Source organism: Bradyrhizobium sp. HKCCYLRH3099 (assembly GCF_051167855.1).
Classification (GTDB): Bacteria; Pseudomonadota; Alphaproteobacteria; order Rhizobiales; family Xanthobacteraceae; genus Bradyrhizobium.
The window spans coordinates 1-110,696 of sequence record NZ_JBNPTW010000017.1 but is presented as its reverse complement, the minus strand read 5'-3'; the positions used below and the strand labels follow the sequence as shown (position 1 = coordinate 110,696).

At 66.1% G+C, this 110,696-nt stretch carries 108 protein-coding genes (1 of these 108 running past the window's edge); 35 read left to right on the top strand and 73 right to left on the bottom strand.

Annotated elements, in window-relative coordinates; translation table 11 throughout:
- The 4 genes in view from ACQR1Y_RS26835 to ACQR1Y_RS26820 are tightly spaced (at most 26 nt apart) and all read right to left on the bottom strand, a layout consistent with a single transcriptional unit that may run on beyond the window.
- Positions 1 to 62 carry the 5' end (the start) of an amino acid ABC transporter ATP-binding protein gene (locus ACQR1Y_RS26835; protein WP_434877067.1) on the bottom strand. Its footprint begins 706 nt before the window's first position, so the window shows 62 of its 768 coding nt (coding positions 1-62); the start codon lies at positions 60 to 62; its stop codon lies off the left edge, out of view.
- Positions 59 to 913, bottom strand: coding sequence for an amino acid ABC transporter permease (locus ACQR1Y_RS26830; RefSeq protein ID WP_434877068.1), 855 nt, complete (start codon positions 911 to 913; stop codon positions 59 to 61). The genes ACQR1Y_RS26835 and ACQR1Y_RS26830 overlap by 4 nt, the downstream gene beginning before the upstream one ends.
- Positions 910 to 1,731: an ABC transporter substrate-binding protein gene (locus ACQR1Y_RS26825; protein ID WP_434877069.1), complete on the bottom strand. Its 822-nt coding sequence runs from the start codon at positions 1,729 to 1,731 to the stop codon at positions 910 to 912. The genes ACQR1Y_RS26830 and ACQR1Y_RS26825 overlap by 4 nt, the downstream gene beginning before the upstream one ends.
- 26 nt (positions 1,732 to 1,757) lie before the next feature.
- Positions 1,758 to 2,732, bottom strand: coding sequence for an N-carbamoyl-D-amino-acid hydrolase (locus ACQR1Y_RS26820; protein WP_434877070.1), 975 nt, complete (start codon positions 2,730 to 2,732; stop codon positions 1,758 to 1,760).
- A gap of 150 nt (positions 2,733 to 2,882) precedes the next feature.
- Between ACQR1Y_RS26820 and ACQR1Y_RS26815 the strand changes: the two genes are divergently transcribed.
- On the top strand, positions 2,883 to 3,869 hold the full coding sequence (locus ACQR1Y_RS26815; protein WP_434877071.1) for a LysR family transcriptional regulator: 987 nt from the start codon (positions 2,883 to 2,885) through the stop codon (positions 3,867 to 3,869).
- A 203-nt stretch (positions 3,870 to 4,072) separates the two neighbouring features.
- Here the strand turns inward: ACQR1Y_RS26815 and ACQR1Y_RS26810 are convergent, their stop codons facing one another.
- Positions 4,073 to 4,315 (bottom strand): hypothetical protein, encoded by a 243-nt coding sequence (locus ACQR1Y_RS26810; RefSeq protein WP_011924883.1) that lies wholly within the window; start codon positions 4,313 to 4,315, stop codon positions 4,073 to 4,075.
- Between the two features lie 385 nt (positions 4,316 to 4,700).
- On the opposite strand from ACQR1Y_RS26810, the gene ACQR1Y_RS26805 reads away from it, so the two are divergent.
- On the top strand, positions 4,701 to 5,135 hold the full coding sequence (locus tag ACQR1Y_RS26805; protein WP_434877072.1) for a DUF2267 domain-containing protein: 435 nt from the start codon (positions 4,701 to 4,703) through the stop codon (positions 5,133 to 5,135).
- Positions 5,136 to 5,149: 14 nt separating this feature from the next.
- Here ACQR1Y_RS26805 and ACQR1Y_RS26800 read toward each other — a convergent pair whose 3' ends face one another.
- From ACQR1Y_RS26800 to ACQR1Y_RS26775, 6 genes are all read right to left on the bottom strand, one after another.
- Positions 5,150 to 7,063: a nitric oxide reductase activation protein NorD gene (locus ACQR1Y_RS26800; protein WP_434877073.1), complete on the bottom strand. Its 1,914-nt coding sequence runs from the start codon at positions 7,061 to 7,063 to the stop codon at positions 5,150 to 5,152.
- Positions 7,064 to 7,066: 3 nt separating this feature from the next.
- Positions 7,067 to 7,876 (bottom strand): CbbQ/NirQ/NorQ/GpvN family protein, encoded by an 810-nt coding sequence (locus ACQR1Y_RS26795; RefSeq protein ID WP_434877074.1) that lies wholly within the window; start codon positions 7,874 to 7,876, stop codon positions 7,067 to 7,069.
- Positions 7,877 to 7,936: 60 nt separating this feature from the next.
- Positions 7,937 to 9,283, bottom strand: a complete 1,347-nt coding sequence (locus ACQR1Y_RS26790) for a cbb3-type cytochrome c oxidase subunit I (RefSeq protein ID WP_434877075.1) — start codon at positions 9,281 to 9,283, stop codon at positions 7,937 to 7,939.
- Positions 9,284 to 9,322: 39 nt separating this feature from the next.
- The gene (locus ACQR1Y_RS26785) at positions 9,323 to 9,775 is read right to left on the bottom strand and encodes a c-type cytochrome (RefSeq protein WP_434877076.1); all 453 of its coding nucleotides are present in this window, start codon (positions 9,773 to 9,775) and stop codon (positions 9,323 to 9,325) included.
- A gap of 102 nt (positions 9,776 to 9,877) precedes the next feature.
- On the bottom strand, positions 9,878 to 10,141 hold the full coding sequence (locus tag ACQR1Y_RS26780) for a cytochrome C oxidase subunit IV family protein (protein ID WP_434877077.1): 264 nt from the start codon (positions 10,139 to 10,141) through the stop codon (positions 9,878 to 9,880).
- A gap of 3 nt (positions 10,142 to 10,144) precedes the next feature.
- A complete protein-coding gene (locus tag ACQR1Y_RS26775) occupies positions 10,145 to 10,723 on the bottom strand; it encodes a cytochrome c oxidase subunit 3 family protein (protein ID WP_434877078.1) in 579 nt (192 codons plus the stop codon).
- Positions 10,724 to 10,856: 133 nt separating this feature from the next.
- Here ACQR1Y_RS26775 and ACQR1Y_RS26770 point away from each other — a divergent pair, with 133 nt between their 5' ends.
- Positions 10,857 to 11,012 (top strand): hypothetical protein, encoded by a 156-nt coding sequence (locus ACQR1Y_RS26770; RefSeq protein ID WP_434877079.1) that lies wholly within the window; start codon positions 10,857 to 10,859, stop codon positions 11,010 to 11,012.
- Between the two features lie 53 nt (positions 11,013 to 11,065).
- On the top strand, positions 11,066 to 11,254 hold the full coding sequence (locus ACQR1Y_RS26765; RefSeq protein WP_434855909.1) for a hypothetical protein: 189 nt from the start codon (positions 11,066 to 11,068) through the stop codon (positions 11,252 to 11,254).
- Between the two features lie 6 nt (positions 11,255 to 11,260).
- Here ACQR1Y_RS26765 and ACQR1Y_RS26760 read toward each other — a convergent pair whose 3' ends face one another.
- The gene (locus ACQR1Y_RS26760; RefSeq protein WP_434877167.1) at positions 11,261 to 11,506 is read right to left on the bottom strand and encodes a hypothetical protein; all 246 of its coding nucleotides are present in this window, start codon (positions 11,504 to 11,506) and stop codon (positions 11,261 to 11,263) included.
- 289 nt (positions 11,507 to 11,795) lie between these two features.
- On the opposite strand from ACQR1Y_RS26760, the gene ACQR1Y_RS26755 reads away from it, so the two are divergent.
- From ACQR1Y_RS26755 to ACQR1Y_RS26720, 8 genes are all read left to right on the top strand, one after another.
- Positions 11,796 to 13,214, top strand: a complete 1,419-nt coding sequence (locus ACQR1Y_RS26755) for a M20 family metallopeptidase (RefSeq protein ID WP_434877080.1) — start codon at positions 11,796 to 11,798, stop codon at positions 13,212 to 13,214.
- A gap of 24 nt (positions 13,215 to 13,238) precedes the next feature.
- Positions 13,239 to 14,813: an amidase family protein gene (locus tag ACQR1Y_RS26750; protein ID WP_434877081.1), complete on the top strand. Its 1,575-nt coding sequence runs from the start codon at positions 13,239 to 13,241 to the stop codon at positions 14,811 to 14,813.
- A 257-nt stretch (positions 14,814 to 15,070) separates the two neighbouring features.
- Complete coding sequence (gene modA, locus ACQR1Y_RS26745; RefSeq protein ID WP_434877082.1) at positions 15,071 to 15,838, top strand: molybdate ABC transporter substrate-binding protein; 768 nt, start codon at positions 15,071 to 15,073, stop codon at positions 15,836 to 15,838.
- A gap of 20 nt (positions 15,839 to 15,858) precedes the next feature.
- Positions 15,859 to 16,548 (top strand): molybdate ABC transporter permease subunit, encoded by a 690-nt coding sequence (gene modB, locus ACQR1Y_RS26740; RefSeq protein ID WP_434877083.1) that lies wholly within the window; start codon positions 15,859 to 15,861, stop codon positions 16,546 to 16,548.
- Positions 16,545 to 17,639 carry a molybdenum ABC transporter ATP-binding protein gene (gene modC / locus ACQR1Y_RS26735; RefSeq protein ID WP_434877084.1) on the top strand — a complete coding sequence of 365 codons (1,095 nt, stop codon included), beginning with the start codon at positions 16,545 to 16,547 and terminating at the stop codon, positions 17,637 to 17,639. Before modB ends, modC begins: the two co-directional genes overlap by 4 nt.
- Positions 17,640 to 17,848: 209 nt before the next feature.
- Complete coding sequence (locus ACQR1Y_RS26730; RefSeq protein WP_434877085.1) at positions 17,849 to 18,709, top strand: xanthine dehydrogenase; 861 nt, start codon at positions 17,849 to 17,851, stop codon at positions 18,707 to 18,709.
- A gap of 11 nt (positions 18,710 to 18,720) precedes the next feature.
- The gene (locus tag ACQR1Y_RS26725; protein WP_434877086.1) at positions 18,721 to 19,311 is read left to right on the top strand and encodes a DUF2478 domain-containing protein; all 591 of its coding nucleotides are present in this window, start codon (positions 18,721 to 18,723) and stop codon (positions 19,309 to 19,311) included.
- Positions 19,308 to 19,730, top strand: a complete 423-nt coding sequence (locus tag ACQR1Y_RS26720) for a winged helix-turn-helix domain-containing protein (RefSeq protein WP_434855917.1) — start codon at positions 19,308 to 19,310, stop codon at positions 19,728 to 19,730. Before ACQR1Y_RS26725 ends, ACQR1Y_RS26720 begins: the two co-directional genes overlap by 4 nt.
- Here the strand turns inward: ACQR1Y_RS26720 and ACQR1Y_RS26715 are convergent.
- Positions 19,639 to 20,118 (bottom strand): TOBE domain-containing protein, encoded by a 480-nt coding sequence (locus ACQR1Y_RS26715; RefSeq protein ID WP_434855918.1) that lies wholly within the window; start codon positions 20,116 to 20,118, stop codon positions 19,639 to 19,641. The genes ACQR1Y_RS26720 and ACQR1Y_RS26715 overlap by 92 nt on opposite strands.
- Before the next feature lie 21 nt (positions 20,119 to 20,139).
- Positions 20,140 to 21,387 (bottom strand): phosphoglycerate dehydrogenase, encoded by a 1,248-nt coding sequence (serA, locus tag ACQR1Y_RS26710; protein WP_434877087.1) that lies wholly within the window; start codon positions 21,385 to 21,387, stop codon positions 20,140 to 20,142.
- A gap of 288 nt (positions 21,388 to 21,675) precedes the next feature.
- Here serA and ACQR1Y_RS26705 point away from each other — a divergent pair, with 288 nt between their 5' ends.
- Positions 21,676 to 24,330 carry a flavin-containing monooxygenase gene (locus tag ACQR1Y_RS26705; protein WP_434877088.1) on the top strand — a complete coding sequence of 885 codons (2,655 nt, stop codon included), beginning with the start codon at positions 21,676 to 21,678 and terminating at the stop codon, positions 24,328 to 24,330.
- On the opposite strand, the gene ACQR1Y_RS26700 is transcribed toward ACQR1Y_RS26705, so the two are convergent.
- Genes ACQR1Y_RS26700 through ACQR1Y_RS26685 form a run of 4 tightly spaced genes read right to left on the bottom strand, consistent with a single transcriptional unit; the run spans position 24,327 to position 28,389 of the window.
- Entirely contained in the window at positions 24,327 to 26,213 is a 1,887-nt protein-coding gene (locus ACQR1Y_RS26700; protein WP_434894324.1) for an FUSC family protein, read from the bottom strand. The two genes, ACQR1Y_RS26705 and ACQR1Y_RS26700, sit on opposite strands and share 4 nt — an antisense overlap.
- Positions 26,214 to 26,221: 8 nt before the next feature.
- Positions 26,222 to 26,764, bottom strand: coding sequence for a MarR family winged helix-turn-helix transcriptional regulator (locus tag ACQR1Y_RS26695; RefSeq protein WP_434877090.1), 543 nt, complete (start codon positions 26,762 to 26,764; stop codon positions 26,222 to 26,224).
- A 54-nt stretch (positions 26,765 to 26,818) separates the two neighbouring features.
- Complete coding sequence (locus tag ACQR1Y_RS26690; RefSeq protein WP_434877091.1) at positions 26,819 to 27,460, bottom strand: 2-dehydro-3-deoxy-6-phosphogalactonate aldolase; 642 nt, start codon at positions 27,458 to 27,460, stop codon at positions 26,819 to 26,821.
- A complete protein-coding gene (locus ACQR1Y_RS26685; RefSeq protein WP_434877092.1) occupies positions 27,457 to 28,389 on the bottom strand; it encodes a 2-dehydro-3-deoxygalactonokinase in 933 nt (310 codons plus the stop codon). The genes ACQR1Y_RS26690 and ACQR1Y_RS26685 overlap by 4 nt, the downstream gene beginning before the upstream one ends.
- Positions 28,390 to 28,580: 191 nt before the next feature.
- Here ACQR1Y_RS26685 and ACQR1Y_RS26680 point away from each other — a divergent pair, with 191 nt between their 5' ends.
- Together ACQR1Y_RS26680 and ACQR1Y_RS26675 are read left to right on the top strand one after the other, a co-directional pair.
- Positions 28,581 to 29,720, top strand: coding sequence for an MFS transporter (locus ACQR1Y_RS26680; RefSeq protein ID WP_434855925.1), 1,140 nt, complete (start codon positions 28,581 to 28,583; stop codon positions 29,718 to 29,720).
- Between the two features lie 60 nt (positions 29,721 to 29,780).
- The gene (locus ACQR1Y_RS26675) at positions 29,781 to 30,020 is read left to right on the top strand and encodes a DUF378 domain-containing protein (protein ID WP_006612838.1); all 240 of its coding nucleotides are present in this window, start codon (positions 29,781 to 29,783) and stop codon (positions 30,018 to 30,020) included.
- Positions 30,021 to 30,051: 31 nt separating this feature from the next.
- Here the strand turns inward: ACQR1Y_RS26675 and ACQR1Y_RS26670 are convergent, their stop codons facing one another.
- Positions 30,052 to 31,017: a cation diffusion facilitator family transporter gene (locus tag ACQR1Y_RS26670; protein ID WP_434877093.1), complete on the bottom strand. Its 966-nt coding sequence runs from the start codon at positions 31,015 to 31,017 to the stop codon at positions 30,052 to 30,054.
- Between the two features lie 116 nt (positions 31,018 to 31,133).
- Here ACQR1Y_RS26670 and ACQR1Y_RS26665 point away from each other — a divergent pair, with 116 nt between their 5' ends.
- A complete protein-coding gene (locus ACQR1Y_RS26665; protein WP_434855927.1) occupies positions 31,134 to 31,652 on the top strand; it encodes a nucleoside deaminase in 519 nt (172 codons plus the stop codon).
- 58 nt (positions 31,653 to 31,710) lie between these two features.
- Here the strand turns inward: ACQR1Y_RS26665 and ACQR1Y_RS26660 are convergent, their stop codons facing one another.
- Complete coding sequence (locus tag ACQR1Y_RS26660) at positions 31,711 to 32,832, bottom strand: hypothetical protein (protein WP_434877094.1); 1,122 nt, start codon at positions 32,830 to 32,832, stop codon at positions 31,711 to 31,713.
- Positions 32,833 to 33,389: 557 nt separating this feature from the next.
- Between ACQR1Y_RS26660 and ACQR1Y_RS26655 the strand changes: the two genes are divergently transcribed.
- The 4 genes from ACQR1Y_RS26655 (at position 33,390) to ACQR1Y_RS26640 (ending at position 38,098) form a co-directional block, all read left to right on the top strand.
- The gene (locus ACQR1Y_RS26655) at positions 33,390 to 34,958 is read left to right on the top strand and encodes an ABC transporter ATP-binding protein (protein WP_434877095.1); all 1,569 of its coding nucleotides are present in this window, start codon (positions 33,390 to 33,392) and stop codon (positions 34,956 to 34,958) included.
- Complete coding sequence (locus ACQR1Y_RS26650) at positions 34,942 to 36,033, top strand: ABC transporter permease (protein ID WP_434877096.1); 1,092 nt, start codon at positions 34,942 to 34,944, stop codon at positions 36,031 to 36,033. The genes ACQR1Y_RS26655 and ACQR1Y_RS26650 overlap by 17 nt, the downstream gene beginning before the upstream one ends.
- Entirely contained in the window at positions 36,020 to 36,937 is a 918-nt protein-coding gene (locus ACQR1Y_RS26645) for an ABC transporter permease (RefSeq protein ID WP_434877097.1), read from the top strand. The genes ACQR1Y_RS26650 and ACQR1Y_RS26645 overlap by 14 nt, the downstream gene beginning before the upstream one ends.
- A gap of 81 nt (positions 36,938 to 37,018) precedes the next feature.
- Positions 37,019 to 38,098, top strand: a complete 1,080-nt coding sequence (locus ACQR1Y_RS26640) for a BMP family ABC transporter substrate-binding protein (RefSeq protein WP_434877098.1) — start codon at positions 37,019 to 37,021, stop codon at positions 38,096 to 38,098.
- Positions 38,099 to 38,177: 79 nt separating this feature from the next.
- On the opposite strand, the gene ACQR1Y_RS26635 is transcribed toward ACQR1Y_RS26640, so the two are convergent.
- Entirely contained in the window at positions 38,178 to 39,524 is a 1,347-nt protein-coding gene (locus ACQR1Y_RS26635; RefSeq protein ID WP_434877099.1) for an 8-oxoguanine deaminase, read from the bottom strand.
- Positions 39,525 to 39,664: 140 nt separating this feature from the next.
- On the opposite strand from ACQR1Y_RS26635, the gene ACQR1Y_RS26630 reads away from it, so the two are divergent.
- The 3 genes from ACQR1Y_RS26630 to ACQR1Y_RS26620 are packed head-to-tail and all read left to right on the top strand — an operon-like array spanning position 39,665 to position 44,628.
- Positions 39,665 to 40,489: an FAD binding domain-containing protein gene (locus tag ACQR1Y_RS26630; RefSeq protein WP_434877100.1), complete on the top strand. Its 825-nt coding sequence runs from the start codon at positions 39,665 to 39,667 to the stop codon at positions 40,487 to 40,489.
- Positions 40,486 to 43,200, top strand: a complete 2,715-nt coding sequence (locus ACQR1Y_RS26625) for a molybdopterin-dependent oxidoreductase (protein ID WP_434877101.1) — start codon at positions 40,486 to 40,488, stop codon at positions 43,198 to 43,200. The genes ACQR1Y_RS26630 and ACQR1Y_RS26625 overlap by 4 nt, the downstream gene beginning before the upstream one ends.
- A gap of 30 nt (positions 43,201 to 43,230) precedes the next feature.
- The gene (locus ACQR1Y_RS26620; RefSeq protein ID WP_434877102.1) at positions 43,231 to 44,628 is read left to right on the top strand and encodes a nucleobase:cation symporter-2 family protein; all 1,398 of its coding nucleotides are present in this window, start codon (positions 43,231 to 43,233) and stop codon (positions 44,626 to 44,628) included.
- A 17-nt stretch (positions 44,629 to 44,645) separates the two neighbouring features.
- Here ACQR1Y_RS26620 and ACQR1Y_RS26615 read toward each other — a convergent pair whose 3' ends face one another.
- Positions 44,646 to 44,954 (bottom strand): hypothetical protein, encoded by a 309-nt coding sequence (locus ACQR1Y_RS26615; RefSeq protein ID WP_434855937.1) that lies wholly within the window; start codon positions 44,952 to 44,954, stop codon positions 44,646 to 44,648.
- A gap of 361 nt (positions 44,955 to 45,315) precedes the next feature.
- Between ACQR1Y_RS26615 and ACQR1Y_RS26610 the strand changes: the two genes are divergently transcribed.
- The 3 genes from ACQR1Y_RS26610 to ACQR1Y_RS26600 all read left to right on the top strand — a co-directional run bounded on the left by ACQR1Y_RS26610 (position 45,316) and on the right by ACQR1Y_RS26600 (position 48,695).
- Complete coding sequence (locus ACQR1Y_RS26610; RefSeq protein ID WP_434877103.1) at positions 45,316 to 46,500, top strand: urate hydroxylase PuuD; 1,185 nt, start codon at positions 45,316 to 45,318, stop codon at positions 46,498 to 46,500.
- Between the two features lie 1,209 nt (positions 46,501 to 47,709).
- On the top strand, positions 47,710 to 48,000 hold the full coding sequence (locus tag ACQR1Y_RS26605) for a hypothetical protein (RefSeq protein ID WP_434877104.1): 291 nt from the start codon (positions 47,710 to 47,712) through the stop codon (positions 47,998 to 48,000).
- Positions 47,997 to 48,695, top strand: a complete 699-nt coding sequence (locus ACQR1Y_RS26600) for a hypothetical protein (protein WP_434877105.1) — start codon at positions 47,997 to 47,999, stop codon at positions 48,693 to 48,695. The genes ACQR1Y_RS26605 and ACQR1Y_RS26600 overlap by 4 nt, the downstream gene beginning before the upstream one ends.
- A 31-nt stretch (positions 48,696 to 48,726) precedes the next feature.
- Here ACQR1Y_RS26600 and ACQR1Y_RS26595 read toward each other — a convergent pair whose 3' ends face one another.
- On the bottom strand, positions 48,727 to 49,359 hold the full coding sequence (locus ACQR1Y_RS26595) for a TetR/AcrR family transcriptional regulator (protein WP_434877106.1): 633 nt from the start codon (positions 49,357 to 49,359) through the stop codon (positions 48,727 to 48,729).
- Positions 49,360 to 49,718: 359 nt separating this feature from the next.
- Between ACQR1Y_RS26595 and ACQR1Y_RS26590 the strand changes: the two genes are divergently transcribed.
- The 5 genes from ACQR1Y_RS26590 (at position 49,719) to ACQR1Y_RS26570 (ending at position 56,712) form a co-directional block, all read left to right on the top strand.
- On the top strand, positions 49,719 to 50,840 hold the full coding sequence (locus tag ACQR1Y_RS26590; protein WP_434877107.1) for an efflux RND transporter periplasmic adaptor subunit: 1,122 nt from the start codon (positions 49,719 to 49,721) through the stop codon (positions 50,838 to 50,840).
- The gene (locus tag ACQR1Y_RS26585; protein ID WP_434877108.1) at positions 50,837 to 51,913 is read left to right on the top strand and encodes an efflux RND transporter periplasmic adaptor subunit; all 1,077 of its coding nucleotides are present in this window, start codon (positions 50,837 to 50,839) and stop codon (positions 51,911 to 51,913) included. Before ACQR1Y_RS26590 ends, ACQR1Y_RS26585 begins: the two co-directional genes overlap by 4 nt.
- On the top strand, positions 51,910 to 54,987 hold the full coding sequence (locus ACQR1Y_RS26580) for an efflux RND transporter permease subunit (RefSeq protein ID WP_434877109.1): 3,078 nt from the start codon (positions 51,910 to 51,912) through the stop codon (positions 54,985 to 54,987). Before ACQR1Y_RS26585 ends, ACQR1Y_RS26580 begins: the two co-directional genes overlap by 4 nt.
- Before the next feature lie 92 nt (positions 54,988 to 55,079).
- Complete coding sequence (locus tag ACQR1Y_RS26575; protein WP_434877110.1) at positions 55,080 to 56,354, top strand: DUF2130 domain-containing protein; 1,275 nt, start codon at positions 55,080 to 55,082, stop codon at positions 56,352 to 56,354.
- Between the two features lie 160 nt (positions 56,355 to 56,514).
- Positions 56,515 to 56,712 carry a hypothetical protein gene (locus tag ACQR1Y_RS26570; RefSeq protein ID WP_434855946.1) on the top strand — a complete coding sequence of 66 codons (198 nt, stop codon included), beginning with the start codon at positions 56,515 to 56,517 and terminating at the stop codon, positions 56,710 to 56,712.
- Between the two features lie 254 nt (positions 56,713 to 56,966).
- Here ACQR1Y_RS26570 and ACQR1Y_RS26565 read toward each other — a convergent pair whose 3' ends face one another.
- The 7 genes from ACQR1Y_RS26565 to cyoA are packed head-to-tail and all read right to left on the bottom strand — an operon-like array spanning position 56,967 to position 63,914.
- Complete coding sequence (locus ACQR1Y_RS26565; protein WP_434877111.1) at positions 56,967 to 57,500, bottom strand: response regulator transcription factor; 534 nt, start codon at positions 57,498 to 57,500, stop codon at positions 56,967 to 56,969.
- Positions 57,490 to 58,842 carry an ATP-binding protein gene (locus ACQR1Y_RS26560; RefSeq protein ID WP_434877112.1) on the bottom strand — a complete coding sequence of 451 codons (1,353 nt, stop codon included), beginning with the start codon at positions 58,840 to 58,842 and terminating at the stop codon, positions 57,490 to 57,492. Before ACQR1Y_RS26560 ends, ACQR1Y_RS26565 begins: the two co-directional genes overlap by 11 nt.
- Positions 58,843 to 58,888: 46 nt before the next feature.
- Positions 58,889 to 59,710: an SURF1 family protein gene (locus ACQR1Y_RS26555; protein ID WP_434877113.1), complete on the bottom strand. Its 822-nt coding sequence runs from the start codon at positions 59,708 to 59,710 to the stop codon at positions 58,889 to 58,891.
- Positions 59,710 to 60,081 carry a cytochrome o ubiquinol oxidase subunit IV gene (cyoD, locus tag ACQR1Y_RS26550; RefSeq protein WP_434877114.1) on the bottom strand — a complete coding sequence of 124 codons (372 nt, stop codon included), beginning with the start codon at positions 60,079 to 60,081 and terminating at the stop codon, positions 59,710 to 59,712. The genes ACQR1Y_RS26555 and cyoD overlap by 1 nt, the downstream gene beginning before the upstream one ends.
- Positions 60,078 to 60,707: a cytochrome o ubiquinol oxidase subunit III gene (cyoC, locus tag ACQR1Y_RS26545; protein ID WP_434877115.1), complete on the bottom strand. Its 630-nt coding sequence runs from the start codon at positions 60,705 to 60,707 to the stop codon at positions 60,078 to 60,080. The genes cyoD and cyoC overlap by 4 nt, the downstream gene beginning before the upstream one ends.
- Entirely contained in the window at positions 60,704 to 62,713 is a 2,010-nt protein-coding gene (cyoB, locus tag ACQR1Y_RS26540; RefSeq protein ID WP_434877116.1) for a cytochrome o ubiquinol oxidase subunit I, read from the bottom strand. The genes cyoC and cyoB overlap by 4 nt, the downstream gene beginning before the upstream one ends.
- Positions 62,714 to 62,738: 25 nt before the next feature.
- On the bottom strand, positions 62,739 to 63,914 hold the full coding sequence (gene cyoA, locus ACQR1Y_RS26535; protein ID WP_434877117.1) for a ubiquinol oxidase subunit II: 1,176 nt from the start codon (positions 63,912 to 63,914) through the stop codon (positions 62,739 to 62,741).
- A 152-nt stretch (positions 63,915 to 64,066) separates the two neighbouring features.
- Here cyoA and ACQR1Y_RS26530 point away from each other — a divergent pair, with 152 nt between their 5' ends.
- Positions 64,067 to 65,374 carry an MFS transporter gene (locus tag ACQR1Y_RS26530; RefSeq protein WP_434877118.1) on the top strand — a complete coding sequence of 436 codons (1,308 nt, stop codon included), beginning with the start codon at positions 64,067 to 64,069 and terminating at the stop codon, positions 65,372 to 65,374.
- A gap of 383 nt (positions 65,375 to 65,757) precedes the next feature.
- On the opposite strand, the gene ACQR1Y_RS26525 is transcribed toward ACQR1Y_RS26530, so the two are convergent.
- The 10 genes from ACQR1Y_RS26525 to ACQR1Y_RS26480 all read right to left on the bottom strand — a co-directional run bounded on the left by ACQR1Y_RS26525 (position 65,758) and on the right by ACQR1Y_RS26480 (position 77,368).
- Entirely contained in the window at positions 65,758 to 67,470 is a 1,713-nt protein-coding gene (locus ACQR1Y_RS26525; protein ID WP_434877119.1) for a thiamine pyrophosphate-binding protein, read from the bottom strand.
- Positions 67,471 to 67,495: 25 nt separating this feature from the next.
- Positions 67,496 to 68,434 carry an AEC family transporter gene (locus ACQR1Y_RS26520; protein ID WP_434877120.1) on the bottom strand — a complete coding sequence of 313 codons (939 nt, stop codon included), beginning with the start codon at positions 68,432 to 68,434 and terminating at the stop codon, positions 67,496 to 67,498.
- Positions 68,435 to 68,475: 41 nt separating this feature from the next.
- Positions 68,476 to 70,026, bottom strand: coding sequence for an AMP-binding protein (locus ACQR1Y_RS26515; protein ID WP_434877121.1), 1,551 nt, complete (start codon positions 70,024 to 70,026; stop codon positions 68,476 to 68,478).
- Positions 70,027 to 70,556: 530 nt separating this feature from the next.
- Positions 70,557 to 72,854, bottom strand: a complete 2,298-nt coding sequence (locus tag ACQR1Y_RS26510; RefSeq protein ID WP_434877122.1) for a molybdopterin cofactor-binding domain-containing protein — start codon at positions 72,852 to 72,854, stop codon at positions 70,557 to 70,559.
- The gene (locus ACQR1Y_RS26505) at positions 72,851 to 73,345 is read right to left on the bottom strand and encodes a (2Fe-2S)-binding protein (protein WP_434877123.1); all 495 of its coding nucleotides are present in this window, start codon (positions 73,343 to 73,345) and stop codon (positions 72,851 to 72,853) included. The genes ACQR1Y_RS26510 and ACQR1Y_RS26505 overlap by 4 nt, the downstream gene beginning before the upstream one ends.
- Before the next feature lie 183 nt (positions 73,346 to 73,528).
- Positions 73,529 to 73,627: a pyrroloquinoline quinone precursor peptide PqqA gene (gene pqqA, locus ACQR1Y_RS26500; RefSeq protein ID WP_434877168.1), complete on the bottom strand. Its 99-nt coding sequence runs from the start codon at positions 73,625 to 73,627 to the stop codon at positions 73,529 to 73,531.
- 134 nt (positions 73,628 to 73,761) lie between these two features.
- Positions 73,762 to 74,394: a hypothetical protein gene (locus ACQR1Y_RS26495; protein ID WP_434877124.1), complete on the bottom strand. Its 633-nt coding sequence runs from the start codon at positions 74,392 to 74,394 to the stop codon at positions 73,762 to 73,764.
- The gene (locus tag ACQR1Y_RS26490; protein WP_434856536.1) at positions 74,391 to 74,888 is read right to left on the bottom strand and encodes a c-type cytochrome; all 498 of its coding nucleotides are present in this window, start codon (positions 74,886 to 74,888) and stop codon (positions 74,391 to 74,393) included. Before ACQR1Y_RS26490 ends, ACQR1Y_RS26495 begins: the two co-directional genes overlap by 4 nt.
- A gap of 97 nt (positions 74,889 to 74,985) precedes the next feature.
- The gene (locus ACQR1Y_RS26485; protein ID WP_434855962.1) at positions 74,986 to 76,764 is read right to left on the bottom strand and encodes a methanol/ethanol family PQQ-dependent dehydrogenase; all 1,779 of its coding nucleotides are present in this window, start codon (positions 76,762 to 76,764) and stop codon (positions 74,986 to 74,988) included.
- Between the two features lie 85 nt (positions 76,765 to 76,849).
- Positions 76,850 to 77,368 carry a copper chaperone PCu(A)C gene (locus ACQR1Y_RS26480; RefSeq protein ID WP_434877125.1) on the bottom strand — a complete coding sequence of 173 codons (519 nt, stop codon included), beginning with the start codon at positions 77,366 to 77,368 and terminating at the stop codon, positions 76,850 to 76,852.
- A gap of 131 nt (positions 77,369 to 77,499) precedes the next feature.
- On the opposite strand from ACQR1Y_RS26480, the gene ACQR1Y_RS26475 reads away from it, so the two are divergent.
- From ACQR1Y_RS26475 to ACQR1Y_RS26465, 3 genes are all read left to right on the top strand, one after another.
- On the top strand, positions 77,500 to 78,213 hold the full coding sequence (locus ACQR1Y_RS26475; protein ID WP_434855963.1) for a GntR family transcriptional regulator: 714 nt from the start codon (positions 77,500 to 77,502) through the stop codon (positions 78,211 to 78,213).
- 43 nt (positions 78,214 to 78,256) lie between these two features.
- Positions 78,257 to 78,943 carry a GntR family transcriptional regulator gene (locus ACQR1Y_RS26470; RefSeq protein ID WP_434877126.1) on the top strand — a complete coding sequence of 229 codons (687 nt, stop codon included), beginning with the start codon at positions 78,257 to 78,259 and terminating at the stop codon, positions 78,941 to 78,943.
- Positions 78,944 to 79,085: 142 nt separating this feature from the next.
- Positions 79,086 to 79,946, top strand: coding sequence for a formate/nitrite transporter family protein (locus ACQR1Y_RS26465; RefSeq protein ID WP_434877127.1), 861 nt, complete (start codon positions 79,086 to 79,088; stop codon positions 79,944 to 79,946).
- An 18-nt stretch (positions 79,947 to 79,964) separates the two neighbouring features.
- On the opposite strand, the gene ACQR1Y_RS26460 is transcribed toward ACQR1Y_RS26465, so the two are convergent.
- From ACQR1Y_RS26460 to ACQR1Y_RS26300, 33 genes are all read right to left on the bottom strand, one after another.
- Positions 79,965 to 81,329 (bottom strand): sensor histidine kinase, encoded by a 1,365-nt coding sequence (locus ACQR1Y_RS26460; protein WP_434877128.1) that lies wholly within the window; start codon positions 81,327 to 81,329, stop codon positions 79,965 to 79,967.
- Entirely contained in the window at positions 81,304 to 82,761 is a 1,458-nt protein-coding gene (locus ACQR1Y_RS26455) for a sigma-54-dependent transcriptional regulator (RefSeq protein ID WP_434855967.1), read from the bottom strand. Before ACQR1Y_RS26455 ends, ACQR1Y_RS26460 begins: the two co-directional genes overlap by 26 nt.
- A gap of 3 nt (positions 82,762 to 82,764) precedes the next feature.
- Positions 82,765 to 83,805, bottom strand: a complete 1,041-nt coding sequence (gene hypE / locus ACQR1Y_RS26450; protein WP_434877129.1) for a hydrogenase expression/formation protein HypE — start codon at positions 83,803 to 83,805, stop codon at positions 82,765 to 82,767.
- Positions 83,802 to 84,929 carry a hydrogenase formation protein HypD gene (gene hypD, locus ACQR1Y_RS26445; RefSeq protein ID WP_434877130.1) on the bottom strand — a complete coding sequence of 376 codons (1,128 nt, stop codon included), beginning with the start codon at positions 84,927 to 84,929 and terminating at the stop codon, positions 83,802 to 83,804. Before hypD ends, hypE begins: the two co-directional genes overlap by 4 nt.
- Positions 84,926 to 85,162: a HypC/HybG/HupF family hydrogenase formation chaperone gene (locus ACQR1Y_RS26440; protein WP_434855970.1), complete on the bottom strand. Its 237-nt coding sequence runs from the start codon at positions 85,160 to 85,162 to the stop codon at positions 84,926 to 84,928. The genes hypD and ACQR1Y_RS26440 overlap by 4 nt, the downstream gene beginning before the upstream one ends.
- Entirely contained in the window at positions 85,162 to 87,420 is a 2,259-nt protein-coding gene (hypF, locus tag ACQR1Y_RS26435; RefSeq protein ID WP_434877131.1) for a carbamoyltransferase HypF, read from the bottom strand. The genes ACQR1Y_RS26440 and hypF overlap by 1 nt, the downstream gene beginning before the upstream one ends.
- Positions 87,417 to 88,379: a hydrogenase nickel incorporation protein HypB gene (gene hypB / locus ACQR1Y_RS26430; RefSeq protein WP_434877132.1), complete on the bottom strand. Its 963-nt coding sequence runs from the start codon at positions 88,377 to 88,379 to the stop codon at positions 87,417 to 87,419. Before hypB ends, hypF begins: the two co-directional genes overlap by 4 nt.
- Complete coding sequence (hypA, locus tag ACQR1Y_RS26425) at positions 88,379 to 88,720, bottom strand: hydrogenase maturation nickel metallochaperone HypA (protein WP_434877133.1); 342 nt, start codon at positions 88,718 to 88,720, stop codon at positions 88,379 to 88,381. Before hypA ends, hypB begins: the two co-directional genes overlap by 1 nt.
- The gene (locus tag ACQR1Y_RS26420; RefSeq protein WP_434877134.1) at positions 88,713 to 89,801 is read right to left on the bottom strand and encodes a nickel-dependent hydrogenase large subunit; all 1,089 of its coding nucleotides are present in this window, start codon (positions 89,799 to 89,801) and stop codon (positions 88,713 to 88,715) included. The genes hypA and ACQR1Y_RS26420 overlap by 8 nt, the downstream gene beginning before the upstream one ends.
- The gene (gene hybE, locus ACQR1Y_RS26415) at positions 89,798 to 90,298 is read right to left on the bottom strand and encodes a [NiFe]-hydrogenase assembly chaperone HybE (RefSeq protein WP_434877135.1); all 501 of its coding nucleotides are present in this window, start codon (positions 90,296 to 90,298) and stop codon (positions 89,798 to 89,800) included. Before hybE ends, ACQR1Y_RS26420 begins: the two co-directional genes overlap by 4 nt.
- The gene (locus ACQR1Y_RS26410) at positions 90,295 to 90,507 is read right to left on the bottom strand and encodes a rubredoxin (RefSeq protein ID WP_434877136.1); all 213 of its coding nucleotides are present in this window, start codon (positions 90,505 to 90,507) and stop codon (positions 90,295 to 90,297) included. Before ACQR1Y_RS26410 ends, hybE begins: the two co-directional genes overlap by 4 nt.
- Positions 90,504 to 91,367: a hydrogenase expression/formation C-terminal domain-containing protein gene (locus tag ACQR1Y_RS26405; protein ID WP_434877137.1), complete on the bottom strand. Its 864-nt coding sequence runs from the start codon at positions 91,365 to 91,367 to the stop codon at positions 90,504 to 90,506. Before ACQR1Y_RS26405 ends, ACQR1Y_RS26410 begins: the two co-directional genes overlap by 4 nt.
- Entirely contained in the window at positions 91,364 to 91,807 is a 444-nt protein-coding gene (locus ACQR1Y_RS26400; protein WP_434877138.1) for a hydrogenase accessory protein, read from the bottom strand. Before ACQR1Y_RS26400 ends, ACQR1Y_RS26405 begins: the two co-directional genes overlap by 4 nt.
- Positions 91,808 to 92,038: 231 nt before the next feature.
- Entirely contained in the window at positions 92,039 to 92,329 is a 291-nt protein-coding gene (locus ACQR1Y_RS26395; RefSeq protein ID WP_434855979.1) for a HypC/HybG/HupF family hydrogenase formation chaperone, read from the bottom strand.
- Positions 92,330 to 92,355: 26 nt separating this feature from the next.
- Positions 92,356 to 92,940: a HyaD/HybD family hydrogenase maturation endopeptidase gene (locus ACQR1Y_RS26390; RefSeq protein WP_434855980.1), complete on the bottom strand. Its 585-nt coding sequence runs from the start codon at positions 92,938 to 92,940 to the stop codon at positions 92,356 to 92,358.
- Positions 92,941 to 92,950: 10 nt separating this feature from the next.
- On the bottom strand, positions 92,951 to 93,694 hold the full coding sequence (gene cybH, locus ACQR1Y_RS26385; protein ID WP_434877139.1) for a Ni/Fe-hydrogenase, b-type cytochrome subunit: 744 nt from the start codon (positions 93,692 to 93,694) through the stop codon (positions 92,951 to 92,953).
- Positions 93,695 to 93,707: 13 nt separating this feature from the next.
- Positions 93,708 to 95,498, bottom strand: coding sequence for a nickel-dependent hydrogenase large subunit (locus tag ACQR1Y_RS26380; protein ID WP_434877140.1), 1,791 nt, complete (start codon positions 95,496 to 95,498; stop codon positions 93,708 to 93,710).
- A gap of 21 nt (positions 95,499 to 95,519) precedes the next feature.
- On the bottom strand, positions 95,520 to 96,617 hold the full coding sequence (locus ACQR1Y_RS26375) for a hydrogenase small subunit (RefSeq protein WP_434877141.1): 1,098 nt from the start codon (positions 96,615 to 96,617) through the stop codon (positions 95,520 to 95,522).
- 225 nt (positions 96,618 to 96,842) lie between these two features.
- Positions 96,843 to 98,282 carry a nickel-dependent hydrogenase large subunit gene (locus tag ACQR1Y_RS26370; protein WP_434877142.1) on the bottom strand — a complete coding sequence of 480 codons (1,440 nt, stop codon included), beginning with the start codon at positions 98,280 to 98,282 and terminating at the stop codon, positions 96,843 to 96,845.
- Entirely contained in the window at positions 98,279 to 99,295 is a 1,017-nt protein-coding gene (locus ACQR1Y_RS26365; protein WP_434877143.1) for a HupU protein, read from the bottom strand. Before ACQR1Y_RS26365 ends, ACQR1Y_RS26370 begins: the two co-directional genes overlap by 4 nt.
- Before the next feature lie 26 nt (positions 99,296 to 99,321).
- Positions 99,322 to 100,344, bottom strand: coding sequence for a HoxN/HupN/NixA family nickel/cobalt transporter (locus ACQR1Y_RS26360; protein WP_434877144.1), 1,023 nt, complete (start codon positions 100,342 to 100,344; stop codon positions 99,322 to 99,324).
- 269 nt (positions 100,345 to 100,613) lie between these two features.
- Complete coding sequence (locus tag ACQR1Y_RS26355; RefSeq protein WP_434877145.1) at positions 100,614 to 101,930, bottom strand: trypsin-like serine protease; 1,317 nt, start codon at positions 101,928 to 101,930, stop codon at positions 100,614 to 100,616.
- Between the two features lie 94 nt (positions 101,931 to 102,024).
- Positions 102,025 to 102,732 carry a phosphate regulon transcriptional regulator PhoB gene (gene phoB, locus ACQR1Y_RS26350; protein ID WP_009028046.1) on the bottom strand — a complete coding sequence of 236 codons (708 nt, stop codon included), beginning with the start codon at positions 102,730 to 102,732 and terminating at the stop codon, positions 102,025 to 102,027.
- Between the two features lie 16 nt (positions 102,733 to 102,748).
- Complete coding sequence (gene phoU / locus ACQR1Y_RS26345) at positions 102,749 to 103,465, bottom strand: phosphate signaling complex protein PhoU (protein WP_434855988.1); 717 nt, start codon at positions 103,463 to 103,465, stop codon at positions 102,749 to 102,751.
- Positions 103,466 to 103,493: 28 nt separating this feature from the next.
- Positions 103,494 to 104,315: a phosphate ABC transporter ATP-binding protein PstB gene (gene pstB / locus ACQR1Y_RS26340; RefSeq protein WP_434855989.1), complete on the bottom strand. Its 822-nt coding sequence runs from the start codon at positions 104,313 to 104,315 to the stop codon at positions 103,494 to 103,496.
- Entirely contained in the window at positions 104,312 to 105,202 is an 891-nt protein-coding gene (gene pstA, locus ACQR1Y_RS26335; RefSeq protein WP_434877146.1) for a phosphate ABC transporter permease PstA, read from the bottom strand. The genes pstB and pstA overlap by 4 nt, the downstream gene beginning before the upstream one ends.
- Before the next feature lie 3 nt (positions 105,203 to 105,205).
- Complete coding sequence (gene pstC, locus ACQR1Y_RS26330) at positions 105,206 to 106,204, bottom strand: phosphate ABC transporter permease subunit PstC (protein WP_434855990.1); 999 nt, start codon at positions 106,202 to 106,204, stop codon at positions 105,206 to 105,208.
- Positions 106,205 to 106,294: 90 nt separating this feature from the next.
- Positions 106,295 to 107,305 (bottom strand): phosphate ABC transporter substrate-binding protein PstS, encoded by a 1,011-nt coding sequence (gene pstS / locus ACQR1Y_RS26325; protein WP_434855991.1) that lies wholly within the window; start codon positions 107,303 to 107,305, stop codon positions 106,295 to 106,297.
- A 949-nt stretch (positions 107,306 to 108,254) separates the two neighbouring features.
- Positions 108,255 to 108,578, bottom strand: coding sequence for a hypothetical protein (locus tag ACQR1Y_RS26320; protein WP_434877147.1), 324 nt, complete (start codon positions 108,576 to 108,578; stop codon positions 108,255 to 108,257).
- 182 nt (positions 108,579 to 108,760) lie between these two features.
- The gene (locus tag ACQR1Y_RS26315) at positions 108,761 to 108,949 is read right to left on the bottom strand and encodes a hypothetical protein (RefSeq protein ID WP_434877148.1); all 189 of its coding nucleotides are present in this window, start codon (positions 108,947 to 108,949) and stop codon (positions 108,761 to 108,763) included.
- Positions 108,950 to 108,991: 42 nt separating this feature from the next.
- The gene (locus ACQR1Y_RS26310; RefSeq protein WP_434877149.1) at positions 108,992 to 109,225 is read right to left on the bottom strand and encodes a type II toxin-antitoxin system HicB family antitoxin; all 234 of its coding nucleotides are present in this window, start codon (positions 109,223 to 109,225) and stop codon (positions 108,992 to 108,994) included.
- A complete protein-coding gene (locus ACQR1Y_RS26305; RefSeq protein ID WP_434877150.1) occupies positions 109,222 to 109,833 on the bottom strand; it encodes a hypothetical protein in 612 nt (203 codons plus the stop codon). Before ACQR1Y_RS26305 ends, ACQR1Y_RS26310 begins: the two co-directional genes overlap by 4 nt.
- A gap of 174 nt (positions 109,834 to 110,007) precedes the next feature.
- A complete protein-coding gene (locus tag ACQR1Y_RS26300) occupies positions 110,008 to 110,415 on the bottom strand; it encodes a hypothetical protein (RefSeq protein ID WP_434877151.1) in 408 nt (135 codons plus the stop codon).
- Positions 110,416 to 110,696 lie beyond the last annotated feature (281 nt).

The window sequence follows — 110,696 nt, the reverse complement described above, 5'->3', positions numbered from 1 at the left end:
AGCGCCTGGAACTCGCCAAAACGCTTGCTGACCTGGCGGATCGCGATAAGGGGCTTCATCAACGGTCCCTCGCAAAGCCGCGGGCGAAGCGGCGTTCCAGCAGCGTCTGCAGCGGCGCCAGGATCGAGACCACGAGCAGATACCAGAGCCCGGCGACGATCAGGAGCTCGATGACGCGGGAGTTGGCGTAATAGATGTTCTCGGCCGAATGCAGCACTTCCGGATATTGGATCACGCTGGCGAGCGAGGTCGCCTTGACCAGGCCTATGAACTCGTTGCCGAGCGGCGGGATCACCACGCGCATCGCCTGCGGCAGGATGATCCGGCGCAGCGCCTGCAGCCGGCCCATGCCGATCGCCTGCGCCGCCTCGTACTGGCCGATGTCGACCGACAGCAGCCCGGCTCGCATCACCTCCGAGGTGTATGCGCCCTGGTTGATGCCGAGCCCGAGCAGCGCGGCGAGGAACGGCGTCATCAATTCGACGGCGCGCGCGCTCCACAGGCCGGGAATGCCGATGGTCGGAAACACCAGCGCGAGGTTGAACCAGAGCAGCAGCTGCAGGATCAGCGGCGTGCCGCGGAACAGCCACGTATATCCGGCGGCGACCGAGCGCAGCACCGGATTGGGCGACAGCCGCATGATCGCGACGACAACGCCGAGCGCGATGCCGAGCGCCATCGCCGCCACCGCCATGATCATGGTGTTGACGATGCCGCGCAGGATCACCGGCGCGGTGATGAAGCGCTCGACGAACGACCACTCGATCTGCCCGCGCGCGAAGGCGCGGCCGATCGCGAGAAGGACGAGGACGATGATGGCTGCCGTGAGCCAGCGCCCCCAATGCGCCTGCCGCGCAATCTTATGCCCGGAGAGATCCGGAAAACCGTCGGCGAGCGCTTCGCTGCGGCTCATTGCGGCGCCGCGTTCAGCATCGGCTCGCGCACCGCATTGGCGCCGAGGCCCCATTTGTCGAGAATCGCTTTGTAGCTTCCGTCAGCGATCATCGCCTTCAGCTGGTCCGTCACCACTTCGCGTAGCCCAGCGTCATCCTTTCGGAACATGATGCCTTGATAACCGAACGCAATGGGTTCCCCGACGATCCGGTACTTGCCGGCCTCCTGCGATTGCGCATAGGGCAAGGTCTCGCTGCCCTGGACGGCGGCGTCGATGCGACCCTGCTTCAGCTGGTTGCGGACGTCGATCGAGTTCTCCCCCGGCACATATTGCGCGGGGGGTTTGCCGGCAGCCTCGCAAATCGCCTTGCTCCACTTCTCGATCTCCTGCGGGAAGCTGGTCGAGCGGGTCGTGCCGATCTTCTTGCCGCAAAGATCGATCGCGGCCTTCGCATCGCTCTCGGCGAGCACGAAGAATTGGGGGCCGGTGACGAGATAGTCCACGAAGTCGGCCGTCTCGCGACGCGATGCGCGGTCGGAGATGCCGGAGATGATGAAGTCTGCGCGCCTGGTCTGCAGGGAGGGGATCAGCTCCGCGAACGGCGTCTCGCTCCAGACGATCTTCACGCCGAGCCGCTTCGCCAATTCGTTGGCGAGATCGATGTCGAGCCCTTTCAGCTCATTGGTGGCAGGGTCGTGATATTCCATGGGAGCGTAGGTCGAATTGACCGTGAGCTTGAGCGCACCCGCCTGCTTGATCTCGGCAGGCAGCTCTGCCGCACCGGCGGCGGTGAGCGAAGTGAGAGCGACGAGGCCTGCGAACAATGAATGGCGCATTTAGCGAGACTCCCCCATGCGAAAGGCTAGTCGACGGCGACCGGCTCGACCACGCCGGCACGCTCGGTGATGAGCTTGTACTGATCCGGCCGGCGATGCGCCGCGAAGTTGAACATCTTGTCCTTGCCTTGCCGGCACAGATCGAGATCGATGTCGGCGACGATCACCTCGTCCGCGAGCGTCTTGGCCTGCGCGACGATGCAGCCATTGGGATCGACGATGCAGGAGCCGCCGATCAGGCCGCTGCCGTCCTCGTCGCCGGCCTTGGCGACCGCGATCGCCCAGGTCGCGTTCATGTAGGCGTTGGCCTGCGCCACCAGCGTCGAGTGGAAGGTGCGCAGCGTGGCATCCTCGGTGTTGCCGCCGTTCGGATCATAGGCCGCGGAGTTGTAGCCGACGCAGACGAGCTCAACACCCTGCATGCCGAGCATGCGCCAGGATTCGGGCCAGCGCCGATCGTTGCAGATCATCATCCCCATGATCGCCCCGCCCCACTCCGAGCCTGCGCGCACCGCCGGAAAGCCGAGATCGCCGTAGCCGAAATAACGCTTCTCGAGCTGCTGATACCTCGCCCCTTCGCGCGGTTCCGCCGAGCCCGGCAGATGGACCTTGCGGTACTTGCTGATGATCTCGCCGTCGGGATCGACAAGGATCGAGCTGTTGAAGCGGCGGCCGTCGGGCGTCAGCTCGGCATAACCGACGTAGAAGCCGACGCCGAGCGTTCGCGCGCGATCGAACAGTGCGGCGACGGAGGCGTTCGGCATGCTGCGCTCGAAATACTGGTCGAGCGCATCGCCCTCCAGGATCCAGCGCGGAAAGAAGGTCGTGAAGGCGAGTTCGGGAAACACCACCAGCTTCGCGCCCTCGGCGGCGGCCTGCTCCAGGAGTTCTATCAGGCGGGACAACGTGTACGCCCGGCTGTCGGCGCGCTGGGTCGGCCCCATCTGGGCGGCGGCGGCGCGGAAAATACGGCTCAAGACTGCCTCCGATCTGTGCGCCATGCCGAACGATCAGGCGAAGATCGCCTGGAGACGCGCACCGAGAGAAGGGATCATCTTGGCGAAACCGGCGTGGGATTTGCAATCCACCATCGCGGCCGCGCGCTATGATATTTTGGCCGAGACCATAACCGGGGCTTATAGGGCGTTCACATGAACCTGCGACAGCTGGAGATCCTGCGGGCCGTCATCCGCCATCACACCACCGTCGCCGCGGCCGAGGAGCTGTCGCTGTCGCAGCCGGCGATCAGCAACGCGCTGAAGGCGATGGAGGCGCAGGCCGGTTTCACGCTGTTCGAGCGCGTCAACAACCGGCTGTTCCCGACGCCCGAGGCGATGACGCTGTATGAGGAAAGCGAGGCGATCTTCACCCTTCATGCGCGGCTCGAGAACCGCGTACGCGACCTGCGCGAGCAGAAGACGGGACATCTGTCTATCGTCGCGACGCCGCCGCTCGCCTACAGCATCATCCCGCCGACCTTGTCAGGGTTCCTGCGGCGCCGGCCGCAGACGCGGATGTTCTTCGACGTGCGGCGCTATGAGGGCGTCATCGAGCGCGTGCTCGGCAATGTCGCCGAGCTCGGCTTCGCGCTCGGCCTGTCGGATCATCCGGGCATCGCGCATGAGGTGGTGCACACCGGCGAGATGGTCTGCGTAATGCCGCCGCAGCATCCGCTGGCGGAGCGTGACGCGATCTCCGCGCGCGATCTCGCCGGCTTCCCGTTGATCGGGCTGGAGCGCGGCACGCGGCTCGGCGAAGCGGTACGCGACAGCTTTCGCGAATCTGACGCGGACTATCAGCCCACCGTCGAGGTCCGTTACTGCAACACGGCCTGCGTGCTGGCGTCGACCGGCGTCGGCATCGCCGTGGTCGATCCGTTCTCGCCGCGCCAAGGCGGGCACGATCTCGTCGTGCGCGCATTCACGCCGAGCACGACGGTGTCGGCCTATGTGCTGTGGTCGGAGGCGAGACCGCTGTCGAACTTGGCGAAAACGTTTCGAAACGAGGTACGCAACGCGAGCCGGAGTCTTGATGGACAACCAAGCACAATTGTTTCCGCAACGATGTTGCCCAATACAGCGCCCTCGCCCCTTGTGGGAGAGGGCATCGCCGGCTCATCCGCGCACTCGGTTGGGTGAGGGGTCTCTTTCCACAAGAACGACACGCGGAGGCAGACCCCTCGCCCGAGCGAGCTTGCTGCTCTCTACAACATGCCCTCTCCCACCCTGACGAAGCTTCGCTTCGCCTTGGGGGCGAGGGCGCATTCACAGGCACCGCGCTTGCGGCGAGTTACAAGCTAGAGAGTCTTGTGGTCAGCTTGCATTTCTCAGCAGCCCGAACCTCACGCCCGCGCCAACTCGATCTCGTGGGTCTGCTTCGTCTCGGCGTCGTACACCTTGATCTGCAACATCGGGAATCGACGCTTGAGATCGTGCGCGCCGTTATGCGCACCGTCCTTGGTCTTGAACTCGGTCTTGATCTGGCCGTCGACCACGACGGCATAGCCGGTCAGCGGAAGGTCGTTGCCGGATTTGTCTTGAGCAGGCTTGTTGTGAACAGACTTCTCTTGGGCAGACTTGAGCATTGCGAGCCGACGTCGATTCGTGAGTTGCGGGGGTGCCGGGTGCGCGGGTTTCCGCGCCTCGACCGACACCGATGTAAGGTGAGTCTGTCGCAGCGAGCAAGCGAAGACGCGTTCTGCACAAGCAGGACGATGACGGTTCAACCTGATGGCGCGATGTCGGTGCCGGATGACCTCGGGATGTCTGGGAAGGGATCGTAAACGGCTGGTGGCCTGGATTGACTGTTCGTTTACCTCGCGGCCAGCCGGGAGATTGTAATCTTGATGCAAGTCAACATCTCAGCACGCAACGTGCCCCTTACTGGCACAACGGCTGAGCGAATCAGGCGTTGTCGTTGTCACGCTCGGCTTGCGCGAACGGTTCCTTGCAGATGTCATGGAGAACCACATGAGCGAGATCGGCGTGACCGCCCTGGACCACACCGTCCAGGAAACCAACATCTGGCTGAAGGCGATCGAGCAGCGGCTCGGACTGGCGAGCCGGCAGCAGGCCTACAACGCGCTCCGCGCGGTGCTGCATGTGCTTCGCGACCGGCTGCCGCTGGCCACCGCCGCAAACTTCGGCGCTCAGCTGCCCATGCTGATCCGCGGCATCTATTACGAAGGCTGGCATCACGCGGCGGCGCCGACCAAGGACCGCCATCTCGAGGAGTTCGTCGACGACATCTTCCGCCAGTTGCCGCCGCAATTCCCGGTCGATCCGCTCAAGGCCGCGCGCGGCATCTTCGAAATTCTGTGGGAGAAGCTCGATCCCGGCGAGTTCGACAAGCTGATGGGCCATCTGCCGGTGCCGCTCAGGAACCTGCGCGAACCCGCGACCTGAGGACTGCCGCGCGCTCAATGCGCGAGCTGCCGGTAGAGCGCCGGCAGCGCCGCAGGCAGACGACGGATGTTCCCGACGATCGCATAGCCGCCGCGGCCGAACAGCGTTGGAAAATACGACTGCGCCGATGCGTCGATGGTGACGCCGAACACCGCCACGCCGGCGAGGCGCGCCTCCTGCACGGCCTTGCGCGTGTCCTCGATCGCGAACCGCCCTTCATAGTGATCGACATCGTTCGGCTTGCCGTCGGTCAGCACCAGCAGCAGCCGCTTGCGCTCGGGGCGCTCGGCAAGCTCGCCGGCGGCATGGCGCACAGCCGTGCCGATCCGCGTGTAGTAGCCGGGGCGGAGCGCACCGATGCGGCGCTCGACTTGCCCGCTCATCTTCTCGCCGAACGCCTTCACGGTCTCCAGTCGGACCCAGGAACTCCGCCGCGAGGTGAAGGTGAGGATGCTGTGGCTGTCACCGCAGGCCGACAGGCCGTGAGCGAGCACCAGCAGCGACTCCTTCTCGACGTCGAGCACGCGAACGCCGTCGATCCACGCATCCGTCGACAAGGAGACGTCGACCAGCAGGGTCGCCGCAAGATCATGCGCGAGCGGACGCATCGCGAGGTGGACGCGATCGAGACCGCCATGGCCGGCATCGAAATCGCTGCGCGCGCGGACCAGCGCGTCGATATCGAGGTCGTGCCCGTCAGCCTGGGCGCGCATCACCTCCTGGCGCGGCCGCAACGTCTCGAAGCGGCGCCGCACGCTGCGAATACGACGGCGCGTCGCCTCATCGGGCGCCCACGTCTCGCCTGTCTCGGCCGCGGCGCCGGTGACGACGCGACAATGATCGGGCAGGTAGTCGCCGCTTCGGTAATTCCATTCGGGGTACAGCCGCCCGCTGTCGAGCCGCGCGGTGTCGACCGCCTCGGGCGGCAGATCGAGATCGAACTTCAGCTTGCTCGCGGGACGTCCCTTGCGCCTGGAGATCGCGAGCTCATCGAGATCGTCGGCGGCCTTGCGGGCGTCGTCATCGTCGGTATCGTCAGAGGGACGATCGACATTGACCATCTCCGCCATCGCGAGAATCTTCTCGAAGCGGTTGAGAATGAATGGATCGCGCCTGACGCCATCGTCGCGTTCGCGCCGCGCAAAGCGCTTACGGGTGTCTTGCGTCTCCGCCTGCTCGGCTGGCGTCTGCGTCTCCTCGTCGTCGCGTTCGGGAGCAACAGCGTCGCGGCTCCAGCAATCGCCCCACAACGGGCACGGCAGCATCGGTCGGTAGCCCGGCGGTGCGCGATGCGGCAGTTCGCCGTCGGCGATGACGGCATTCCACAGCACGCCCTGCGGCGGCACGGCCGCTCCAAGCAGCGCCATGACGATGTGCTCGACCTGCTGCTCCAGACGCGGCAGCGGACGTCGCGGTCGGGTCACGGCCAGCGCACGCGCGAGCTGGGCGTAGGATCGGTTCAATCCGGGGAAGCGCGTCAGCACCACCATCGCGGTCTCGCGCGCCCGGCGCAGCGCGAGGAGATCCCGCCGCAGCGGGTCGCTGTCCGCGATCGGCTCGACCTCCATGGTCGCGAACCACGCAGCGAGCCAGTGATAGAGCTGGGCGTTGAGAGCGCGATCCGGCAGCAGCGCGATGGTGTCCGGGAGAAACACGGTGGCGCCGTCGCGGCCCGCCTGATCGAGGCACTCGTCGCCGAGCCCGATGCGCTGGCGCCAGCCGAGACGATGGCCCGACTTGCGCGCGTTGGCGCCTGCGATCTGCACACCGCTCTCTCCGCCAAGCGCGCGGAACATCACGGCGATACGGCCGCTGACGTCATTCAACGCGACCGCGTGATCGGGATGAACCGAATAGCTCGACGTGGTGCCGACAAGGCGATGCCAGGCACGGCCGACGGTTTCTTCCAGTTCGAGAAAGTCGAGCATGCTTCACCCGATCACGGCCTGCGCGACCTCGCGCAAGGCTGCCTTGACGTCGGCATCGTCGGTCAGCGGCTCGATCATCGCGGCGAGCACGGCTTCGGCGACGGGCGTCCCGGCAGCGACGAGCGTGGCGCAATAGACCAGCAGCCGGGTCGAGACGCCCTCCTCCAGATCGTGGCCCTGCAGCGCCCGCAGCCGATGCGCCAATGCCACCAGCGGCCGCACACGGGCAGGCGTCAGCCCGCTCTCGGCGGCGACGACCGCGATCTCCTGCTCCGCGGGCAGGAAGCCGAACTCGATCGCAATGAAGCGCTGCCGCGTCGACGGCTTCAACGCCTTGTGCAGCGACTGATAGCCCGGATTGTAGGACACCACGAGCATGAAGCCGTCGGGCGCGACCAGCTCCTCGCCGGTGCGCTCCAAGGGCAGCATGCGACGATCGTCGGTGAGAGGATGCAGCACGACCGTGACGTCCTTGCGGGCCTCGACCACCTCGTCGAGATAGCAGATGCCGCCATCGCGCACGGCGCGGGTCAAAGGTCCGTCGGTCCAGACGGTGTCGCCGCCCTTGAGCAGATAGCGGCCGGTGAGATCGGCGGCGGTGAGGTCGTCATGACAGGCGACCGTATGCAGCGGCAGGCCGAGCCGCGCCGCCATATGAGCGACGAAGCGGGTCTTGCCGCAGCCCGTCGGGCCCTTCAGCAGCACCGGCAGCCGGTGACGGAACGCATGCTCGAACAGCGCGCATTCATTGGCGGTCGGCGTGTAAAGCGGGAACACAGGAACGGTGTCGATCGCGTGCAGCGCGGCTTTCATGGTCTTTCTCCAATATCGGGGACTGCAGGCGGCGACCGCGGGGCCGCCGCCTGCCAGCGTTCACTCCGCGGGCTGCAGGGCCCCGGAAATTACGGCCTGCTTCGCGCGGCCGGGCACCAGCACAGCCCAGACGAACATCAGCGCCGAGATCGCGACGAACACGCCGGAGCCGAGCCGCACCCAGTAGAACATCGCGAGCTGGTCCTGCACGTCCATGTAGCTCTGGCCGAGCACGCGCTGCAGATGCACCTGGAGAATGCCGGCAAAGGTCAGGGCGAAGGTCATCACCATCATCGCCGTGCACATGATCCAGAAGCTCGCGATCGAGAGCCACTGGTTATAGGGCGCACGCTGGCGCAGCTGCGGCACCGCATAGGCCATCACGGCGAGGTTGAGCATCACATAGGCGCCGAAGAAGGCGAGATGGCCGTGCGCGGCGGTCACCTGGGTGCCATGGGTGTAGTAGTTCACGCTGGACAGCGTGTGCAGGAAGCCCCACACGCCAGCGCCGAGGAACGCCATCACCGAGCAGCCGACCGACCACAGCAGCGCAGCGCGGTTCGGGTGCTTGCGGCCGGCCTTGAGCGTCATCTGCACCGTGAAGATGACCATGGTGAAGAACGGCGCGACTTCCAGCGTCGAGAACAGCGAGCCGATCCACTGCCAGTAGCCGGGGGCGCCGATCCAGTAGAAGTGGTGGCCGGTGCCGAGGATGCCGGAGAACAGCGCCAGACCGATGATGACATAGAGCCACTTCTCGACCACCTCGCGATCGATGCCGTTGAGCTTGATCATCAGGAAGGCCAGGATCGAGGCCATGATCAGCTCCCACACGCCCTCGACCCAGAGATGGACGATGTACCACCAGTACATCTTGTCGACGGCGAGATTGGCCGGGTTGTAGAACGCGAACAGGAAGAAGATCGCGACGCCCCACAGCCCGAACAGCAGGATGTTGGTCACCGTGGTCTTGCGGCCTTTCAGCGCCGTCATCGTGACGTTGAACAGGAACATCAGGCAGACGACGACGATGCCGACCTTGATGATGAAGGGCTGCTCGAGGAACTCGCGGCCCTCGTGGTAGTGGAAGAGATAGCCCACCACGGCGGCGCCTGCGGCGCCGAAGAACATCCAGAACTGGATCTTGGCGAGCAGCGGGCTGTAGAGCTCGGTCTCGGTCTCCTCGGGCAACAGGAAGTAGGTCGCGCCCATGAAGCCGATCAGCGACCACACGATCAGCGCATTGGTGTGGATCATGCGAACGATGTTGAAGGGCAGCAGGACCGACAGCGTGTTCGGCAGCACGTAGATGGTGCCGGCGAGCAGGCCGAACAGGACCTGGGCGAGGAAGAGCGTCAGCGCGCCGTAGAAGTACAGCATCGCGACCTTCTGGGTCTCATATCTCATCGCGGATCTCTCTCGTGGATGAAGGACGGGATGCAGGGCTCAGCCGGCCTTGTTCGGCGGCCAGTCCTGGCGCTTGATGGTGTCGGTCCATTGCAGGAAATCGGCGAGATCGTTGAGCTCCTGGTCAGTGAGGTTGAACTGCGGCATTTGCCGCCGCCCGGGCGCGCCGGAGGGCTGCGACTGCATCCAGGATTTCAGCATCTCGCGGGCTGCTGCCGGGTCCTCTCTGCCGCCCCAACGGTCCCAGACGTTGCCGACCTCCGGCGCGAAATAGGCACCCTCGCCGAGCAGCGTATGGCAATTGATGCAGGAGTTCCTTTCCCAGACATGCTTGCCGCGCGCCACGCCATCGGAGAGCGTCGACGCCTTGGTCGAGGTCGTGACCATGTAGTAGTGGCTGTGCGCGGTCAGCCCGAGGAAGATCGCGAAGAAGAAGGCCGAACCGCCGTAGAAGACGTTCCGCGCGGCCGACTTGGTCAGGCGTTCCGCCATGACACGTCCTTTCCGGTTGGTGAGGATCAATGGTGTGGAAGCAATCTACTGGCGCTGCCGCGGGGCTCTTTGTCGGAGCGCAACGAGCGTGCAGATCGGCCGTCAGACGAGAGCCCGGATCGCAACCGCAAGCGCGGCAAAGGCGGCGAGACCGGCAAGCCAGGTGGTGAGCAGGCCGCGCCACAGCGCGGGCGCACTGCGCAGGCCGAGATAATCGAGTACGATCACCCTGCCCTTTGCAGCGGCGAGCGAGAGAACCAGCGCATCGACGAGCCATCTGTTCGGCACCAGCAGCGAGGCCGCGAGCGTGGCGAGCGCGAAACTCAGCAGTTGCAGCCAAGCCATATCAAGTGGGCTCCGGAACATGCCTCACCTCACCAGATAGAGGATGGGGAACATCACGATCCAGACCAGGTCGACCATGTGCCAGAATGCGGCCCCGGTCTCGACGCCGCTGGACGTCGCGCGATGGCTGACGACGGCGAGGATGACGATGCCAAGCCCAACGTGCAGCAGGTGGAACCCGGTCAGCAGGAAGTAGAGCGTGAAGAAGACCGAGGATTCGAGGCTCGCGCCGGAGGCGATCTCGTTGCTGTACTCGGTCAGCTTGATGACGGCGAATGCCGCCCCGAGCATCGTTGCCAGTGCAATCCAGCGCCGTGCAATATGCGGCGATTCAGCCCGCGCGGCCGCAGCAGCACGCGCGGCGGCCCAGCCGCTCGTCACCAGCACGATCGTATTCAATGCTGCGAGCGGTCCGTCGAGGACGGCCTGCCCGGACGCGAACACCACTGGATGGATCGCGCGGGTAACGATGAAGGCGCCGAGCAGCAGGCCGAATGCGACGAGCTCGCTCAAGATCAGCACCCACATCATGGGATCGCCGGGCAACCCGCCGAACACACCCCAGCGCTCGTCCTGGTCCGTCTCGCATGTCAGTGCCGACATCTCGCCCTCCGGTTGGATGCCGCGAAGCTAGTCAGGCGAGCCGAGGTCCTCTTTGTCGGTGCACAAACAGTGCGGCACCGGACTGCGCTAGGGATCGGCGACACCGCCAGCAGCAGACCCCAGGAGCAGTTCTATGACCGAAGCACAGCTCGGCCTCGTCACCGCCACGCCGATCATCATCGTGTTCGCAGCCGCGCTGCGGCGGATGGGGGTGCTGTCGACCACCGGCGCGGTCTCGGCCATTGCTGCTTCGGTCGCGATCGCAACGGTGCTCTTCGTCACCCAGTAGGCTCACTTGGAACCTTCGGCACACACGGACGTCACCTCGTCCGGAGGTGCCGCATGGACGACAAGCGATTCGCAGAACTGCTGGGCAACGCCGCGATCAGTGTGTGGGGCGACATCCCGCGCGACCTCCAGGAAGCGCTGTTCGAGACCGCGATGCGCGGCCAGGACGATCTGCGGCTGCAACTGGCGAAGCTCCTGCACGACCGGCATCCGCGCACCCAGCATCCGCCCCGGCCGGTGTGAGACGTCTCATTCAGGGCGATCATCAGACCGGAACTGCGATGCCTCGTCGTAACCCTTGCGGCTGCTGTAGAACACCAGCACCATCAGGCCGACCCCCACAATCAGCGAGAACACCACGCCCAGCGAGAGCGCGATCCAGCCCTCGGTCGGCATCGGATCGCCGGGCAGCGTCAGGCCCTGATAGGCAAAGACGGCGGCGCCGGCGAGAATCACCAGCAATGCGACAACGATCGTGATGGGTCCTGCACGCATGCGATCGCGCTCCTGCAGCCGAGAACAGGAGCCGTCCGTGATCGTTCCTGACGGTGCTTTAATGACGGCGGGCGGCAGTTCCGGAATGCGAGAACGCACGGGCGAGGCGGGTCGCATTGCGGCGCGGAAATCACCCCGCTGCATTCAAACGCAGCACTCTTTGCTCAAGCGCTGCCCGGCGGCTTGGCACCGCCCGCATGGCTGCTCCCGCCGGGGATCGCTAGGCGTCAGGGAACTTAGCTGATAACCATACCGGCCTCTTTATTGGCTACAGAGGACACGACCGGAGATGGATAACCGCAGCGAGATCTGGCGCGGCGTCGACGCGATCAAGACCCGTTTCATCGAGCTCAGCGACCGGGTGTGGAGCATGCCCGAGGTCTGCTACACCGAGGCCCGCTCCTCCGCCGAACACCTCGCCGAGCTGAAGCACCAGGGTTTTCGCATTACCGAAAAGGTGGCGGGCATTCCGACCGCGCTGATGGGCGAATGGGGCGAAGGCGGTCCGGTCATCGCCTTCATGGGCGAGTATGATGCCCTGCCCGGCCTCTCGCAGGAAGCTGGCGTCGCCGAGCACCGTCCGATCGAGACCGGCGGCCACGGCCATGGCTGCGGCCACAATCTACTGGGCTCGGCCGCGCTGCTTGCCGCCACCGCTGTGAAGGACTGGCTCGAGGCCAACAAGGTGCCCGGTCGCGTGCGCTACTATGGCTGTCCTGCCGAAGAAGGCGGCGCCGCAAAGGCCTTCATGGTGCGCTCGGGCGCGTTCGAGGATGCGGACATCGCCATCACCTGGCATCCGTCGAGCTTCTGGGAAGTGGTGATGACGCCGTCGCTGGCCAACACTCGCGCCGATTTCATCTTCACCGGACGCACGTCGCACGCCGCCGCCTCGCCGCATCTCGGCCGCAGCGCGCTCGACGCCGTCGAGCTGATGAATGTCGGCGTGAACTACATGCGCGAGCACATGCCGAGCGATGCGCGCGTGCACTACGCGCTGCTCGACACCGGCGGCATCGCGCCAAACGTGGTGCAGGCGCATGCCCGCGTGCGCTACTCGATCCGCGCCCGCGACCTCCCCGGCATGAACGAGCTGGTCGGACGCGTGCACAAGATCGCCCAGGGCGCGGCGCTGATGACCGAGACCAAGGTCGAGATGAAGATCATCTCGGCGGTGTCCAACATCCTGCCGAACACGCCGCTCGAAGAGGCGCTGTATGGCATCATGGAAGAACTCGGGCCGCCGCATTTTGACGAAACCGACCGCGATTTCGCCGGCCAGATCCAGGCGACCCTGACCGACAAGGACATCGAGTCGGTCTACTACAGCATCGGCATGGAGCCGACCGCCAAGCCGCTCGCCGACTTCCTGGTGCCGCTGAACACGAAGCGCAATCCGCAGATCGGCTCGACCGATGTCGGCGACGTCAGTTGGGTGGTGCCGACCGTGCAGGTGCACGCGCCGACGGTGGCGATCGGCACCCCTTTCCACACTTGGCAGGTCGTCGCGCAGGGCAAGACGCCCGCCGCGCACAAGGCGATGGTGCAGGCCTCAAAGGCGATGGCCGCTCTCGGCATCAAGGCGCTCAACGAGCCCGCGCTGATCGCGGCGGCGAAGGCCGACCTGAAGAAGCGGACGACGCGCACGCCGTATGTCAGCCCGCTGCCGGCCGACGTCGAGCCGCCACTGACGATGTCGGTCGCCTAAAACGAAAACCGGGGGGAGAATACGATGGCAAAGGCAGCGAAGAAGCCGGCGGCGAAGGCCGCCCGGCCGGTCCCGAAGCGCGCCACCGCGCGTACCGTGACCAAGGCGAAACCGTTCGCCAAGGCGAAAGCCACGACCAAGGCGCCATCCAAGCCGCAGGTGAAGGCAGCCGCGCCCAAGCCGCGGCTGCCGAAGGGACCGGCCTGGCAGTGGTCGGCGGTCGAGACCGCGGCGGCGATACGCTCGGGCGCCGTCTCCTCGCTCGAGGTAACCCAGGCGCACATCGCGCGGATGCACGCGGTCAATCCGAAGCTCAACGCCGTCGTCGTCGATCTCAGCGACGACGCCCTGAAGGCCGCGCGCGCCGCCGACAAGGCCCGCGACAAGTCCGGCCTGCTGCATGGCGTGCCCGTCACGATCAAGGAGAACGTCGACTACGAAGGACGTCCCAATCCCAACGGCGTCCCGGCGCAGATGGGCATCATCGCGCCGTCCGACGCGCCCGTCGTGCGCAACCTCAGGAAGGCCGGCGCGATCGTGCTCGGGCTCACCAACACGCCGGAATTCTCGTTCCGCGGCTTCACGGACAACCCGCTGCACGGACTCACGCTGAACCCGTGGGATCCGGAGATCACCTGCGGCGGCTCGTCGGGGGGCGCGGGCGCGGCTGTCGCCGCCGGCATCGGCACCATCGCGCATGGCAATGACATCGGCGGCTCGCTGCGCTGGCCGGCGCATTGCAACGGCGTGGTCACGATCAAGCCGACCCAGGGGCGCATCCCGGCCTATAACGAAAGCGCCACGGCGGAGCGGCCGATGCTGGCGCATCTGATGTCGTCGCAGGGCCCGCTGGCGCGCAGCGTCGCCGACGTCCGGCTGGCGCTGGACGTGATGAGCCGGCGCGACCCGCGCGATCCCTGGTGGGTGCCGGCCCCGCTCGAAGGCGACAAGCCGAAGCGTCCGATCAAGGTCGCGCTTGCGAAGCTTCCCGGCGACATGAATGTCGATCCCTCCGTGTCCGCCGCGCTCCGGCAGGCCGCGGATGCGCTGGAGCGATCGGGCTACCGGGTCAGCGAGGTCGAGGTCCCCGACATCACCGGGGTCTGGCAGACCTGGTGCGACATCATCACCAACGAGGTAGTGGTGCTGCAGGAGGCCAAGATGCTGGCCGTGACCTCCGAGGACTTCCACAAGGCGTGGGGCGGCATGAAGGCCAAGGCTGCGGAGCTCGACCTCGCAGGCTGGATGAACGCAACGGCGCAGCGCTCGACGCACATCCGTGCCTGGCAGCTGTTCTTCGAGGAGTACCCGGTCGTGCTGGCCCCCACCACCGTCAAACCGACGCCGGGTCCGCGCGAGGATACGGTAAGCCCTGAGCGGGTGCGCGAGATCTTCTTCAACGACATCCGCTTCATCTCCGCCATCAACGTCCTCGGCCTGCCCGGCGCCGTCGTGCCGGTCACCGTCCACAATGGCCAGCCGATCGGCGTGCAGCTGATCGCCGGACGCTATCGCGAGGACCTCGCGCTCGATGCCGCCGCGGCGATCGAGAAGCGCGCGGGCATGCTGGTTCGCCAGCTCTGGGAGCGCATGGCCTAGTCGGACAGCGGCCCGGGGCTCGCGATCCTCGGGCCGTCGTGTTTGCGACACGGCGCCGCATCGATTGTCGAAAGCCGAACACTGGCGCACTTCACGTCAGCACGAGGTTGCCTTCGTGTTGACGGGAACCGGCCGGGCCGTCTATTCTCATGTATACGAATGGATATAGCACGAGCTCGGCTTTCGCCGATGTGACGGAACAGGACTTGCAGTTCACTGGACGCATTCGTCCCGGTGAATACAACAAGGACATAGTGATGAGATCGATGCGCTTCGCCACCGCCGCCCTGTGTGCGGCCGTTGCCCTCCTGACCGGCACGAATGCCTTTGCCGGCAGCGCCAACATTGCCGTCGCCGCCAATTTCACCGAGCCGGCCAAGGAGATCGCGGGCCTGTTCAAGGCCAAGACCGGGCACGAGCTGGTGCTCAGCTTCGGCTCGTCCGGACAGTTCTACACCCAGATCAAGGAGAACGCGCCGTTCGCGATCCTGCTCTCCGCGGACGACGAGCGCCCGAAGAAGCTGGTGGATGACGGCCTGGGCGTCGCCGACAGCCGCTTCACCTACGCGATCGGCAAGCTCGTGCTGTGGAGCAAGGATCCGAACACCGTCAAGGGGGAGGAGACCCTCAAGGCGAACGCGTTCAACAAGCTCTCGATCGCCAATCCGACCGCCGCGCCCTATGGCGCTGCCGCGATCGAAGCGATGAAGGCTCTGAAGCTCTACGAGGCGATCCAGCCCAAGATCGTCCAGGGCAACACCATCTCCCAGGCTTTCCAGTTCGTCGACACCGGCAATGCCGAGCTCGGCTTCGTGGCGCTGTCGCAACTGATGCCCAACGCCGGCGGCTCGCGCTGGCTGGTGCCGCAGAACCTCTACAGCGAGATCCGCCAGGATGCCGTGCTGCTGAAAGCCTCCGCCGGCAACGAGGCGGCGACGGCCTTCCTGGCTTTCCTCAAGACGCCGGAAGCGCGTGCCGTGATCGAGAAGTTCGGCTATGCTCTGGATCCGAAGTCCGGCAGCTAGGCACCGATGAACCTTCAGGGATGAACCTCCACGTCTCCGCCGAAATCTGGCAGCCGATCCGGCTCACGCTCGAACTGGCAGCGCTCACGACCGTCATCCTGATGATCGTGGGCACGCCGATCGCCTGGTGGCTGGCGCGCTCGCGGGCGTGGTGGAAGGAAGCGGTCGCGGCGCTGGTGGCCATTCCGCTGGTGCTGCCGCCGACCGTGCTCGGCTTCTATCTGCTGGTCGCGCTTGGGCCCAGCGGCCCCGGCGGCGCGCTGGCCTCGCTGTGGGGCGCGCGCACACTTGCCTTCACCTTCCCCGGCCTTGTCATCGGCTCGGTGCTGTTCTCCATGCCCTTCGTGGTGCAGCCGATCCGCAACGCCTTCGAGGCGATGGGTGAGAAGCCCATGGAAGCTGCGGCCACCTTGCGCGCCTCGCCCTGGCGCGCGTTCTGGACCATCGCCGTGCCGCTCGCGAGCCCCGGCTTTCTCACCGGCGCGATCCTCGGTTTCGCCCACACCGTCGGCGAGTTCGGGGTCGTGCTGATGATCGGCGGCAACATTCCCGGCAAGACCAAGGTCCTATCGGTTGCGATCTACGATTATGTCGAGACCTCGCAATGGACGGAGGCTTCCGTGCTCGCGCTCGGCATGGTCGTGTTCTCGTTTGGCGTCATTCTGACGATGATGCTGATCGAGAAGAAGATGACGAAAAGCACGTCATGAGCACGGTCAAGGTCGACTTCCGCGGCACGCTCGGGCGTTTCGAGCTGAATGCACGGTTCGAGGTGCCGGCCCGCGGCGTGACCGCGATCTTCGGCCCCTCCGGCTGCGGCAAGACGGCCGTCATGCGCTGCATCGCCGGGCTCAACCGTCTGGACGGGCTGTGCTCGGTCGCCGGCGAGGTCTGGCAGGACGACAAGCACTTTCGTCCCGTGCACCAACGGCCGATCGGCTACGTGTTTCAGGAAGCAAACCTCTTTCCGCATCTCTCGGTCCGCCGCAACCTGATGTATGGACATCCCGGACAGACCGGCGGGACGGCGATCGGCTTCGACGAGGTGGTCGCGCTGCTCGGCATCGGAAAACTCCTGGAACGCTCGCCGCGGCATCTCTCAGGCGGCGAGCGCCAGCGCGTCGCGATCGGCCGCGCGCTGCTCAGCCAGCCCCAGCTCTTGCTGATGGACGAGCCGCTGTCTGCGCTCGACCAGATGACCAAGGACGAGATCCTGCCCTATCTGGAGCGGCTCCACGCCGCGCTCGACCTGCCGATCCTGTACATCAGCCACGACATCGCCGAGGTCGAGCGGCTCGCCGACCAATTGGTGCTGATGCGCGGCGGCGCCGTCCTCGCTTCGGGCCCGCTGCGCGATCTGCAGGCCGATCTGTCGCTGCCGCTCGCGTTGTCACGCGATGCGGCCGTGAGCCTCGATGCCACGGTCGTGAGCCAGGATGCGACCGACGGGATGGCGACGCTCGCCGTCCCCGGCGGCCAGTTTCTGCTCCCCGCCGAGACGCTTCAACCCGGGACCCGCCGACGGCTGCGGGTAGTCGCGGACGACGTCAGCCTCGCGCTGGAGGCCCCGAGCCGTAGCACCATCGTCAACGTGCTGCGCGCGAAGATCCTCGAGATTCGCAGCCAGTCGGACCATCGCGTCACCGCCCTGCTCGGCCTCGGCGAGGATGGCGCGGGCGCACGGCTGCTGTCCCGCGTCACCCAGCGCTCGTGGAACGAGCTCGGCCTGCAGGCGGGACTTGCGGTCTACGCGCAGGTCAAGGGCGCCGCCCTGGTCCGCAGCGAAGATCCCCTGCCCTGACTTCCAGCATCCGGCGTATCAGTCCGCAGCGCGCGTCGTGTTATATACGCGACAATATAGCATTCCATGTTATATCCTTGACAATATAGCTGAAGATCACACCCCGATAGACATGGCTGAGTTTCATCAACGAAACAAAAGGCTTGGCTGCTCCACGCTCGAGTGGCCCGGCGCTTGCTATCTCGATCTCGCAACACGAGGTCATCCGCATGAACGCCGCCGTCACCTGGCATCCAAATGCGCCCAAGCCGCTTGCGCTGGTGCTCGGCACCAATGAGATCGCCTCGGCGGTCGCGGCCAGGCTGAGCCACGCCCGCTTTGCGATCGTACTCTGCCACGACGCATTCCCGCCGGTGATCCGGCGCGGCATGGCCTTTCATGACGTGCTGTTCGGCGAGGCGCGCACCGTCGACGGCGTCACCGGCAGCCGCGCCGACAGCATCGCGGACGTCGTCCGCATTCATCGCGACGCCGGCCATGTCGCGGTCACGGCCATGCATCTCACCGATATCATCGCCTTCCGCTATCCGGCCGTGATCGTCGACGCGCGCATGCAGAAGCACGTGATGACGCCGGATCTGCGTGGCGTCGCCGGCATCGCCGTCGGCATCGGCCCGCGCTTCGCGGTCGCGCGCAATTGCGACGTCGCGATCGAGACGCACCCGTGCGAGACCGGCGCGATCGTAGCCCAGGGCACCACGCGTAATGCCGACGGCAGGGCACGGGATCTCGGCGGTGCCGGGCGCGAGCGCTTCGTCTATTCGAACCAGGAGGCGGTCTGGCACACGCCGCTCGACATCGGCACCCGCGTCTACAAAGGACTGCAGCTCGGCTCGCTCGGTGGCGCGCCGGTGCTCGCCCCGCTGGACGGTGCGCTGCGCGGCATCGCCCGCGACGGCCTGCGCGTGCCGGCAAACGTCAAGCTGCTCGAGATCGACCCCCGCGGACGCGCCGCCGCCTGGACCGGGATGGACGAGCGCGGTCGAGCAATCGCAACCAGCGTCGTCTCGGCCGTTCACCAGATCATGCAAACCGATCGGAAGGCGGGCCGCGTCTCCGCCAAGGTGTGAGGAGGACTGCGATGGGAAGAGCTGATGTCGAGAGCCGTCAAATCGTGGCGTTGCAGGGCGCCGCATCCAGCGTCATCCAGGACCTTCTGGGTGATCTCGCCATGCGGCTCAGCACGGCGGGGCTTCGCGTCTCCGGCGTGATCGAGAGCAGCGCCGACAAGGCCAAGCCGTGCAAGGCCATGATGCTGCGCAGCCTCGATGATGACAGCGTATTCTCGATCTCGCAGGATCTCGGCCCGGGGTCACAGGCCTGCAACCTCGATGCCGAAGGCCTGGCGCTCGCCTGCGCGACCGTGCAGCGATCGATCGCGCGGGGCACGGACGTCGTGATCCTCAGCAAGTTCGGCAAGCAGGAAGCGGCCGGCAGCGGGCTCGCCGATGCGTTCGGATCGGCGATCGCAGCCGGGCGCCCCATCATCACGGCGGTCTCGCCGGCGATGATGGAGGCCTGGACCACATTCGCCGGCGTCTTTGCTGAATGCGTCCCGGTCGACGTTGCGCGCAGCCCGGGCTGGATCGAGGCGTGGTCCGGCCGCATGGTGACATCGCAGAACTCGCGTGCGATGATCGGCGCTGAACGCGAGCGGATCGGAATGGGATGAAGCGCGAAGCTCAGATCGCATTGACCATCAGTTTCAGCAATGGCGGCACGCTGTCGCCCGAGGATCTGCGGCTGATCGAGTTCATCCGCAAGGAGCGCTCGATCCTCGGCGCGGCGCGCGCGAGCGGCATATCCTACCGCAAATGCTGGCTGATGGTGGATGCGCTGAACCGCACCTTTGAGACGCCCGTCTTCGAGACCCATCCCGGACGCCGCGGCGGCGGCGCCGAGATCACGCCGTTCGGCGAGCGGCTGGTCGCGCTGTATGGTTCGATGGAGCGACGCACGCGCACGGCCACGGCCGCAGCGCTCGGTGAACTGCAGAAGGCTACCGATCCTCGCTATCAGAAGCGGGCCAGCGGCGCGGCCGAGGCAGCTCCGAAGGCCGAACCGCGCCGGGCCCGATCGCGACGCTCTTGATCATCGCCCAGGCGGAGAGATCCGGCTCCAGCGCCAGCCGCTCGACCGATTCGAGCGTGACCAGCGCATGCAGCCTGGTGGTCCCGAGATCGAAGGTGACCCGCACATAGGGCGGATCGAGCGGCAGGATCTCCTCGATCCGGCCGGGCAGCCGGTTGGTGATCGAGACATCCATCGGCCGCGACAGCGCGATCGAGACGTCGCGCGCCTCGATGGTCACGGACACGCCGGCGTCAACGGCGGCATCGACCATCGGCACCCGCAATTCGCCGTCGGCGAAGAACAAGGTCGACAGGCCGTATTGCGGATCATGCCGCAGCACCCGCGCCGGCACGGTCGTCGAGAGAACGATCGATGCGGCTGAAGACGATGGGGCCTCGGCAGTCATCGCGCAGCGGCCTCCCTCACTTTACGGCCGGTCGTGATCGTACAGCACGCGCACACGGATCGTGCCTTCAACCGCGCGCAGCTCCGACAACAGCTCCTCGCCCTCGCCGCCGACCACGTCGGTTTCGAGCACGACGTAACCGACTTCGGGATCGGTCTGCAGATATTGCGCGAGGATGTTGATGTTGTGCCGCGACACCGCCTCGTTGACCTGCCGCAGCACGCCGGGAACATTGCGGTGGACGTGGATGAAGCGCGTGCCGGTCGGACGCGCGGGCAGCTGCACCTGCGGGAAGTTGACCGCGCCGAAGGTCGAGCCGACGTCGGAATAGTCAATCAGCTTGCGCGCGACCTCGCCGCCGATGCGGTCCTGCGCCTCCTCGGTGGAGCCGCCGACATGCGGGGTGAGGATCACGTTGGGCAGACCCTGCAGCGGAGAGACGAACGGATCGGCGTTCGAGGCCGGCTCGACCGGGAACACGTCGACGGCGGCGCCCGACAGCTTGCCCTCGCGCAGCGCGCTGGCCAGCGCGTCGATGTCGACCACCGTGCCGCGCGAATTGTTGATGAGATAGGCGCCGTCCTTCATGTGCCGGATCTGGCGCTCGCCGATCATGTTGGCGGTCGCCGGCGTCTCCGGCACGTGGAGCGAGACGACGTCGCTGTTGGCGAGCAGCTCGTCCAGGCTCTCGACCGGCTCGGTATTGCCGTGGCGCAGCTTGTCGGTGAGATCGAAGAAGATCACCCGCATGCCCATGGCTTCGGCAAGGTTCGAGAGCTGCGAGCCGATATTGCCGTAGCCGATGATGCCGAGCGTTTTGCCGCGCACCTCGCGGCTGCCATTGGCGGACTTGTCCCAGCCACCGGCGTGGGCCGACACCGAGCGCGGGAAGATCCGTCGCATCAGCATGACCACCTCGGCGATGGTCAGCTCTGCCACGCTGCGCGTGTTCGAATACGGTGCGTTGAAGACCGGAATGCCGAAACGCTTGGCCGCATCGAGATCGACCTGATTGGTGCCGACCGAGAAGCAGCCGACAACCATGAGCCGGTCCGCCGCCTGCAACACGTCCGCCGTCAAATTGGTGCGCGAGCGAATGCCGAGCATGTGCACGCCGGACAGCATCCGCTTCAGCTCGGCCGAGCCGAGCGCCTTGGGCAGCCGTTCGACTTCCGTATAACCGTTCGCCTCGAACATACGGACGGCCGAGTCGTTCACACCCTCGAGGAGCAGAACGCGGATCTTTTGCTTGGGCAGCGAGAGCGGCATGGACCTGGCCTGAATCAGTCGTGGGTGTGGCGTAGTGTAGCGGTTGTTACAGTCGCGTTGCGTTGAAACTTGGTGAATGCGACGCGGCAACGCCGCTTTCTGTCGCTTTCTCAGGGTCTTGTCCACTCCGCAACGCGGTTTTCAGCGGCAATGCAAAATCGGCGCCTGGCATAACGAATTCATGCGCTTCTTGCGGCGCAACAACCGCAGATCGTTGTTTTGTGTACTGACAAACCCCGCGAGCAGAGCTAGCCTTTCCGGCAATCAAAAAATCACCGGGAGGTCAGCATGTCAGACGGAATGGTCGAGGCACGCGCGCAGGAATCGACTCAGGGCGAAACCCAGACGGTCGATGTCGCCGTCGTCGGCGCGGGGTTCGCGGGATTGTACCTGCTGCATCGGCTGCGCAAGGCGGGATTCTCGACCGTGGCGCTGGATACCGCCCACGATGTCGGCGGCACCTGGTACTGGAACCGCTATCCGGGCGCGCGCTGCGACATCCAGACCGTCGACTACAGTTACACCTTCGATCCCGAACTCGAGACCGCCTGGCAGTGGTCGGAGAAATACGCCACCCAGCCGGAGATCCTGCGCTATCTCGGCTTCGTCGCCGATCGCTACGACCTGCGCCGTGACATCCGCTTCGGCACCCGCGTGCTCGGCGCGTCCTGGGACGAATCCCAGGAGCGCTGGCTGCTGACCACCGACAACGGCCCTGCCGTGTCCTGCCGCCACTACATCATGGCGACCGGCTGCCTGTCACAGCCGAAGCCGCCGGAGATCGACGGCGTGCACGACTTCAGGGGCGAGATCTACTTCACCAGCCGCTGGCCACATGACGGCGTCGACCTCCGGGGCAAGCGGGTGGCCGTGATCGGCACCGGCTCCTCCGGCATCCAGTCGATCCCGATCATCGCCGAACAGGCGGCGCAGCTCACGGTGTTCCAGCGCACGCCGAACTTCGCGCTCCCCGCGCACAACGGCCCGCTGCCTGCTGACCGCGCCGCGCAGCTGGCACAGGATCGCGCCGGCCTGCGTGAGCAGGCGCGCTGGTCGATGACCGGTGTGCCGATTCCGCCGGCCACCGAATTCAGCTGGGCACTCAGCGAGGCCGAGCGTCGCGAGCGCTTCGAGAAGATGTGGGCGTCTGGCGATCTCGTCGGCATGCTGACCCAGCTCTGGGCCGACCAGGGCGTCGATGCCGACGGCAACGCGCTGCTCGCCGACCTCATCCGCGAGAAGATCCGCGAGATCGTCAAGGATCCCGAGACCGCCGAGGCGCTCACGCCTCACGATCATCCCTTCGGCGCCAAGCGTCCGTGCCTGGACACGAACTACTACGCAACTTTCAACCGCCCCAACGTCACCTTGGTCAATCTGCGCAAGGAGCCGATCGCCGCGATCACCGCTGGCGCGATCAAGACCGACAAGCGCAGCGTCGACGTCGACGTCATCGTGTTCGCAACCGGCTTCGACGCCATGACCGGCGCGATCCGCGCGGTACATCCGATCAAGGGGCGCGGCGGCAAGTCGCTCGACGACAGCTGGGCTGACGGGCCGGAGACCTATCTCGGCCTGACAGTCGCCGGCTTCCCGAATCTGTTCCTGATCACCGGGCCCGGCAGCCCGTCGGTGCTGTCGAACATGGCGGTGTCCATCGAGCAGCATGTCGACTTCGTCGTCGACCGGCTGGCGGCGCTGCGCGACGCCGGCTTCACCACCATCGAGCCGACAGAGACGGCGCAGGCCGGCTGGATGCGCCACATGGCGGATTGCTCGACGGTGACGCTGCACCGGCTCGCCAACACCTGGTACACGGGCGCCAATGTGCCGGGCAAGCCGCAGACCTTGATGCCCTATACCGGTGGCGTCGGCCCCTATCGCGGCATCTGCAACGAGATCGTCAGCCGCGGCATGCTCGGCTTCAAGCTCACCGGCTCGAACGGCGCCACGCAGTGCAATGACGGCGAGATCGTGAAGCTGCAGCCGGATGTCCGGCTGGTGCTAAACATGCTCACCGAGATGAACCTGCCGCCGATCGAATCGATGGGCGCGCAAGGTGCACGCGACTTCATCGCCGAGTTCAACAAGGCCCGGCCGCCCGGACGCCCCGTGGGCGAGGTGAAGGACGGCACGCTGCCGGGCGCGGAGGGTCCCCTCGCCTACCGCCTGTATCGTCCGGCGACGCCAGGCCCGCATCCGATCGTCGTGTACTTCCACGGCGGCGGCTGGGTGCTCGGCGACGAGCAGTCGGACGATCCGTTCTGCCGCGACATGTGCCGCCGCTCCAACATGATCTTCGTCAGCGTCAACTACCGCCACGCGCCCGAGCATCGTTTCCCGGCGGCGGCCGAGGACGGCTACGCGGCGGCGAAGTGGGTCTCCGAACACGCCGCAGAGCTTGGCGGCCGCGAGGGCCCTGTGCTGGTCGCAGGCTGGAGCGCCGGCGGCAACATCGCCGCCGTCACCTGCCAATTGGCGCGCGATCGCGGCGGGCCGGCCATCGGCGGCCAGCTGCTGGTGTGCCCGGTCACCGATTGCAGCTTCGATCGTCCATCCTACACCGAGAACGCGGCCGGCTACTTCCTGACACGCGGGCTGATGTTCTGGTTCTGGGACATCTACTGCTCGCCGGCAGACCGAACGGACCCGCGGGTGTCGCCGCTGCGCGGCCAGCTGAAGGGGCTGCCGCCGGCCTACATCGTCACCTGCGAGTTCGATCCGCTGCGTGATGAGGGCATCGCCTATGCCGAGGCGCTGGCTGCCTCGGGCGTACCGGTCGGCCAGCTCAAGGCGCGCGGGCACTTCCACTCGTCCTTCACGATGGTCGACGTGGTCATTACCGGCGTCGGCGGCCGCATGCAGATGGCCGAGGCGCTGCAGGCGTTCACACAATCGGGTGACGACAGCAGTTCGCTGGAGATCAACGCCGCAGCGAGCTAACGCGACCACCGGCCTTCGGACTTGCGGAAGGCTGCAGGTCTTTCCGCAAGCGCGGTCGCGGCACGACACAGAGCCGGTAAGCAGCCGGATGTTTCGGCCGGCAGCCGATGGGCCGCGTGCAGCAGGGCGCGCGCCGCGCGTGCCGGATCCGCACCGACTCGGTGCAAGCGCTCCAGCGTCGCCGCGATGCGCCGCTGGGCGCGCGGCGACGCCATGCGCGCGCCAAGCGCGCCGAGTTGCTCGATCGCCTGGCCGACATACAGCAGGGCCAGCGCATCCTCGGCCAAGCGCGCCGGCGAGTAGGATGCGCGCTCGCCCCAATAGGTCGCGAGCAGGATGCGATGGTGAAGCAGCGCGCGCCAGGTCTTGCGCCGGTCCGATCGCAGGGCGCTCGCAGCGAGATGTTCGAGATCGTCGATCATTGAATATCTGACCGCCTCGTACCGCCGGCGGCTGTCGACGGGATAGATCAGGCGAAAGGCGATCAGCGCAGCCACCGGTCCGACAACCACGGCAAGACTGGCCATCAGCGAATGCGCGAGGCTCATCGTCTGCGGCCACACCGGTTGCAGCATCAGCAGCAGCACCATATTGATGTCGAACGCCATGCGCTCGGTCCGGCGATGCGCGTAGAGCTGCGCGCCAAGCAGGATGAACGGAACCATCGCCACGACCAGCCCGAACGATCCAGCCGCAAATGGCCAGACCAGCCATCGGCAGACCAGGCCGAGCATTGCACCGATCACTTGCCCGACAAGCACATGGCGCAGGGTCGCGACCGGATTCTCGAATGTCGAGAAGATCGAGAGCATGATGGCGGTCCCGAGCATCATGAAGCCGCCCATTTCCCAGCCGGTCACGAGCCAGATCACGCCGGTCGCCGACATCGCGGCGAAGGCGCGGACCATCGCGCGGCGTGCCAGCAGCCACTCGCGATGGAGCAGTGGATCAGCGGCGGGAGAGCCGTCGAGATCGTCGAGATGTCTCGTCGCCGCATTCAGTTCACCCAGGACCGCCGTCAGTGCACTGTTCGGATCCGTAGCGGCCGCAACATCATACAGCCGCTGGAGCGCCTCCGCGGGGTCAGCGGCCGGGGACGTCTCCATCGTCGTCGCCGCGGCCCCCACGGTTGCTTCGATCGCGCGGCTTTCATCCGAGCGCAGCCACAACGCGGCGGACACCTGCGCCGACAGCAGGGCGCGCATCTGCCGGACCAGCCTTCGGCGCCTGCGCGAGCCGGCGCCGTGCAGGTCGAGCGTGCCCTCGAGCGTCGCAATATCCGACAGGATCGACTGCTGCCGATCTTCCGAGACCGGCGCCCCGCGCCGTCGCGCGATGAGGTCGGCAGCCAGCCGCCCGCTGAGCAGCCGCGCCTTTTCCAGCAGCGAGATGTCGTCACCCGGCGCGGCGAACAGCAGCCCGATCAGCAACGCCGCGAGGATGCCCACGGAAACCGTCAGCACGCGATCGGCACCCAGGGCCAGCACATGCTCGGGATGAGCCGAATCGAGCAGCGCCACCATCGCGGCCGAATATCCCGAAAGCATCGCCGCATAGGATGCGTAGCCGCGGACGAGGTTGCCGGCAAAGGCGCACACGCCGATCCACAGTGAGATCCCGATCACGAGCACGATGGGATCGCCCTGCGAGACGCGCATCAAGATCATGCCGAAGAGGGCGCCGATCACGGTGCCGCCGAACCGAGCCGCGCTCTTCTCCAGGAGGTGTCCGCGCAGCGGCTGCGACGCCGCCCACACGGTCATCGCCGACCATTGCGGATGTTCGAGCCCGGCCAGCCAGGCGGCGGCCAGCGCGAGACAGGCTGCGATCGCGGTCCTGAAACCGAACGCAAGCTTGGGACCGTCAAAGCCGAGCCGCGGCATGATCGACGTCATGATATGGTTTCGTCCGGATCGGCGAGGCGGCGCTCGATCCGCTCGAAGACGTCGAGGGTCGATTGCAATTGCCTGTCGTTGATGTCTCTCAGCATCGCGATCTCGGCATCCTGCAGGATGCGATAGACGGACGTCAGCACGCGCCGCCCCTTCGTGGTGAGAAAGACCAGCCGCGACCGGCGGTCCGTCGGGGAGACCCGACGCTCGATCAGCCCGCGCTCGCTGAGCTTGTCGAGCAGCCGCACGAGGCTCGATCCATCGATTCCGCAGCGGGCCGCGAGCTCGTTCTGGGTAATGCCGTCGCCGGACCGATCGAGGTGCACCAGCGGCGGCCAAGCCGCGTCCGACAATCCAAGCGCATCCATGCGCTCATCCAGCGCCCGCCGCCACCGGCGGGCCAGGCCGACGAGCGCAAAACCGAAGCGCAGGCGCGCGGTGGGGTCAGACGTTGCCATCGGCCCATTGATTGAACTCAAATCATTTGAATTCAAGTCATTTTGGCGCGCAAAGGCTGAGGAACGGCTCTGCTTCCCGCGCATGCCGACGATATGTCAGCGGCTCGCCCAGCCGGAGACCGGCCGGATCGGCCTGAATCAGGCTTGCTGCATCAGGGCGTCGTCATAGGCCCGGATCGAGGCCAGCGCCGTGACCCTGACGTCGTCAGGCCGCATACCGGGCTTGTACAGGCTCGAACCAAGCCCGAATGCGCGCACGCCGACAGCAACGTAGCCGGCCAGATTCTTCTCGGACACGCCCCCGACGGCTCCGACTACGACGCCCTTCGGCAACACGGCGAGCTGGGCCGCGATGCCGGACGGGCCGAGCACGGACGCCGGGAAATACTTCAAGGCCGATGCGCCGCAGCGCAGCGCAAGAAACGCTTCGGTCGGCGTGAACACGCCCGGCATCGTCACCATGTCGTAGGCCTGCGCGGTCGCGAGCACCTCCGCATCGACATTCGGGCTGACCATCAACCGCCCGCCCGCCTCCGCGACGCGCACGCAATCCGGCGCACTCACGACCGTCCCCGCGCCGATCAGGCTGTCATTGCCGAACCGCCGGGCAAGGCGTCCGATCGAGACGAACGGATCCGGCGAGTTGAGCGGCACCTCGATCATCTCGAAGCCGGCCTCGATCAGGACCTCGACGATGCCCTCGCACTCCTCGGGCCTGATCCCGCGGAGGATCGCAACGAGAGACCGCTTCACCGGCGGCCAGGCAACGGACTGTGTCATCGGAAGCGCGCTCCCCAGATTTTCCCGGCGGCCTTGATCAGTCCGCGGCGTGACGCCTGCTCGGCATCATAGTCGTCGACATCGAAACCGGCCGCGCTCAACGCGCCGCGATAGAGAGCGCCAAGCCGGCCGGAGCCGATCAACCGGAGCGGACGGTCGGCGCCGAATTGCGCGCGGGCGTCGGCGATCTCATGGCCGATCAGCAGACCCGACAGCCGGGCAGCGCCATCGGGACGCTGCTCGAAACCGAGCAGTTGTGCCGCGCGAAGCCGAAACAGCGCGCCGGTCAGGGCGGTCGGTGCCGCCAAAGCCGTCGCGAGTCCCGCGCGGAATGGGGCGCCGTCCTCGGCCTGCGAGCCACCGGGCTCGACGGCGTGCATCAGGATGCTGTGCTGAGAGATCACAGCGAACAGCTCACCCGTCATGTAGGTCGCAAATTCGACCACGGCGCCGGCCTCGATCCGGATCCATTTGCTGTGCGTGCCGGGAATGCAGACGAGGCCGGAGAAAGCGGGCTCGGTGACGCCGAGCAGTTGCGTCTCCTCGCCGCGCATGACATCGGGCCGATCGGCGCGCGCCTGGGCGAGTCCAGGCAGGATTCGGACATCGCCGTCCGTGTTCACGCCGACAGCACCGTCGTGCAGAGCATCGAGCCGCGTCGGCGTGTGCAGATAGGGCGCCTCGACCCAGCCTTGCCGCGCGCCGGCCATGCCGCAGATCAGGACGGGCAGGTCGCCCGGTGCGCCGAGCTTGTGGAGATGATGGTGCAGCACCGGCGCAAAGCCTGACGTCGCACAATGCAACATGCCCTCGCTGCCGCGCGTCTCCGCAAGCTCTGTGCCGTCCGCGGCCATCAGCCAGGCACGGAAGCTGGAGGTTCCCCAGTCGACGGCGACGAAGGCCGCATGGGACGTATCTGCCGAGCTCATCGTTCCTCGTCGGCCGGGCTGCGACACCGCGAAACGTCGGTGTGAGTGACGCCAGCCCTATAGGCATGATATGGGCCGCCGACAAGCGTGACATCGCGGTCGCGCGACGCCGCCCGAGCTCTCGCGTTCCCCTGGGGCGTCGTGCTCATCCCCTCCCGCGTGCCCCGCGCCCGCACCGCCGGATCTCATCGATGACAGTCTCCGCCCCCCGCGCGGCGCAGCTCGCGACCCGCCTCGCCTTCTTCGTCGCCGGCTTCGGCATCGCCTGCTGGGCGCCGCTGGTGCCGTTCGCCAAGCAGCGTCTGGCGGTGGACGACGCCACGCTCGGGCTGCTGCTGCTGTCGCTTGGCGTCGGTTCGGTGGCATCGATGCTGGCTGCGGGCGTGCTGAGCGCGCGCTATGGCAGCAAGCCGGTGGTGATCGTCAGCGGCTTTGCCCTCGCTCTCCTGTTGCCTCCGCTCGCGGTCGCCGCCACCCCGGTCTCGCTGGCGCTGGCGCTGTTCGCCTTCGGCGCGGCGCTCGGCTCGCTCGACGTCTCCGTGAACATCCAGGCCATCGAGGTGGAGCGGCTCAGCGAGCGGCCGCTGATGTCCGGCTTTCATGCGCAATTCAGTATCGGCGGCTTTGCCGGTTCCGGCGTGATGACGGCACTGCTGGCGCTCGAGCTCGCCCCGCTGCCCGGCACGCTCGCCTGCGCCGCGCTCGCGCTCGCCGCGATGGTGCTCGCAACACCGCGTCTGCTCGCCGGCAAGCCGGCGCAGGCCGGCCCCCTGCTCGTCGTGCCGCATGGCGCGGTGCTGCTGCTGGCGGCGCTTGCCGCGATCATGTTCCTGGTCGAAGGCGCCATGCTCGACTGGAGCGCACTGCTGCTGAGCGGCTCCGGCCGCCTGCCGGCTGCGCAGGCCGGGCTCGGCTACATCATGTTCTCGATCGCCATGACCGCCGGGCGCCTTGCAGGCGATGCCGTGGTCGCGCGCATCGGCGACCGCGCGACATTGCTGTGGGGAAGCGCGCTGGCCATCGCCGGCTTCGTCGTGCTGCTCAGCGTTCCCTCCATCATCGCCGCGATGTTCGGCTTTGCCCTGATCGGCCTGGGCGCCTCCAATCTCGTCCCGGTGCTGTTCCGCCGGGCCGGTGCACAGTCCGCGATGCCCGTCGGTCTTGCGGTCGCGGCGGTCACCACCGCCGGCTATTCCGGCGTGCTGCTCGGCCCCGCCGGCATCGGCTTCGTCGCCGCGGCCACCAGCCTGACGGCCGCGTTCTGGGGACTTGCCGCGCTGCTCGTCATCGTGCTCGCGAGCGCGCCGTTGGTCGCAAGGGCACCGCAATAGGAACGAGCCGCGAGGCGACGCTTTGGTCCGCATCAAATGCATTGGCCAAGGAGCAGAACCATGCGCGCACTCAACATCATCACCCTCCTCCTCGTGATCGTCGGAGGATTGAACTGGGGCCTCGTCGGCCTGTTCGATTTCGATCTCGTCACCGCGATCTTCGGCAACGGCGCCGCCGAGACCGCGACCTCGTCCCCGATCGCACGGATCGTCTACATCCTCGTGGCACTCTCGGCGATCTATCAGATCGGCATGCTGGTGCGGCTGTCGTCGGCACGCAGCGACGTCGTCTATCGCTGAGCACAGGGGATGGTGCGCCGGCGACGGACGATCATGTCTCGGCCGGCGCCGATCCCCCCAACTCGCGCTCGCTCATCTCTCGGAAGCGATGAGCGGTCTGCGGCTTCACGAACAGCGTCGCGATGACCGGATGGCGAGCACGCAGCTCAGTCTCGATCGCGACGACGGCGCGCTCGATATCGTCGGCGCGCAGCTCATCGGCGAACTCGATGCTGAGCGCGACCACGACCTGTTGCGGCGACAGCTGTACCGTGAGCAGGCCGTTGGCCGCGCGCACGCCTGCCGACGTCCGTGCGATCTCCAGCACCGAGCTTGCCAGCTCCGGATCCGCCGGCTCGCCGATCAGGAGGCTCTTGCTCTCACGCGCCAGGACGATGGACGTCCCGGCCAGCACCAGCCCGATCAGGATCGAGCCGATGCCGTCCCAGGCCGGCTCGTCGAACGTCACCGCCGCAGCGGTCGCCGCAGCCGCGATGACGATGCCGATCAGTGCCGCACTGTCTTCGAACACCACCATGAAGGCCGGCGGATCCTTGCTGCGCCGGAACGCCTCGATGTAGGACAGCTCCGGGGCCGAGGCGCGAAAGCGCTTGACCGCCACCCACCACGAAGCGGCCTCGAAGATGAAGGACAAGCCAAGCACGACATAATTGACGGCCGGATTCTCGATCGGCTCCGGCTGCATCAGATGCGCGACGCCTTCATACAGCGAGACGCCAGCGCCCAGCGCAAACAGCAGCAGCGCAACGATGAAGCTCCAGAAGTACAGCTCGCGCCCATGGCCGAGCGGATGCTTTCGATCGGGCAGGCGGCCGGCGCGATAGAAGCCATACAGCAGGACGAGCTCGTTCGAGGTGTCGACCACGGAGTGGATGGCCTCGCTCATCATCGCCGAGCTGCCCGTCCAGACCGCGGCTGCGATCTTGGTGCAGGCAACGAGCAGATTTCCAGCGAGTGCGGCGTACACCGCAACCTTCGAATCCGTGTTCGCCGCCATTGCCCGCCTGCTTGTCCCGTTGTCGACGCCGCGAGAACGCGGCCTTGCCGCATCGGGTTCCCTTGCGCGTTCCGGCGGAACGGCGCAGCATCGGACGGTAGAGCGGAGGGTCGATTGTGAGCGGCGAAAGTCCAACGGACGAGACCAGACCTGCTGATGCAGAAGAACGCGATGCGCATTTCCTCCGCCACAGCTTTGCCGTCGCGCGCCGATCACTGGCGCATGGCAACCACCCCTTCGCTGCCATTCTCGTCGACGCCGGCGGCCGTGTGCTGATCGAAGCCGAGAACGGCTACATGCCGTCCCGAGATGCCACCGCGCATGCCGAGCGGCTGGTCGCGACGCAGGCCTGTACCTCGGTCGAACCGGAGATTCGGGCTGCAGCCACGCTGTATTCCTCGGCCGAACCCTGTGCGATGTGCGCCGGCGCGATCTACTGGGCCGGCATCGGCCGGGTCGTCTATGGCCTGAGCGAGCGGCGGCTGCGCGACTTCACCGGCAACCATCCGGAAAATCCGACCCTCGACCTGCCATGCCGTGACGTGTTCGCCAGCGGGCAGCGCGCCACGGAGGTCGTCGGGCCGCTGCTGGAGAACGAGGCGGCCGCGCTCCACGTCGGCGTCTGGGACAAATGATCTCTCAGAAGGAGAACGCCGCGACGATTGCCGCGGCGCTCAGAAGATCGACAGTCGATCAGAACTTGACGGTCACACCCGAGTAAAGCGACGACTCGGTGCAAGCGCCCGTGCTGACACGATTGCCCCCAGCCCCGGCGACCGAGCAACCGACAGCATTGTTGTGGTCGAGGCCGAACTTGTTCTGCCAGTAGCGATAGGCGACCCAGACATCGACCATGTGGCTGTACTTGTCGCCCCACATCGCCTTGGACGCATCCAGCGTCAGGCGGATCGGCTCGGAGTTGAACTCGATCTTCGTCGGATAGACGCCGTTGGCGACACTGGCCGGCAGCGGCTCGGCGTCGGTGCCCTTCTTGCCATACCAGCCAGCGCGGCCCGAAATCGAGAAGAACTGCATGCTCTCCGGCAGGAAGCCAAGATCCATGTAGTAGTTGGTCTCGACCGCCCAGGTCGGCTTGAACTTGGTGTTGCCGTCGACGATGCAGGGATTCGACCAGCCCGCACCACACTGCGTGAAGGAATTGTGGTTAGCGAACTCCCAGTACATCAGTGGCGCGACGTTGAAATAGCCCTTGTAGGGCAGGTTGAACGCGAACTGCAGACCGGCGACGACGTCACGCTTGGCGGCGCCGAAATAGCGGTTCTCGGTGTTGGCATCCATGCCCACTTCGAACGAGATGTTCTGCAGCGGGCCAACCGTGAAGGCCTTGGTGTTGAAGATCTGGTTCCAGCCGAAGGTCGAGCGGAACAGGCCATAGATCTCGGTGGCGCCGGCGCAGGTCGCCGGCGTGAACGCGAAGCCGGCATTGGGCGAGACGATGCCGCCGGTCTGCGTGCATGGCCCGGCCGGGTCGTTGTGGTCAGACTTGAACAGCGAGATGGTGAAGAAGTTGGTGCCGTAGCCCCAGACGTCGAAATGGGTGAACGAGTAGACCTGCTTGGCCGTGTTCGGGTCGAAGCCGCCGTTGGGCTTCACGCTCCACGCGCCCGGCTGAACCGCGTTGAAGATATAGGAGTAGCTGACGCGGTTGTCGACGACGAGAAAGAACGGCACGTCGGCCGGCGCCTTCTTGGCGATGGCCTTGGCCGGCAGATCGGCGGCGCCGGCGACACCGACCGAAGTCAGCGCGGCCGCGCCGAGCACCATGGCAGCCGCGATGGATTGACGAAACGACATTTCAACACCCCCAATTAACAAGCGCCGATTCCCGACTTGCCTTGCACAGTTGCGCCGTTCCTGAGGTCCGAGAAGCCTCAACTTTCTCCAGGCCTTGCTCGCGGTTTGACCAAAGTTCCGCCTTGTTGAACCACGGCGCGGCCGACCTGCCCGCGGGGCGTGAGACGATTCGCCGCGCGGCAATCGCGGCAGAATCCGATCTTCGCGCTTCACATTGCTGAGTTTTTCCGAAACACGGCAGCGCCGGATTTGCGGCCTTTGCGCCCGCCTTGCCTCGCGAGCTCAGGTCTCCCACGCTCATGACATGACGCTGCTCATCCAACGGGCAGGATGCTGCGGCCCGGTGTAATTTCAACGACTGTCGCAAAAGTGCCACATGTTAGTTCGGACCGCCCGCGTGGAAAGTTGCGGGCAATGGATGCTGCAACTTGGCTCTCCCCCCCCCAAGTCGTGGCTGTGCTGGGCAAGAGTTGAGCACAGGTTGGCGCTTTTCGGCTCTTACGCGCCGCCGCAAATTAGCTCACAATTGAGGCAGTTCCATTTCTGTCCAGACGCACATGCTTGACCCCGCGCCGGCCACTCCTCAGACCTCGCATCCGCTGTTGCAGACGGTCGGACTGACCAAGCGCTACGGCGACTTTCTCGCCAATGACCGCATCGACATCGAGATTGTCCCGAGCGAGATCCACGCACTGCTGGGCGAGAACGGCGCGGGCAAGTCGACCCTGGTGAAGACGATCTACGGGCTCGTGCAGCCCAGCGCAGGGCAACTGCTCTGGCAAGGCGCTCCGATCAAGCTGTCCGGACCGGCCGAGGCGCGCTCGCTCGGCATTGGCATGGTGTTCCAGCACTTCTCGCTGTTCGACAATCTCACCGTCGCCGAAAACGTCGCGCTGGGGCTCGACGGCAAGGAGCCGTTCAAGGCGATCTCGGCGCGGCTCGCCGATGTCGCGCGCGACTATGGCCTGCCGCTCGATCCGAACCGCGAGGTCTGGCAATTGTCGGTCGGCGAGCGCCAGCGCATCGAGATCGTGCGGGCGCTGATGCAGAACCCGAAATTCCTGATCCTGGATGAGCCCACCGCCGTGCTGACGCCGCAGGAAGCCGACCAGCTGTTCGTGGTGCTGGAGCGGCTGAAGGCGGAGGGCCGCGCCATCCTCTACATCAGCCACAAGCTCGACGAGGTGAAGCGGCTCTGCGACACCGCCACCATCCTGCGCGGCGGCAGGAAGGTCGCGACCACAAATCCGAAGCTCGAGACCGCCGCGTCCCTGGCCCGCATGATGGTCGGCACCGAGATCAAGGAGGTGAAGCCTCCGGCCGAGCGGCGTACCACCGTGCCGCGCCTCGTCGTCAATGATCTCACGCTTGCGCCCGCCGAGTTGCACGGTGTCCGGCTGCAGAACATCTCCTTCGAACTGAAGGGCGGCGAGATCCTGGGCATCGCCGGTGTCGCCGGCAACGGCCAGGACGAGTTGTTCGCGGCGCTGTCCGGCGAACGTCTCGTCAAGGAGCCCGGCACGATCATCATCGACGGCCTCGCCTGCGGCCATCTCTCGATCACGCAGCGCCGCAAGATGGGCGCAGCCTTCGTCCCCGAGGAACGGCTGGGCCACGGCACCGCGCCGCGCATGAGGCTGTCGGAAAACGCGCTGCTCACCGGCCATGCCGCCAGCGACATGGTCCGCCACGGCTTCATCAACGCCGCTGCCACCTTGCGCACCGTCGATCGCACCACCGAGACGTTCGATGTCCGCAAAGCCAAGCGCGACCCGGAAGCCGCTAGTCTGTCCGGCGGCAATCTGCAGAAGTTCGTCGTCGGCCGCGAGATCCTGCGCGGGCCGGCGGTGCTGATCGTCAACCAGCCGACCTGGGGCGTCGACGCAGGTGCCGCGGCGATCATCCGCCAGGCGCTGATCGATCTCGCCAGCGCGGGCGCCGCGGTGCTCGTCACCAGCCAGGATCTCGACGAGCTCATCGAAATCGCCGATCGTATCGCGGTGATGTTCCACGGCCATCTCTCGGAGGCGCTGCCTCGCGCGGACGCCACCCGCGAAAAGCTCGGCCTGCTGATGGGCGGCGCCAGTCTCGACCAGAAGGAGGCCGCGCATGCAGTTGGTGCTTGAGAAGCGCGCCGAGCGCTCGCGCACCATCGCCCTGGTGTCGCCCCTGATTGCGATCGGGCTGACGCTCGTCACCATGAGCGTGCTGTTCGCCATCCTCGGCAAGAACCCGCTCACCGCGCTCGGCGTCTACTTCATCGCGCCGCTGACCGACGGCTATTCGCTGCAGGAGATCGCGGTGAAGGCGACACCGCTGGTGATGATCGCGATCGGTCTGTCGCTGTGCTATCTCGCCAATGCCTGGAACATCGGCGCCGAGGGCCAGTTCCTGATCGGCGCGGTCGCGGGCAGCTGGATCGCGGTGAAGACGCAAGGCACCGACGCTGGACAATGGGTGTTGCCGGCCATGCTGGTTGCGGGCGCGGTGGCCGGCGCGCTCTATGCACTGATCCCGGCGCTGTGCCGGGTGAAGTTCGGCGCCAGCGAAATCCTCACCAGCCTGATGCTGGTCTATGTCGCCGACCTCCTGCTCGACTATCTCGTCCGCGGGCCCTGGCGTGATCCGGCCGGTTTCAACTTCCCGACCACGGCGGAGTTCGATCCGGTCGCGACCGTGCCGGTGCTGATCGAGGGCGGCCGCCTGCATCTCGGCAGCATCATCGCGCTCATCGTCGTCGCCGCAGCGTTCGTGCTGCTTGACCGCACCATCAAGGGCTTCGAGATCCGCGTCGTCGGCGTCGCGCCGCGCGCGGCGCGCTTCGGCGGCTTTAATGCCAATCAGCTCATCCTCCTGACCTTCGCCGTCTCGGGCGCCCTGGCCGGCCTCGCGGGCATCATCGAGGTCGCCGGACCGATCGGGCATCTGCAACCCGGCATCTCGCCCGGCTATGGCTTTACCGCGATCATCGTGGCCTTCCTCGGCCGGCTGAACCCGATTGGAATACTCATTGCAGGGCTTTTCCTCGCCTTGACGTTCATCGGTGGAGAACAGGCCCAGATCACGATGAAGATTCCGCTCGACGTCACCAAGGTGTTCCAGGGCATTCTGCTGTTCTACGTGCTCGCCTGCGACTCGCTCATCCTCTATCGCTTCAAGCTCGTCTCCGCCGCGCGGCAGGTGCAAAGTGCTGCTCGTTGAAGCCATCATCCTGTCGGTGCTCGCCGCATCGACACCGCTGCTGCTGGCCGCCACCGGCGAGCTGGTCACCGAGCGCGCCGGCGTGCTCAATCTCGGTGTCGAGGGCATGATGATCGTCGGCGCCGCCTGCGGCTTCGCGGGCGCGTGGCTGTCGGGCTCGATCATCGTCGGCGCGCTCTGCGGCATCGTCGCGGGCATGCTGATGTCGCTGATCTTCGCTTTCATGACGCTCGGCCTTGCCGTCAACCAGGTGGCGACCGGCCTCGCGCTGACCATCCTCGGCATCGGCCTGTCCGGCCTGATCGGCGCCCGCTTCGTCGGCGAACGCATCACCACCGCACCGAAACTCGCCATCCCCGGTCTGACCGATATCCCGCTGGTCGGCCGCATCCTGTTCGGCGAGGACGCCTTCGTCTATCTGTCGCTCATCTTGATCGTCGCCGTCTGGTGGTTCCTGTATCGCACCCGCGCCGGCCTCGTGCTGCGCGCCTGCGGCGACAACCACGTCTCCGCGCATGCGCTCGGCTATCCCGTGCTGCGCATCCGACTGCTTGCCGTCCTGTTCGGCGGCGGCTGCGCCGGACTGGCCGGCGCCTATTTGCCGCTCGCCTACACGCCCTTCTTCATTCCCGGCATGACCGCGGGCCGCGGCTGGATCGCGCTGGCGCTGGTCGTGTTCGCATCCTGGCGGCCCGGCCGGCTGGTGATCGGCGCCTATCTGTTCGGCGCGGTGACGATCCTGCAGCTGCATGCGCAAGGCGCGGGCGTCGGCATTCCCTCGCAATTCATGTCGGCGCTGCCTTATCTGGCCACCGTGATCGTGCTGGTGCTGCTGTCGCGCGCCCGCACCGGCGGCTCGACGGCGCCGGCAGCGCTGGGCACGGTGTTCGTGCCGGATCGCTAGAGACTTCACCCCGAGCGCCTGCGATGGGGCGCGACGCTCGGGATCTCTGGTTTTTCCCCTGACCGTTTGGAGAGATTGACCATGATGAAAAGGCTTCTGGGTGCGGCCGCCGCGCTGGTGCTGGCGGGAAGCATCGCCGGCGTCGCGCATGCCGCCGACAAGCTGAAGGTCGGCTTCATCTATCTCGGCCCGATCGGCGATCTCGGCTGGACGTATCAGCACGAGCTCGGCCGGCAGGCGCTGGTCAAGGAGCTCGGCGACAAGATCGAGACCACATATCTCGAAAACGTGCCGGAGGGGCCGGACTCCGAGCGCGCCATCGAGCAGCTCGTCCGCGCCGGCAACAAGCTGATCTTCACGACCTCGTTCGGCTACATGGACCCGACCCTGAAGGTCGCCAAGAAGTACCCGAACGTGCATTTCGAGCACGCCACCGGCTACAAGCGCGACAAGAACATGTCGACCTATTCGGGCCGCTGGTACCAGGGCCGCTACATCCAGGGCCAGATCGCGGCCAAGATGTCGAAGGCCGGCGTGCTCGGCTATATCGGCTCGTTCCCGATCCCCGAGGTCGTCTCCGGCATCAACGCCACCATGCTCGGCGCGCAGTCGATCAATCCGAACATCAAGGTCAAGATCATCTGGGTCAACACCTGGTTTGATCCCGGCAAGGAGGCCGATGCCGCCAAGGCGCTGCTCGACCAGGGCGCCGACATCATCATGCAGCACACCGACAGCCCGGCGGCGATGCAGGTCGCGGCCGAGCGCGGTAAGCTCGCCTTCGGCCAGGATTCCGAGATGATCAAGTTCGGCCCGAAGGCGCAGCTGACCTCGATCCTCGACACCTGGGGTCCCTACTACATCTCCCGCGTCAAGGCCGAGCTCGACGGCACCTGGAAGTCGGAGGACACCTGGGGCGGCCTCGACTCCAAGATGTTCGAGATGGCGCCCTATACCAACATGCCCGACGACGTGAAGAAGATGGCCGAGGAGACCCAGGCCGCGATCACCTCCGGCAAGCTGCATCCGTTCAAGTGCCCGATCGTGGCGCAGGACGGCAAGGAGGTCGAGTGCAAGGGTGGCGACCATCTCGCCGACGGCCAGATCCTCGGCATGAACTTCTACGTCAAGGGCGTCGACGACAAGCTGCCGGGCAAGTAGTCGCTCCGCTCCGTCCATCAACTCTCTCCCCGCGTGCGGGGAGAGAGTTTCACTATCGCACTTTCCACAAAGCGTCGTCTCACCCTCCCCGCATCAGCTTCGCCGCCGCGCTGTGCCGGCCGATCAGGCCAGCAACGTCGAGGCCCGGAATGACGCCATCGATGACGGTCCAGCGGCCGCCGACCATGACGCGATCGGCGCGATGCGCGCCACACAACACCAGCGCCGCGATGGGATCGCCGGCACCGGAGAAGCGCAGCTCGTCGAGCTTGAACAGCGCCAGATCGGCGGCCTTTCCGACCGCGATCTCACCGAGCTCCGGCCGGCCGACACAGGCGGCCGAGCCTTTGGTCGCCCAGCGCAACGCATCCTTGTGGCTGATGCGGCTGACGCCATAACGCGCCCGCTGCAGCAGGAAGGCCGCGCGCACCTCCTGCATCAAATTGGAGCCGTCGTTGGAGGCGGAGCCGTCGACGCCGAGCCCGATGCCGACACCCGCCTCCTCCATCTCGCAGACCGGGCAGCAGCCCGAGGCGAGCAACTGGTTCGAGCAGGCGCAATGGCTGATGGTGGTCTTCGCCTTGCCGAGCCGCTTCATCTCCTCGGCGTTGAAGAAGATGCCATGCGCCAGCCAGGTGCGCGGGCCGAGCCAGCCGTTCTGCTCGAGATAATCGAGCGGACGGCAGCCGAACATTTCTTCACAGAAACGGTTCTCGTCCTCGGTCTCCGCCAGATGCGTGTGCAGCCGGACGTCGAGCTTGTCGGCCAACGCCGCGGTTTTCTGCATCAAGGATCCCGTCACCGAGAACGGCGAGCACGGTGCCAGTGCGATCTGCACCATCGCATCCGGTCCGCGCTCGTGATACGTCGCGACCACCCGCTCGCTGTCGGCCAGGATCGTGTCCTCGTCCTGCACGACGCTATCAGGCGGCAGGCCGCCGTCGCGCTCCGACAGGTTCATCGAGCCGCGCGTCAGCAGCACGCGGATGCCGAGCCGCTTCGCCGCGGCGACCTCGATGCCGACGGCGTCTTCGAGGCCGGCGGGAAACACGTAGTGATGATCGGTCGTGGTGGTGCAGCCCGACAGCATCAGCTCGGCCATCGCGAGCGTGACGGCCGCATCCAGCGACTCCGGCGTAAGCTTCGCCCAGATCGGGTAGAGCGCCTTCAGCCAGGGGAACAGCTCGCGGTCCATCGCGGCTGGCAGAGCCCGCGTCAGCGTCTGGTAGAAGTGATGGTGCGTGTTGATCAGTCCGGGGATCACGACATGGACGCTCGCGTCGAACGCGACGGCGCCCTCGGTTGCAGGCGCCTTTCCAGCGGCCACCAGCTCGACGATGCGGCCGTCCTTGACGACGACACCGCGCGCGGCGTCATCGGCCAGGATGGCGAGCGGGTCCTTGATCCAGATCGGCGTCGTGCTCATGGCTGCCTCGTCTCGCTGATGACGTCTTCGTATCGCCTGTTGGCCTGCAAGCGCAGGGCCAGCGTCAAGCTATTGCCAGTTGGCGTCGGTCTTGCAAGGATTTGCCCTGCGATCCGCCGCGCGAATGAGCTTGCGTCACCATGGACCTGAACACCATCACCGAGGTCGTGCGCCCGCGAACGCGGGCCGAGCTGCCCGCCTGGAAGGCAGGCGATGCCTGGCTGGCCGGCGGCACCTGGCTGTTCTCGGAACCGCAGGCGCAGCTGTCGCGGCTGATCGATCTCGGCGAACTCGCCTGGCCGCCGCTGACCATCAGCGAGGACGGGCTCAGCATCGCCGCGACCTGTAGCGTCGCCGAGCTCGATGCGCTGTCCTGCCCGGCCGACTGGATCGCGGCGCCGTTGATCGACCAATGCTGCCGGGCATTCCTCGCCTCGTTCAAGATCTGGAAGACGGCGACCGTCGGCGGCAATCTCTGCATGTCGCTGCCGGCCGGTCCGATGATCTCGCTGCTCGCCGCGCTCGAAGGCATCTGCACGATCTGGAAAAATGACGGCACCGAGCAGCGCATCGCGGTCACAAACTTCGTCACCGGCAACAACAGTAACGTGCTCGCGCCCGGCGATCTCCTGCGCCAGATCGACATTCCCTTGACCGCGCTGAAGCGGCGCGCCGCATTCAGGCAGATCGCGCTGAGCCCGGTCGGCCGGTCCGGTGCGTTGCTGATCGGCACGCAAGGCCGCGACGGCGACCTGCTGCTCACCGTGACCGGCGCGACCGTGAAGCCGCTGCAGCTCCGCTTCGGCACCATGCCGGATGAAGCCGCGCTCCGCGCCAGCATTCTCAGCGACATTCCTGATGCGCTCTATCATGACGATGTCCATGGCAAGCCGGCCTGGCGCAAGGCGATGACGCTGCGCCTCGCCGAGGAGATCCACGCCGAACTCGCAGGCATCAGGCCATGAGCGTGATCGTCGACGGCAAAACCATCGAGGCTGCGCCGCGCCCCGGGCAGTGCCTGCGCACGTTCCTGCGCGACACCGGCCGTTTCGGCGTCAAGAAGGGCTGCGATGCCGGCGATTGCGGCGCCTGCACCGTCCTGCTCGACGGCGAGCCTGTGCACAGTTGCCTGATCCCGGCGTTTCGCGCCGACGGCAAGGCGGTCACGACCGTCGAAGGTCTCGCCATCGATGACAGCCTGCATCCGATGCAGCAGGCCTTTCTCGACGCGCAGGCGTTTCAATGCGGCTTCTGCACCGGCGGCATGATCGTCACCTGCGCGTCGCTGAACCAGGCGCAGAAGAAGGATCTCGACGCCGCGCTGAAGGGCAATCTGTGCCGCTGCACCGGCTATCGCGCGATCGAGGACGCGCTGCTCGGCCGCACGCATGTCGAGGAGGTCGCCGCCGGTGGAGCCTTCGGCCGCAGCCTGCCCGCGCCGGCGGGTCCCGACGTCGTGCGCGGTCAGGCGCGCTACACCTTCGACACCACGATCGACGGCCTGCTGCACATCAAGCTCCTGCGCTCGCCGCATCCGCATGCCCGGATCATCGGCATCGACAAGGCCGCCGCGCTCGCGGTGCCCGGCGTGCATGCGGTACTCACGCATGAGGATGCGCCGGCGACGCTGTTCTCGACGGCGCGGCACGAGCAGAACTGGATGGATCCGGCCGACACCCGCGTGCTCGACGACACCGTCCGCTTCATCGGCCAGAAGGTCGCGGCCGTCGTCGCCGAGTCCGAGGCCGCCGCCGAGGAAGGCTGCAGGCGCCTGGTGGTCGACTACGAGATCCTGCCCGCCGTGATCGATCCCGAAGCCGCGATCGCGCCAAGCGCGCCGCTCATTCACGCTGGCCGCGGCAGCGAGCATCGCATCGCCGATGTCAGCCGCAACATCGCCGCCGAGACCCATGGCGAGTTCGGCGACGTCGCGGCCGCACTCGCCTCGTCTACGGCGACCTACGAAGGGACCTTCACGACGCAGCGAGTCCAGCACGCGGCGCTGGAGACCCATGGCGGCCTCGCCTGGCTCGACGATGACGGCCTGCTCACCGTCCGCTCCAGCACGCAGGTGCCGTTCCTGACGCGACGCGCACTGTGCGAGATCTTCGCTCTCGCGCCCGACAAGGTCCGCGTGTTCTGCGCGCGCGTCGGCGGCGGCTTCGGCGGCAAGCAGGAGATGTTCGTCGAGGACATCCTGGCGCTCGCGGCGCTGAAGACGGGCCGCCCCGTCAAGCTCGAATTCACTCGGGAGGAGCAGTTCATCGCGACGTCGACGCGGCATCCGATGCGCGTCACGGTGAAGGCCGGCGCCGACAAGGATGGCAGGCTGACCGCGCTGCAGCTCGACGTGCTTTCCAACACCGGCGCCTACGGCAATCACGCCGGGCCGGTGCTGTTTCATGCCTGCGGCGAATCGATCTCGGTCTACAATTGTCCGAACAAGAAGGTCGACGGTCTCGCGGTCTACACCAACACCGTTCCGGCCGGCGCCTATCGCGGCTATGGCCTGCCGCAGACGACCTTCGCCGTGGAGGCGGCGATCGATGAGCTGGCGCTCAAGCTCGGCATCGATCCGTTCGAAATGCGTCGACGCAACATCGTCAAGCCGGGCGATCCCATGCTGACGCCGCCGGGCTCCGACCATAGTGACGTGCTGTACGGCTCCTACGGTCTCGACCAATGCATCGATCTCGTCGAGCGTGCGATGGCCGCGGAAACGCCGGCGCCGGAGTTGTCGGACGAGTGGCTCACGGGCGACGGCATCGCGCTGACCATGATCGACACCGTGCCGCCCGATGGCCACTTCGCCGACGCCACCATCAGCCTGCGCGAGGACGGCGGCTTCACGCTCACCGTCGGCACCGCAGAGTTCGGCAACGGCACCAGCACCGTGCACCGGCAGATCGCCGCGACCGTGCTCGGCACCACGGTCGACCGCATCCGCCTCGAGCAATCCGACACCGCGCATGGCGGTCACGACACCGGCGCCTATGGCTCGACCGGCACGTTCGTGGCGGGGCGTGCGACGCAGGCCGCGGCCGAAGCGCTGGTCGAGCGGATCAAGAGCTTCGCGGCTGATCGCTGGACGGTCGATCCGGCCGACTGCCGGATCGCCGACAACGCCGTCAGTTGCGGCACGCAGCGGCTCTCCTTCGCAAGCATCGCCAGCTTTGGCGGAGACCGGCTCACCGCAACCGGCAACTCGCAGGGCACGCCCCGCTCGGTCGCGTTCAACGTCCAGGGGTTTCGCGTCGCCGTGAACAAGCACACCGGCGTGGTCAGGATCTTGAAGAGTGTGCAGGCCGCGGATGCCGGTCGCGTCGCCAATCCGATGCAGTGCAGAGGCCAGATCGAGGGCGGCGTCGCGCAGTCGCTGGGAGCCGCGCTGTATGAGGAGATCGTCATCGATGACACCGGGCGCGTGGTCAACCCGCGCTTCCGCGACTACCATCTGCCGTCCTATGCCGACGTGCCGCGCACTGAGGTGCTGTTCGCCGCGACCCATGACAGCATCGGTCCGCTGGGCGCGAAGTCGATGAGCGAGAGTCCGTACAATCCGGTCGCCGCCGCGCTCGGCAACGCGATCCGCGCCGCGACCGGCATCCGTTTCACCGCCGTGCCGTTCAAGCCGGACCGGCTGTTTCCGCAGCTGCAGGAGAAGTTTGGCAACTGACGTCGTCTGGGGGATCAAGTGGGGGGACGCATGAGCGAGACGATACATCCGGTTGACGAGATGCTGCCCGTGCCGAAGCTGCTCGCGCTCGGGCTGCAGCATGTGCTGGTGATGTATGCCGGCGCCGTTGCGGTGCCGCTGATCATCGGCCGCGCGCTGAAGCTGCCGCCGGAGGATGTCGCCTTCCTGATCAGCGCGGATCTGTTCGCCTGCGGCCTCGCCACCCTCGTGCAGTGCATCGGCTTTCCCGGCGTCGGCATCCGTCTGCCCGTCATGATGGGGGTCACCTTCGCCTCGGTCGGACCGATGCTGTCGATGGCCGCCGCGCCCGACATCGGACTGCTCGGCATCTACGGCTCGGTGATTGCCGCCGGCATCTTCGGCATCGTCGTCGCGCCCTTCATCAGCCGGCTGCTGCCGCTGTTTCCACCGGTCGTGACCGGCACCATCATCCTCATCATCGGCATCTCGCTGATGCGCGTCGGCATCAACTGGGCCGGCGGCGGCCAGCCGACGATCACCAAGGTCGTCGACGGCGTGCGCGGCGCGTTTCCCAATCCCGACTATGGCCAGTTGCAGGGGCTCGGCATCGCGCTGTTCGTGCTGCTGTTCATCCTTGGCCTGATCCGATGGGGCACCGGCTTCGTCGCCAACGTCTCGGTGCTGCTCGGCATCGTTGCCGGTGCAGTGCTCGCCACGCTGCTCGGGGTGATGCATTTCGACAAGGTGGCCGCCGCGCCCTGGGGCGCGCTGGTCATCCCCTTCCGCTTCGGCCTGCCGCAGTTCAGCCTCGTACCGATCGTCACAATGTGCGTCGTCATGATCGTGGTGATGATCGAATCGCTCGGCATGTTCCTGGCGCTCGGCGAGATGACCGGCAAGACCGTCGACCGCGAGGCGCTGTCGCGCGGGCTGCGCGCCGACGGCGTCGGCACCCTGCTCGGCGGCATCTTCAACACCTTCCCCTATACCTCGTTCTCGCAGAATGTCGGCCTCGTCTCCGTCACTGGCGTGCGCACGCGCTGGGTCACGATCACCGGCGGAGCGATCATGCTGCTGCTTGGCCTGCTGCCGAAGATGGCCGCGCTCGTCGAAGCCGTGCCGCAGGTGGTGCTTGGCGGCGCCGGGCTCGTGATGTTCGGCATGGTGGCCGCGACCGGCGCGCGCATCCTGGCCACCGTCGACTTCAAGACCAACCGCTTCAATCTGTTCATCGTCGCGATCGCGATCGGCTTCGGCATGATCCCGCTCGCGGCGCCCGGCTTCTTCCACAACCTGCCGAGGGATCTGCAGCCGCTGCTGGAATCCGGCATTCTGCTGTGCGCGCTCGTCGCGGTGCTGCTCAACGCGTTCTTCAACGGGCTCGGCAGCGGCAAGGCTGCGGAGGCCGATGCGGCCGCCGCCGCATCCTCGGCACAGCACGTCTGAGGCGCGACATGAGGGGGCTACTGCTTGGGGCGTCGATCGTACGACCAGCCGAACAGGCCGCTGCGCTGGGTTTCGGGCTCCGGCTCCGCGGCCGGCTCCGGCGCTGGTTGAGCGGCGGCCTGCGGCGGGGCCGCGGGCACGACCGGCTTCGGGATGGTCTCGCACTTCATCGAGTACACCAGCTTGCCGTCCTCGGTCCGCCCGATCGGCGCACAGGCCTCGGCGCGCTTGGCGGCGGCCTTCGGTGCGGATGCAGACTGCGCCCATGCGGCTTGCGTCAGCGCGAACTGCGCCGCTACCAGAATGATCAGACCCGATCTCTTCATCACGACTGCCTTGCTTCCCTGTTGGTCCCATTGAACGCAATCGCATCGAAGAAGTCCATTGCATCGGACGAGTACCACCTAGACTCGTGTTGGCTGTTAATTCGCAGAGAGCGATCGAGTCATCGCCGCACGGAAGCTGCGCTCCCTCTCCCCGTTCTTCACGGGGGCGCGACGAGCTTCGCTCGCGCTGTGAGGGTTGGGGTGAGGGGCAGCCACACCCACCGACCTCGCGGAAAGCCGCCCTCGCCCGGATTGCATCTGGCGATGCAATCCGACCTCTCCCCGCACGCGGGGAGAGGTAACGACCGAGCCCGTCGCACCGTGCGGACTCAAATGAACGGCACCAGGAGATAACCCCGCGATGTGGGCTTCGATCGTATCGGAATGGCTGAGCCTGATCTTCCGCTGGCTGCATGTGGTCGCGGCCGTCGCCTGGATCGGCAGTTCGTTCTACTTCATCGCGCTCGACCTCAGCCTGAAGCCGCGCGAGGGGCTGCCGAAGGGGGTGATGGGCGAAGCGTGGCAGGTGCATGGCGGCGGCTTCTACCACATCGTCAAATATCTGGTGGCGCCGGCGCAGATGCCGAGCGAGCTCACCTGGTTCAAATGGGAGGCCTACACCACCTGGCTGTCCGGCTTCGTGCTGATGATCGTGGTGTATTACCTCAACGCCGACCTGTTCCTGGTCGACAAGTCGATCCTCGATCTCACGCCTGTTCAGGCGGGGCTGTTCAGCTTCGGCTCGCTGGCGCTGGCCTGGCTGCTGTATGAAGCCGCCTGCCGCAGCGGGCTCGCCCGGCATGAGCTGCCGTTCGCGATCGGCGGTTACATCTTCCTCGTCGCGCTCACCTATGCCTTCACGCATGTGCTGAGCGGCCGCGGCGCCTTCAACCAGATCGGCGCGATCATCGGCACCATCATGGTCGCCAACGTGTTCGCGGTGATCATCCCGAACCAGAAGAAGATCGTCGCCGCGATGCTTGCGGGCGAGGCGCCGGATCCCAAGCTCGGCAAGGCCGGCAAGGAGCGTTCGGTCCACAACAACTACCTGACCTTGCCGGTCGTGGTGCTGATGATCAGCAACCACTATCCGCTGCTGTTCGGCACCCGCTACAATTGGCTGATCGTCGCCATCGTCCTGGCGCTCGGCCCGGTCATCCGGCACTTCTTCAACGAGCGTCACAGGGGCAATCCGTCGCCATGGTGGGTGTGGGGCGTGGCTGCGGCGGGCATGGTTGCGATCCTGCTGTTGTCGGCAGCCGGCCCGCGCGATGCCAAGGCCGCCGCTGTCGCGCAGCCGAGCTTCGCGCAGGTCGAGGAGATCGTGACCTCCCGTTGCAGCATGTGCCACGCGGCTGAGCCCGTCTGGGACGGCATCGTCACCGCGCCCAAGGGCGTGCGGCTCGATACCGCCGAGCACATCCAGCGCAATGCGCGGCTGATCGCGCGCAACGCGGCGTGGTCGAACGCGATGCCGCCCGGCAACATCACCGAGATCACCGGCGAGGAGCGCGCCGTGCTTGCGGCGTGGGCGGTCGCGCAGTAGGCGCAACGCCGCGGTCCAATGCAGTGCCCTCTCCCCTTGTGGGAGGGCATGTACGAAGGTGCCGCACGCTCGGTTGGGTGAGAGGTTTTTCTCAGGGCCCCCGGATCGGCGCCGCGACGCGCTGTCGCGCGTCGTGGCTTGTCCGGGACGACGATGGGGGGAGCAGCTGATTCACATTTCAAAGAGCGCGGCGTAGCGGGGCAGTACTAACATCAGGAATCAGTACGAACATCAGGGCATCACGCGACATGCGATCGCAATCCCGCGGCACATCGCGCCCGGGTGATGCATCGACCGTGTCCCCCTCGGCAGCGAGAGGGTGCAGGAAGGACCGGACCTCGGCTGAGGCCCGTGGCCCCCGTGCGAGAAAAATGCACGGGGCAGGAACCACAGGTACAGCCGGTTTGATCCAGCCCTCCCTGCGCGATGGTTTTCACGCTTATGGCGCGCTCTCCCCGGTGTCCGGCTGTTAGCCACCGTCGCCTTCGGGGTCATCAATTCCCGCGAAGACTTGACGCCAGCCTCGGGGCGACAGGACCACACGCTTTCACGTCCGCGCCGACAACGCTCGTCTGTCGCTGCCAGGCACGGCCACCACTCCCCACCTCCACGTATCGTGACGACGCGTACGTCCCTCTGCATGAGGCGGGATAAGGGAGAGAACCATATTTTCCGATAAAGCGAAAGCTATATATATTTCACGGGCCCACTGGACAGGGCAAATCAGCTTGAAAGCGCTGGCGAAATGGATTTTGTCGCGCACGCGCCGGAGCGCCTCGCGATGTCATTTCCTGCGGCGCCGAGGCGGAGAAAGCGACTGTCAGCGCGCGTCACAGAACATTCGATGGTTATGGCTTTCGCCGGGATGACGGCGGGGAGCAAGGCTGCCGGCCTGCGCTCCTCACGAGTGATCAGCGGTGCAAGATCGCGACGCGCTTACGAAGCTGGCGGCAACGCCCCCTGCGCTTCCGAACGCCGATCTCATGCGTCGATGTCCTGCGACGATCGCGCGAAGCTCACGGCCGGACAACCGGATCATCGCAACGGATAGTTGAGCGTCAGCCAACACCAGTACGATCGAGTTCAACCTCGTCCGATTGTCGTCATGAACTTGCGGCAAAATTTACCAGCTGTCTGGACTTGGCTTGGCTACGACCGCCTCGGCGCTACAGTGAGAACAACAACCAGCATCCAGCGAAACGCCCCATCATGTCGATCTCCGTCAAAGGCCGGCTGGCCATTGTCGCGCTCATTGCGCTTGCCTGTTTCGCAAGCTCGGTCCTGAAGCTCTATCTCAGCCTGCTCTGCATCTCGCTGCTCGTCAGCTTTGCGGTGGTGGGCGCCATCGCCTGGCTGGTCGAACGGCTCCCGGGCCAGCGTCACCGCAGCGGCGACGAGCAGTTGGCACGCCACCTGCTTTCCTGTCAGGATCGGACACCGCTGCCGATCACGCCAGTGGATCATGCCGACGCTCCGTCGACTGCGGGACACGTGCCATGAGCAGGCTTCATGCAATCTGGCCGGCGCTGCTGCTGGGGCTGATCGGTACCGGGATCGCCCACGCGGAGCGGCCCGCCTTCTCGATCGTCGATCGCCCCTCCCAGGATGGACGCTGCGTCGATGATCAAGGCCGTGGCGATCTCGATCGCTCCGAACCGGCCTGTCTCGCGCAGATCCCCGACGTCGCGCAGCGCAGCGGCGCCACGCTGAAAGTCACCTTCCGCAACAAGCGCACCCGGCTGTACCGTAATCAGGACGCCAAATGCGCCGGCGAGGCGACCGAGGAGTGCGTCAAGTACCAGTTGACCGGCTACTTCCCCGATCACGACCTCATCCTGCTCGAGCGCGGCCGCTCCGTGGGCATCGACTGGCTGCTGGTGCGCGCCGACAATGGCGATGAAATCGCCATCGTCGCCCCACCGCATTACTCGCCGGAACGGCGCTGGCTGGTGGCCGTCACATCCCGCCTCGGTCCGTCAGGTCCGCCGGACGGGATCGACGTGATCCCAGCAAAGCGCGATCGGCTGGTGAAGGACTGGCACTTCCGCACGCCCGACAACAGCAAGTGGCATTATGAGTTCGAGCGCTGGGAGGGCGAAGGCGAGCTCATCCTGATGGCCAAGCCGATCGGCGACACGGCCTCGCCGCGCCTCGTCGCGCTCTCGCGCAAGAAGGGCGAATGGACCTTCAAATAGCCGCGCCGGGCGCGCCGCGGCCATCGGTCGATCAGCTCCGCTTCCGCTTCGCCTCGAGCGCCACGAGATAGGTCGCCATCACCTCCGGCAACGCGGCGACCACGATGTCGCGGCTGCGCGCGTCCTGCTCGCGCGTGAACACCAGCGTGCCGAGCACGACGGCATCCAGCGTGGTCGCCGCCTGCGCTCCCAGCTCGTCGCCGAGCTTGGCGCGCATCACGCGGTCGATCAGGGCCTTGAACTCGTCGTGCATGGTCTTGTCGTGCAGATCGAGCGCCACCAGCGCGTCGGGATGGCGGACGAAATAGCGGATCGCCCAGCCGATCAGATGCTCGATCACCTCCGGCGCCGACAGCGCCGCCCATTCGGCGTCGCTCCGCTGCAGCACGCGATCGAAGGCGGGCTGCAGTTCGGCATCGTGACGCTCGGCGAGCGCATCGAGCATCTGATCCTTGTCGCGGAAGAAGTGATAGACCGAGCCGATCGAGGCGCCGGCGCGCTCGGCCGCCGCATGCATGCTGACGGCGGCAAGCCCGGACTCGGCAATCAGCGCCGCGGCCGCATCGAGCAACTGCTCGCGCCGCTCCCGCCCGCGCGCCTGGCGCGGCGCCCGGGCGGTCGCGCGTCCCGCAGCCTCCCCGTTCGTCGGATCTTTTCGTCGCACGTCTGGTTCAGCTCTCGTTCGGATCGCCCCGGCTGCAGCGAAACGGATTTTGGCGGCCCGCCGCTTTTCCCCGTCTCAGGCCCGCAGCGTCGATTTTAAGCCCGCCAACGGGAAATTTACTAGACATTTTTTTCTAGAAATGATTGTCTAATTCACGCGCCGTCAAGGGAACGATGGTCTGCTGTTCCCGAAGGCCATGCCCTGCCAACCGGCGAAGCCGGCGTGGGTTCATCGGCTCGATGTGCAAACGCCCTAGAACGCGCCGGACGCACGACGACCGCAGGTCTCAGGACCGGGTCTCAAAACCCGGTCGAACCGACGACGATCAACCCGCCAGCCCCGAGTCCCAACGTGCAACCATGACGTCATCCACGCGATCTCCCCCCGCCGCGCGCGCCTTCAGTTCACGTCTGCTGTCCCTGTTCGGCTGTGCCGCCATCGGGCTGCTGCTCGCTGGCTGCGGGCAGAAGACGGCCGCGACCGCGCCGACGGCCCGGCTTGTCCGCACCGAAGTGGTGAAACTGTCGGAGCGACGGCAATCGGTTACGTTGACGGGCGACGTGCAGGCGCGCGTGCTGGCCGAGCTGTCGTTCCGCGTCAGCGGCCGGGTCACCGAGCGGCTGGTCGAGGTCGGCGCGCACGTCAAGGCCGGCCAGGTGCTCGCCAGGATCGATCCGGCCGAGCAGCAGGCGGATCTCGACTCCGCCCAGGCTGCGGTCGCCGCCGCGGAGTCGCAGGTCAAGGTCGCAACCTCCAATTTCAACCGGCAGCAGACCCTGATCACCAGCGGGTTCACGACCCGCGCGACATTCGACCAGGCGCAGGAGAACTTGCGCACGGCGGAAGGCTCGCTGGAAGCCGCGAGAGCGCAGCTCGGCACCGCCAAGGATGCGCTGACCTATACCGAGCTGCGCGCCGATGCCGACGGCACCATCACCGCGCGCAACATCGAGGTCGGCCAGGTCGCGCAGGCGGCGCAATCAGTGTTCACGCTGGCGCATGACGGCAACCGCGATGCGGTGATCGACGTCTACGAAGCCGCGCTGTCGCTGAAGTTCGACGACAGCAAGGTGGCGCTGGCGCTGCTGTCCGATCCGTCCGTCACCGCCAAGGGCACCGTGCGCGAGGTGTCGCCGACCATCGATCCGAAATCCGGCACGGTCCGTGTCAAGATCACGATCGAGAATCCGCCACCCGAGATGGTCCTCGGCAGCGCCGTCAGCGCCACCGGCTTTATCAAGCCGGAACAGCGCATCATCCTGCCGTGGAGCGCGCTGAACGCGGCCGGCAAGACTCCGGCGGTGTGGCTGGTCGACGCGAACAAGACGGTGTCGCTGAAGCCGATCACCATCGAGGACTACGAGACCGGCGCCATCGTCGTGTCCGGCGGACTGAAGCCGGGTGATCGCGTGGTCACCGAGGGCGGCAAGCTCCTGAGCGTCGGACAACAGATCAGCTTCAACGAGGAGGCGCGGTCATGATGATGCCGATGCGTTCGGTGTTTCCCCTGCTCGCGCTCGGCGTGCTCGCCGGCTGCAACGAGAAGGTCGAGGCGCCCGAGCCGGTCCGGCCGGTGCTGTCGATGAAGGTCGAGCCGCAGGCGGCCAACGCCGCCGCGGTCACCGGCACGATCGAGCCGCGCTACAAGGCCGATCTGAGCTTCCGCGTGCTCGGTCGCCTGATCGCGCGGCCCGTCTATGTCGGCGACGCCGTCAAGCAGGACCAGGTAGTGGCGGCGATCGATCCCGCCGCGCTCGAGCTTGCGGTGCGCGCCTCCGCGGCCGAGGTCTCGCGCAGCCAGGCGCAGCTCACCAATGCGACCGGCACCGAAGGGCGGCAGCGCACGCTGCTGGAAACCGACGCGACGACCAAGGCCACCTTGGAGAGCGCCGAGCAGTCGCGCGCGGCCGCACAGGCCTCGGTGATCAAGGCGCAATCCAATCTCGCCAAGGCGCGCGAGCAGCTCGGCTACGCGCAGCTGAAGGCGGATTTCGCCGGCATCGTCACCGCCGTCAGCGCCGAGGTCGGCCAGGTCGTGTCGCCCGGCCAGAGCGTGGTCACGGTGGCGCGGCCGGACATCCGCGAAGCCGTCATCGATGTCGGCGACGACATCGCCGGCGGCCTGCAGGCAGGCACGCCGTTCACGGTACGGCTGCAGGTCGATCCGAGCGTCAGCGCGACCGGCAAGGTGCGCGAGATCGCGCCGCGCGCCGACGCCACGACGCGCACGCGCCGCATCCGCATCACGCTGGAAAGCCCGCCTGAGATCATGCGCCTCGGAACCACCGTCACGGCCAGCATCGACGCCGAGCAGAAGATGGTCATCCGCCTGCCGCGCTCGGCCGTGCTGGAGCAGAACGACAAGCGATACGTCTGGCTGGTCGATGCCGCGAGCAAGACGGTGAAGCGGCAGGAAATCACGGTCGCCACCAATGAGGACGGCAGCCTGCGCGTCACCGGCGGCCTCGAAGCCGGGCAGCGCGTCGTCACCGCCGGCGTGAACAGTCTCAAGGATGGCCAGGCCATCCGCATCGATCAGGAATCTCAGCCGTGAAGTCCTTCAATCTCTCCGACTGGGCGCTCGAGCACCGCTCGCTGGTCTGGTACTTCATGATCGCCTTCATGGCGGCGGGCCTGTTCTCCTACCTGCATCTGGGACGCGAGGAGGATCCGTCCTTCACCATCAAGACGATGCTGATCCAGGCCAAATGGCCGGGCGCATCCGCCGAGGAGATGACGCGGCAGGTCACCGACCGAATCGAGAAGAAGCTCGAGGAGCTGCCGGCGCTCGACTACACCAAGAGCCTCACCGTGCCCGGCCAGACCACGGTGTTCGTCAATCTGCGCGACACGACGAAGGCGCGCGACGTGGTGCCGACCTGGCTGCAAGTCCGCAACCTCATCAACGACATCAAGGGCGACTTCCCCTCGGGCGTGGTCGGCCCGGGCTTCAACGACCGCTTCGGCGACGTGTTCGGCAACATCTACGCCTTCACGAGCGACGGATTGAGCCAGCGCCAGCTGCGCGACCGCGTCGAGGAGGTCCGCGCCAAGGTGCTGACGGTGCCGAATGTCGGCCGCGTCGACATCGTCGGCGCGCAGAACGAGGTGATCTATCTCGAATTCTCGCCGCGCAAGGTCGCAGCCCTCGGCATCGACCAGCGCACCATTCTCAACGCGTTGCAGGCGCAGAATGCCGTGTCGCCGTCCGGTGTGCTGCAGGCGGGACCTGAGCGCATCGCCGTGCGCGTCTCCGGGCAGTTCACCTCGGAAGAGAGCCTGAAGCAGATCAACCTGCGCATCAACGACCGCTTCTTCCCGCTCACCGACGTCGCCACCATCACCCGCGGCTATGAAGACCCGCCGACCTCGCTGTTCCGCTTCAACGGCCAGCCCGCGATCGGTCTCGCGATCGGCATGAAGGCCGGCGCCAATCTGCTCGATTTCGGCGATGCGCTGAAGGAGGAGATGACGAAGGTCGTGGCCGACCTGCCCGTCGGCGTCGGCGTGCATCTCGTCTCGGACCAGCCCAAGATCGTCGAGGAGGCCGTCGGCGGCTTCACCAAGGCTCTGTATGAAGCCGTCATCATCGTGCTTGCGATCTCGTTCGTCAGCCTCGGCGTGCGCGCCGGCCTGGTGGTGGCGATCTCGATCCCGCTGGTGCTCGCGATCACCTTCCTGTTCATGGCCTATACCGGCATCTCGTTGCAGCGCATTTCGCTCGGCGCGCTGATCATCGCGCTCGGCCTGCTGGTCGACGACGCCATGATCGCGGTCGAGATGATGGTCGCGCGGCTGGAGGTCGGCGATTCCTTGCGTAAGGCGGCGACCTACGTCTACACCTCGACTGCGTTCCCGATGCTGACGGGCACCTTGGTCACGGTCGCCGGCTTCATTCCGATCGGCCTCAACAATAGCGCCGCCGGCGAGTTCACCTTCACGCTGTTCGTCGTGATCGCGGTGTCGCTGGTGGTGTCGTGGATCGTGGCCGTGCTGTTCACGCCGCTGCTCGGCGTCACCATCCTGCCCGCGTCGCTGCCGGCCCATCACGCCGAAGGCGGACGGCTGACGCGGATGTTCCGCGCCATGCTCAACGCCTGCATGCGGCATCGCTGGACGACGATCATCGTGACCGTGCTGGTGTTCGGGCTGTCGGTCTTCGGCATGGGCTTCGTGCAGCAGCAGTTCTTCCCGTCCTCCGACCGCAACGAGCTGGTCATCGACTTCAACCTGCCGCAGAACTCCTCGATTGCCGAGACCGACGCGCAGATGGCGAAGTTCGAGCAGGAGGCGCTGAAGGGCGATCCCGACATCGACCATTGGTCGACCTATGTCGGCTCCGGCGCGCAGCGCTTCGTGCTGTCGTTCGACGTGCAGCCGGCCGATCTGTCGTTCGGCCAGATCATCATCGTCACCAAGAGCCTGGAGGCACGCGACCGCGCGCGCGGCAAGCTGCAGGCCTATCTCACCAAGACGTTCCCCGGCACTGACGCCTACGTGCATCTGCTCGACATCGGGCCGCCGGTCGGCCGTCCCGTGCAGTACCGCGTCAGCGGGCCTGAGGTGGCGAAGGTGCGCGAGATCGCCCAGGACTTCGCCGGCGTGATGCGCGGCAACAGCCATCTCGGCGCCGTCATCTTCGACTGGATGGAGCCGTCACGCGTCGTTAAGGTCGACGTGCTGCAGGACAAGGCGCGCCAGCTCGGCGTCACCTCCTCCGACATCGCCAACGCGCTGAACGGCGTGCTCGACGGCACCTCGATCACCCAGGTGCGCGACGACATCTATCTGATCGACGTGCGCGGCCGCGCCCAGGCCAAGGAGCGGCAGTCGCTGGAGACCTTGCGCGACCTGCAGCTCTCGGGCTCCAACGGCCAGTCGATCCCGCTCGCGGCGCTGGCGACCCTGCGCTACCAGATCGAGCAGCCGGAGATCTGGCGCCGCTCGCGGCTGCCGACGCTGACCCTGAAGGCCAGCGTGATCGACCAGGTGCAGCCGAACACGGTGGTCGATCAGCTCAAGCCGGCGCTTGCAGCCTTCAACGCCAAGCTTCCGGCCGGCTACAAGGTCGTCACCGGCGGCGCGGTCGAGGAAAGCGCCAAGAGCCAGGCGCCGATCGTCGCGGTCGTGCCGATCATGCTGTTCACGATGGCCACGATCCTGATGCTGCAGCTGCAGAGCTTCCACCGGCTGTTCCTGGTGTTCGCGGTGGCGCCGCTGGCGCTGATCGGCGTCGTCGCGGCGCTGCTGCCGAGCGGCGCGCCGCTCGGCTTCGTCGCCATCCTCGGCGTGCTCGCGCTGATCGGCATCCTGATCCGCAACTCCGTCATCCTGATCGTGCAGATAGAGCATTTGCGCGACGAGGGCCACCCGCCCTGGGAGGCCGTGATGGAGGCGACCGAGCACCGCATGCGGCCGATCATGCTGACGGCGGCGGCGGCCTCGCTCGCGCTGATCCCGATCGCGCGCGAGGTGTTCTGGGGCCCGATGGCCTATGCCATGATGGGCGGCATCATCGTCGGCACCGTATTGACCTTGCTGTTCCTGCCGGCGCTCTATGTCGCCTGGTTCCGGATCAAGGCGCCCGCGGAGACAACCGAGCCGGAAGCCAAGCCGCACGGGGCGTGAATCGCGGATAATTGCACGGGATAAGCCGTCCGCGTGGCTTAAACGCCCCGCGGCGGCCGGTTAGATTGCATCTCCATGGAGAGATGCGAATCATGACCGATCCCCAGATCGTCTGCCCCTCCTGCCGCACCGAGATCAAGCTGACCGAGCAGCTCGCAGCGCCCCTGATCGCGGAGACGCGCCGGCAGTTCGAGAAGCAGCTTGCCGCCAAGGAGGCCGATTTCGGCCGCCGAGAGGCGCAACTGCGCGCCGCGCAGGAGCAGATCGCGCAAGCCAAGGCCGCGATCGACCAGCAGGTTGCCGCCAAGCTGAAGGCCGAGCGCGCCGCGATCGCGCAGGTCGAGGCCGAGCGGGCGCGCCAGGCTGTCGCCGATGAGATGGGCAACCGCGACCGCCAGCTCGCCGAGCTGCATCAGGTGATCGTCAGCAAGGATGCCAAGCTCGCGGATGCGCAGAAGGCGCAGGCCGAGATGCTGCGCAAGCAGCGCGAGCTCGACGAGGCCCGCCGCGAGCTCGATCTCACCATCGAGACCAAGGTGCAGGAGAACCTCGTTGCTGTCCGCGACAAGGCGCGGCTCGAAGCCGAGGAATCGCTGAAGGCCAAGGTCGCCGAGAAGGAGACCCAGATCGCCGGCATGCAGCGCCAGATCGAGGAGCTCCGCCGCAAGGCCGAGCAGGGCTCGCAACAGCTGCAGGGAGAGGCGCTGGAAATCGAGCTGGAATCGCAGCTGCGCGCGCGGTTTCCGCGCGACCTCGTCGAGCCCGTGCCGAAGGGCGAGTTCGGCGGCGACGTGATTCATCGCGTGGTCGGCCCCGGCGGCCAGGCCTGCGGCGCGATCCTGTGGGAATCCAAGCGCACCAAGAACTGGAGCGATGGCTGGCTGGTGAAGCTGCGCGATGATCTGCGCGCGGCCAAGGCCGACATCGCGCTGATCGTCTCGACCGCGCTGCCCAAGGGCGTCGACGGTTTTGACCTGATCGACGGCGTCTGGGTTGCCGAGCCGCGCTTCGCGTTGCCGCTGTCGCAGGCGCTGCGCCAGTCGCTGATCGACGTCGCCTGTAGCAAGCTCGCGCAGGAGGGCCAGCAGACCAAGATGGAGATGGTCTACGCCTATCTCACGGGCCCCCGCTTCCGCCACCGCATCGACGCCATCGTCGAGCGCTTCACAGAAATGCAGTCGGACCTCGACCGCGAGCGCAAGACCATGATGCGGCTCTGGGCCAAGCGCGAGGAGCAGCTGCGCGGCGTTCTGGATTCGACGGCGGGGCTGTACGGCGACCTGCAGGGTATCGCGGGACGCGCGATGCAGGAGATCGAGAGCCTGGACGTGCTGCTGATCGAGGGCAAGAGCGAGGCGGCGGAGTAGCGCGGTGCCGTCGCTCGGACATTGGTAGTAGGATCGCACCGCGCTCTTATATCATTCCTATGCGATCGCCCGTGGCCGCGTCTTGCATTCCTATGACATGCCGGAGGATATTCATCCTGACAACGGCCGGTTTCGCCGGCCCTCGATAGGGATGGATCCGATGTCTCCTCTCACCACTGAGCAGAACCACCTTCACCGTGCGTCGTGGTCTCTTCGTGACGAGCGCGCCAACGCGGCCACACGCGCCCTGCTCGGCCGGCTCACGCGCTTCGCCCTGGTGCTGACCGGCGCCTCCGCCCTGCTCACCTTGATGGTCGTGCTGAAGACCGCCGCCTACATGTCGCATCACCCGGTGTGATCGCTGACGGTCACTCGCTTGAATGAGATTCCACTCTTGCGGCTTGCGCGGTGTAACCTCGCCCCGCCAGGGCGAAGCAAAGCTTCGCTAAGGCGGGGAGAGGCCGGATTGCATTGTTAGATGCAATCCGGGTGAGGGGGGCTCTCAGCGCGGTCGGTGGGTGGGGCTGCCCCTCACCCCAACCCTCTCCCCGTGAAGAACGGGGAGAGGGAGCGCACCGACTGCGCGGCGGGCAGCGGTACGACTCACTGCAACTACTTCACCGGCCGCTTCTCCAGCTTCCGCGCCAACGTTCGCCGATGCATGCCCAGCCGTCGCGCCGCTTCGGAGATGTTGAAATCCGTATCGATCAGGGTCTGGTGGATGCGCTCCCATTCGAGCGTCTTGATCGAGGTGGATCGCTCGGGCAGTGCGACCTGGGCATTGCCCTCGGCCTTGCGAAAGGCTTCCTCGATGTCGTCGGTGTTCGACGGCTTTGCCAGATAGTGGCAGGCGCCGAGCTTGATCGCCTCGACGGCGGTGGCGATGCTGGCGAAGCCGGTGAGAACGACAATCAGCATCTCCGGATCGTGCGCGTGCAGCTTCTCGACGCAGACGAGGCCGGAGGCGCCGCCGAGCTTGAGGTCGACGACGGCGTAGCCGAACGTCCTGTCCTTGATGATGTCGTCGACCTCCTCGAGCGAGGCCGCGATCACGGCCTCGTAGCCGCGCCGCTCGAACGAGCGCTTCAAGGTGCGCGCAAAACCGTCGTCGTCTTCGACGATCAGGAGAGAGCGTTCAATCTCCACTGGGCTCTCCAATCGCAAGCATCGAGAGCGGCAAGGATAGCCGCACGGTCGCCCCGCGTCCCCGGTGGTTCCAGGCGGAAACGCCGCCGCCGAGCTTGCGGATCACATTGACCACCAGGAACAGGCCGAGGCCGCGGCCCGGACGGCCCTTGCTCGACTGATAGGGCCGCCCGATCTGCGCCAGCATCGCCGGATCGAAGCCCGGCCCGCGGTCGCTGACGCTGAGCAGCAATGACTCACCGTCGCGCTCGGCGACGAACTCGACCCAGTCTCGGGAGACCTCGAAGGCATTGTCGAGCACGTTGACGATCGCCTGCTTGAGCGCGACATCGGAGACGATTGCGGGGTCGGAGCCGAACTCGTTGCGGAACATCAGATTGCGCGCCGAGCGCGCCGTGGTCCATTCCGAGACCAGCGTGGTCAGGAACGCCTTCAAGGTCGTCGGCGCCGAGCCTTCGCCGCGGGCCTGCCCCGCCGACACCAGAATGTCGGTGACGATCGACTTGCAGCGCTGCACCGCGGCTTCCATCTCGGTGAAGTCCTCCGCCAGTGCAGGATCGGCCGAGATCGCCGTCATCCGCCGCCAATCGTTGAGGATCACGGAGATCGACGCGAGCGGCGTGCCGAGCTCGTGCGCGGCGCCGGAGGCCAACAGGCCCATGCGGATGATGTGGTCCTGCTCGGCGGCATGCTGGCGCAGATCGGCGAGCTTGGCGTCGCGCTCGCGCAGGTTCCGGTTGATGCGGGTGACGAAGACGACGAGCAGCACCGCGTCGAGCACGAAGCCGACGAACATGCCGGTGATGTGCAGGTCGAACGGATCGCTGACATGATGCAGCGGCGGCGCCAGCGGCCGGTACTCGATGGTGAGCCAGACGAAACTGAGCACCGTCAGCGCGACCAGAGACCAGGACGAGCGCGCATCGAGCAGCACGGCGCCGAGTGTGATCTGCAACAGATAAAGACAGGTGAACGGGTTCGACGCGCCGCCGGTGAGATAGAGCTCCGAGGTCAGCGCCACGACGTCGAGCATCAGCGCGATCAACAAATCGCGGTTGCCGACGTCATCGCGGGTGCGCAGCCAGATGTGGCTGGCGATATTGAGCACCACCAGCGCGCAGATGATCGCGGCCATCGGCACCACCGGCAGCGCGATGCCGAACCAGAAGGTGACAAAGGCAATGGTAACGATCTGCCCGACCACCGCGATCCAGCGCAGCTGGATCAGCAGCACCATGTTCTTGCGGTTGGTCGCGTCCTTGGTCGGGACCGGCGCGTGGATCTCCGGCGCGGCGATCGCGGCGACCGCTCCGATCGGCAGGTTCGGCGCTTCGTTCTTCATGCGGCGGCGTCCGGGAGCGGCGCAGCTGTCGGCGAGCCGCGTTCGCTCACAATGGCGAAGCCCCGTGCCCGTGCATGCTCTGCTGCCGATGATCCCATTCCACATCCTGCGTCGCCGCCGGACCGCGCGCACGGCGCAGCCGCTGCACGCCGGCCCCGGCCAGCATCAGCGCCAATGTAAACCAGGTCAGCGCGTAAACCAGATGGTTGTTCGGAAACGCGATCACGGTCAGGCCACCGACCGGATAGCCGCCCGGGTTCGGCGTCGCATCGGCATCGACGAAGAACGGCGCGACGTCGGACAGGCCGCGCGCCGCTGCGATGGCCGCAACGTCACGTGAATACCAGCGGTTGGCCGCGGGATCATTGTGGCGCAGGAAGCCGCCGCCGGGCTCGGAGATCCGCAGCAATCCGGTCACGCTGACCGGACCATCCGGGTTCCCGGCGCTGCGGCTGGCGGGATCGCGGCGCTCGGAGGGGACGAAGCCGCGGTTCACCAGGACGAGACCGTCGGACGTCTGCAGCGGCGTCACCACCCAATAGCCGGGGCCTTCGACCGTGAGCGCCTGCACCAGCGTTTCGCGATCGTTGAGGAAGCGGCCGCTGAGCGTCACCCGCTTGTATTCGTCGTCGCTGCGATTGATCGCCGGCCACTGTGCTGGAGAAGGCGCCGGCACCGGCGCGGCGTGCACGCGCCGATCGACCCGGTCGATCAGATCGAGCTTCCAGGCGCGGCGCTCGACCTGCCAGACGCCCAGCGCCAGCAGGATCGCGACGCAGGCGACCCACGCGGTGCCGATCGCCAACGTCGCCGGCCGCCTCGCGCCCGGCGCTTCTCGTCCCCCTGCCCCCTTGGCAGGGCCCGACATCACGGCGTCGAGCCCATCTCGTGCACCGGCATCATGTTGGTGGTCAGATGATGCATGACCCAGAGCGAGCCGGAGAGCGCGATCACCACCATGATGATGGTGAAGATCAGCGCCATCATGGTCCAGCCGCCCTCGGCCTTGGTGTTCATGTGCAGGAAGAAGATCATGTGGACGACGACCTGCACGGCCGCGAACGCCATGATGATCAGCGCCGTGACCTGCTTGTCGAGCGAGCCGGTCATGACCAGCAGGAACGGGATCGCGGTCAGGACGACCGAGAGGCCGAAGCCGATCAACTGGCCGGAGCGCGTGCCGGCATGGTCATCGGCCGACCCGTGCGCATCGGCGTGAGCGTGGGCGTCAGAGCTCATCGGAGCATCCCCATCAGATAGACGAAGGTGAAGACCCCGATCCAGATCACGTCGAGGAAGTGCCAGAACATGCTGAGGCAGACCAGCCGGCGGCGGTTGGCCTCGATCAGGCCGAAGCGCTTGACCTGCACCATCAGGGTCACGAGCCAGATCAGGCCGAACGTCACGTGCAGGCCGTGGGTTCCAACCAGGGTGAAGAACGACGATAGGAAGGCGCTGCGCTGCGGCGTCGCGCCCTCATGGATCATGTGCGCGAACTCGGTCAGCTCGATGCCGAGAAACGCGAGGCCGAACAGACCGGTCACCACGAGCCACGCCTGCATCGCACCGACGCGATTCTGCTGCATCGACAGCATTGCGAAGCCGTAGGTCAGCGAGGACAGCAGCAGGAACGAGGTGTTGAGCGCGACCAGCGACAGGTCGAACAGATCCTTCGGCGCCGGGCCCGCGGCGTATTTGGTGCCGAGCACGCCATAGACGGCGAACAGGATCGCAAAGATGAGGCAGTCGCTCATCAGATAGATCCAGAAGCCGAGCTGCGTGCTGCTCCCTTCGGGGTGCTCGTGCTCGTCGACGACGTAGAAGACCGGCTCGCCGGCCTTCATGGTGCCTGCTGCGATCGTCATGACTTGGCTCCTGCCGCGAGCAGCTCGGTGCGGGCACGCTCGACGCTCACGACCTCTTCGGCCGGAATGTGGAAGCTGCGGTGATAATTGAAGGTGTGGCCGATCGCGACCGCCAGCAGCGTGACGAAGCTGCCGGCCGCCATCCACCACATGTACCAGATCAGGCCAAACGCCATGGTGGTGCTGAGGCCCGCCAGGATCACACCGGTGCCGGTGTTGCTCGGCATGTGGATGGCCTTGAAGCCCGTGAGCGGACGCGCATAGCCGCGGCGCTTCATGTCCCACCACGCGTCATTGTCGTGAATGACCGGCGTGAAGGCGAAATTGTAGGCCGGCGGCGGCGACGACGTCGCCCACTCCAGGGTGCGCGCATCCCATGGATCGCCGGTGGTGTCGGCGAGCTGCTCGCGGCGCAGCACGCTGACGGCGATCTGGATCAGGAAGCTCGCGATGCCCAGGAGGATCAGGAACGCGCCGATGCCGGCGATGACGAACCAGATCTGCAGGCTCGGATCATCGAAGGTGCGTAGGCGCCGGGTCACGCCCATCAGGCCGAGCACGTAGAGCGGCATGAAGGCAAAGTAGAAGCCGACGGTCCAGAACCAGAACGACATCTTGCCCCAGAACGGATCGAGCTTGAAGCCGAACGCCTTCGGGAACCAATAGGCGATGCCGGCGAACAGGCCGAACAGCACGCCGCCAATGATGACGTTGTGGAAATGCGCGACCAGGAACAGGCTGTTGTGCAGCACGAAGTCGGCCGGCGGCACCGCGAGCAGCACGCCGGTCATGCCGCCGATCACGAAGGTCAGCATGAAGGCGACCGTCCACATCATGGGCAGCTCGAAGCGGATGCGGCCGCGATACATCGTGAACAGCCAGTTGAACATCTTCGCGCCCGTCGGGATCGAGATGATCATCGTGGTGATGCCGAAGAACGAGTTGACGCTGGCGCCGGAGCCCATGGTGAAGAAATGGTGCAGCCAGACGAGATAAGAGAGGATGGTGATGACGACGGTCGCGTAGACCATCGAGGTGTAGCCGAACAGCCGCTTGCCCGAGAAGGTCGAAGTGACCTCGGAGAAGATGCCGAACGCCGGCAGGATGAGGATGTAGACCTCCGGATGGCCCCAGATCCAGATGAGGTTGACATACATCATCGGATCGCCGCCGAAATCATTGGTGAAGAAGTTGGTGCCGACGTAGCGGTCGAGCGACAGCAGCGCCAGCACCGCCGTCAGCACCGGGAAGGAGGCGACGATCAGCACGTTGGTGCACAGCGAGGTCCAGGCGAAGACCGGCATCTTCATCATGGTCATGCCGGGCGCCCGCATCTTGACGATGGTGCAGATCAGGTTGACGCCGGATAACAGCGTGCCGACGCCGGCCACCTGCAGCGCCCAGATATAATAGTCGACGCCGACGTCCGGACTGTAGGACAGGTTCGACAGCGGCGGATAGGCGAGCCAGCCGGTGCGCGCGAATTCGCCGACGAACAGCGAGCACATCACCAGCACGGCGCCCGCCGTGGTCATCCAGAAGCTGAAATTGTTGAGGAACGGAAACGACACGTCGCGCGCGCCGATCTGCAGCGGCACGACATAGTTCATCAGGCCGGTGACCAGCGGCATCGCCACGAAGAAGATCATGATCACGCCGTGGGCCGTGAACACCTGATCATAGTGGTGCGAGTTGAGGTAGCCCTCGGAGCCGTTGAAGGCGATCGCCTGCTGCAGGCGCATCATCAGGGCGTCAGCGAAGCCGCGCAGCAGCATGACGATGCCGAGCACCATGTACATGATGCCGATGCGCTTGTGGTCGACGGTGGTGAACCACTCCTTCCAGAGATAGCCCCACAGCCGGAAATAGGTCAGTGCACCGAGCAGCGCGAGGCCGCCGAGCGCGACCATTGCGAAGGTACCGACGATGATCGGCTCGTGCAGCGGCAGCGACTCCAGGGTCAGCCGGCCGAAGATGAGCTTGGTGAGATTGGCAGTGTCGAACATGATGTGATCCTTGCGAATCCGAACGTCAGGAATTCGACTTGGAGGTCGGCAACGAAATGAACGATGCCTTGGACGGCCGCATCAGGCCGGGCCGTTCCAGCCCGCGGCCCTGCAGCGGCGTCCAGTCGAGCGGCGCCAGCACGGTGGGCGAGGAGTCCTCGGCCATGCGCGTGACCTGGTCGCCCGGCAGGCAGACGCCGCCGGCGACGAAGCTCGGCTCGGCGCCGAACACGGCCCCGCGGCCGGCGAACTTGTCATAGGCGAGCGGCAGCGTGTTGCGCACACCGGCCATGCCCATGCCGCCCCGGGCGTCGATCGCCATCATCTCGCTCATGCACATCTTGCCGGTCTCGACGCACATGTTGAGGATGGCGCGGAACAGGTCGTTGTCGACGGAAGCGTAGTAGCGCACCGGCTCGTTGGCGCTCGGACGCTCCAGGGTCAGGTATTCAGGCTTGCCCAGCGCATTGCCGCTCGCCTTGGCCTTCTCGACCCAGCCGGCAAACTCCGCATCCGACAGGCCATGGAAACCGAAGCGCATGCCGGAGAAGCCGGCGCCGCTATAGTTCGCCGAGAAGCCGCGATAGACGCCGGGCTTGTTGATGACCGCGTGCAGCCGGCTCTGCATGCCCGGCATCGCATAGATCTGACCGGCGAGTGCCGGAATATAGAACGAGTTCATCACCGAGGACGAGGTGATGCGGAAATCGAGCGGCCGGTTCACGGGTGCGGCGAGCTCGTTGAGGCTGGCGATGCCGTATTCGGGATAGATGAACAGCCACTTCCAATCGAGCGCGACGACGTTGACCTCGAGCGGCTTGTCCTGCGGCGTCACCGCGCGATCGGCCGAGATGCGCCCGAGCGTGCGGTAGGGATCGAGCAGATGCGTGCCCATCCAGGTGACGGCGCCCAGGCAGATGATGATCAGCAGCGGCGCCGCCCAGATCAAAAGCTCGAGCTGGGTGGAGTGGTCCCAGTCGGGCGTGTAGGTCGCGGTCTTGTTGGACTGGCGGTAGCGCCAGGCGATCATGGCGGTGGCCACCATCACCGGCACCACGATCAGCAGCATCAGCACGGTGGCGATGATCACGAGATCGCGCTGCTGGGCCGCGACGTCACCGGAGGGCGCGAGCACCACCAGATTGCAGCCGCCGAGCGCAAACCCTAGCGGTAGCAAAGCCAACGTTTTCCAGTAACGCACGATTAACCTCGTCGAAGCGCGGATCTCTGAACGAGGCCTCACGTAGCGACCGGAGGCCATGCCCAACATTGGACAATTTGTCCAATACCGGACCAAGCGCGGGGCAGACATCTACGGGCCGCACATAGAGTGCGAGAGGACTGCGAGCAGCGATGACACAGGCAGCGGCCATGGACGGCGAGACCGATCTCTCCCGCAGGCATGAGGCGAATCCCGGCGAGATCGCGATCGGGGTCATCATCGGCCGCACGTCGGAGTTCTTTGATTTCTTCGTCTACGCCATCGCCTCGGTGATCGTGTTTCCGCGGCTGGTTTTTCCGTTCGCCGACGAGCTGACGCAGACGCTGTATTCCTTCGCGCTGTTCGCGCTCGCCTTCATCGCGCGTCCGTTCGGCAGCGTGATCTTCATGGCGATCGACCGCCGCTACGGCAAGAGCGCCAAGCTGATCATCGCGCTGTTCCTGCTGGGCACCTCGACCGTCGCGATCGCCTTCCTGCCGAGCTACTACACCGTCGGCGCTGGCGCGATCTGGCTGCTGGCGCTAGCGCGAATCGGCCAGGGCCTCGCCTGGGGCGGCGCCTGGGACGGCCTCGCCTCGCTGCTCGCGATGAACGCGCCGGAGCATCAGCGCGGCTGGTATGCGATGATCCCGCAGCTCGGCGCGCCGCTCGGGCTGATCGTCGCCAGCACGCTGTTCGCGTTCTTCGTCGGCCATCTCTCGGCGGCCGACTTCTTCGACTGGGGCTGGCGCTATCCGTTCTTCGTGGCGTTTGCCATCAACGTCGTGGCGCTGTTCGCGCGGCTGCGCATGGTGGTGACCCCCGAATATGACGAGCTGTTCCACTCCCGTGAACTGCAGCCGGCCAGCGTCGCCAACACCATCCGCCACGAGGGCCGCAACATCGTGATCGGCGCCTTCGCGCCGCTGGCGAGCTTTGCGCTGTTTCACATGGTGACGGTGTTTCCGCTGTCCTGGGTATTCCTGTTCACCAAGGAGACGCCGGCGCGCTTCCTGATCATCGAGGCCGTCGGCGCGGTGTTCGGCGTGGTCGCGATCATCGCCTCCGGCATGCTCGCCGACCGCATCGGCCGCAAGTCGCTGCTGATCGGCTCAGCCATCGCGATCGCGGTGTTCTCGGGCTTCGCGCCGCAGCTGCTCGATGCCGGCCCGGTCGGCGAGACCGTCTACATGGTGCTCGGCTTCATCCTGCTCGGCCTGTCGTTCGGCCAGTCCTCGGGCGCGATCGCCGCCAACTTCGCCCGCACCTATCGCTACACGGCGTCAGCACTGACCGCCGACCTCGCGTGGCTGTTCGGCGCGGGCTTCGCGCCGCTGGCGGCGCTGTTGCTGGCGTCGTATTTCGGCCTGCTGTCGGCCGGCGGCTATCTGCTGTCCGGCGCGGTGTGCACGCTGCTCGCGCTGTGGCTGAGCGCGCCGCGGCAGCTGGAGCAGAAATAAGCGGGGCGACACAATTCGCTGCACTTGGTCCTCTTTGACCGAGTAAGCTTCCGGCCGCGAGCAGCGTAATGATCAAGACGATCGAAAGCTTCGCTCGGAATTGCGCGCTTCGCCCTGCTCGGAACGACTTCCACCCTCACCCTGAGGGCCCGCCGAAGGCGGGCGTCTCGAAGGGCGAGGCCACAGCTCGGGCCTCATGGTTCGAGACGCGCCGCGCCCGAACCATCTCAGCTTGCGTCAAGCAGCTTGCGGCGCGGCGCTCCTCACCATGAGGTTCAACAGCCGGGGCGGCACTGCACACCGGACCACGAACACGCCGAGAGGCGTGTTCATGGAGAGAGTGGGGTTCCGAGACCGGCGACACGTTGCAGACCAACGACAGATCAACTCCCCCGCCATTTCCGCTCCGCCTCGTCCCACGCAGCCAGCGGCTGCAGGTCCGGCACGCACGCCAACCCCGTCTTGGCATCCGACGACACCGCCTCCGGCGTCACGACCATGTCGAGCAGCGCCGGACGATTCGCCAGCGCGCGTTCGATCGCAGGCCCAAGCTGCTCCTCCGTCTCGACGCGCTCGGCATGCATGCCGAAGGCGCGCGCCATGGCGGCGTGATCGGCGAACTGCAGCCTGGTGCCGACGACCTTGCCATGCGTCACCGACTGGTCGTGAACCTCGATCTGCCAGGCGCCGTTGTTGGCGACGACGATCAGCACCGGGGCCTTGTGGCGCACGGCGGTGTCGACCTCGATCGCGTTGAAGCCGAACGCGCCGTCGCCGGTCGCGACCACCACGGGCTTGTCGGGATAAGCGAGGCTGGCGGCGATACCGTAGGGCACACCGATGCCGATGCAGCCGAACGGGCCGGGATCGAGCATCAAGGGCGCACTCAGGCCCACACGGGCGAAGGACAGGAAATCACCGCCGTCGGTGATGACCACGGCGTCGTTGCCGATGGCGTCCTGGATCGCAGATAGCACGCGGTTCGGATGCAGCCGGCCGTCGGAGCCCGGTGCCGCCGTCGCCATGCTCTGCTTCAGCTTGGCGGCGCGCTCCTGATGCGCCGCGCGCAGCTTCGCGGCCCATTGCCGATCGACAGCCGATTCGCGATTGCCCGCGAGCGCAACGATCGCACGAAGCGTCTCGGCCGGCGACGCCAGGATCTCGGCCGCGCCGCGGCGATTATCGCGCAGCTCGCTCGCAGTGTCGCTGATGCGGACGAACCTGGCGTCCCTGAACACGGCGGGCGAGCCATAGGCGAGCTGGAAGTCGAGCTTGCGGCCGACCGTCAGTACGACATCGGCATCGCCCATCACGGCGCCGCGCATCGCGCCCACCACGGACGGATGATCATCGGGCACGAGGCCCCTGCTCTCGCCGGTGTCGAGATAGACCGCGCCGAGCCGGTCGAGCAGGCCGATCAGCTCGGGCCCTGCGCCGCGCGCGCCACGGCCGGAAATGACGAGCACGCGGCGCGCCGACCACAGCAGCTCGACCGCCTTCTCGACCTCGGCCGGATCGGGGCGCGTCGCCGCGCGCGGCTTCGGTCCGAGATGCTCCTCCAATTGCAGTGCCTTCGGCACGATCCCGCGCAGAGTGTCGACCGGGAAATCGATGAAGACGGGTCCGGGCTCGCCGCCATCGCCGAACGCCCGCGCGATCGCCTCGTCGAGCTCCTGCAACACCAGTGACGGCTCACGCACCGTGCGGGCATAGCGCGTGATCGAGCGCACCAGCTGGGTGTGATCCATGTCCTGCAGGCCGCCGCGATTTTCCTGCGGCCGCGGATTGCCGCCAGATATCACCAGCACCGGCGCGCGCGAGACATGGGCGTTGGCGATGCCGGTGATCGCGTTGGTCATGCCCGGCCCAGCGGTCACCAGCGCGACGCCGAGCTCGCCGGTGAGCTCCGCATGGGCCTGCGCCATGTGGACGGCGGCGCGCTCGTCACGCACGTCGATGATCTGGATCCCCTCCGCGTCGAGCCGCATCCAGATCGGCATGATGTGGCCGCCGCACAGCGCGAACACGCGGGTGACGCCGCGGCGCTTGAGCAGGCGGGCGATCAGGTCGGCGGCACTGTCGGGGGAGACTTTCATCGGACCACTCCGGATGAAGATGCAATCAGCCCGGGGCGAGCCAGGCCACGAGCAGCGAGACCGTGAGGACGGCGAAGATGTGCGAGACGAGGATGGAGCCCGAGGTGACGCCCGCCTCCAGGCCGTAGAGCTTGGCGATGGTGAACGGCCCCGAGCCGATCGGCAGCGCGCTGAGGATGACGGCCGAATGCGACCACAGCGGCGGCATCGCAAACACATGGAAGGCGAGCAGCGCCGTGACCGCGGGCTGCATCACGAGCTTCAGCGACACCAGAATCGCAATGGATGTCGCATCGTGCGTGACGACGCGCTCCTGTGCCAGGAACAGGCCGATGCACACCAGCGCCACCGGCGAGGCCGCGCCGCCGAGCAGGCTGGTGAAGCTCATGAATGGCGCCGGCAGCGCGATGCCGCTGAGCCCGACCGCGAGGCCTGTGACCGGCGCGACGAACAATGGGCTCGTCAGCAGCGAGCGCGCGACCTTGGCGATGGTGGTGCCGAGCGTCGCGCCCTTCTGCAGATCCATCTCGACGACGACGATCGCGAACAGGAACAGGACGCTGGCCGTGAAGAGCGTAGCGATGATCGAGGCCGGCGCGCTGTCCGGGCCGAACACCAGGAGGCACATCGGGATGCCCATGAAGCCGACATTGCTGTAGCCGGCATCCAGCCCCTCGATGCTGGCGTTGGCGACGCGGCGGCCGCGCAAGCGGCTGATGACAAAGCCGGTCGCGAAGGTCGCGGCGATGCCGCCGCAGAACGCGCCGATGAAGCCGAACTGGCTGACCTGCTCGACGCCGATCCTGGACATCGCCGTGAAGATCAGCGCCGGCAGCGCAAGATACACCGCGAAGCGGTTGAGATTGTCGGTTGCGGTGCGGTCGAACACACCGAAGCGTCCGCACAGGAATCCGGTGAGGATCAGCGCGAAAATGGGAAGAGCGGAATTGAGAACGGCCTGCATCGCAGCTACATATCAGACCGCACCACATCGCAGCCACCCGTTCACGAAAATCGCTTCTTCAGCTCGCGGTGCAGGATCTTGCCGGTGGCGTTGCGCGGCATCTCGGCGTCGGTGATCAAGGCGTAGGAGCGCGGCCGCTTGAAGCCGGCGAGACGTTCCTTGGCCCAGTCGACCAGCTCGCCCTCCTTCACGGTCACCCCGTCGCGCGGCACGATCACGGCGTGGACGCGCTCGCCCCATTTGTCGTCGGGAAGGCCGATCACCGCGATGTCCTTGACGCTGGGATGTGCGCCGACCAGCGCCTCGACCTCGGACGGATAGATGTTCTCGCCACCGGAGATGATCATGTTGCTCTTGCGGTCGGCCAAGTGAATGTAACCGTCAGCATCACGGCGCGCCATGTCGCCGACCGAGCAATAGTCGCCGCGGAACGCCTCCTTGGTCTTGTCCGGCAGGCGCCAATAGCAGTCGAAGGTGTGGGCGTTGGACGAATAGAGCTCGCCCGCCTCGCCGTCCGGCACCTCATGGCCGGCCTCGTCGAGGATGCGGATGGGGGCTGCGCCGACGCATTCGCGCCCGACAGAGCCGAGCTTGGTGAACTGCTCATGCGGATGCAGCATCGTCACCCAGCCGGTCTCGGTCGCGCCATAGAGCTCGTAGAGACCGGACTTCGGAAACATCTCCATCACCTCGCGCTTGGTCTCCGGTCGCGCCGGCGCCGAGGAGATCATCAGCTTGGTCACCGCGCTGAAATCGTGCTGCGCGCGGATCGCGCGCGGCAGATCGAGCATCATGATGTAGTGCGTCGGCACCAGCGAGGTGAAGGTCGAGCCGCCATCGGCGAGCGTCGTCACCGCGTGCTCGGGATCGAAGCTCTTGCGTGAATAGATCGAACTGACGCCGCCGATGTAGCCGAACGCGCCGAAGAAGTTCAGCGAATTGGCATGGCACATCGGCATCACCAGCAGCGCGCCGTCATCGCGGCTGAGCTTCAGCTCGATCTCGGTGACCATCGACAGCAGCACGGCGCTGCGGTGGCTGCGCAGCACGCCCTTCGGCTTGCCAGTCGTGCCCGAGGTGTACATCAGGGTCCAGGGATCGGATAGCGCGACGTGCTGATCCGGCTCCACTGACGCGGCTTGCGCGATGATGTCCTCATAGCCGCGATAGCCGGCCGGGCGCGGCTTTGTACCGAAGTGGATGAAGCGATCGTCGGGGATGCCGAGATCCTTGCGAGCCTCCTCGACGAGACCGACGAGTTCGTCCTGTACGATGACGGCGGACGCTTCGGCGTTCTGCACGATGAACAGCACCTCGGGCGCTGTCAGGCGAAAGTTGATCGGCAGCGCAACCAGGCCAGCCTTGGCCGTCGCCGCATAGATCTCACACCACTCGACGCAATTGTAGGCAAGGATCGCGACGCGATCGCCCTTGGCCAGACCGAGGCCGAGCAGCGCATTGGCGAGCCGGCAGGCGCGCTCGTTCCAGAGACGGAAGCTCATCGCGCGCTCGAGGTCGCGGGCACCGGTGCGCTCCGGCGACATGCGGGCGTGCGCCGACAGCATCTGCCCGAAGTTCAGCAGGTCCCTCATTCCAGGCTCCTCCCCTTTACGAATTCGTATTCCGAATTCGAATTCAAAGCAAGAGCCTTGGTCGGCGCCTCGCATGATCCCGTCCCGGCGTGAAGAGGCGCCACTGTGTCTGGTTCGGTCACACGGGCCGCGACAAGCAAAGGTGTCATCCCGGGCCAGTCCGGCAACGCGCAGCGTTGGCGGACGCCGACCGGGAATCCATACGCCGTGGCGGACGCGGCTGGGCGAGATCGTTCAGCCATGGTGCCTCGCACATCTCCCTGGGGTTATGGGTCCCGGATCTGCGCGCGCATGCCAGCAACGCTGCGCGTTGCCGGAGCGCGCTTGTCCGGGACGACACTGAGTTTGGAATTTGGCAGCGTTGCCATCTGCGGGCCAACGATGTGCCGGGGCTATAGGATCATAGAGCCGAAATCAGAAATGACGGACTCATCGTGAAAAACAGGCCTGAGCTACGGGCCGCAGGCGTCGAAACGAAAACTCACAAATGATTGGGTGGAGCGGCGCAGGCCGCCCCACCCTGCTTGTTGCTACGCCTTCATCGCCGCCTTTACCGCCTCGGCGGTGATCGGCAGCGACCGAAGCCGCGCGCCGCAGGCGTTGTAGATGGCGTTGCCGAGGGCCGGGGCAACCACCGTCACCGCGGGCTCGCCGACGCCGGTCGCCTTCTCGCCATTGGCGATCACTGATATCGCGACCTCCGGCACCTGGCTCATCCGCAGCGGCGTGTAGCTGTCGAAGTTGGTCTGCTCGATACCGCCATCCTTCAAGGTCGCCTTCTCGTACATCGCCAGCGACAGGCCCCACAGTGCCGCGCCTTCGACCTGGGCGCGGATGTTGTCGGGATGCACCTGCGTGCCGACATCGGTCGCCACGGTGAGCTTCTTCACCGTAACCGTACCATCGTCGGCCACCGCGACATGGGCGACGCACGCCGTCCAGCTCGCGGTCGCGCGCTCCTGCGACGACACGCAGGCCACGCCCATGCCCTCACCCTTCGGCAGCTTCTTGGCGCCGTAGCCGGACAGGCCCATCGCCGCGAGCAGCGTGTTGCGCAGCCGCTGCGCGCCGCCATCGTTCTTGCCCTTGCCGTCGAGCAGCGCGATGCGGAACTGCGCCGGATCTTGCCCTGAGGCCACGGCGATCTCGTCGATCATGCTCTCGACCGCCCAGAACGTCCAACCCGGCGCCACCGAGCGGAGCTGCCCGGACGGCGTCGCATTGTGCGCGAGCTCGTTCTTGATCGCGCGCACATGGTGGTTGGGGACGGTGTAGAAGAAGTCGGCGCCGTTGACCGTGAACGAGTCGAGCGGGCCCTTCTTGTCGACCGAGGGTGTCAGGAAGTCCGGGATGCCCCAGCGCGCGGTGGGCCAGGCCGAGACGACGTCGTGGCTGAGAGCAATGAGCTTGCCGTCATTGTCCAGACCAGCCTTCACTTTCTGGTAGGTGAGCGGCCGCGAGTAGTCCATCGTCATGTCGTTCTCGCGGGAATAGATCACCTTGACCGGCTTGCCGACAGCCTTCGCCGCCTGCACCGCCGGCACCATCATGTCGGCATCGAGCCTGCGGCCGAAGCCGCCGCCGAGCCAGGCCTGATGCATCACGACATACTTGGGATCGATCCCGGCCGCGCCAGCCGCGATCGCGCCGGAGCGGGTCGCGAACTGATTGCCGGAGTAGATGTGCAGGATGTCGCCCTTGAACTCGGCGGTGGCGTTCATCGGCTCCAGCGGCGCGTGGATGTTGATGCTGGTGGTGTACTCCGCCTCCAGCACCCTGGCCGCGCCCGACAGCGCCGCATTGGCATCGCCGTCCTTGACGAAGAACTGCCCGGAATCGTCCTGCGCCTGCAACTTCTTGGCTTCAACGAGGATGCTTTCGGTGCTGACATTCGCGTACGGGCCCTTGTCATAGGTGATCTTCAGCGCATCCGCGGCCTTCCTGGCATTGGCATAGGTGCTGGCCACCGCCACGACCCAGCCTGACGTCGAGCCGGTCTTGTCGTCCAGCACGACCGCCTTGATGAAGCCCGGGACCTTCTTGGCCTCGCTGTCATCCACCGTCTTCACGGTCGCGCCGAAGCGCACCGGCGGCGTCACCACCTTGCCGTAGACCATGCCCGGCAGCATCGTATCGATGCCATACTTCGCCGTGCCATTGGTCTTCGACGGGATATCGAGCTGCGGCACCGACACGCCGATCATCGTGTACTGATCGGGCGTCTTCAAGGTGATCGCCTTCAACTCGTCGGGTGTGAAGCTCTTGGTGATCTTGCCGCTCTTGACGATCTCGGCATAGCTCATCTGCTTCTTCGACTTCGGATGCATCACGACGCCGTCGCGCGCGACGAGCTCCTTGGCCGGCACGCCCATCGCGGTCGCCGCGGCTTCCGTCAGCGCGATGCGTCCGGCGGCGCCGGCCCGGCTCATCGCGTCGAAGTTCATCATCGTGCTCCAGCTGCCGCCGGTGATCTGGGCGCCGAGCACGGGATCGTTGAACTTCGGATCGTTGGAGGCAAGCTGGACGCGCATGTCCTTCCAGGCCGCGCCGAGTTCCTCGCAGATGATCTGCGCCATCGTCGACGCAATGTGCTGGCCCATGTCGGCCTTGCCGCACGTCACGGTGACGAGACCGTCGGGCGCGATCGAGTACCACACGGTCGGCTCGAAGGCCGAGGGCGTCGTGGCAGCAAGAGCGCTGTCTGCAAGCCCCGCATAACCGAGCACGAGGCCGGTCGCGGCGGTGCCGACCAGGAAGGAACGGCGGCTGAGATCGGTCGTGTGGCCGGCGATGCGCTCGCCCGCGGCGTTCTTCACATGCGTAGTCATGTGGGGCTCCGCTTGTTCGAGGTGGTGTTGGACGCCGTGCGCATTTCAGCTGCCGCGCGCGAGATCGCCTTCTGGATCCGCGAATACGTCATGCAGCGGCAGAGATTGCCGTCCATATGCGCCGTGATCTCCTCCTTGCTCGGGCTCGTGGTCTTCGCGAGCAGCGAGGCCGCCTGCATGATCTGGCCGGACTGGCAGTAGCCGCATTGCGGCACCTGCTCGGCGATCCACGCCTTCTGCAGCGGATGATCGCCCTTCTCCGACAGGCCCTCGATCGTTGTGATCTTCTTGTTGGCGACGTCGCCGACCATGGTCTGGCACGAGCGCACCGCCTCGCCCTCGACATGCACGGTGCAGGCGCCGCACAGCCCGGCGCCGCAGCCGAACTTGGTTCCGGTCATCTGCAATTCCTCGCGGATGACCCACAACAGCGGCGTGTCGTTCGCCGCGTCGACAGAGACGTCTCTGCCGTTGATACTGAGTTTCGCCATTGCCAAGAACCTCCTTACGGGACGGATTTGCTCTGAAGCGAACGCCCATCGGCGTTCCGGCACGTCTCGGCCGCGCGGCGCCCCATCGCCCGCGCGGTGTCCGAGGGTGAATTGCAGCTCAATCGGTGGCAGCGACAACAACGGCTGCGATCGCTGCCACCGCAGACCTTGAACGGTCGTGGCTCAGCTCTTGCGCTGAGCGGACTGCCGGCTGGCGCAGGCATACATGTTGATTTCCATTCCAACCGGCACTTCGACGATCTTGGGGGCAGCCCAGCTCATGCTCGTTCTCCCGGAGAGGATGATCATCGCCGCACGACAGACGGCGCCCTGCATCTCCGGCAACTCTCCGCACCCGGCGATCGCAGGCATGACGCGAACCTCACCGCGCTGGGGCGAGGCGCGGAACCCAATGCTTAGTTCGTCAGCTTCGTGATCTGGACCATGGTCTGGTCGACGAAGTTCTTGATGTCCTGGTCGGGCTTGCGGAACAGCTCACGCTCGACCGTCAGCATCCGGCCGGGGATGGCTTTCTTGCAGACCTCGCGCAGAAAGACGCCGCCGACCGGCTGCTCGCCTGCGCTCGGCTGCTGCTCCTTGCAATCCCAGCCCTCGGCGCCGTAGCGCGACTTCACCTGGTTGCCGAGCAGGAACGCCTTCTTGCGGATGTAGAGGCGCGCCTTCGGATCGGTCTGGATGGTGAGCCCGAACACCGTGGCGTTACCGTCGATGACGGCCGTGAGCAGCACCGGATGGCCGGCCACCTTGGTGCCGTCCTGACTCGTCTCCGGATCGAATTCGAAGCGCACCGCGCGCCGTCCCTGTTCATCGGCCGGACAATCGCGCCAGCTCGACCAAGCAGCGAGCAGGCGATCAGGCTGCCCAGCGCAGCTCAGGTTGACATAGCCTTCGTTCGGCAGGTTGCCGATCGACATGCCGACCGTAATGTCCCGCAGGTCATAGCTCGGCACGGCCTGCGCCGAGGCCGCGTGCATGACGACGCTCAGCAGGAAGGTCGCAAAAATCGCTGTGCAGGTTGAGCGCTTCATTTGGATGGCTCGCTTGCGGGCTGGGTTGCGTTGGCCTTGTAGATGTCGCAGACGCGCGACGTGTTGCCGAAGAAGGCGGTGCACTCGTCATAGGTGGGTTCGCCTCGCCCCTTGATGTGCGCGAGCACGTAGTCCGCGACGGCCTCGATGTCGTTGGGGCGCAGGAAGGTGCCACCTTCCGGAGGCATGCGCTCGCCGACGTCCTGGCGGTTCATCTCGTAGCATTTGGTCGTGTCATAGGAGCCGCGCGCAAAATACGGCATTCCGGTGCCCGGACGGCCGCAAGTCACGGTCTCGATGATGTGCTGACGATCGAGCTCTGTCTTGCGCAACGACAGCGCGTCGCCGCCGTAGCCGCCGCCGCCATTGCCGTGCCATTTGTGGCAGCCGACGCAGTTGGCGCGCTTGAACACCGCCTTGCCGGCCTCGGTCGGATCGGTGGGGGCAGCAGACTGAGCCGAGGCGAGCGAACCGGAGACGAGAACGAAAGCCAACGCCATGGCGGACGTGATCGCACTGAATTTCATCTGATCTTCTTTTCAAACGCGAAAACGGGAGGAGCGGAGGCAGTGCCTCCGCTCCTTGATCGACTTACAGCGCGAAGACGTAGAGCATCGAGCCGGGCTGGATCTTCTTCAGCTCGGGCGTGGATTCAATGAACCACTTGTCCCAGGCGCCGCCGAGACCGACGAGGATCGCGACATATTGCTTGCCGTCCACCGAGAAGGTCACGGGAGGCGCGTTGACGCCGCCGCCGGTGTTGAACTCCCACAGCTTCTGCAGGGTCTTGGCGTCGAGCGCCATCACCTCGCCCGAAGGCTGGCCGGTGAAGACGAGATCAGGCGTCGACAGCATGCCGCCGAGATTCGGGAACGGCGTCTCCATCTTGCCGGCGATCTTGCCGGTGGTGACGTCGATCGCGGTCACACTGCCCGTGATCCGGAACGGCTGGCTCGGCCCGCCGCCGGTCCAGAACTCGCGCGGCTTGAGCTTGTCCTTGGTGGCTTCCTCGACCGTGATCCGGTTGCAGCTCTCGATCACCGGGATGTACCAGAGCTTGAGATCCGGATTGTAGGACGTCGGCGGCCAGTTCTTGCCGCCCATGTTGCCCGGGCAGATGTCCGCGACCTTGTTCTCACGATGCGGTGTCACCGCAGCGTTGTAACGCTGCACCGGATTCTTCGGATCGTACTCGATCGGCTTGCCGGTCTCGGGATCGAGGCCCTTGGTCCAGGTCACCTTCTTGACGAAGGGCAGTCCCCAGATGAACTTGCCGTTGGTCCGATCGATCGCATAGGCGAAGCCGTTGCGGTCGGCCTCGAGCGCGAGCTTCAACGTCTGGCCGTTCGGCGCGGGCACGTCGACCAGAACGTTCTCGGCGACACTGTCATAGTCGTACGGATCGTTCGGCGTGTGCTGGTAGTGCCACTTGATCTTGCCGGTGTTGGCATCGAGCGCCAGCGAGCTGTCAGTGTAGAGGTTGTCACCGGGACGATAGGCATTGTCCCAGTCCGGTCCGGGGTTGCCGACGCCCCAGATGATCGTGTCGGTCGCCGGGTCGTAGGTGCCGGTCACCCAGGTCGAGCCGCCGCCGGCCGCGGCCGCGTCGTTGCTGTCCTTCCAGGTCTCGCTGCCGGGCTCGCCCTTGGCCGGAATGGTGTGCGTGCGCCACACTTCCTTCTGCGTCGTGAGATCGGTGGCGGCGATCCAGCCGCGGATGCCATATTCGGCGCCGGCGACGCCGGAGATGGCCATGTTCTTCACGATCAGCGGCGCGCCGGTGATGACCTCGCCCTTGTCGGGATCGGCGACCTGGCGCTGCCAGGCGACCTGGCCGGTTTCCTTGTTCGTTGCAATCAGCCGGCCGTCGAGCGTGTGCGAGACGACAAGATCGCCCCACAGCGCAACACCGCGATTGTCGACGCCGCAGCAGGCGATGGCGCCGGCCCAGTCATGATCCGTCTTCGGATCCATCTTCCAGACCATCTGGCCTTTGCCACCGCGCGCATCGATCTTGTAGACCGAGCCCCAACCGTCGGTCACATACATCATGCCGTTCTCGACGATCGGCGTGCCTTCGAGACCGCCATGGCTCCAGATGCCGCCGCCCTCGACGCCGCCGAGATGCATCGTCCAGGCGACCTTCAAATTCTTGACGTTGTCCTTGTTGATCTCCTTCAACGTCGAGAAGCGCGTGCCCGAGTAGTTCTTGTGATGATGCAGCCAGTTGCCGGCTTCCTTGTCGGCGTTGAGCAGCCGCTCCGGCGTCATCTCGTCGGCGGCCTGCGCCGGTGCTGCCAGATTGAAACAGGCAAAGGCTGCGCCGGCGAGCAGCACTGCCCGCAACGTAGACCTGACGTGATTCCTCATCGTTTCCTTCTCCCACTTTTTGATTATGAGTTGGATCGAACACCGCTCCGCCGTGTAGCGAAGGGCAGCAGGCGACAGACAGGCATCAGGGGGACTTGCGAACCTCGACCTCCGTTTCGATGGATCCAGCCTTCTGGAACACGATGGTGCAGGTGAAGCGCTTTCCGGGCTCGAGCGGCTCGCGCGTCTGCAGCAGCATCACGTGATAGGCGGTCGGCAACAGCACCAGCGTGCTGCCGGCGGCAATCGGAATGTTGGGAATGGAGCGCATCGACGGGGCGCCCTCGCCGCGGTCGACGGTGTGGCGCTCGGAGAAATTCGCGATCGGACAGCGCACGCGCATCAAGGCTTCCGGCGCCGACGTCTCGTTCTTGATTGTAAGCGACAGCGGGATGTCGCGACCGATTTCGGGGGCCGCAGGCACCCAGGCATCGGACAAGGTGAGACCTTCGCCAGCCAGCGCCGCCTGAGATGCCAACGCGACAAACAGAACGGCAGACGCTGCCGCTCGCGAGACGAGCGCCCGCACACCGGAGCGCGCGCTGCCCTCCAAGGACGCCGCGCAGCCGTCATCACGCCTCGAACGAGCCGGTTGATCCGACACGGACGCCCTCCCCGAGATGTTGAAGCCGTTTTCGCTTGGCTCCTTGCTTCTGAATTCGTACTCTGAATACGAATTCCTCGCAAATGGATTTTCGCGCTCCGCGTGTTAGTGTTCCCGAAAATGTGATGCCCATGAGAATCGTGCCCCCCGCTCCATCCCTGGTCGATCAGGTCGTCGAAGCGATCACTGACGAAATCGTCAGCGGCGTGCTGGCGTCCGGCTCACGGCTGATTCAGGACGATCTCGCGCAGGCCTATGGCGTGTCGCGGCAGCCGGTACAGCAGGCGCTGATCCTGTTGCGTGGCTGCGGGCTGGTGCAGAGCGCGCCCGGACGCGGCTTGATCGTGGCGCCGCTCGACCCGAGCTTCGTGCGCGATCTCTATGAGATGCGCGCCGTGCTCGAAGGCCTGGCGGCGCGGCTCGCGGCCGAACGCGCCAGCGATCGCGCGGCCCGCGAAGGTCCCGCCTACATCGCCGCCGGCCATGAGGCCGTCAAAAGCGGCCTCGTGAGCCGCAAGATCGAGAGTGACATCGCCTTCCACCGCTTTCTCGGCGAACTCTCGGGCAACGCCCTGATCGACGAGACGATGACGCCGCATTGGCCCTGCCTCAAGCGCGTGATGTCCGACGTGCTTCAGAAGGAGGAGAGGATGTCCCAGACGGTCTGGGACGAGCACGAGGACATTCTCGCCGCCATCATCGCGGGCCGCAGCGCCGAGGCCGAACGGCTGAGCCGCGACCACATTTCGCAGGCGGCGGGTGTTTTCATTCACCATCTGGAAGCCCAGCAGGGCGACAGGACGAAGCAGCGCCGCACCCTCTCGGGACGAAAGACGTCGCTATGAGCGGTCGCGGAAGGGACCTTGCCGATCGGATGCAGGAGGCCGCGTGGCGCCGCTGAAGACCCAGCCGAACCTGACGGAGCGCGTCTACCAGCGCATCCTGTCCGACATCGTCGGCGGGGAGTTGCCGGAATCGGCGCGGCTGATCCAGGACGATCTGGCGCGCGACCTCGGCGTGTCGCGCCAGCCGGTGCAGCAGGCGCTGCTGCTGTTGCGCAACCAGGGCTTTGTTCGCGAGGCGCCGGGACGCGGCCTAGAGGTCATGCCGATCGACACCGACTTCATCCGCAATGTCTATGAAATCCGCGCCGTCGCGGAGGGCCTCGCGTGCAGACTCGCAGCGACCCGCGGCGCCGACCGCGCCGCCGAGGAAGGACCGAAGCTGATCGCGGAAGGCCGTCGCGCCGAGCGCGAGCATTCGGTCGAACAACTGATCGAGGCGGACGTCAAGTTTCATGAGTTCCTCTATGAGATCTCCGGCAACTCCGTCATTCAGGACACCACGCAGCCGCATTGGCTGCATCTGCGCCGGCTGATGGGCGAAGTCCTGATGCGTGACGAGACGCCGCGGCGGATCTGGGATCAGCACGAGGATATCCTCAACGCCGTGATCGCGGGCGATGCGCAGAAGGCCGAGGATCTGGCACGGCAGCACATCACGCGCACCGCCACGGTGCTGCTGGCCCGGCTGTCCAGGCAGCGCGACCGCGTGCCGGTCGCCACGACGTCCTGATGATGTCCGCACGCTGACGCTCAACGTTGTCGCGCCCCCGTCCTGGAACCTAGCCAACGCGTCGGACGTTCTGGCCGCACGGAGATTACAGCTCTCCGCACAGCGTCGGCACGTGCCCACGCCAGCCGACGGAACGACCAACGTGAGCAGCAAGGCCACCGCGCCGACCTTCAGCCCCGCCGACGACATCGAGGGCGTCTCGGATGAGCAGCGGCAGCAGATCAAAGCGCAGAGCCGGCCCAACGCCGCACTGATTCACGAGACGATCCGCGCCGAGGGCGAGAGCGAGCTCGAACGGCGCTGGTGGGCCATCCTGCTGTCGGGACTCGCCGCGGGCCTGTCGATCAGTTTGTCGCTCATCGTGCAGGGTGAATTCCATGCCTTCGTCTCCGACGAGGCGGTGCGACGGTTGTTTGCTCCGCTCGGCTATACCGCCGGCTTCCTGGTCGTGGTGCTCGGCCGGCAGCAACTGTTCACCGAGAACACGCTGACGCCGATCCTGCCGTTGCTGCATCATCGCGACCTCAAGACGCTCGGGCAGGTCGCGCGCCTGTGGAGCCTGGTGCTAACAGCCAATGTGGCGGGGACATGGGCCGCGGCCGCCGCGCTGGCGTATACGCACGTGTTCGAGCCGCGGATCGTCGATGCCTTTACCGAGATCAGCCGGCACACGGTCGAGGGTCCGTTCTCGACGACGTTCGCGCGCGCCGTGTTCGCAGGCTGGCTGATCGCGCTGATGGCCTGGCTGCTGCCGGCGGTGCGCGGCGCCCGCGCCCATATCGTGGTGGTGATGACCTATTTGGTGGCGCTCGGGCAGTTCGCGCACATCGTCGCCGGCTCCGTCGAATGCGCATTCCTGGTCTTCAAGGGCGAGGTCTCGCTTGCCGACTATGCCGGCGCGTTCTTCGTCCCGACCCTGCTCGGCAACATCGTCGGCGGCACGACGCTGGTGGCTATTCTCAACTATGGGCAGGTCGCGGCCGAGCTCGATCAGGACGACTGACCGGGCACGAGCCGGCCATCACGCGGCAGGCAGAGCGAACGAGAATGTCGCGCCGCCCTCGGGCTCGTTGCCCACCACCAGCTCGCCACCGTGCTCCCGCACGATGCCATAGCTGATCCACAGCCCGAGCCCGGTGCCCTCGCCGACGCGCTTGGTGGTGAAGAACGGCTCGAAGATGTGGGTGAGATGATCCCTGTCGATCCCCGGGCCATTGTCAGTGATCCGGAACACGATCTCGTTCCCTTGCCGCGCGGCCGCAACGACGAGGCGCGGCAGTTCGATCGATCGCATCGCGTCGATGGCGTTCTCCACCAGGTTGACGATCACCTGATGCAGCTGGCCCTCATTGCCGGAGATCCACAGATCCGGCGCGACCTCGATCTGGATGTCGACGCGATGCTGCTTGGTGCGGCCGGCCCACAGCACGGCCGTGTTGATCAGCCGCTCGATGTTGACGCGCTCGACCTCGCCGAGCTTGGAGAACGACAGCCGGCGCAAATTCTTGACGATCTCGCTGATCCGCACCGCGCCTTCCATGGTGCCCTCGATCAGCGGCCCGAAATCCTCCAGGATGGCGTCGATGCGCAGGTCCTTGCGCAACGCCGCGACCTCGTCGCAGACCGGCTGCTCATGGACCGCGTCGAGATAGGCGACCAGCGCCGTTCGATAGCGCATCAAGGTGTGAACGTTGCCATAGACGAAGCTGATCGGGTTGTTCAGCTCGTGCGCGACGCCGGCCACGAGGCGGCCGAGGCTCGCCATCTTCTCCTGCTCGACCAGTTGCCGCTGCGCGCGCTGCAGCTCCTGATGCGCCTTGTGCAATGCCTCATAGGCGCGGCGCAGCTCACCGATCGGACGTCCCGTCAGCACCACGCCGATGAAGCGTCCGCGGTGGTCGTGCCGCGGCGAGCTATTGATCGCGAACAGATCGGAACTCGATCCGTCGGCGGCGAAGCGCAGCTCGCCATCGACGACCTCGGCATTGCTGCGCGGCTTCAGCAGTGCCGCCAGCCTGCCGTGGTGGTCGAGATCGATCATCTCGGCGATATTGCGTCCCGCGATCTCCGGCAGAGTACGGCCGGATGTCCGCTGGAACGCCGAGTTGGCCTGCTGCACCGTTCCCCGGGCGTCGCAGACGACGAGGATGTCCGAGACCGATTCGATGACGTTGGTGACGAAGGCCTGCGCCTCCTCGAGCTCGGCGTTCTTGTGCTCGAGGTCGACCTCGTAGCGCAGGAGGTCGGAATAGACCTCGTCCATCTTGCGGATGACCTCGATCCACACGCCCTCGCGCTCGCTGTCGAATTCCAGCGAGCTGCTGCTCGCGATCAGCTTCAGCAGCGTGTCAGCGCCGGACTCAGGAGAGTGCGTGGCCTTTGCCATTTTTCTTCAGGTCGTATCTCGACAATTTGTTGCGCAAGCCCACGCGGGACAGGCCGAGTTCGCTGGCGACGCGGCTGATGTTACCCTCGTATTTTTCGAGACAGCTGACAATGATCGTCTTTTCGAGATCCTCGACCCGGTCCTTCAGACTGCCGCTGCCGTTCAGCTTGCCGTTGGCGGCGGCGGGCGCCGCCCGGCGCGCGCTACGGCGGCCTGCGAAAGGCGGACAGCGCAGCTCGTCGGCATCGGCGAGCACAGCCATGCGCTGGATCTCGTTCTGCAGCTCGCGCACATTTCCCGGCCAATGGTACTTCGAGAACTCGTCGAGCGCCGCCGGCGCGAAGCGCAGATGCGGCCGGTTGAACGAGGTCTTCACCGCCGACAACACGCCCTCGGCGATCAGCGGAATGTCCATCGGCCGCTCGCGCAGCGACGGCATGTGCACCGGAAACGCGGCAAGCCGGTAATAGAGGTCGCGGCGGAAACGGCCGGCCTCCACCTCGGCTTCAAGGTCACGATTGGTCGCAGCGACGACGCGGACATCGACCTTGCGGACACGCTGCGCGCCGAGCGGCCGGATCTCGCTCTCCTGCAGCACGCGCAAGAGCTTGACCTGGAACGCCGGCGAGGTCTCGCCGATCTCGTCGAGGAAGATGGTGCCGCCATCGGCGACCTCGAACAGGCCGATGCGGTCCTGATAGGCGCCGGTGAAGGCGCCCTTCTTGCAGCCGAACAGCTCGCTCTCCAAGAGTTCATCCGGCAGCGCGCCGCAGTTCTCGACGACGAACGCCTTGTTGGCGCGGGCCGAGCCGTAATGGATCGCACGCGCCAGCAGCTCCTTGCCGGTGCCAGACTCACCCGTGATCAGCACCGAGATGTCGTAGTCGGCGGCGCGGCGGCCGAGATCGATCACATTGCGCATCGGGCTCGCCGCCGAGTGCACGATGCGATCGAAATCATACAGCTTCTTGGCCGCGCCGCGCTTGACCGAGACGACCTGCTTGATGTGCGCCGGCGTCGCCTTGACGTCGACACCTGCGGTCTCCGTCTCCTTCTGCAGACGATAGAGCTGCACGGCCTCGCGCACGATGTCGATCAGGCGGTCCGGCTGCCAGGGCTTGGTAATGTATTGATAGATGCCGGCTTCGTTGAGTCCCGCGATGATGTCCTCGGAATCCGAATAGCCCGAGATGATCATCCTGACCGGATCGGGCCACATCTCACGCACACGCTTCAGGAAGCTGACGCCGGATTCCTGCGGCATGCGCTGGTCGCAGATCACCGCGTGCACGATCTCGCCTTCGAGCAGCTTCTCCGCATCGGCCGTGTTGCCGGCGCACAAGACCTCGAAATCCTGGTTGAGGACACGGCGCAGCGCCTCCTGCGACCGGACCTCGTCGTCGACGACCAATATGGTTCCCTGGATTCCCATGTCTCAGCAGATCCGCGGCAGCTGCTCGCCCGACAGCCAGTCGACGATGCGGCCGCCACCAAAGCTCGTCGCCATCTGGACGAAGCGATGATCGTCGGCGACGGCCTCGCCGATGTCGGCGGCATCGTATCCCAGCGGATGCGCCTTCATCGCCGCGAGCACGGCGCCGGCCACGTCAGGCGACACCACGGCGATCAGCTTGCCTTCATTGGCGACGTGCAGCGGATCGAGACCAAGCAGCTCGCAGGCCGCGGCCACCGCCGGCTTCACGGGAATGGCCTCTTCCTGCAGGCGGAAGCCGAGATTGGACTGCTGCGCGATCTCGTTCATCGTGGCGGCGAGCCCACCGCGCGTGGGATCGCGCATCAATCTGACGCCACGACCGCCGGCGGCCACCATGTCGGCAACGAGCCCGTGCAGCGAGGCCGAGTCGGAGACGATCTCGGTATCGAAGGTCAAATTCTGCCGCTTCGACATGATCGCGACGCCGTGATCGCCGAGGCTGCCGGACAGCAGCACACGATCGCCGGGCGTCGCCTTGTCGGCGGAAAGATCGAGCCCCTCCGGCAGCACGCCGACGCCTGCGGTCGAGATGAACACGCCATCGGCCTTGCCGCGCTCGACCACTTTCGTATCGCCGGTGATGATCGCGATGCCGGCCTCACGCGCCGCCTCGCCCATCGCATCGGCGATCCGCTTGAGATCATCGAAGCGAAAGCCCTCCTCGATGATGAAGCTCGCCGAGAGATACAGCGGCTTCGCGCCGGCCATGGCGATGTCGTTGACGGTGCCGTGCACAGCGAGGGAGCCGATATTGCCACCGGGAAAGAACAAGGGCGAGACGACATAGCCGTCCGTCGTCATCACCATGCGGCCGGCCGCGACGTCGAACGCCGACTGGTCGTTGCCGCGCGCCAGCCATTCATTGCCGAACGCCTCGTGGAACAGGCCCGAGATCAGCTGCGCCATCGCGCGGCCGCCGGCGCCATGCGAGAGATCGACGCAGCCGTTCTTCATGTCCAGCCGGCGCTGATGCATGCTCATGAGGCGAGCCTCCGCTGATGGTCGCGAAAGCGGCCATAGGTCCAATGCGCCGCGCAGGCGCCTTCCGACGACACCATGCACGAGCCGATCGGCGTCTCCGGCGTGCACGCCGTGCCGAACAGCTTGCAGTCGACCGGCTTCTTCAGCCCGCGCAGGATCGCCGGACATTCGCAGGCCGGATTGTCGGCGACGACCCGCTCGGGCATCGCGAAGCGCAGCTCGGCGTCGAGATGCGCAAACGCCGGCCGCAGCTTCAACGCGCTCGAAGGAATGCTGCCGAGGCCGCGCCACTCGAACTGATCGCGCAGTTCGAAGATCTCGGCCACTTCGCGGATGGCGCGCTGGTTGCCGCTGCCGGTGACGGCGCGGCGATACTGGTTCTCGACCTCGTGGCGATCGTCATTGACCTGCTCGATCAGCATCAGGATCGCCTGCATCATGTCGAGAGGCTCGAAGCCGGCGATCACGACGGGCTTGCCATCGTCACGCGCGAACGGCGCATAGGGCTCGGTGCCAATCACGGTCGAGACGTGGGCCGGGCCGACGAAGCCGTCGATCTCGATCGGCGTGGCGCTGTCGAGGATCGCGCGCATGGCGGGGGGCGTCAGCACGTGGTTGCAGAACACGCTGAAATTCGAAAGCCGCTTCTTCTCGGCGGCTCGGATCATCACCGCCGTCGGCGGCGTCGTGGTCTCGAAGCCGATGGCGAAAAACACGACCTCCCGGCTTGGGTTCTGCTCCGCGAGCGCGATGGCATCGAGCGTCGAATAGACCATGCGGATGTCGGCGCCGCGCGCCTTGGCCTTGAGCAGCGAGGCGCCGCGCGAGCCCGGCACGCGCATCAGGTCGCCATAGACGCAGAGGATGACCTCCGGCCGTTCGGCCAGCGCGATCGCCATGTCGATGCGCCCCGCCGGCAGCACGCAGACCGGACAGCCGGGGCCATGGATCATGCGGACATTGTCCGGCAGCATGTCCTCCAGGCCATAGCGCGCGATCGCATGCGTATGGCCGCCGCAGAACTCCATGAAACGATAGGCACGCGCAGGATCCGCCTTGGCGCGGATGGCGCGCGCGAGGCCCAGGGCCAGCTCCCTGTCGCGAAACTCGTCGGCATATTTCATGATGCAACCTCCGCCGTTGCTGCGCCCATCTGCCGGAGCAGGTCCAGCGTCTCGCGCGCCTCCTCCGGATCGATCTTGGCCAGCGCGTGGCCGACATGAAGGATGACGTAGTCGCCGACCGCGACCTGCTCGATCAGCGCGACGGAGACCTCCTTGCTGACGCCGTCAATCGAGACGATCGCCATGTCGTCGGGCAGCAGCTTGATCACCTCGGCGGGAATGGCCAGGCACATCAGACGATCCCTCCAGCTGTGTTGTCGTTGTCGATCAGTCGCAGCCCGGCGATCCAGGCCTGCCCCAGGCTCAGGCCGCCGTCATTGGGCGGCAGACGGCGGGGGAGAAGCGCCGCAATGCCGGCAGCGCGGCAGCCGCTGACGATCAGCTCCGCCAGATGCGTATTGAGGAAGCAGCCGCCGCTCAGCACGACGGTGTCGACGCCGGTCGCGCGTGCGGCGTCCGCGATCCAATCGACGCAGGCCGCTGCCAGGGTGCCGTGAAACAGGCCGGCGGCTTCGGCCTGGTCGAGGTCGTTCGCGACGAGATGCGCGAGCAACGGACGCAGCGACAGCACGCGGTCGACCATGGACCAGCCGCGCTCGAGCACCATCGGTGCGCGCACCAGAGCCTCCAGCCGCATCGCGGCTTCGCCCTCGTAGCTCTGAACCGCATTGATGCCGAGCAATCCCGCCGCGGCATCGAACAATCGGCCGGCGCTGGTGGTCACGGCCGCATCGGTGCGATCGAGCAGCATCGGCAGATGGCGCGCCTGGGGCTGATCCATGAAGCGCGCGGCGATCTCGGCGTCATGTCCGAGGTCATGCAGCACCGCCGCCGCCATGCGCCACGGTTCGCGCGCCGCGCGGTCGCCGCCCGGCATCTTCAGCGGCGCGAGATGGCCGAGACGTTGAAAGCGGAGGCCTTCGCACAGCAGCAGTTCGCCACCCCAGGCTCCGCCGTCGCTGCCATAGCCGTAGCCGTCGAGCACCACCGCCAGCGCGGGCTCTCGTACGCCGTGCTCAGCGATCACCGACGCCGCGTGGGCGTGATGATGCTGTACGGCGAAGGTGGGCAAGCCTTGCGCCTGCGCAAACCGCGTCGACGCCATGTCCGGATGCAGGTCATGCGCGATCGCCACCGGCGCGACGTCGAGGATGGACGTGAGATGTTCGATGGTCTCCTCGAAGAAGCGGATTGATGCGACAGTGTCGAGATCGCCGAGATGCTGCGAGACGAACGCTTCGTCGCCGCGGATCACCGTCACCGTCGACTTGAGATGAGCACCGACCGCCAGAAGCGGCGGCAAAGCGTGCGGCAGCCGGATCGGCTCCGGCACATAGCCGCGCGCGCGCCGGATGAATCGTGGGGCACCTGCCATCATGGCCACGACGGAATCATCGGCGCGGATCACGATGTCGCGGTCATGGGTGACGATCAGATCGGCGATATCAGCCAGTCCGGCAAGAGCGTCATGATTGTCGGTCAGCAACGGCTCGCCGCTCGGATTGGCGCTGGTGCAGACCAGCGCCCAATTGGCCTCATCTCCATGCGCACGCAGCGCGTCGAAGATCAGATGATGCAGCGGCGCAACCGGCAGCATCACGCCGATCCTGGCAAGGCCCGGCGCAACCGAGGGCGCAACGGTGTGGCGTGACGTCAGCACCACGATCGGTCGCGCGACCTGTTCCAGCAACGCGCATTCCGCCGCATTGATCACGGCAATCTGGCCAGCGGCCTCGGCCGAGGCCAACATCACCGCGAACGGCTTGCCATCGCGCTGCTTGCGCGCGCGCAGCCGCTGAACCGCGCGCTCGTCGCGCGCATCGCAGAGCAACTGGTAACCGCCCAGCCCCTTGATGGCGACGATCTTGCCGTCGGCGAGCGTGGAAGCGATGTCGTCGACATTTTGGCTGAGGCGAGGCCCGCAATCCGGGCAGGAGATCGCCTCGGCGTGAAACCGGCGGCCGCGCGGATCCTCATAGTCCGCGCGGCAAGCCCCGCACATCGAAAAGCGCTTCATTGCCGTCGTCGCGCGGTCGTAGGGCAACCGCTCGGCGATGGTGAAACGCGGACCGCAATGGGTGCAGTTGACGAAGGGATAGCGGTGGAAGCGGCTATCGGGATCGAACAGCTCTGCGAGGCACGCCGGACAGGTCGCGGCATCCGGCACGATGCGGGTGGTCACCCGGCCGCCGACGCTCTCGTCGATGCGGAAGTCCGCGCTGGCTTCAGTTGCGATCGCCTCGACGGCGATGTCGTCGATGCGGGCCAGAGGCGGCGCCTGCTGCGGCAGCGCCTCGACGAACGACACGACGTTCTCGCCCTCGACCTCGATGACGACGCCTTCCGCGTCGTTGGCGACGAAGCCGCCGAGGCGATGGCGCGTGGCGAGGCCATGGACATAGGGACGGAAGCCGACGCCCTGCACGGCGCCGCGAACGCGGAGCCTGAGGCGCGTGCGATCCGCCGCCAATGTCGGGCCCGCTGAGGTCATCTCTGCACCGCGCCCAGCGCGCCCGCGCGCATGCGGTCAGCCTGCTTCCTGATCCAGGCATAGAAGGCGGAGAAGCCTTCGCCCGTCTTGGCCGAGATCGTCAGCACTTCGATTTTGGGATTGACGCGGCGGGCATATTCGATGGTCTGCGCCAGATCGAAGTCGAGCACCGCGGCCAGATCGATCTTGTTGATGAGCATCAGCGCCGAGGCTGCGAACATGTCCGGATATTTGAGCGGCTTGTCCTCGCCCTCGGTGGTCGAGAACACCACGATCTTGCAGGCCTCGCCGAGATCGAACGCCGCCGGGCAGACGAGATTGCCGACATTCTCGATGAACAGCAGCCCGCCGCGCAGCGGCGGCAGCCGGCCATAGGCCTCGCCGACCATGGCCGCATCGAGATGGCAGCCCTTGCCGGTGTTGATCTGGATCGCCGGCACGCCGGTCGCGCGGATGCGCTCGGCATCGTTCGAAGTCTGCTGATCGCCCTCGATCACGGCGACCGGGCGGCTCTGCTTCAGCTCCGAGACGGCGCGCACCAGCAGCGAGGTCTTGCCCGCGCCGGGGCTGGAGACGAAGTTGAACGCGAGCACGTCGTGCGCTGCGAACCGCGCGCGGTTCTCGGCGGCGAGGCGATTGTTCTTGCCGAGAATATCGCGCTCGATCTGGATGATGCGTCCACTCGACAGGCCGGCGATCTCCTGGCCCGCCGGATTGGCCGCACAGTCGATATGATTTGCCGCGCTGTGCGCGTGATGATGGTCATGCGCATGATCATCATGGTGATGATGGTGGTCGTGGTCGTGGTGGTGATGGCCGTGATGGTGATGATGGCCGGCATGATCATGGCTGTGATCATGTCCATGCGCATGATGATGATCGTGATCGCCGTGATAGTGATGATGATCACCCGCTTCGATCGAGGACTTGCCGTCACCGCAGCCGCACACCGTACACATCACTCGACCTCCAGCTCCTTGACCCGCATGTCCTCGCCGCCCGTCACCTGCAGCTGATGGCTGCCGCATTCGGGGCAGGGCTCGTAACGCTGGCTGATCTCGACGCTGCGCGAGCAGCCGAGGCACCAAGCCGCGCCCTTCTGTTCGATGATCTCAAGCGCAGCGCCGCGCGCGATCGTATGCGCCGTGACGGCCTCGAAGCAGAACCGCAGCGCCTCCGGCGCGACATGGCTGAGCGCGCCGATCTCGAGCCACACCGTCTTCACCTTGGAGAACGCGCCCTTGCGCGCCTCCGCCTCGACGATCTCGACGATGCCTTCGCACAGCGCCATCTCATGCATCGGCCATCTCCCGCACCGTCAGGCCGAAGCCGACGCAGGGATCGAACGATGCGATCATGCCGTGGACGGAATCACGATCCTCGGCGCCGCGCAGCATGGCGCCCGTCAGACAGGTCACGACCGGCCCGCGCGGATGAAAATTCCATTCCGTCGGGGCGAGATAGTCGAAGCGTGCGATGTTGCCCTGCGCATCCAGCTCGACGACGTGGTGCAGCCGGCCACGCGCACATTCCACCGCAGCCGCACCACGGCCAGGCCCCAGTGCATAACCCGCGACCAGGTCCTCCTCAGTGGCATCCTCGGTCTCACCGTCCTCGATCCAGCGGAGCAGCGCGGTCAACTCTGCGATCCGGGCCGACAGCCGCTCGGCTGAACCCGCCGCGTCTGGCTCGTTGCGCACCTGACGGGCCCAGACGCCGGTCTCGGGGACACGGCCGTCGAGCTCGGGCGCATCCGCGAATGCGGGCCCCTCCTCCATCAGCCGGGTGACGACGGCGCGATCGTCAGCAGCAGACAGCACGCCATGCGCTGACGGCATGTGCCTCCATCCTCCATCTTCGGCGGCCTTGCGAAGCGCCGCCATCAGCCTTGCGAGTGGAGTTCCCGGCGCAAAGATCCCCGAGGCGGAGCCTATCCCCAGTTTCTCCAGGGCCATCTTGATCTGTGACAAGGTTTCTGCGCGGGAGCTTCCGGATGCCTCGGCTCGAAAGCCGTTCTGCAGTGCCGCAACGGCCTGCGCCAGCGGCGGCGTTTCGCGATCGCCGGAGAGAGGTCCGAGCAGCAGGCCGCGCAACAGCTCGGCAACGCGCTCGGTCAGCACGGCCTTGATCCGGCGATGCCGCGTCAATGGTGCCGCCGGCTGACCGCGCGCGGCCTCGATGGCCGTGAGCAGCGCGACCTGATGCGCCGTGGCGCACAGCGAAAACAATCGGGGCAAGGCTGCGAGTAGCACTTCGGCGGGCCTACCCGCGCCGAGACGCCCGACCGGCGGACGCGTGCGCGGCTGGATCTCGACGCGCGTGATCCGCCGGTCGGCCACCGACAGCGTCACGTCGATCCGGTTGCGGAAGGCGAGCGTCATGCGCGGCGCTCCGACAAGGCTCCACGCAGCAACGCGCGGCGATCGATGGCGCGCGACGCCCGCGCGGCATGGCCTTCGTCTTCGGACGCGGTCAGCATGGCCGCCAGCGCGGCCTCGGCCGCGATTCGCGCGGCGGTCATGTCCTCGAACTCGGACATCGGCGAGAACAGCGAACAACTGGCGATGCGCCCGACATCGGCGACGTCACCGACGGTGAACTCAAATGCGCCGGCGGGCAGCGCGATCTCGATGGTTGATCCGACGCTGCCTTGTTCCCCCGGAGTAACCACGTTCATGAACCAGGGCGTGATGATGATCCCGATCGTCCGTCCCTGGACGCTGGTGAAGCCGACCGCCTCCACGTCGAGCACATCGTGGTAGATCGGCAAGTCGCGCACGGCCCGCTCACCGATCTCGCGATAGGCGCCGGCAAGGCGCTCGCCCCATGCGGCCGGCGCGAGTTCGTAGATCTCCTGCCCGGCCGCGACCGCACTCATGACTCCACCACCATGAACTTGGCCTTCGGCGCGTCGCAATTCGGGCAATGCCAATCCTCAGGGAGGGCCGAGAACGGCGTGCCCGGTGCGATCTGCGCGACGCCGTCGCCTTCGGCCGGGTTGTAGCGCGTCCAGCAGATGCCGCACTCCAGCGTCACCTCGTCGGCGAGATCGCTGCGCACACCAAAATTCTCGAAGCCGGCGCTCATGTGAAATACGCCTCGATGATCTGCTTCAGACGTTCGGCCGAATCCTCGAAATCCTCGGGCGCGGCGAGCGCCACCACGGGCACGCCGCCGACCTCGAGCGTATCGAGGATGATCGTGTCCATGGCGTTGAAGAACTGCACCGACCAGACATGCCGCACGCCGGTCGCGAGCACGCGGCAGGTGCCGTAGCCGCGCGACATCAGTTGAATGGGACCATTGCCGAGCGTTTGCTGCAGGAAGCTCATGTCGACCGGGCTCATCGGCAGCAGCGTGAAGTTGATAGTCTGCGAGCGCTGGCCCGGCCGCCAGGCGAGCGCGCGCTCGCGAATCTCGGCGAGCACCGGCAGCGCGTTCATCGTGCCCTCCGGTGCCGGCCCGATCACGACGTCGCCGGCCGTCAGATCGATCGCCGCGCGCGCGACGATTTCCGGCACCGCGCCGATCTCGATATAGTCGTGGCTCTCGTCGCGCTCGAGCCGGACGCGCCAGATGCCCGCGAGCACCGATTCCTGGATCTGCGCAAGCGAGCCGTCGGGCAGTGCCACCACGCCGGCGACCTCGCCCTCGCCGAGCACGTCGTCGATCAGCCGGCGCTCGAGATCGTTGAGGCCTTCGAGACGGAACAGCTGCGTTGGCGCGTCGGCGGCCTGCGATCCGATGGCCGACGCGATCGTCGACAGCAACTCGACGGCGCGCGGACAGCTCCGCGCCAACTCCTCCGAATCCAGCGTCGCGAGCTTGGCCAGGGCGCCGGAGGCGGTCAGCCCCTTGTACTGAACATCGAGCGCCTCCTCGCCGATCGGAAACACGTTGACCGGCTGCTCGGCGCCTTCGGGCGCAATCCAGAATCCGGGCTTCATCGGTCAACTCCTGGCTGATGCGCGGGAACGATACTGGCGACCACCGTCGCGACCGCGCCGACCGGGCGATCGATCAGGCGCGAGATGCGGTCGACATAGACGGACCAGTCCTGGATCTTGGCGATGACGCCGAGCACGTCGCTACCGCGGCACAGGATCAGCGACGGCTGCACGCGCACGCCGAAGCGCGCGCCGAGCTCGGCCTCAGCGTTTCGCGCGATCACCGCGCCGCGCAGCCGTCCTTGAAACGCGGTGATCAGCTCCGGCAACACGATGGCCACGTCGAGCGCTTCCGGAAACCGCGCGGGATCGCCGGCCGAGAGCAGCACGGCAACGGCACCAGCGCCGTGTGCCTCAGCCAGGAAGCGCTCGACGGAGCCAGCATCGACCTCCGGCAGCCCACCTCGCCTGCGCGCAGGCTCGTGCTGCAGCATCTCCATGGATGTCTCCCCCTGACCAGTTATCGTTTCCGTCGTCCCATTGGTCAGCAATCGACGTGCCAGATGCCGGCGTCCGACCAACTCAGGCAAGCTTTTGATTTAACAAAATATTTTCAGACGATTAAGTTTTCAGCAGGAAACGGCAAAGTTGGTTTCCATACAGGAGATGGTAAGTTTATTTTCTTGTGGAAACCATATTGTCAGAAACCTGACAGGATGACAGCCCCGAGATCAGCGCAGATGCTCCGGCAGCTGCGGCTCACGGCCGACCAGGTCGGCAAAGAAGTCGTCGCAGTTCTCGCCGTTCATCGCGGCCTGCAGGCCGCGCAGCGCCTCACCGATCAGCCGCGCCTCTTCGTCGTCGAGCAGGCGCACGGCGTTGTCGAGATAGACGAGGACCTTCGCGCCGACCGGCGGGCTTGAGAGAAGCAGCACCGAGACGCGGCGCTCCTCACCGTCGAAGCTGCACCGCGCCGAGACGCCGTCGGTCTCCACGATCGTCATCGGCAGGCCCAGGCACATGGCAGACTCCCTCGCGATCCCCCGGGTTATTCGGCCGGGTCCGCGCGCATTTCGTAGCTATGATGATCGATGTCGTTGGCGAGCAGGCGCGCGTCTCCGGCGAGCGGCTCGGGCCGCAACACCGCCGAGACGCCCCACTCGGCGAGCACAGCGCAAGCCAACTCGATCGCCGGGGCAATCTGCGCGCGCACCGGCGCGGTCAGCGGCCCGCCCCAGTCCTCGAGATCCAGCGGCTGGCAGCCGATCAGCGCCAGACGCTGGGGATAGCGGCCGAGCAGGTCGGCGGCGCTCAGCACCTCCTGGAAGCCGGTCTGGTGCAGGCTCATCTTCTTGGCGCCGGTGAAGCGCGGCACCTCCTCGTCACGAACGAGCTTGAGCTCGCCCGGGGCGAGGCCGTAGTCGATCGCGTCGAACACGATGAGGCCATCGGCTTCCTCGACGTAGTTGACGAGGTAGAGCCCCTGCGTGCCGCCATCGAGGATGGTGACGTTGTCGGGCACGGCGTAGCGGCGGTGGAATTCCTCCACCACGCGCACGCCGAACCCTTCATCGGCCCATAGGATGTTGCCGATCCCGAGCACCAGGATGCGGTCGAGCTTTGCTTCAGCCATCACGCGGCTCCTACTCGCGGAACTGCCGCTCGCCGGAGATCATCGAGGAGATGATGCTCTGACGGGACATGATGTCCTCGCGGATGGCGGCATAGACGTGCACCATCACGAACATCACCAGCGCCCACATGCCGAGGTGATGATAGGTGTGCACATCCTGGCTGTTCGGCCAGATCGAGAACACCCAGCCGAACAGCTTGTACTGCCAGCTGTCGATCCCCTCGCCTTCCGAATACAGCGCGAAGCCGGTGACGATCATGAAGGCGACGAACACCGTGAAGCCCGTGAACATCGCCGTCTGCGCCAGCGGATTGTGGCCGACATACATTTTCGGCTCGCGCTCCAGGAACGCATACCAGCGGATCTCGTGCAGCACTTCCTTCCAGAACTGCTTGCGATGCACGGGAATGTAGAAGATCTGCCGCGAGTGATGGTTGCCGACGAAAGCCCAGAGGATGCGGGCGAGGAAGAACACCGCCAACACCTGCCCGGCCGCGAAATGCGTGAACCGGATGTAGCCCATCACGAAGCTGCCCGATGCCTCGCCTTCCACCGTCGGCAGCGGCGTCCCGATCAGATAGCCTGTCACCATCAGCACGACGATCGCGGCCGCATTGACCCAGTGGCAGATGCGCACCGGGGCTTCGTAGACATAGACTGTGGGCCGGCCGATCGCGCGCTCGCCAGCGGCATCGGCCGCGATCGCGGCGAGGTTGGACTCGGTCTCCGGCGGACGTGCAACGGCATCCATCATGCTGCTTCTCCCGCTACCTGACCTTGACCGTCGCCATTTCCTGGCCGTCCGGGCTCATGACATGCGTCGAGCACGCCAGGCACGGGTCGAACGAATGGATCGTCCGCAGGATCTCCAGCGGCTTCTCCGGATCCGCCATCGGCGTATCCATCAGCGACGCCTCGAAGGCGCCGATATTGCCCTTGGGGTCTCGCGGCGAGCCGTTCCAGGTGGTCGGCACGACGCACTGGTAGTTGTCGATCTTGGTGTCCTTGATCTTGATCCAGTGCGCCAGCGCACCGCGCGGCGCCTCGGTGAAGCCGTAGCCCTTGGCCTCCTTCGGCCAGCTCTCCGGCTTCCACTTCTCGACATTGGCCGTCGAGGAATCGCCCGCCTTGATGCGCGCCACCAGCTTGTCCTGGAAGTAGCGCATCTGCGTCGCGGCCCAGTCGCACTCCAGCGCGCGGGCGGCAGTGCGGCCGAGCGTCGAGAACAGCGCCGTGACCGGCAGGTTGAGCGCCTTCAGGAGCTTGTCCGTCGGCTCCTTGAATTCCGGCTTGTTCTGCGCATAGCCGATGATGTAGCGCGCCAGCGGCCCGACCTCGACCGCGTTGCCGCGCCAGCGCGGCGCCTTGATCCAGGAATATTTGCCGCCCTCGTCGAGCTCCTTGATGTCGGTCTTGGTGCCCTTGGCGTTCGGTCCGAGCTGATAGTTCGGCTCTGTCACGCCGTCCCAGGGATGCAGCCCCTTGCTCTCGTCGGGATATTTGTACCAGGAATGCGTCACGAACTCCTGGATCTGCTCGGGATCGCCATGATCGATCGGCAGCACCTCGTTCAGATTGCCGTTGAGGATCACGCCGCGCGGCAGCTTGAGGTTCTTGGCCGAATAGTCGTTGGCATTCTCGGGGATGTCGCCGTAGGACATCACGCTCTTGCCGGAGAGACCGCCGCCATAGAGCCAGTCCTTGTAGAATGAGCCGATGGCGACGACGTCCGGCAGATAGACCTTCTGCACGAACTCGATCGAGCGGTCGATGATCGAGGAAACGAGGTTGAGCCGCTCCATGTTGATGGCGCCGACCGCGCCGGTGCCGTCGACATTGACCGCACAGGGCACGCCGCCGACCAACCAGTTCGGATGCGGGTTCTTGCCGCCGTAGATGGTGTGGATCTTGACGATCTCCTTCTGGAAATCGAGCGCCTCCAGATAATGCGCGACCGCCATCAGGTTCGCTTCCGGCGGCAGCTTGTAGGCGGCGTGGCCCCAGTAGGCGTTCTTGAACGGGCCGAGCTGGCCGGACTCGACGAACTTGGTCAGGCGTATCTGCAGGTCCTTGAAATAGCCGGGCGAGGACAGCGGCCAATCCGAGATCGACTGCGCCAGCGCCGAGGTCGCTTTCGGATCGGCCTTCAGCGCCGAGACGACGTCGACCCAGTCGAGCGCATGCAGGTGATAGAAGTGCACGAGATGGTCGTGCACCTGCAGACAGAGCTGCATGATGTTGCGGATCGAGTTGGCGTTGTCGGGGATCATGATCCCCAGCGCATTCTCGACCGCGCGCACCGAGGTCAGCGCGTGGGTGCCGGTGCAGACGCCGCAGATCCGCTCGGTGAAGGCCCAGGCGTCGCGCGGATCACGGTTGCGCAGGATGGTCTCGATGCCGCGCCACATCGTGCCGGTCGAGACCGCGTTGCGGATGACGTTGTTGGAGTCGACGTTCACCTCGACGCGGAGATGGCCTTCGATACGCGTGAGCGGATCGACCACGACGCGCTTGCCGGAATTGTCGAGATTGAAGCCGTTGGGAGTCTGGATGCCCATCGTTGCCTGCCCTGAACTGAATTAATGATCTTGCTTGGCGCTGGCGTCGTCGCGCTTGGTGGCGAGCCGCTTGACGGCGGTAACCGCGGCATGCGCCGCAACCGCGACGCCCACCGTTCCCGCCGCGGCCATGCCGATCTCGTCCGCGTTGCGCTCGATGCCGAACTGCTTGATCGTGGTGAGCCGGTCGTAGAACGAGCCCTTGTCCCAGAAGCCGTCCTCGGAGCAGCCGATGCAGCCATGGCCGGATTGGATCGGGAACGACACGCCGCCATTCCAGCGCACCGTCGAGCAGGCGTTGTAGGTGGTCGGGCCCTTGCAGCCCATCTTGTAGAGGCAATAGCCCTTGCGCGCCGCCTCGTCGTCCCATTCCTCGACGAACTGGCCGGCGTCGAAATGCGGCCGACGATAGCATTTGTCGTGGATGCGCTGCGAGTAGAACATCTTCGGCCGGCCCTGGCGGTCGAGCTCGGGCAGCTTGCCGAAGGTGGTGATGTAGGTGACGACGCCGGTCATGACCTCCGCGATCGGCGGGCAGCCGGGCACCTTGATGATCGGCTTGTTGGTGATCACCTTGTCGATCGGCGTCGCCTGCGTCGGGTTAGGCTTGGCCGCCTGCACGCAGCCCCAGGAGGCGCAGGCCCCCCAGGCAATGATCGCCATCGCGTCCTCGGCCATCACCTTCAGCTTCTCGACGAACGGCTTGCCGCCGTCGATGCAGAACATGCCGCCTTCATTCAGCGGCGGATTGCCCTCGACGGCGAGAATGTACTGGCCCTTGTACTTGGCGCGCGTCTCTTCGAGGATCTCCTCGGCCTGCTGGCCGGCGGCCGCCATGATCGTGTCGTCATAGTCGAGCGAGATCATCGACAGCACGACGTCCTTCACGAGCGGATGCGCCGAGCGGATGAAGCTCTCGGAGCAGCAGGTGCATTCCAGACCGTGCATCCAGATGACAGGCGTGCGCGGCTTGGTCTCGAGCGCATTGGCGATGCGCGCCGACGCCAGCGGCCCGAGGCCGAGGCTCGTCGCGGTCAGGCTGCAGAACTTATGGAAGCTGCGCCGCGTGATGCCCTGGCGCCGGATCACGCTGTAAAAAGTTTCCGTCGTCGCGCCCATGAGTCCTCCCCCCGATATCGCGTTGGCGATCATCCGATCGCGATCTGGCGAGAGGGGACAGCAAGATGCGGGCCAGCATTAGTGCTGAATTTGAATCATAATGATTCCAGATGGTTGGGATGATGCCTGCTGATCAGCAAACAGGTCAGAGACTCGGATCGGCCGAATATCGGAAATCACGCGCTTTGCACCCGACAAGCTACTTTCCGCCCTCGCGAAGCGCGCTCAATGCGCGGTGCAGACCATGCAGGGATCGAACGACCGCACGACATGCTGGATGCTGACGGCGCGCGCGCCGGCCTCGCCGACCTCCGTTCCGACCAGCGCCTGTTCGAGCGGGCCTGCGATGCCGTCGGCATCGCGCGGCGAGAAGTTCCAGCTGGTCGGCGCGATGATCTGATAGCGCGCGATGCGGCCGGAGCGCACGGCGAGCCAATGCCCGAGACTGCCGCGCGCGGCTTCGACAAGGCCGACATAGTTGCCATCGGCCGCCTCGCCGCTGGTTTCGCAGAACGGCTCGCTGAGGCGCAGACTCTTGATCCAGCCTTCGATCGAGATTGCAAGCTGCGCCGTCTCGATCAGGCGTGCGATGACGCGATTGCGGACATTGCTGCCGCTCTCAGACAGCAATGCTGTGATCAGCTGCTGGCCGTGGACCGCTTGCCGCGCCAGCGCGCCGACCTCGACGGGATCTCCCGCAAGCCGCGGCGCCTTGCACCAGCTATAGGCGTCAGGCTTGTCGGCATCCGGCTCGGTGCGGCTCTCGGCCGGATCGCGCGACGTATCGCGCATCCAGGCGTGCGACACGTCCTCGGTGATCTGACCGGACGGCAGCGCTTCGATCTTTCCATCGGAGGTCCGAAGCCCGGCCCGAAAGCGCGCAGCATCAGCATCGTGATACGCGCCAAAACTCATCAGCAGACCGGGTCCCGGCCCCAGATGCGCGAGATCGAGCGCATCGGCCAGGCGAAGGAAGTGCGCGAAGTCGCCGCCGCGCCCGTCGCGCCACTGATCGAGTTCATCCGGCGTCGACAGCGCCAGCACGTGTTCGAGCTTGTCGGCAAACACAACGCGTTCGAGAAAGCCGCGAAACGACGCCGCGATCGCATTCAGCCGGATACGCTCGCCAAGCTCAATCGCACGCGTCGTGCCGCCCGGCTGGAACGCTAGGCTATGCGGCCATTTGCCTGCGATGACGCCCATGATCTCCAGCAGCCGCGCCCGCGCCGGCAGCGCCTCGCGGGCCGCGGATCCCTTGGTGGCAGTGAAGCGCTCGGCCGCTGCGCCGTGCCACGCGTGAGACGCGTAGGCGTCGCGGGCGAAGTCGGGCATGAAGAAGATGTAGAAGTGGGTGAGATGATCGGCGGCGTTCTCGGCCGCGTGCGCGATGTTGGTCGCGAGCACGCCATTCGGCGCTGGGACCACGCCCATCGCCTGACGCAATGCAGCCGCCGCCGCGATCGACTGCGACACCGAGCAGATGCCGCAGATGCGCGGCGCTATCACCAGGGCATCTAGCGGCGGCCGCCCTTCCAGGATCTGCTCGAAGCCGCGGTAGAGCGGCGCCGTCACTTCGGCGCGCGCGACGCGGCCGCTGTCGATATCCAGGCGGACTTCGAGATCGCCCTCGACGCGGTTGAACGGGCCGACCGTGATCCGCGTCATGAGCTGCGCTTATCGCCGGAGCGGCTCGGCGGCACCACGACGTGGTCGGCGGTCGCATTGACGCGCACACGGCGCGGCGTTGCCGATTTCGACAGCGCGGCCAGCGCGACGAACCAGGCCTTGGGCATGTCGGTCGGGAGCCCCACAGGGATGCCCGCGAGCTTCGCCGTCTGCAGATAGTTCTGCGTGCTCTCGAAACCCGGCGAGGTGCAGGCAATGCAGGCATAGCCGCCCTTGGTGCAGGAGCCACCGCCGTTCCAGGAGCGCTGGTTGCAGTCGCCGACGGCTTGCGTCGCGCGGCAGCCCAGATGCTCCATCAGGCAGCCGCGTTCCGACATCGTTTCCGCGCTCGCCTTGAACTCATAGAACTCGTTGCGCGAGCAGCCGTGATGCGCGAGGTGGTTGGCGATGAAGGTCGGGCGCCCGACGGCGTCGAGACCGCCCGCCGTGAGGTCGCCAGCGGTGAGCGCCAATAAGCTTTCCATCACCCAGCCGGGATGCGGTGCGCAGCCCGCGACATTGATGACCGGCAGCCCGCGCTTCGAGCGGAAGCCGGAGCCGAGCGCACCGCCGGCATCGCTGCCCTCGAACTGCAGCCCGACGGCGTCGGTCGGATTGCTCCCGGCCGCGGGAATGCCGCCATAGGCCGCACAGCTTCCAACCGCGACGACGTAGTCGGCAAGCGGGGCGAGATCGAGCAGCCAGTGATAGATCGAGCGGTTGGTGCCGGCGAGCATGTTGAAGCGACCGCTGAGATGCGGTCCGCGCGCGACCGAGCCTTCGAGCACCAGCAGATCGAGCCGCTCGCGGCCGTCACGGATCGCGTCGAGCAGCTCGACGACCTCGTCGCCGGTCTCCTCGCTGACAGAAGGGTGCCAGATCAGGTCGATGCCGGATTGGCGCAGCTCGTCGAACCAGCCGGAGGCGCCGCTTTCCAGGATCGACATCGTGCAGCCGCCGCAGCTCGCGCCCTGCAGCCACAGCATCCTGGTCATTCCCTCCGCGCCGGCCATCGTGAGGTCCTGCCCTCAGCACAGCTTCATGCTGTCGTGTTTGGTATCTCCCCGGGGTTTAGCGTCCCCGCACGAAGGGTGGCAAGCGCCGCGTCGGCCTCGGAACCGCGCGGGCGGCGGTTGAAGAATACGGCGCCGGCCCAGATCAGTCCGAACAGGACGACCGCGACGATCCCCAGGTCGGCGATTCCGTCACCGAGCGCGCTCGCAACATCGGCCCACGTTCCGGTCAGGCCGAACAGCGGCGCCAGCAGCGTGGCGGCCTCGACGCCGCCGATCACCAGCGCGATCATCACCGACAGCCCGGTGATCACCAGATTGTAGCGTCGCTTGCGGGCGGGATCCGTCAGCGCCCAGCGGTAGGCGCCGACCATCAGCATGCCGTCGGCGGTGTCGACGGTCGCCATCGCCGCGGCGAACAGCGCCGGGAATACCAGGATATGCACCAGGCTCTCGCCGCGGGCCGCTTCGGTCGCCGACAGGCTCAAAAGACCGATCTCGCTGGCGGTGTCGAAGCCAAGGCCGAACAGGAAGCCGAGCGGGAACATATGCCAGGCGCGCGACACGACCCGCAGCACGGGCCGCAGCAGACGAATCAGGAGGCCGTTGCCGGGGCTCGCGCTGTCCGTCTCGGGCCGGGGCGAGCGGCGCCAGAGGTTCACGAACAGGACGAGGTTCGCCAACGCGATCAGCAGCAGGAAGCCGGCCGACACCGAGGTGCCGATGGCGCCGCCGATCGCGCGGATCGCACTGTCCTCCCGCAACAGATCCGCGCCGGCGACCAGGCTCACGACGATGGTGGCGATCACGACGACGCTCGAATGGCCGAGCGCGAAGTAAAGACCCGCGGCGCGCGGCGCATCGCCGTCCTGCACCAGCTTGCGGACCACATTGTCGATCGCCGCAATATGATCGGCATCGACGGCGTGGCGGAGGCCGAGCAGCCAGGCCAGCAGCGCGGTGCCGACGATGGCCGGGCGGTCGGCGTAGAGCGCGAACGCCCAGGCCCAGGCGAGCGCATTGGCGAGCACAAGGCCGGCCAGCAGCATCGCATTGCGACGCCCGACCGGCCGCAGCCAGGCTGGAACGAAACGCGCGGAGCGAGGATGATCAATTGGCAAAATCGTCATACTCGGACAAGAGAGCAAGACCTGCGCCAAAAGGCAAGGCTCGCACTGCCGCGCCCAAATCACTTGCAAATCAACCCTCGTCGCCCGTGCGGCTGAGGTTCCCAGCATTGCTTTGGCAATCCGCTATCCGGTCACGCACAAACATTGACCAGCCGGTGTCCAACTCTCTTCCCTTCCTGTCCCTCCCCTCACCGCGCGGATGCGCTCTGCGCGGCGATCTCGCGCCGCACGGCCGCCTCAAACTGGCTGGCGGACGCGGCGAACATCAGCCGCGTCTCCTCGTGGAACGCCGAGAAGATCCCGACCACCACCGGCTCGCCGCCGATCTCGGCCAGGATCGGCGAGCCAGAATAGCCGAAATTGGCAAGGCAATGCACGGTAAGGAGACGGGCGTCCCTGGTCATGCTTGCGCTGCAATTGCGCTGGCCGGTCGGCGAATAGCGCCGCTCCTGGCCATAGCCGATCTCGGAGATCGTACCTGCCTTGGTCGCAGCCGCGAGGTCATCCCGGCTCACGGACTTCACCGCCACCGGCTTCGAGGGCAGCGCATCCTTCAGGATGATCAGCGCCCAGTCGGCTGGCGAGCGGTCCAGCGACCATTTGTCGTGCTGGGTCGGAATGAACTCAGGCGCCACGATCAGCTTGTCGGCGACCGACGAGGCCGCGGGAGTGCCTCTGTTCATGCCAGCGAGGAAATGGACGTTGCCGGGGCTGACCTGCGCGACGCCGTTGAAGACACAATGCGCCGCCGTGAGCACCACGCGCGGCGCCACCAGCGTGCCGGTGCACGAACCTCCCGTGCTGTATTGCGCCACGGTCACGACACCGATCGAGGAGGCCGGCCAGGAGGTGGGATCGACGACGTCGCCGAAGTGGCGGTCGAGACCGAGCAACTGCTCCGCGCGCGGATTGGCAATCCCGGCATCGACCGATTCCGGCTTCGGCCGCCACGCGGCAATGGTGGCCTCGGCCTGGCGCCGCTGCGCTTCGCTGAGCTTCACTCTCTGAATCTCGCGGCCGGCCGACCTGACGCCGTTGCGGCCGGCCATCACGAGCCAGGCATAACCCTGGATGACGTCCCGGGTCATGACCTCGCCGTCGAGCATCATCAGGCCTAGCATGTATTGCGACTGGGCAAAGCCCTGCGCGGCGGCGCGATTGAACCAGCGGGCGGCTTCGCCGTGATCGCGGGCGGCGCCTTCACCGTTGAAATAGGCGATGCCGAGATAATGCTGGGCGACGGCGAGCCCTTGATCGGCGGCCTTGCGGTACCAGACCAGCGCCTCCGCCTGGTTGCGCGGGGCGCCCAGGCCGAAGGCCTGCATGAATCCGACATTGAACTGCGCGCGCGCGTCGCCCTTGGCGGCGAGCGGCTGGAGCCGGCGTAACGCCGCCGCCGGCTGTCCATTCGAAGCCGCAGCGACGGCGTCCTCGAGCTCGGCGGCCGCGGCATTGCCGGCAGCCACAAGCAACAAGGCTAACAAGATAGCGAACGTCCTGATCATTGTGTCTGCCGAGGTCCGACCATGATGATGGGAACTCGATCACACAGGATCAAGACGGCAACGGCGTGACCGCGCGATCAGGCCTGCTCGCCCGTCACGCCTGCTCCGACTTGGCGAAGCGGTCGTCCAGCGCATAGCCGGCGCCACGCACGGTGCGGATCGGATCCTGCTCGCGGCCGGGATTGAGCAGCTTGCGCAGGCGGCCGATGTGCACGTCCACCGTGCGCTCATCGATATAGATGTCGCGGCCCCAGACGCTGTCGAGCAACTGCTCGCGGCTGAACACGCGGCCGGGATGCTCGAGGAAGAATTCGAGCAGGCGGTATTCGGTCGGGCCGAGATCGATCGGCCGGCCCGAACGCGCGACGCGGCGCTTCTCGCGGTCGAGCTCGATGTCGCCATAGGACAAGACGGTCGCCAGCCGCTCCGGGCTCGCGCGCCGCAGCAGGCCCTTCACGCGCGCCAGCAGCTCCGGCACCGAGAACGGCTTGACGATGTAGTCGTCGGCGCCGGTCGCAAGCCCCCGCACACGCTCGCTCTCCTCGCCGCGCGCGGTGAGCATGATGATCGGCAGCTGCTTGGTCTCGGACCGCGCCCGCAGCCGCCGGCACAGCTCGATGCCGGACAGGCCCGGCAGCATCCAGTCGAGCACGACCAGATCGGGCACGCGCTCCTTGAGCCGCGTGTCGGCCTCGTCGCCGCGCGCGACGGTCTCGACCTCGTAGCCTTCGGCCTCGAGGTTGTAGCGCAGCAGCGTCGTCAGCGCCTCCTCGTCCTCAACCACCAGAATTCGCGCACCCATGTCGAAATCGTCTTTCTCAGTTACCGGGGATCGTGGTCGCGAAGCTGGTCATGTCGCCTTTCGGGCGCTTGTCCATGATCTGCTGGCCCTCGATCATATAGAACACCGTCTCGGCGATGTTGGTGGCGTGGTCGCCCATCCGCTCGATGTTCTTGGCGCAGAACATCAAATGGATGCAAAACGAGATGTTGCGCGGGTCTTCCATCATGTAGGTCAGGAGCTCGCGGAACAGCGAGGTGCAGATCGCATCGACCTCCTCGTCGCCCTTCCACACCGTCATCGCCGCCGGCAGGTCATGCGCCGCATAGGCGTCCAGCACCGTCTTGACCTGCGACTGCACCAGGTCGGTCATGTGCTCGAGGCCGCGGATCAGCTTCAGCGGATGGAAGTCGCTCTCCAGCGCGGCGACGCGCTTGCCGATGTTCTTGGCGAGGTCGCCGATGCGCTCCAGATCGGTGGCGACGCGCATCGCGCCGACGATCTCGCGCAAATCCACCGCCATCGGCTGGCGGCGGGCGATCGTCAGCACCGCGCGCTCCTCGATGATGCGCTGCAGCTTGTCGACCTCGGCGTCGGCGGCGACCACCTTCTGGCCGAGCGCCACGTCGCGCCGCACCAGCGCGTCGACGGAATCGACGATCAGCCGCTCGGCGAGGCCGCCCATCTCCGACACCAGCCGGGTCAGGTCCTGCAGATCGCTGTCGAACGCCTTGGCGGTATGTTCACTGGCCATGTTGATCTCCTGAAGAATGCTGTCGGCGTCAGCCGAACCGGCCGGTGATGTAGTCCTGGGTCCGCCGATCGCTCGGCGAGGTGAAGATCTTGCTGGTCTCGTCGAACTCGATCAGTTCGCCGAGATACATGAAGGCGGTCTTGTCGGAGACGCGCGCCGCCTGCTGCATGTTATGGGTGACGATCGCGATCGTATAGTTCTCCGCGAGCTCCTGGATCAGCTCCTCGACCTTGGCGGTCGAGATCGGGTCGAGCGCCGAGCATGGCTCGTCGAACAGGATCACCTCGGGCCGGACGGCGACCGTGCGCGCGATGCACAGGCGCTGCTGCTGGCCGCCGGACAGCGACAGGCCGGAGGCGTTGAGCTTGTCCTTGACCTCGTTCCACAGCGCGCCGCCGCGCAGCGCCTTCTCGACGCGGTCGTCCATCTCGGACTTCGAGATCTTCTCATAGAGCCGGATGCCGAAGGCGATGTTCTCGTAGATCGTCATCGGGAACGGCGTCGGCTTCTGGAACACCATGCCGACCCGCGCGCGCAGCAGATTGAGATCGAGCTTGGGATCGAGGATGTTGGTGTTGTCCAGCATCAGCTGGCCGGTGGCGCGCTGGCCCGGATAGAGATCGTACATCCGGTTGAAGATGCGCAGCAGGGTGGACTTGCCGCAGCCGGACGGGCCGATGAACGCCGTGACGCGGTTGGTGCCCAGCGTCAGGTTGATGTTCTTCAGCGCGTGATGATCGCCGTAATAGAAGTTCAGGTTGCGCGCGGTCACCTTGGCCGGCGCCTCGGGGAGCGGCTGGCCGTGAAGGGTGTGAGCGGGCTGACTGACGGAGACGGACAGTTCGGTCATTTCGTTTTCCTCTCGGCGCCGAGAATGCGTGCACCGACGTTCAAAGCGAGCACGGCCAGAGTGATGAGAAGGGCTCCGCTCCAGGCCAACTGCTTCCAATAGGCATACGGGCTCTGCACGAAGTTGTTGATGGTGACAGGCAGGTTCGCCATCGTCTTGGAGAGGTTGAGGCTCCAGAACTGGTTCGACAGCGCGGTGAACAGGAGCGGCGCGGTTTCGCCGGCGACGCGGGCGGTCGCCAGCAGCACGCCGGTGATGAGGCCGGAGCGCGCCGCGCGGTAGGCGATGCGGCGGATCACCAGCGAGCGCGGCAGGCCGAGCGCCGAGGCTGCCTCGCGCAGCGGGTTGGGCACCAGCAGCAGCATGTCCTCGGTGGTGCGCAGCACGACGGGGATCACGATGACGGCCAGCGCCAGCGCACCGGCGATGGCCGAGAAGCCGCCCATCGGCACCACGACGGCGCCATAGATGAACAGGCCGATGATGATCGACGGCGCCGACAGCAGGATGTCGTTGATGAAGCGGATCACCGAGGTCAGGCGGTCGTTGCGGCCGTATTCGGCGAGGTAGGTGCCAGCGAACAGGCCGAGCGGCGCGCCGATGCCGACGCCGATCACGGTCATCATGATCGAGCCGACGATGGCGTTGCGCAGGCCGCCTTCGCTGGCGCCCGGCGGCGGCGTGTCGGCGGTGAAGACCTGCAGGCTGAGGCCGGCGAGGCCGTTATAGAACAGCGTGAACAGGATCAGCGCCAGCCAGGTGACGCCGAACGCCGCGGCGGCGATGCACAGGCCGCGGACGACGAGGTCGCGGCGCCGGCGGCGCGCATAGATCGGGTTGATGGGATTGACCGGCGTATCGACGGTGGACATCTCGACGCTCGTCATGGGTTACTTTCCAGCCTTGGCTTCGAGCCGCGCCAGCATCAGCCGGGCGCTCGCCAGCACGAAGAAGGTGAGGACGAACAGGAGCAGGCCGAGCAGGATCAGGCTCGACTGGTGCAGACCGTCGCTCTCCTGGAATTCGGAGGCGATCGCGGCCGAGATCGTCGTGCCCGGCGCGAAGATCGAGGACGAGATCCGGAACGAGTTGCCGATGATGAAAGTCACCGCCATGGTCTCGCCGAGCGCACGGCCCAGCGCCAGCATGACGCCGCCGATGACGCCGACCCTTGTGTAGGGGATGACGACGCTGCGCACGACCTCCCAGGTGGTGCAACCGACGCCGTAGGCGGCTTCCTTGAGCACCGGCGGGACCGTCTTGAAGACGTCGACCGAGATCGAGGTGATGAAGGGCAGCACCATGATCGCCAGGATCAGCGAGGCGTTGAACAGGCTGAGATAGGACGGCGGACCTGCGAAGATGTCCTGCAGCACCGGGATGTTGGCGCAGAGGCCGATCATGAACGGCTGGAACGTGGTGGCCAGGAACGGGCCCAGCACGAAGAAGCCCCACATGCCGTAGATGATCGAGGGGATGCCGGCGAGCAGCTCGATGGCGAGGCCAATGGGACGGCGCAGCCATTGCGGGCAGAGCTCGGTCAGAAAGATCGCGATGCCCAGGCCCACGGGAATGGCGATCAGCATCGCGATGAACGACGTCACCAGCGTGCCGTAGATCGGGCCGAGCGCACCGAGCACCGGCGGATCGGCCGAAGGCGCCCAGCGCTTGGTGAAGAGGAACTGGAAGCCATACTCCTTCATCGCCGGCCAGGCGCCGATGACGAGGGAGATGATGATGCCGCCGAGGATCAGCAGCACCGAGATCGCCGACAGGCGAGTGATCCAGTAGAAGGTGACATCGCCGAGCTTGAACGCGCTCAGCGCGCGGGCGCGGTCATAGGGCCCTGCGGCAGCGGCGATATCGCCGACCTCGCTCTCAACGGCCATCTCAGCCAAGTCCGCCCCCTGCTTCTTTGACACCATCATCACCTTGAACGAACCCTCTCCCGTTTCCGGGAGAGGGCAGCACGCTTCAGATCAGCTCTTGATGTCGGCCGACCAGGTCTTCTCGATCAGCTTCACGACGCTGTCGGGCATCGGGATGTAGTCGAGCTCCTCGGCCATCTTGTCGCCCTTCTCGAACGACCACTTGAAGAACTTGATCGCCTCGGCGGAGGCCGCCTTATCGGTCGGCTCCTTGTGCATCAGGATGAAGGTCGCGGCCGTCATCGGCCAGGACTTCTCACCCTGCTGGTTGGCGAGGATCACGTAGTAGCCGGGAGCCTTGGCCCAGTCGGCGTTGCCGGCCGCAGCCTGGAACGCCTCGACGGTCGGCTGCACGGTCTTGCCGGCCTTGTTGACCATGCCGGTGTAGGTCAGCTTGTTCTGCTTGGCATAGGCGTACTCGACATAGCCGATCGAGTTCTTGGTCTGGCTGATGTTGCCCGACACGCCCTCGTTGCCCTTGGCGCCGACGCCGACCGGCCACTCGACCGCGGTGTTGGTGCCGACCTTGCTCTTCCAGTCCGCGCTGACCTCGGAGAGATAGTAGGTGAAGTTGAAGGTCGTACCCGAACCGTCGGAGCGGCGGACCACGGCGATGGCGTCGCCGGGCAGCTTGACGTTCGGGTTCAGCTTCTTGATCGCGGCGTCATCCCACTTGGTGATCTTGCCGAGATAGATGTTGGCGAGCGTCTCGCCATCCAGCACCATCTCGCCCGGCTTCACGCCCTCGAGGTTCACGACCGGCACGATGCCGCCCATCACCATCGGCCACTGCACCAGGCCGTCCTTCTCGAGCTGCTCGGCCTTGAGCGGCGCGTCGGTGGCGCCGAACGTCACGGTCTTGGCCTGGATCTGCTTGATGCCGCCGCCGGAGCCGATCGACTGGTAGTTCAGACCGTTGCCGGTCTCCTTCTTGTAGGCGTCGGCCCACTTGGAATAGATCGGGAACGGAAACGTCGCGCCCGCGCCGGTGATATCGGCCGCAAATGCCGACGTCGATGCGGCGACCAAGCCGGCAGCGACGAGTGCTTTGACGAAATTCATAGCTGGTCTCCATGCTTGGGAAGCGAAGCGCCGTTTGCACCCGATTGCGCTTCCCGGGCCGCTTTAGGGGGCTACGATGTGGCTTTTATAAAGGTTCGATGACAGCTGGATGACAGTCGCAAGCTATTGATAGATATTGAAAATTTGATCCTGCCCCGAATTTATACGGTCCATCTGGCCGTGTTCCATGACGCATTTGCACGCGGTTTGAGAGAGCGGCGCTCACGCCCCATGCGGCCTGTGCGGGTCACCGTCGGCGTTCATCAATTCGTGTTTCGTTGGTCAAGCCCGCACGTCATATTCAGTGTCGTCCCGGCCTTGAGCCGGGACCCATAGCCACCGGCCGGTGCGGCCCGGTGAGATTCGTCCACGCGCGTGCCCCGAACAACTCCCTGGGGTTATAGGTCCCGGCTCAAGGCCGAGACGACACCGCAGAGCGTGGCTCACAGTTTCCATCACACCGTTGTCAGACAAGCCCTCGCCGTCTCGCGGCACGCCGTGCCCGAGTGATGCATCGCTCACATGCCCTCTTGAATACGAGAGGGCGCGAGGAAGGCCGGACCTCGGCTGAGGCCCGTGGCCCGCCTGCAGAAAGATAAGCAGGCGGCAGTCACCACGAGTACAGCCGGACAGACCCGGCCTTCCCCGCGCGATTGGTTTTAACAGTGTCCTTCGTGCTCTCCCTGGGGATCGGCTTTGTTGCCCCCATCGCCCGCGCGTGCCGTCAAGCAACGACCACGGACTTGACCTCGGCGTCGAGAGGCCAGGACCACACGACTTCGCCGTCCGCGCCGGCCATGCTCGTCTGGCACGGCCGTCACGTCCATCGCAGCCCACCTCACCGTTCGTGACGACGCGTACGTCCCTCTGCATCGAGGCGGGATGCAGGGATAAGAGCATGAATTCTGAAAAATAGCAATATGTTTTTATTTCAGCGAATACATCCCCATCAAGCGGTCGGGGAATGGCCTGCGTCGTCCTTTAGGATCTCGCAGGCGGCCGCCGCGATGCGCTGACACAGCGCCAGCGCGGTCTCGCGGTCCTTGACATGAAAGATCTCCTCGCTGATCAGGCGATCGTCGAGCCAGGCGCGGAACGCCTGCTCGCTGTCGGGGGTGAAGGTGCCCTCCTCGTAGATGAAGCCGCTCAGCGGGCCTTCGATCACGTAGTCGGTGTCGGCGGCAAGCTGCGACGGCCGCGCGCATTGCGCCCAGATGCGGCCTGCATCATCGACGCAGGCGAGAACGCCGTCGTCGCGCTGTACTAATCGCATCTTCAAATTCCCCACGCAGATATAGAAGCGAACTCTCTCCGCGACATTGCGAGCGCAGCGAAGCAATCCAGAGTCCCGCCCACGCCGCTGGATTGCTTCGCTGCGCTCGCAATGACGGAGGAGAGACCGTGGATGTTACTGCCAGATTCGCGGCGGAAGGAAAGGTGACCGGGGATCGCGCCCTACTCTGGACACTTGATCTCCTTGTAGACGGCGTCCGCGAAGGCCTTGATGCCGGTGTTGATGCGCAAGGGCGAGGTCAGCGTCTGGTAGGTGACGATGCCGCGGGTGATCGACAGCACCTTGTAGCTTTCGGCGATCCTGGTCTTGTAGCACTTGCCGGCCTGGATGGCGTCTTCGGTCAGTGGCATAATCTTCCCTCCTCGCTCAACGATGCGATCTCACATCGCCACTCACGCCAGCGGAGCCGCGGCGTGGCGGACACCCGGGACGGGCGGCTCGCGATCGACTGCCTTGAGCGCGTCGAGCGCGGCAAACAACGCCTGCTGTCCATCGGCCATGGCCTGTTGCGCCGTCTCGCCAATGCCGATGACACCCGGAAGGTCGGGAAAGGTGACGAGAAAGCCGCCGCCGTCCTCGGCGCCGAGCTCCGTGACATCATAGGCATAGGCGTCGACATCGCTCATCGCGCGGCCTCATCCATGCCGTCGATCATCGCCACGAAGGCCCTGATATGCGGCGGCCTGATCGGCGCCTTCAGCGGAATGGTCACGCAATGCGGCACCGAGGGATGCAGGAAGACCTCGTGCGTGCCGGTGATCTTGCGAAACTTCATCGCATATTGCGAGGCGATGATCTCGAGATCGACCGGCTTCCAGTCGCGACGGGGATCGGCGCGCAACGCTTCGAGGCGCTGATTGTGGGGCCGGTTATGGGAACGGTCCTGTCGGCTTTCCGACATCCCAGCGGCGACCGGCCCGGCATTGTCGGTGCTGACGCCGGTGTCGTCGGGCTGCACCAGGCGAAGGAAGGCTCCGATGAAAGCGCCGACGCTGTCGTTGCGGTGCGCGAGCCGCCAGTTTTGCGACAACACGAGCCTGGTGCCGCTGCGCGCATTGTGACACGCGACGAGTTCATCCATCATCGTCAGCACCCTGACGGCACTGAGATTATAGGGCTCCTGCGTGAACTTGCGCGTGAGGTCGATGCGCTCCTTGCGCAGGCTGGCGTTCTCGACCAGCCAGTCGACGATCGTTCCGACCCAGAACGCCTCGGTGTTCGCCGCCTCAGACATGACCGCTCTCCGGACCGCGCACATTGTCGACGCGCGGACGCTGACCGGAGATCGATACAAGAGCCATGCCATCGGCATGAGGCACAGCGCCCCGCCGCCCGACGGACATCCAGGCGGCGATCCGACCCGCCTGCGCGATGTCGCGCGCAGACAGGTCACATGGTCAGCCGAAGCCTACCAGACGGGGCCGCCCCACGGTCCGCCACCCCAGCCACCATAGTAGCGGCGCGCATAATAGGGACGGCCGTAATACGGCGCGTAGCCGACGCCGGCATAGCCGTACGGCCCGCCGCCGTAGTAATAAGGGTCATCGTAGTAATAGGGCGTCGCCGCCGCCGCGATTCCCGCGCCGAGCAATGCGCCGGCCGCAAGCGCGCCGCCACCCCAGCCCCAGCCGCCGCCATGCCAGCCGCCGCCGAACCCACGGCCGCCATAGCGCACCTCGGTGGTGGGGAGCGGCGCGGCATCCGGCTTCGCAGCGGCCGACAGCGCCGTCATCGGAGCAGACATCGCCGGCGCATTCGCACCGGCCAGCAGCGCCCCCGAGAGGGCCAACGCCGCCACGACATTCAAGCTTCGCATCACTAGGACTCCTCGACAGAGATCATCACGCATGACGGCGCCATCTGGAGGGGGCGCCGCCGTCCGACGCGAGCGCGACGGACTGGAGCACGTGAGTTGCTCGAAAGCTACGAACTGCTGGTGGACGCGCGCGTTCCAGGCAAACATGCCGGCCGTCGCCGAAACACGGGCGTTTGATTTGGCATCCTTGCGACACGCACGGTGCGCTCCCCTCCCCCTTGCGGGGAGGGGTCGGGGGGGTCCAAACCGGCTACATAGGTGACAGAACAAACCGACGACAT

What these genes read in the sequence shown, in the direction of transcription:
- ACQR1Y_RS26460 (WP_434877128.1), bottom strand. Translation starts at nt 81,329, where the DNA reads ATGGCAAAGGCCACGCACTCTCCTGAGTCCGGCGCTGACACGCTGCTG.
- cybH (WP_434877139.1), bottom strand. Translation starts at nt 93,694, where the DNA reads ATGATGGATGCCGTTGCACGTCCGCCGGAGACCGAGTCCAACCTCGCC.
- ACQR1Y_RS26695 (WP_434877090.1), bottom strand. Translation starts at nt 26,764, where the DNA reads ATGCGCGGGAAGCAGAGCCGTTCCTCAGCCTTTGCGCGCCAAAATGAC.
- ACQR1Y_RS26650 (WP_434877096.1), top strand. Translation starts at nt 34,942, where the DNA reads ATGCAGTTGGTGCTTGAGAAGCGCGCCGAGCGCTCGCGCACCATCGCC.
- ACQR1Y_RS26640 (WP_434877098.1), top strand. Translation starts at nt 37,019, where the DNA reads ATGATGAAAAGGCTTCTGGGTGCGGCCGCCGCGCTGGTGCTGGCGGGA.
- pstC (WP_434855990.1), bottom strand. Translation starts at nt 106,204, where the DNA reads ATGGCCGTTGAGAGCGAGGTCGGCGATATCGCCGCTGCCGCAGGGCCC.
- ACQR1Y_RS26575 (WP_434877110.1), top strand. Translation starts at nt 55,080, where the DNA reads ATGACCGATCCCCAGATCGTCTGCCCCTCCTGCCGCACCGAGATCAAG.
- ACQR1Y_RS26815 (WP_434877071.1), top strand. Translation starts at nt 2,883, where the DNA reads ATGAACCTGCGACAGCTGGAGATCCTGCGGGCCGTCATCCGCCATCAC.
- ACQR1Y_RS26730 (WP_434877085.1), top strand. Translation starts at nt 17,849, where the DNA reads ATGAACGCCGCCGTCACCTGGCATCCAAATGCGCCCAAGCCGCTTGCG.
- phoU (WP_434855988.1), bottom strand. Translation starts at nt 103,465, where the DNA reads ATGGCCAGTGAACATACCGCCAAGGCGTTCGACAGCGATCTGCAGGAC.
- ACQR1Y_RS26525 (WP_434877119.1), bottom strand. Translation starts at nt 67,470, where the DNA reads ATGAAAGTCTCCCCCGACAGTGCCGCCGACCTGATCGCCCGCCTGCTC.
- ACQR1Y_RS26625 (WP_434877101.1), top strand. Translation starts at nt 40,486, where the DNA reads ATGAGCGTGATCGTCGACGGCAAAACCATCGAGGCTGCGCCGCGCCCC.
- ACQR1Y_RS26355 (WP_434877145.1), bottom strand. Translation starts at nt 101,930, where the DNA reads ATGATCAGGACGTTCGCTATCTTGTTAGCCTTGTTGCTTGTGGCTGCC.
- serA (WP_434877087.1), bottom strand. Translation starts at nt 21,387, where the DNA reads ATGCCGCTCTCGCTGCCCAAGCAAAAGATCCGCGTTCTGCTCCTCGAG.
- ACQR1Y_RS26800 (WP_434877073.1), bottom strand. Translation starts at nt 7,063, where the DNA reads ATGCTCGACTTTCTCGAACTGGAAGAAACCGTCGGCCGTGCCTGGCAT.
- ACQR1Y_RS26365 (WP_434877143.1), bottom strand. Translation starts at nt 99,295, where the DNA reads ATGGCCGGCGCGGAGGGAATGACCAGGATGCTGTGGCTGCAGGGCGCG.
- ACQR1Y_RS26685 (WP_434877092.1), bottom strand. Translation starts at nt 28,389, where the DNA reads ATGAGCTCGGCAGATACGTCCCATGCGGCCTTCGTCGCCGTCGACTGG.
- ACQR1Y_RS26725 (WP_434877086.1), top strand. Translation starts at nt 18,721, where the DNA reads ATGGGAAGAGCTGATGTCGAGAGCCGTCAAATCGTGGCGTTGCAGGGC.
- ACQR1Y_RS26485 (WP_434855962.1), bottom strand. Translation starts at nt 76,764, where the DNA reads ATGAGGAATCACGTCAGGTCTACGTTGCGGGCAGTGCTGCTCGCCGGC.
- ACQR1Y_RS26690 (WP_434877091.1), bottom strand. Translation starts at nt 27,460, where the DNA reads ATGACACAGTCCGTTGCCTGGCCGCCGGTGAAGCGGTCTCTCGTTGCG.
- ACQR1Y_RS26405 (WP_434877137.1), bottom strand. Translation starts at nt 91,367, where the DNA reads ATGAAGCCCGGATTCTGGATTGCGCCCGAAGGCGCCGAGCAGCCGGTC.
- ACQR1Y_RS26795 (WP_434877074.1), bottom strand. Translation starts at nt 7,876, where the DNA reads ATGAAAGCCGCGCTGCACGCGATCGACACCGTTCCTGTGTTCCCGCTT.
- ACQR1Y_RS26750 (WP_434877081.1), top strand. Translation starts at nt 13,239, where the DNA reads ATGGCAAAGGCAGCGAAGAAGCCGGCGGCGAAGGCCGCCCGGCCGGTC.
- ACQR1Y_RS26555 (WP_434877113.1), bottom strand. Translation starts at nt 59,710, where the DNA reads ATGTCGGGCCCTGCCAAGGGGGCAGGGGGACGAGAAGCGCCGGGCGCG.
- ACQR1Y_RS26400 (WP_434877138.1), bottom strand. Translation starts at nt 91,807, where the DNA reads ATGGAGATGCTGCAGCACGAGCCTGCGCGCAGGCGAGGTGGGCTGCCG.
- ACQR1Y_RS26530 (WP_434877118.1), top strand. Translation starts at nt 64,067, where the DNA reads ATGACACAGGCAGCGGCCATGGACGGCGAGACCGATCTCTCCCGCAGG.
- ACQR1Y_RS26810 (WP_011924883.1), bottom strand. Translation starts at nt 4,315, where the DNA reads ATGCTCAAGTCTGCCCAAGAGAAGTCTGTTCACAACAAGCCTGCTCAA.
- ACQR1Y_RS26765 (WP_434855909.1), top strand. Translation starts at nt 11,066, where the DNA reads ATGGACGACAAGCGATTCGCAGAACTGCTGGGCAACGCCGCGATCAGT.
- ACQR1Y_RS26605 (WP_434877104.1), top strand. Translation starts at nt 47,710, where the DNA reads ATGTCGATCTCCGTCAAAGGCCGGCTGGCCATTGTCGCGCTCATTGCG.
- ACQR1Y_RS26390 (WP_434855980.1), bottom strand. Translation starts at nt 92,940, where the DNA reads ATGGCTGAAGCAAAGCTCGACCGCATCCTGGTGCTCGGGATCGGCAAC.
- ACQR1Y_RS26495 (WP_434877124.1), bottom strand. Translation starts at nt 74,394, where the DNA reads ATGAAGCGCTCAACCTGCACAGCGATTTTTGCGACCTTCCTGCTGAGC.
- ACQR1Y_RS26360 (WP_434877144.1), bottom strand. Translation starts at nt 100,344, where the DNA reads ATGCTGCTGGCCGGCCTTGTGCTCGCCAATGCGCTCGCCTGGGCCTGG.
- ACQR1Y_RS26590 (WP_434877107.1), top strand. Translation starts at nt 49,719, where the DNA reads ATGACGTCATCCACGCGATCTCCCCCCGCCGCGCGCGCCTTCAGTTCA.
- cyoC (WP_434877115.1), bottom strand. Translation starts at nt 60,707, where the DNA reads ATGACGATCGCAGCAGGCACCATGAAGGCCGGCGAGCCGGTCTTCTAC.
- ACQR1Y_RS26585 (WP_434877108.1), top strand. Translation starts at nt 50,837, where the DNA reads ATGATGATGCCGATGCGTTCGGTGTTTCCCCTGCTCGCGCTCGGCGTG.
- hypD (WP_434877130.1), bottom strand. Translation starts at nt 84,929, where the DNA reads ATGAAATATGCCGACGAGTTTCGCGACAGGGAGCTGGCCCTGGGCCTC.
- ACQR1Y_RS26520 (WP_434877120.1), bottom strand. Translation starts at nt 68,434, where the DNA reads ATGCAGGCCGTTCTCAATTCCGCTCTTCCCATTTTCGCGCTGATCCTC.
- ACQR1Y_RS26420 (WP_434877134.1), bottom strand. Translation starts at nt 89,801, where the DNA reads ATGACGCTCGCCTTCCGCAACCGGATCGACGTGACGCTGTCGGTGGCC.
- modA (WP_434877082.1), top strand. Translation starts at nt 15,071, where the DNA reads ATGAGATCGATGCGCTTCGCCACCGCCGCCCTGTGTGCGGCCGTTGCC.
- pstB (WP_434855989.1), bottom strand. Translation starts at nt 104,315, where the DNA reads ATGACCGAACTGTCCGTCTCCGTCAGTCAGCCCGCTCACACCCTTCAC.
- pstA (WP_434877146.1), bottom strand. Translation starts at nt 105,202, where the DNA reads ATGACGAGCGTCGAGATGTCCACCGTCGATACGCCGGTCAATCCCATC.
- ACQR1Y_RS26675 (WP_006612838.1), top strand. Translation starts at nt 29,781, where the DNA reads ATGCGCGCACTCAACATCATCACCCTCCTCCTCGTGATCGTCGGAGGA.
- ACQR1Y_RS26780 (WP_434877077.1), bottom strand. Translation starts at nt 10,141, where the DNA reads ATGTTCCGGAGCCCACTTGATATGGCTTGGCTGCAACTGCTGAGTTTC.
- ACQR1Y_RS26455 (WP_434855967.1), bottom strand. Translation starts at nt 82,761, where the DNA reads ATGGGAATCCAGGGAACCATATTGGTCGTCGACGACGAGGTCCGGTCG.
- ACQR1Y_RS26635 (WP_434877099.1), bottom strand. Translation starts at nt 39,524, where the DNA reads ATGAGCACGACGCCGATCTGGATCAAGGACCCGCTCGCCATCCTGGCC.
- ACQR1Y_RS26410 (WP_434877136.1), bottom strand. Translation starts at nt 90,507, where the DNA reads ATGAGCGCCGGCTTCGAGAATTTTGGTGTGCGCAGCGATCTCGCCGAC.
- ACQR1Y_RS26775 (WP_434877078.1), bottom strand. Translation starts at nt 10,723, where the DNA reads ATGTCGGCACTGACATGCGAGACGGACCAGGACGAGCGCTGGGGTGTG.
- ACQR1Y_RS26305 (WP_434877150.1), bottom strand. Translation starts at nt 109,833, where the DNA reads ATGTCTGAGGCGGCGAACACCGAGGCGTTCTGGGTCGGAACGATCGTC.
- ACQR1Y_RS26805 (WP_434877072.1), top strand. Translation starts at nt 4,701, where the DNA reads ATGAGCGAGATCGGCGTGACCGCCCTGGACCACACCGTCCAGGAAACC.
- ACQR1Y_RS26760 (WP_434877167.1), bottom strand. Translation starts at nt 11,506, where the DNA reads ATGCGTGCAGGACCCATCACGATCGTTGTCGCATTGCTGGTGATTCTC.
- ACQR1Y_RS26720 (WP_434855917.1), top strand. Translation starts at nt 19,308, where the DNA reads ATGAAGCGCGAAGCTCAGATCGCATTGACCATCAGTTTCAGCAATGGC.
- ACQR1Y_RS26610 (WP_434877103.1), top strand. Translation starts at nt 45,316, where the DNA reads ATGTGGGCTTCGATCGTATCGGAATGGCTGAGCCTGATCTTCCGCTGG.
- ACQR1Y_RS26510 (WP_434877122.1), bottom strand. Translation starts at nt 72,854, where the DNA reads ATGACTACGCATGTGAAGAACGCCGCGGGCGAGCGCATCGCCGGCCAC.
- ACQR1Y_RS26820 (WP_434877070.1), bottom strand. Translation starts at nt 2,732, where the DNA reads ATGGCGCACAGATCGGAGGCAGTCTTGAGCCGTATTTTCCGCGCCGCC.
- ACQR1Y_RS26655 (WP_434877095.1), top strand. Translation starts at nt 33,390, where the DNA reads ATGCTTGACCCCGCGCCGGCCACTCCTCAGACCTCGCATCCGCTGTTG.
- ACQR1Y_RS26570 (WP_434855946.1), top strand. Translation starts at nt 56,515, where the DNA reads ATGTCTCCTCTCACCACTGAGCAGAACCACCTTCACCGTGCGTCGTGG.
- ACQR1Y_RS26660 (WP_434877094.1), bottom strand. Translation starts at nt 32,832, where the DNA reads ATGTCGTTTCGTCAATCCATCGCGGCTGCCATGGTGCTCGGCGCGGCC.
- ACQR1Y_RS26620 (WP_434877102.1), top strand. Translation starts at nt 43,231, where the DNA reads ATGAGCGAGACGATACATCCGGTTGACGAGATGCTGCCCGTGCCGAAG.
- ACQR1Y_RS26475 (WP_434855963.1), top strand. Translation starts at nt 77,500, where the DNA reads ATGAGAATCGTGCCCCCCGCTCCATCCCTGGTCGATCAGGTCGTCGAA.
- ACQR1Y_RS26785 (WP_434877076.1), bottom strand. Translation starts at nt 9,775, where the DNA reads ATGGCGGAACGCCTGACCAAGTCGGCCGCGCGGAACGTCTTCTACGGC.
- cyoB (WP_434877116.1), bottom strand. Translation starts at nt 62,713, where the DNA reads ATGTTCGACACTGCCAATCTCACCAAGCTCATCTTCGGCCGGCTGACC.
- ACQR1Y_RS26505 (WP_434877123.1), bottom strand. Translation starts at nt 73,345, where the DNA reads ATGGCGAAACTCAGTATCAACGGCAGAGACGTCTCTGTCGACGCGGCG.
- ACQR1Y_RS26830 (WP_434877068.1), bottom strand. Translation starts at nt 913, where the DNA reads ATGAGCCGCAGCGAAGCGCTCGCCGACGGTTTTCCGGATCTCTCCGGG.
- ACQR1Y_RS26310 (WP_434877149.1), bottom strand. Translation starts at nt 109,225, where the DNA reads ATGAGCGATGTCGACGCCTATGCCTATGATGTCACGGAGCTCGGCGCC.
- ACQR1Y_RS26395 (WP_434855979.1), bottom strand. Translation starts at nt 92,329, where the DNA reads ATGTGCCTGGGCCTGCCGATGACGATCGTGGAGACCGACGGCGTCTCG.
- ACQR1Y_RS26680 (WP_434855925.1), top strand. Translation starts at nt 28,581, where the DNA reads ATGACAGTCTCCGCCCCCCGCGCGGCGCAGCTCGCGACCCGCCTCGCC.
- ACQR1Y_RS26515 (WP_434877121.1), bottom strand. Translation starts at nt 70,026, where the DNA reads ATGAGGGACCTGCTGAACTTCGGGCAGATGCTGTCGGCGCACGCCCGC.
- pqqA (WP_434877168.1), bottom strand. Translation starts at nt 73,627, where the DNA reads ATGAGCTGGGCTGCCCCCAAGATCGTCGAAGTGCCGGTTGGAATGGAA.
- ACQR1Y_RS26370 (WP_434877142.1), bottom strand. Translation starts at nt 98,282, where the DNA reads ATGACGCGGATCACGGTCGGCCCGTTCAACCGCGTCGAGGGCGATCTC.
- hypF (WP_434877131.1), bottom strand. Translation starts at nt 87,420, where the DNA reads ATGACCTCAGCGGGCCCGACATTGGCGGCGGATCGCACGCGCCTCAGG.
- ACQR1Y_RS26440 (WP_434855970.1), bottom strand. Translation starts at nt 85,162, where the DNA reads ATGTGCCTGGCCATTCCCGCCGAGGTGATCAAGCTGCTGCCCGACGAC.
- modC (WP_434877084.1), top strand. Translation starts at nt 16,545, where the DNA reads ATGAGCACGGTCAAGGTCGACTTCCGCGGCACGCTCGGGCGTTTCGAG.
- ACQR1Y_RS26670 (WP_434877093.1), bottom strand. Translation starts at nt 31,017, where the DNA reads ATGGCGGCGAACACGGATTCGAAGGTTGCGGTGTACGCCGCACTCGCT.
- hybE (WP_434877135.1), bottom strand. Translation starts at nt 90,298, where the DNA reads ATGAGTGCGGTCGCGGCCGGGCAGGAGATCTACGAACTCGCGCCGGCC.
- ACQR1Y_RS26700 (WP_434894324.1), bottom strand. Translation starts at nt 26,213, where the DNA reads ATGCCGCGGCTCGGCTTTGACGGTCCCAAGCTTGCGTTCGGTTTCAGG.
- ACQR1Y_RS26630 (WP_434877100.1), top strand. Translation starts at nt 39,665, where the DNA reads ATGGACCTGAACACCATCACCGAGGTCGTGCGCCCGCGAACGCGGGCC.
- ACQR1Y_RS26560 (WP_434877112.1), bottom strand. Translation starts at nt 58,842, where the DNA reads ATGAAGAACGAAGCGCCGAACCTGCCGATCGGAGCGGTCGCCGCGATC.
- ACQR1Y_RS26770 (WP_434877079.1), top strand. Translation starts at nt 10,857, where the DNA reads ATGACCGAAGCACAGCTCGGCCTCGTCACCGCCACGCCGATCATCATC.
- ACQR1Y_RS26615 (WP_434855937.1), bottom strand. Translation starts at nt 44,954, where the DNA reads ATGAAGAGATCGGGTCTGATCATTCTGGTAGCGGCGCAGTTCGCGCTG.
- ACQR1Y_RS26320 (WP_434877147.1), bottom strand. Translation starts at nt 108,578, where the DNA reads ATGCGATTAGTACAGCGCGACGACGGCGTTCTCGCCTGCGTCGATGAT.
- ACQR1Y_RS26790 (WP_434877075.1), bottom strand. Translation starts at nt 9,283, where the DNA reads ATGAGATATGAGACCCAGAAGGTCGCGATGCTGTACTTCTACGGCGCG.
- phoB (WP_009028046.1), bottom strand. Translation starts at nt 102,732, where the DNA reads ATGGGTGCGCGAATTCTGGTGGTTGAGGACGAGGAGGCGCTGACGACG.
- ACQR1Y_RS26600 (WP_434877105.1), top strand. Translation starts at nt 47,997, where the DNA reads ATGAGCAGGCTTCATGCAATCTGGCCGGCGCTGCTGCTGGGGCTGATC.
- ACQR1Y_RS26380 (WP_434877140.1), bottom strand. Translation starts at nt 95,498, where the DNA reads ATGGGCATCCAGACTCCCAACGGCTTCAATCTCGACAATTCCGGCAAG.
- pstS (WP_434855991.1), bottom strand. Translation starts at nt 107,305, where the DNA reads ATGAATTTCGTCAAAGCACTCGTCGCTGCCGGCTTGGTCGCCGCATCG.
- ACQR1Y_RS26755 (WP_434877080.1), top strand. Translation starts at nt 11,796, where the DNA reads ATGGATAACCGCAGCGAGATCTGGCGCGGCGTCGACGCGATCAAGACC.
- modB (WP_434877083.1), top strand. Translation starts at nt 15,859, where the DNA reads ATGAACCTCCACGTCTCCGCCGAAATCTGGCAGCCGATCCGGCTCACG.
- ACQR1Y_RS26315 (WP_434877148.1), bottom strand. Translation starts at nt 108,949, where the DNA reads ATGCCACTGACCGAAGACGCCATCCAGGCCGGCAAGTGCTACAAGACC.
- ACQR1Y_RS26825 (WP_434877069.1), bottom strand. Translation starts at nt 1,731, where the DNA reads ATGCGCCATTCATTGTTCGCAGGCCTCGTCGCTCTCACTTCGCTCACC.
- hypB (WP_434877132.1), bottom strand. Translation starts at nt 88,379, where the DNA reads ATGTGTACGGTGTGCGGCTGCGGTGACGGCAAGTCCTCGATCGAAGCG.
- ACQR1Y_RS26715 (WP_434855918.1), bottom strand. Translation starts at nt 20,118, where the DNA reads ATGACTGCCGAGGCCCCATCGTCTTCAGCCGCATCGATCGTTCTCTCG.
- ACQR1Y_RS26705 (WP_434877088.1), top strand. Translation starts at nt 21,676, where the DNA reads ATGTCAGACGGAATGGTCGAGGCACGCGCGCAGGAATCGACTCAGGGC.
- cyoD (WP_434877114.1), bottom strand. Translation starts at nt 60,081, where the DNA reads ATGAGCTCTGACGCCCACGCTCACGCCGATGCGCACGGGTCGGCCGAT.
- hypA (WP_434877133.1), bottom strand. Translation starts at nt 88,720, where the DNA reads ATGCATGAGATGGCGCTGTGCGAAGGCATCGTCGAGATCGTCGAGGCG.
- hypE (WP_434877129.1), bottom strand. Translation starts at nt 83,805, where the DNA reads ATGAGCATGCATCAGCGCCGGCTGGACATGAAGAACGGCTGCGTCGAT.
- ACQR1Y_RS26300 (WP_434877151.1), bottom strand. Translation starts at nt 110,415, where the DNA reads ATGCGAAGCTTGAATGTCGTGGCGGCGTTGGCCCTCTCGGGGGCGCTG.
- ACQR1Y_RS26375 (WP_434877141.1), bottom strand. Translation starts at nt 96,617, where the DNA reads ATGGGCGCGACGACGGAAACTTTTTACAGCGTGATCCGGCGCCAGGGC.